This is a genomic window from Streptomyces sp. NPDC019396 (genome assembly GCF_040632375.1).
Lineage (GTDB): Bacteria > Actinomycetota > Actinomycetes > Streptomycetales > Streptomycetaceae > Streptomyces.
The window spans coordinates 1-115343 of the sequence record NZ_JBEYBS010000016.1; the positions used below are offsets into that span (position 1 = coordinate 1).

The 115343-nt window shown below is 70.4% G+C and carries 88 protein-coding genes and 1 pseudogene (1 of these 89 running past the window's edge); 55 read left to right on the forward strand and 34 right to left on the reverse strand.

The annotated features are described in order from the left end of the window. The 5 genes and pseudogenes from ABZ532_RS19560 to ABZ532_RS19580 all read left to right on the forward strand — a co-directional run. On the forward strand, nt 1-1722 hold a 1722-nt coding region (locus tag ABZ532_RS19560), incomplete at its 5' end, for a condensation domain-containing protein (protein WP_361284782.1). After that, on the forward strand, nt 1719-5666 hold the full coding sequence (locus ABZ532_RS19565) for a condensation domain-containing protein (protein WP_361284785.1): 3948 nt from the start codon (nt 1719-1721) through the stop codon (nt 5664-5666). The genes ABZ532_RS19560 and ABZ532_RS19565, both read left to right, overlap by 4 nt. Before the next feature lie 19 nt (nt 5667-5685). Continuing rightward, nucleotides 5686-6951 carry a cytochrome P450 gene (locus ABZ532_RS19570; protein ID WP_361284788.1) on the forward strand — a complete coding sequence of 422 codons (1266 nt, stop codon included), beginning with the start codon at nt 5686-5688 and terminating at the stop codon, nt 6949-6951. 2 nt (nt 6952-6953) lie between these two features. Then, nucleotides 6954-7304: pseudogene (locus ABZ532_RS19575) on the forward strand (methyltransferase domain-containing protein); the annotation flags it as partial. Nucleotides 7305-7477: 173 nt separating this feature from the next. Next, the gene (locus ABZ532_RS19580; protein ID WP_361284791.1) at nt 7478-7627 is read left to right on the forward strand and encodes a hypothetical protein; all 150 of its coding nucleotides are present in this window, start codon (nt 7478-7480) and stop codon (nt 7625-7627) included. Nucleotides 7628-7702: 75 nt separating this feature from the next. Here ABZ532_RS19580 and ABZ532_RS19585 read toward each other — a convergent pair whose 3' ends face one another. The 3 genes from ABZ532_RS19585 to ABZ532_RS19595 are packed head-to-tail and all read right to left on the reverse strand — an operon-like array spanning nt 7703 to nt 10949. Then, on the reverse strand, nt 7703-9646 hold the full coding sequence (locus ABZ532_RS19585) for an ABC transporter permease (RefSeq protein WP_361284793.1): 1944 nt from the start codon (nt 9644-9646) through the stop codon (nt 7703-7705). A 55-nt stretch (nt 9647-9701) separates the two neighbouring features. Further along, on the reverse strand, nt 9702-10520 hold the full coding sequence (modA, locus tag ABZ532_RS19590) for a molybdate ABC transporter substrate-binding protein (protein WP_361284796.1): 819 nt from the start codon (nt 10518-10520) through the stop codon (nt 9702-9704). Between the two features lie 30 nt (nt 10521-10550). Further along, nucleotides 10551-10949, reverse strand: a complete 399-nt coding sequence (locus ABZ532_RS19595; RefSeq protein WP_361284799.1) for a helix-turn-helix transcriptional regulator — start codon at nt 10947-10949, stop codon at nt 10551-10553. Nucleotides 10950-11250: 301 nt separating this feature from the next. Between ABZ532_RS19595 and ABZ532_RS19600 the strand changes: the two genes are divergently transcribed. Continuing rightward, nucleotides 11251-11670, forward strand: a complete 420-nt coding sequence (locus tag ABZ532_RS19600; protein ID WP_361284802.1) for a TOBE domain-containing protein — start codon at nt 11251-11253, stop codon at nt 11668-11670. Nucleotides 11671-11729: 59 nt separating this feature from the next. Here the strand turns inward: ABZ532_RS19600 and pabB are convergent, their stop codons facing one another. Together pabB and ABZ532_RS19610 are read right to left on the reverse strand one after the other, a co-directional pair. Continuing rightward, nucleotides 11730-13943 carry an aminodeoxychorismate synthase component I gene (pabB, locus tag ABZ532_RS19605; protein ID WP_361285158.1) on the reverse strand — a complete coding sequence of 738 codons (2214 nt, stop codon included), beginning with the start codon at nt 13941-13943 and terminating at the stop codon, nt 11730-11732. A 2-nt stretch (nt 13944-13945) separates the two neighbouring features. Beyond that, a complete protein-coding gene (locus tag ABZ532_RS19610) occupies nt 13946-14656 on the reverse strand; it encodes a methyltransferase domain-containing protein (RefSeq protein WP_361284805.1) in 711 nt (236 codons plus the stop codon). Between the two features lie 195 nt (nt 14657-14851). Here ABZ532_RS19610 and ABZ532_RS19615 point away from each other — a divergent pair, with 195 nt between their 5' ends. Further along, nucleotides 14852-16885 carry a helix-turn-helix domain-containing protein gene (locus ABZ532_RS19615; RefSeq protein ID WP_361284808.1) on the forward strand — a complete coding sequence of 678 codons (2034 nt, stop codon included), beginning with the start codon at nt 14852-14854 and terminating at the stop codon, nt 16883-16885. Here the strand turns inward: ABZ532_RS19615 and ABZ532_RS19620 are convergent. Then, nucleotides 16864-18177, reverse strand: coding sequence for a transposase (locus tag ABZ532_RS19620; RefSeq protein ID WP_361284811.1), 1314 nt, complete (start codon nt 18175-18177; stop codon nt 16864-16866). The genes ABZ532_RS19615 and ABZ532_RS19620 overlap by 22 nt on opposite strands. A 95-nt stretch (nt 18178-18272) precedes the next feature. Beyond that, nucleotides 18273-19574 (reverse strand): heparan-alpha-glucosaminide N-acetyltransferase domain-containing protein, encoded by a 1302-nt coding sequence (locus ABZ532_RS19625; protein WP_361284814.1) that lies wholly within the window; start codon nt 19572-19574, stop codon nt 18273-18275. A gap of 194 nt (nt 19575-19768) precedes the next feature. Between ABZ532_RS19625 and ABZ532_RS19630 the strand changes: the two genes are divergently transcribed. The 7 genes from ABZ532_RS19630 to mmuM all read left to right on the forward strand — a co-directional run bounded on the left by ABZ532_RS19630 (nt 19769) and on the right by mmuM (nt 25532). Then, entirely contained in the window at nt 19769-20863 is a 1095-nt protein-coding gene (locus ABZ532_RS19630; RefSeq protein WP_361284817.1) for an XdhC family protein, read from the forward strand. Between the two features lie 87 nt (nt 20864-20950). Then, nucleotides 20951-21364, forward strand: a complete 414-nt coding sequence (locus ABZ532_RS19635) for a cell division protein SepF (RefSeq protein WP_361284820.1) — start codon at nt 20951-20953, stop codon at nt 21362-21364. 111 nt (nt 21365-21475) lie between these two features. Continuing rightward, the gene (locus tag ABZ532_RS19640) at nt 21476-22678 is read left to right on the forward strand and encodes an ATP-binding protein (protein WP_361284823.1); all 1203 of its coding nucleotides are present in this window, start codon (nt 21476-21478) and stop codon (nt 22676-22678) included. Next, nucleotides 22617-23003, forward strand: coding sequence for a nucleotide pyrophosphohydrolase (locus ABZ532_RS19645; protein WP_361284826.1), 387 nt, complete (start codon nt 22617-22619; stop codon nt 23001-23003). Before ABZ532_RS19640 ends, ABZ532_RS19645 begins: the two co-directional genes overlap by 62 nt. A gap of 125 nt (nt 23004-23128) precedes the next feature. Further along, nucleotides 23129-23620: a DUF6099 family protein gene (locus tag ABZ532_RS19650; protein ID WP_361284829.1), complete on the forward strand. Its 492-nt coding sequence runs from the start codon at nt 23129-23131 to the stop codon at nt 23618-23620. A 76-nt stretch (nt 23621-23696) separates the two neighbouring features. After that, entirely contained in the window at nt 23697-24620 is a 924-nt protein-coding gene (locus ABZ532_RS19655; protein ID WP_361284832.1) for an LLM class F420-dependent oxidoreductase, read from the forward strand. A 6-nt stretch (nt 24621-24626) separates the two neighbouring features. Continuing rightward, the gene (gene mmuM / locus ABZ532_RS19660) at nt 24627-25532 is read left to right on the forward strand and encodes a homocysteine S-methyltransferase (protein ID WP_361284835.1); all 906 of its coding nucleotides are present in this window, start codon (nt 24627-24629) and stop codon (nt 25530-25532) included. A 57-nt stretch (nt 25533-25589) separates the two neighbouring features. On the opposite strand, the gene ABZ532_RS19665 is transcribed toward mmuM, so the two are convergent. Beyond that, nucleotides 25590-25964, reverse strand: coding sequence for a hypothetical protein (locus ABZ532_RS19665; protein ID WP_361284838.1), 375 nt, complete (start codon nt 25962-25964; stop codon nt 25590-25592). 172 nt (nt 25965-26136) lie between these two features. Between ABZ532_RS19665 and ABZ532_RS19670 the strand changes: the two genes are divergently transcribed. The 5 genes from ABZ532_RS19670 to ABZ532_RS19690 all read left to right on the forward strand — a co-directional run bounded on the left by ABZ532_RS19670 (nt 26137) and on the right by ABZ532_RS19690 (nt 33351). Continuing rightward, complete coding sequence (locus ABZ532_RS19670; RefSeq protein WP_361284841.1) at nt 26137-27609, forward strand: 3' terminal RNA ribose 2'-O-methyltransferase Hen1; 1473 nt, start codon at nt 26137-26139, stop codon at nt 27607-27609. Further along, entirely contained in the window at nt 27606-30197 is a 2592-nt protein-coding gene (locus ABZ532_RS19675) for a polynucleotide kinase-phosphatase (protein ID WP_361284844.1), read from the forward strand. Before ABZ532_RS19670 ends, ABZ532_RS19675 begins: the two co-directional genes overlap by 4 nt. Nucleotides 30198-30336: 139 nt before the next feature. Beyond that, on the forward strand, nt 30337-31578 hold the full coding sequence (locus ABZ532_RS19680; RefSeq protein ID WP_361284847.1) for an arginine deiminase: 1242 nt from the start codon (nt 30337-30339) through the stop codon (nt 31576-31578). Nucleotides 31579-31675: 97 nt separating this feature from the next. Next, nucleotides 31676-32689, forward strand: a complete 1014-nt coding sequence (argF, locus tag ABZ532_RS19685) for an ornithine carbamoyltransferase (protein WP_361284850.1) — start codon at nt 31676-31678, stop codon at nt 32687-32689. Nucleotides 32690-32901: 212 nt separating this feature from the next. Further along, the gene (locus ABZ532_RS19690; protein WP_361284853.1) at nt 32902-33351 is read left to right on the forward strand and encodes a hypothetical protein; all 450 of its coding nucleotides are present in this window, start codon (nt 32902-32904) and stop codon (nt 33349-33351) included. Between the two features lie 27 nt (nt 33352-33378). On the opposite strand, the gene ABZ532_RS19695 is transcribed toward ABZ532_RS19690, so the two are convergent. Then, nucleotides 33379-33864 carry an ATP-binding protein gene (locus ABZ532_RS19695; RefSeq protein ID WP_361284856.1) on the reverse strand — a complete coding sequence of 162 codons (486 nt, stop codon included), beginning with the start codon at nt 33862-33864 and terminating at the stop codon, nt 33379-33381. A gap of 251 nt (nt 33865-34115) precedes the next feature. Here ABZ532_RS19695 and ABZ532_RS19700 point away from each other — a divergent pair, with 251 nt between their 5' ends. Both ABZ532_RS19700 and ABZ532_RS19705 read left to right on the forward strand, forming a co-directional pair. Then, on the forward strand, nt 34116-34943 hold the full coding sequence (locus tag ABZ532_RS19700; protein ID WP_361284859.1) for an enoyl-CoA hydratase family protein: 828 nt from the start codon (nt 34116-34118) through the stop codon (nt 34941-34943). 122 nt (nt 34944-35065) lie between these two features. Further along, entirely contained in the window at nt 35066-37336 is a 2271-nt protein-coding gene (locus tag ABZ532_RS19705; RefSeq protein WP_361285161.1) for a bifunctional salicylyl-CoA 5-hydroxylase/oxidoreductase, read from the forward strand. Nucleotides 37337-37383: 47 nt separating this feature from the next. On the opposite strand, the gene ABZ532_RS19710 is transcribed toward ABZ532_RS19705, so the two are convergent. Together ABZ532_RS19710 and ABZ532_RS19715 are read right to left on the reverse strand one after the other, a co-directional pair. After that, on the reverse strand, nt 37384-38193 hold the full coding sequence (locus ABZ532_RS19710; protein WP_361284862.1) for a PaaX family transcriptional regulator C-terminal domain-containing protein: 810 nt from the start codon (nt 38191-38193) through the stop codon (nt 37384-37386). Between the two features lie 32 nt (nt 38194-38225). After that, on the reverse strand, nt 38226-39869 hold the full coding sequence (locus ABZ532_RS19715; protein ID WP_361284865.1) for an AMP-binding protein: 1644 nt from the start codon (nt 39867-39869) through the stop codon (nt 38226-38228). Nucleotides 39870-40025: 156 nt separating this feature from the next. On the opposite strand from ABZ532_RS19715, the gene ABZ532_RS19720 reads away from it, so the two are divergent. After that, the gene (locus ABZ532_RS19720) at nt 40026-41138 is read left to right on the forward strand and encodes an acyl-CoA dehydrogenase family protein (protein ID WP_361284868.1); all 1113 of its coding nucleotides are present in this window, start codon (nt 40026-40028) and stop codon (nt 41136-41138) included. A gap of 47 nt (nt 41139-41185) precedes the next feature. Next, on the forward strand, nt 41186-41584 hold the full coding sequence (locus ABZ532_RS19725; RefSeq protein ID WP_361284871.1) for a RidA family protein: 399 nt from the start codon (nt 41186-41188) through the stop codon (nt 41582-41584). 54 nt (nt 41585-41638) lie between these two features. On the opposite strand, the gene ABZ532_RS19730 is transcribed toward ABZ532_RS19725, so the two are convergent. Next, nucleotides 41639-43048, reverse strand: a complete 1410-nt coding sequence (locus tag ABZ532_RS19730) for an aminopeptidase P family protein (RefSeq protein WP_361284874.1) — start codon at nt 43046-43048, stop codon at nt 41639-41641. Between the two features lie 206 nt (nt 43049-43254). On the opposite strand from ABZ532_RS19730, the gene ABZ532_RS19735 reads away from it, so the two are divergent. The 9 genes from ABZ532_RS19735 to ABZ532_RS19775 all read left to right on the forward strand — a co-directional run bounded on the left by ABZ532_RS19735 (nt 43255) and on the right by ABZ532_RS19775 (nt 54024). Next, nucleotides 43255-45594, forward strand: a complete 2340-nt coding sequence (locus ABZ532_RS19735; RefSeq protein WP_361285164.1) for a collagenase — start codon at nt 43255-43257, stop codon at nt 45592-45594. 57 nt (nt 45595-45651) lie between these two features. After that, nucleotides 45652-46872, forward strand: coding sequence for an FAD-dependent oxidoreductase (locus tag ABZ532_RS19740; protein WP_361284877.1), 1221 nt, complete (start codon nt 45652-45654; stop codon nt 46870-46872). Beyond that, on the forward strand, nt 46869-47183 hold the full coding sequence (locus ABZ532_RS19745; protein ID WP_361284880.1) for a (2Fe-2S)-binding protein: 315 nt from the start codon (nt 46869-46871) through the stop codon (nt 47181-47183). Before ABZ532_RS19740 ends, ABZ532_RS19745 begins: the two co-directional genes overlap by 4 nt. Then, nucleotides 47164-48666, forward strand: coding sequence for an NAD(P)/FAD-dependent oxidoreductase (locus ABZ532_RS19750; RefSeq protein ID WP_361284883.1), 1503 nt, complete (start codon nt 47164-47166; stop codon nt 48664-48666). The genes ABZ532_RS19745 and ABZ532_RS19750 overlap by 20 nt, the downstream gene beginning before the upstream one ends. A 97-nt stretch (nt 48667-48763) precedes the next feature. Continuing rightward, nucleotides 48764-49666, forward strand: a complete 903-nt coding sequence (locus ABZ532_RS19755) for a dihydrodipicolinate synthase family protein (RefSeq protein WP_361284886.1) — start codon at nt 48764-48766, stop codon at nt 49664-49666. 36 nt (nt 49667-49702) lie between these two features. Beyond that, nucleotides 49703-50704 (forward strand): proline racemase family protein, encoded by a 1002-nt coding sequence (locus tag ABZ532_RS19760; protein ID WP_361284890.1) that lies wholly within the window; start codon nt 49703-49705, stop codon nt 50702-50704. A gap of 66 nt (nt 50705-50770) precedes the next feature. Beyond that, the gene (locus ABZ532_RS19765; protein WP_361284893.1) at nt 50771-51481 is read left to right on the forward strand and encodes a GntR family transcriptional regulator; all 711 of its coding nucleotides are present in this window, start codon (nt 50771-50773) and stop codon (nt 51479-51481) included. A gap of 154 nt (nt 51482-51635) precedes the next feature. Continuing rightward, complete coding sequence (locus tag ABZ532_RS19770; RefSeq protein WP_361284896.1) at nt 51636-53186, forward strand: MFS transporter; 1551 nt, start codon at nt 51636-51638, stop codon at nt 53184-53186. A 307-nt stretch (nt 53187-53493) separates the two neighbouring features. Then, nucleotides 53494-54024 carry a hypothetical protein gene (locus ABZ532_RS19775; protein WP_361284899.1) on the forward strand — a complete coding sequence of 177 codons (531 nt, stop codon included), beginning with the start codon at nt 53494-53496 and terminating at the stop codon, nt 54022-54024. 142 nt (nt 54025-54166) lie between these two features. Here the strand turns inward: ABZ532_RS19775 and ABZ532_RS19780 are convergent, their stop codons facing one another. Continuing rightward, nucleotides 54167-56110 (reverse strand): alkyl sulfatase dimerization domain-containing protein, encoded by a 1944-nt coding sequence (locus ABZ532_RS19780; RefSeq protein ID WP_361284902.1) that lies wholly within the window; start codon nt 56108-56110, stop codon nt 54167-54169. A gap of 145 nt (nt 56111-56255) precedes the next feature. Continuing rightward, nucleotides 56256-56903 (reverse strand): TetR/AcrR family transcriptional regulator, encoded by a 648-nt coding sequence (locus tag ABZ532_RS19785; RefSeq protein ID WP_361284905.1) that lies wholly within the window; start codon nt 56901-56903, stop codon nt 56256-56258. 259 nt (nt 56904-57162) lie between these two features. On the opposite strand from ABZ532_RS19785, the gene ABZ532_RS19790 reads away from it, so the two are divergent. Continuing rightward, entirely contained in the window at nt 57163-58089 is a 927-nt protein-coding gene (locus ABZ532_RS19790; protein WP_361284908.1) for an endonuclease/exonuclease/phosphatase family protein, read from the forward strand. 208 nt (nt 58090-58297) lie between these two features. On the opposite strand, the gene ABZ532_RS19795 is transcribed toward ABZ532_RS19790, so the two are convergent. From ABZ532_RS19795 to ABZ532_RS19810, 4 genes are all read right to left on the reverse strand, one after another. Continuing rightward, on the reverse strand, nt 58298-59827 hold the full coding sequence (locus ABZ532_RS19795; protein WP_361284911.1) for a UDP-N-acetylglucosamine 1-carboxyvinyltransferase: 1530 nt from the start codon (nt 59825-59827) through the stop codon (nt 58298-58300). Between the two features lie 145 nt (nt 59828-59972). Next, the gene (locus ABZ532_RS19800) at nt 59973-61142 is read right to left on the reverse strand and encodes a low temperature requirement protein A (protein WP_361284914.1); all 1170 of its coding nucleotides are present in this window, start codon (nt 61140-61142) and stop codon (nt 59973-59975) included. A 53-nt stretch (nt 61143-61195) separates the two neighbouring features. Beyond that, the gene (locus ABZ532_RS19805) at nt 61196-61591 is read right to left on the reverse strand and encodes a hypothetical protein (RefSeq protein ID WP_361284917.1); all 396 of its coding nucleotides are present in this window, start codon (nt 61589-61591) and stop codon (nt 61196-61198) included. Nucleotides 61592-61755: 164 nt separating this feature from the next. Further along, nucleotides 61756-62190, reverse strand: coding sequence for a VOC family protein (locus ABZ532_RS19810; RefSeq protein WP_361284920.1), 435 nt, complete (start codon nt 62188-62190; stop codon nt 61756-61758). 272 nt (nt 62191-62462) lie between these two features. On the opposite strand from ABZ532_RS19810, the gene ABZ532_RS19815 reads away from it, so the two are divergent. The 3 genes from ABZ532_RS19815 (at nt 62463) to acnA (ending at nt 67520) form a co-directional block, all read left to right on the forward strand. Next, nucleotides 62463-63359, forward strand: coding sequence for an aminoglycoside phosphotransferase family protein (locus tag ABZ532_RS19815; protein WP_361284923.1), 897 nt, complete (start codon nt 62463-62465; stop codon nt 63357-63359). 305 nt (nt 63360-63664) lie between these two features. After that, complete coding sequence (locus ABZ532_RS19820; protein ID WP_361284926.1) at nt 63665-64375, forward strand: hypothetical protein; 711 nt, start codon at nt 63665-63667, stop codon at nt 64373-64375. Between the two features lie 430 nt (nt 64376-64805). Then, on the forward strand, nt 64806-67520 hold the full coding sequence (gene acnA / locus ABZ532_RS19825) for an aconitate hydratase AcnA (RefSeq protein ID WP_361284929.1): 2715 nt from the start codon (nt 64806-64808) through the stop codon (nt 67518-67520). A gap of 114 nt (nt 67521-67634) precedes the next feature. On the opposite strand, the gene ABZ532_RS19830 is transcribed toward acnA, so the two are convergent. Then, on the reverse strand, nt 67635-71474 hold the full coding sequence (locus ABZ532_RS19830; RefSeq protein ID WP_361284932.1) for a GH92 family glycosyl hydrolase: 3840 nt from the start codon (nt 71472-71474) through the stop codon (nt 67635-67637). Between the two features lie 519 nt (nt 71475-71993). Between ABZ532_RS19830 and ngcE the strand changes: the two genes are divergently transcribed. From ngcE to ABZ532_RS19880, 10 genes are all read left to right on the forward strand, one after another. Further along, a complete protein-coding gene (ngcE, locus tag ABZ532_RS19835) occupies nt 71994-73445 on the forward strand; it encodes an N-acetylglucosamine/diacetylchitobiose ABC transporter substrate-binding protein (RefSeq protein ID WP_361284935.1) in 1452 nt (483 codons plus the stop codon). Between the two features lie 106 nt (nt 73446-73551). Further along, on the forward strand, nt 73552-74475 hold the full coding sequence (locus ABZ532_RS19840) for a sugar ABC transporter permease (RefSeq protein WP_361284938.1): 924 nt from the start codon (nt 73552-73554) through the stop codon (nt 74473-74475). 1 nt (nt 74476) lies between these two features. Beyond that, nucleotides 74477-75427 carry a carbohydrate ABC transporter permease gene (locus ABZ532_RS19845; protein ID WP_361284941.1) on the forward strand — a complete coding sequence of 317 codons (951 nt, stop codon included), beginning with the start codon at nt 74477-74479 and terminating at the stop codon, nt 75425-75427. Between the two features lie 268 nt (nt 75428-75695). Further along, nucleotides 75696-76913, forward strand: coding sequence for an ROK family transcriptional regulator (locus ABZ532_RS19850; protein WP_361284944.1), 1218 nt, complete (start codon nt 75696-75698; stop codon nt 76911-76913). A gap of 119 nt (nt 76914-77032) precedes the next feature. Further along, the gene (locus tag ABZ532_RS19855; RefSeq protein WP_361284947.1) at nt 77033-78145 is read left to right on the forward strand and encodes a substrate-binding domain-containing protein; all 1113 of its coding nucleotides are present in this window, start codon (nt 77033-77035) and stop codon (nt 78143-78145) included. A gap of 239 nt (nt 78146-78384) precedes the next feature. Continuing rightward, nucleotides 78385-79173: an ATP-binding cassette domain-containing protein gene (locus ABZ532_RS19860; RefSeq protein WP_361284950.1), complete on the forward strand. Its 789-nt coding sequence runs from the start codon at nt 78385-78387 to the stop codon at nt 79171-79173. Beyond that, a complete protein-coding gene (locus tag ABZ532_RS19865) occupies nt 79170-80465 on the forward strand; it encodes a sugar ABC transporter permease (RefSeq protein WP_361284953.1) in 1296 nt (431 codons plus the stop codon). Before ABZ532_RS19860 ends, ABZ532_RS19865 begins: the two co-directional genes overlap by 4 nt. A 225-nt stretch (nt 80466-80690) precedes the next feature. Then, complete coding sequence (gene dxs / locus ABZ532_RS19870) at nt 80691-82613, forward strand: 1-deoxy-D-xylulose-5-phosphate synthase (protein WP_361284956.1); 1923 nt, start codon at nt 80691-80693, stop codon at nt 82611-82613. Between the two features lie 137 nt (nt 82614-82750). Beyond that, entirely contained in the window at nt 82751-84262 is a 1512-nt protein-coding gene (locus tag ABZ532_RS19875) for an amino acid permease (protein WP_361284959.1), read from the forward strand. A 198-nt stretch (nt 84263-84460) separates the two neighbouring features. After that, entirely contained in the window at nt 84461-85630 is a 1170-nt protein-coding gene (locus tag ABZ532_RS19880) for a hypothetical protein (RefSeq protein ID WP_361284962.1), read from the forward strand. Between the two features lie 72 nt (nt 85631-85702). Here the strand turns inward: ABZ532_RS19880 and ABZ532_RS19885 are convergent, their stop codons facing one another. Then, the gene (locus ABZ532_RS19885; RefSeq protein ID WP_361284965.1) at nt 85703-86644 is read right to left on the reverse strand and encodes a hypothetical protein; all 942 of its coding nucleotides are present in this window, start codon (nt 86642-86644) and stop codon (nt 85703-85705) included. 561 nt (nt 86645-87205) lie between these two features. Between ABZ532_RS19885 and ABZ532_RS19890 the strand changes: the two genes are divergently transcribed. Genes ABZ532_RS19890 through ABZ532_RS19905 form a run of 4 tightly spaced genes read left to right on the forward strand, consistent with a single transcriptional unit; the run spans nt 87206 to nt 92692 of the window. Beyond that, nucleotides 87206-89425 (forward strand): cache and HAMP domain-containing protein, encoded by a 2220-nt coding sequence (locus ABZ532_RS19890; RefSeq protein WP_361284968.1) that lies wholly within the window; start codon nt 87206-87208, stop codon nt 89423-89425. 5 nt (nt 89426-89430) lie between these two features. Beyond that, nucleotides 89431-91119, forward strand: coding sequence for a poly-gamma-glutamate synthase PgsB (gene pgsB / locus ABZ532_RS19895; RefSeq protein WP_361284971.1), 1689 nt, complete (start codon nt 89431-89433; stop codon nt 91117-91119). After that, nucleotides 91116-91598 carry a poly-gamma-glutamate biosynthesis protein PgsC/CapC gene (locus tag ABZ532_RS19900; RefSeq protein WP_361284974.1) on the forward strand — a complete coding sequence of 161 codons (483 nt, stop codon included), beginning with the start codon at nt 91116-91118 and terminating at the stop codon, nt 91596-91598. Before pgsB ends, ABZ532_RS19900 begins: the two co-directional genes overlap by 4 nt. A gap of 20 nt (nt 91599-91618) precedes the next feature. Beyond that, a complete protein-coding gene (locus ABZ532_RS19905) occupies nt 91619-92692 on the forward strand; it encodes an NlpC/P60 family protein (protein ID WP_361284977.1) in 1074 nt (357 codons plus the stop codon). A 158-nt stretch (nt 92693-92850) separates the two neighbouring features. Here the strand turns inward: ABZ532_RS19905 and ABZ532_RS19910 are convergent, their stop codons facing one another. From ABZ532_RS19910 to ABZ532_RS19930, 5 genes are all read right to left on the reverse strand, one after another. Next, nucleotides 92851-94980, reverse strand: coding sequence for a 3-hydroxyacyl-CoA dehydrogenase NAD-binding domain-containing protein (locus ABZ532_RS19910; protein WP_361284980.1), 2130 nt, complete (start codon nt 94978-94980; stop codon nt 92851-92853). Continuing rightward, a complete protein-coding gene (locus ABZ532_RS19915; RefSeq protein ID WP_361284983.1) occupies nt 94977-96203 on the reverse strand; it encodes an acetyl-CoA C-acyltransferase in 1227 nt (408 codons plus the stop codon). Before ABZ532_RS19915 ends, ABZ532_RS19910 begins: the two co-directional genes overlap by 4 nt. A gap of 262 nt (nt 96204-96465) precedes the next feature. Then, the gene (locus tag ABZ532_RS19920) at nt 96466-97746 is read right to left on the reverse strand and encodes a ribonuclease D (protein WP_361284986.1); all 1281 of its coding nucleotides are present in this window, start codon (nt 97744-97746) and stop codon (nt 96466-96468) included. 78 nt (nt 97747-97824) lie between these two features. Beyond that, the gene (locus ABZ532_RS19925; RefSeq protein WP_242330499.1) at nt 97825-98487 is read right to left on the reverse strand and encodes a response regulator transcription factor; all 663 of its coding nucleotides are present in this window, start codon (nt 98485-98487) and stop codon (nt 97825-97827) included. A 239-nt stretch (nt 98488-98726) separates the two neighbouring features. After that, complete coding sequence (locus ABZ532_RS19930) at nt 98727-99371, reverse strand: DUF3000 domain-containing protein (RefSeq protein ID WP_361284990.1); 645 nt, start codon at nt 99369-99371, stop codon at nt 98727-98729. An 89-nt stretch (nt 99372-99460) separates the two neighbouring features. On the opposite strand from ABZ532_RS19930, the gene hemE reads away from it, so the two are divergent. Together hemE and ABZ532_RS19940 are read left to right on the forward strand one after the other, a co-directional pair. Continuing rightward, nucleotides 99461-100561 (forward strand): uroporphyrinogen decarboxylase, encoded by a 1101-nt coding sequence (hemE, locus tag ABZ532_RS19935; protein WP_361284993.1) that lies wholly within the window; start codon nt 99461-99463, stop codon nt 100559-100561. Between the two features lie 20 nt (nt 100562-100581). Further along, nucleotides 100582-101736, forward strand: coding sequence for an acyltransferase (locus tag ABZ532_RS19940; protein ID WP_361284996.1), 1155 nt, complete (start codon nt 100582-100584; stop codon nt 101734-101736). Nucleotides 101737-101800: 64 nt separating this feature from the next. On the opposite strand, the gene ABZ532_RS19945 is transcribed toward ABZ532_RS19940, so the two are convergent. Further along, a complete protein-coding gene (locus ABZ532_RS19945; protein WP_361284999.1) occupies nt 101801-103195 on the reverse strand; it encodes an FAD-dependent oxidoreductase in 1395 nt (464 codons plus the stop codon). Between the two features lie 28 nt (nt 103196-103223). Continuing rightward, on the reverse strand, nt 103224-104186 hold the full coding sequence (locus ABZ532_RS19950) for a DUF4349 domain-containing protein (protein WP_361285002.1): 963 nt from the start codon (nt 104184-104186) through the stop codon (nt 103224-103226). A gap of 168 nt (nt 104187-104354) precedes the next feature. Between ABZ532_RS19950 and hemG the strand changes: the two genes are divergently transcribed. Next, a complete protein-coding gene (gene hemG, locus ABZ532_RS19955; RefSeq protein ID WP_361285167.1) occupies nt 104355-105791 on the forward strand; it encodes a protoporphyrinogen oxidase in 1437 nt (478 codons plus the stop codon). 4 nt (nt 105792-105795) lie between these two features. Continuing rightward, on the forward strand, nt 105796-106509 hold the full coding sequence (gene hemQ / locus ABZ532_RS19960; RefSeq protein WP_361285005.1) for a hydrogen peroxide-dependent heme synthase: 714 nt from the start codon (nt 105796-105798) through the stop codon (nt 106507-106509). 137 nt (nt 106510-106646) lie between these two features. Here hemQ and ABZ532_RS19965 read toward each other — a convergent pair whose 3' ends face one another. From ABZ532_RS19965 to ABZ532_RS19985, 5 genes are all read right to left on the reverse strand, one after another. Beyond that, nucleotides 106647-108296: an alpha/beta hydrolase gene (locus ABZ532_RS19965; protein ID WP_361285008.1), complete on the reverse strand. Its 1650-nt coding sequence runs from the start codon at nt 108294-108296 to the stop codon at nt 106647-106649. Nucleotides 108297-108431: 135 nt separating this feature from the next. Beyond that, a complete protein-coding gene (locus tag ABZ532_RS19970) occupies nt 108432-109472 on the reverse strand; it encodes a TIGR04222 domain-containing membrane protein (protein ID WP_361285011.1) in 1041 nt (346 codons plus the stop codon). Nucleotides 109473-109478: 6 nt separating this feature from the next. Next, nucleotides 109479-110789 carry a DUF692 domain-containing protein gene (locus tag ABZ532_RS19975; protein WP_361285014.1) on the reverse strand — a complete coding sequence of 437 codons (1311 nt, stop codon included), beginning with the start codon at nt 110787-110789 and terminating at the stop codon, nt 109479-109481. A 136-nt stretch (nt 110790-110925) separates the two neighbouring features. Next, nucleotides 110926-111705, reverse strand: a complete 780-nt coding sequence (locus tag ABZ532_RS19980; protein WP_361285170.1) for a DUF4142 domain-containing protein — start codon at nt 111703-111705, stop codon at nt 110926-110928. An 86-nt stretch (nt 111706-111791) separates the two neighbouring features. Then, the gene (locus tag ABZ532_RS19985; RefSeq protein WP_361285017.1) at nt 111792-112535 is read right to left on the reverse strand and encodes a peptidyl-tRNA hydrolase; all 744 of its coding nucleotides are present in this window, start codon (nt 112533-112535) and stop codon (nt 111792-111794) included. A gap of 246 nt (nt 112536-112781) precedes the next feature. On the opposite strand from ABZ532_RS19985, the gene ABZ532_RS19990 reads away from it, so the two are divergent. Beyond that, nucleotides 112782-114140 (forward strand): S1 family peptidase, encoded by a 1359-nt coding sequence (locus tag ABZ532_RS19990; RefSeq protein ID WP_361285019.1) that lies wholly within the window; start codon nt 112782-112784, stop codon nt 114138-114140. 76 nt (nt 114141-114216) lie between these two features. On the opposite strand, the gene ABZ532_RS19995 is transcribed toward ABZ532_RS19990, so the two are convergent. Further along, nucleotides 114217-114642 (reverse strand): OsmC family peroxiredoxin, encoded by a 426-nt coding sequence (locus ABZ532_RS19995; protein ID WP_361285022.1) that lies wholly within the window; start codon nt 114640-114642, stop codon nt 114217-114219. A gap of 56 nt (nt 114643-114698) precedes the next feature. After that, nucleotides 114699-115343, reverse strand: the 3' portion of a protein-coding gene (gene zapE / locus ABZ532_RS20000) for a cell division protein ZapE (protein WP_361285025.1). 465 nt of this gene lie beyond the right edge of the window; only the last 645 of its 1110 coding nucleotides appear in the window; the start codon falls outside the window, past its right edge — the gene reads right to left on this strand; the stop codon is at nt 114699-114701.

A 115343-nucleotide genomic window follows, 5' to 3' on the forward strand; every position in this document is an offset into this window, starting at 1 on the left:
GGGCCGCGTACGGTGGTGGAGGAGTTGCTGTGCGGTCTGTTCGCCGATCTCCTGGGACGTGAACAGGTCGGTATCGACGACGACTTCTTCGACCTCGGCGGTGACAGCATCACCTCGATCCGCCTGGTGTCGAGGGCCCGAGCGAAAGGCGTGGTGATCTCCGCTCGCGAGGTGTTCCGGCACAAGACCGTCGCGGAACTGGCCGCACACGCACGGCAGCGGCAGCCGAGGACGGCGCCGCCCGGCGCCCGGCGCGAGAAGACGGAGACGCAGCCGGTTTCCCAGGCCCCCACCGGCGCCACCGTCCTCCCGGACCCGGACGGCCCTGTGCCACTGACCCCGATCATCCGCTGGCAGCGTGATCGCGGTGGCCCGGTCGACGGCTTCCACCAGTACGTACTCGTCCGCACCCCCGCAAACCTGGCACTACCGCGGCTGCGCGAGGTGCTCCAGTCGCTGCTCGACCGGCACGACGCCCTGCGCATGCGCCTGCGCCGCACCCCGGAATGGCGGCTCGACATCCTGCCGCGTGGGGCGGTCACGGCGGACGAGCGCATCGTGCGTGTGCCGGTCGGCGGCTCCGGCTCCGGTACCGGCATCGGAGAAGCGGACTGGGAACGAACGGTGCGCGTCCAGGCGGACCTGGCGCGCCGACGGCTCGCACCGGGCACCGCGAACATGCTCCAGGCGGTGTGGTTCGACGCGGGACCGGGGCGCCCCGGGCGCCTGCTCCTCCTGATCAACCATCTGGCCGTGGACGGTGTCTCCTGGCGGATCCTGCTCCAGGACCTGCGCTCCGCCTGGAGCGAGCCGGATGAGCCGGGCGAGCCGAGCGCACCGGCGGCAGGGCCGGCGGGCACCGCCCACACCTTCATGGAATGGGGCAGCCGACTGGAGAAGAACGCTCTGGAGCGCACCGGTGAACTCCCCTTCTGGAAGCGGGTCCTGGAAGGGGCGGGCGAGCTGATCGAGGGCTCCGCCGTGCTTCCCGGACGGGACGTCCTGAGCACCCAGGCCACCGTTGCCCGCGTGCTGCCGGCAGCGCGGACGGAAGCCCTGCTGACGCGGCTGCCCGCGCGGCTCGGCACCGGCGCCAACACGGTCCTGCTCGCCGCGCTGGGCCTCGCCGTTCGGGGCTGGCGTGACGCGCACTTCCCGCAGAGCACCGCGCCGTTCCTGGTGGACGTGGAAGGCCACGGCCGCGAGGAGATCGCGGACGACCTCGACATCTCCGCCACCGTCGGCTGGTTCACCAGTATGTTCCCCGTCCTCCTCGACACACGGCGCCATGACCCGTACGACGCCCTGCGTGCCGTACGGGAACAGCTGGACGCCATGCCGGACAAGGGACTCGGCTACGGCCTGCTGCGCCATCTCAACCCGGACACCGCGCCCGTGCTGGAGCGGCTGCCCCGGGGGCAGATCCTCTTCAACTACCTCGGCAGGTTCGACCGCCCCGACGACACCGAGTGGGCGCTGGCGTCCGAAGCCGGGGCGGTCGGCAGTGGAGGCGATCCCGACATGCCGCTCACCCATCCCCTGGAGGTGTCGGCCGTGGCTCTCCAGCGAACGGGCGGCTCCGAACTGCAGATCACCTGGGCGTATGCGTCCCGGCTGCTGGAGCGGCACCGGGTCGAGGACCTGGCCGACCGATGGCTTGCGGCGCTCGACCGGCTGGCCGGGCACGCCGTCGCAGCCGCGGAAGGGGGAGCGACCGCATGACACGGCCACGGCACGAAGAACACCGACAGGGCCAGACGCCCGCGCCGCTCCAGCAGGGCCTGTTCTTCCACACGGGCTTCGACGAGGACGGTCAGGACATCTACACGATCCAGCTGACCCTCGACATCGAGGGTGCGCTGGACCCGTCCGCACTGCGCCGGGCCTGCCGAGAGCTGCTGCGCCGGCATGACTCCCTGCGTTCCGGCTTCCGCACCGACCCGGCCGGTGATGTCGTGCGGTTCGTGCTTCCCGAGGCCCCACTCGCCTGGCGCGACTTCGACCTCGAACCCGGCCCAGGGGGCAGCGACGTGGTCGAATCGGCGGCCATGCGACGCGCGGCGGATGAGGAACGTCAGCGGCGATTCGATCTCGGTGCCCCACCCCTGGTCCGCTTCCTGCTGATCCGGCTCACGGCGGACCGCTGGCGGTTCGTTCTGACGAACCATCACATCATTCTCGACGGCTGGTCCACCTCGGTGCTCATCGACGAACTCTTCCAGCTCTACGAGGGCGAGGAGCTGGACGAGGCACCCACCTTCACCTCGTATCTCGAGTGGCTCGCGGACGCGGATCCGGACGAGGCGCGTGAGGCCTGGTCGGACGCGCTGTCCGATATCGAGGGCCCGACGCTGGTGGCCCCGGAGGCCGGGGACTGGAGCACGGTCGTGCCCCGGCAGGTGGTGCGTGCGCTCCCGCCCGGCAGCAGCGCGCGGCTCGCCGAGCGCGCCCGGCACTGCGGCGTCACACTCAACACCGCCGTACAGGTGGCCTGGGGACTGGTCCTGCGCCGGCTGACCGGTCAGGACGACGTGCTGTTCGGCATGACGGTCTCCGGTCGGACAGCGGATGCGGACGGTATCGAGACGATGGTGGGCCTGCTCGTCAACACCCTGCCCGCCCGGGTGACGGCGGAGGACGGCGACACCCTGCGCACCCTGCTGGAACGGGTCCAGGACCAGCAGCTCGACCTGTTCGAGCACCATCACATCGGTCTGACGGAAATTCAGAACCGGGCCGGATTCGGCCGGCTCTTCGACACCACGACGGCCTTCGGCAACTACCCCGTGGGGGAGGGCGACCAGGACCCCGGCTCGGTACGCGTGGTGGGCTCCGGTGGCTTCGACGCCACCCACTATCCGCTGTCCCTCGTCTGCACACCGGGCGACGAACTGCACATCCGCCTGGACTACCGGCCCGACCTGTTCGACAGGGACACGGCCGAGCGGTACTGCGACTGGTTCACACGGATGCTGGAGGCGATCGCCGACGACCCGGAGCAGCTCGTCGGCGAGCTCTGCGTAGTCACCGAGCGAGAACGCAGGCGGATCCTCGTGGACTGGAACGACACCGTGCGCTCGGTGCCCGCCACGACGCTGCCGGCACTGATCGAGCGATGGGCGGAGCGCACACCCGACGCCCCCGCCCTTGTGCACAACGGGCAGACGCTGCCGTACCGCGAGCTCAACCGCCGCGCCAACCAGTTGGCCCGCGAGCTCATCAGGCACGGGGCGGGCCCTGAGGCACGGGTGGTGCTGGCCCTGCCCAGAACGCCCGGGATGGTCGTGGCCCTCCTGGCCGTCCTCAAGGCGGGTGCCGCCTACGTCCCCGTCGATCCGCGCTATCCGACCGGACGCATCGCCCATGTGTTCGCCGACGCTCGGCCGTGCCTCGCGATCGTCCCACCGGAGGGGGCCCTGCCGGAGGGCGTGCCCCGACTCGTCTTCGATCCGGCGGCGGACGCGGTGGCGGCCCCGGAAGCGGCGGACGGCGGCAACGTCCGGGACAGCGAGCGGCTGCGCCCCCTGCTGCCGAGCCACCCGGCATACGTGATCTACACATCGGGCTCCACGGGCACCCCCAAGGGCGTGGTGGTCGAGCATGCCAACGTGGTCAACTTCGCCGCCACCGTGGACGGGCACTTCGGCTCCGGGGGAATGGCGATGACCCTCGCCGCCACCTCCCTGAGCTTCGACGTGTCCGTCTTCGAGATCATCACCACCCTCACCAGCGGCGGTTGCCTGGACATCGTCGACGACCTCCTCGCGCTCCAGGAACGCGGACGCTGGGAGGGCAGCCTGATCTGCGCTGTCCCATCCGCGATGGCGAGCCTGCTGACCGGTGGCGGCACCCGGCTCGCCGCGCGCCACGTGGTGCTCGGCGGGGAGTCCGTGCCCGGCGCACTGCTACGCGACCTTCGCGAGCGTGCCCCCGGCTGCGTGGTCACCAACGCCTACGGCCCGACCGAGACGACCGCCTACGCCACCGCGTGGCGCAGCACCGGCAGCCCGGCCGGTGCGAACCCCGGAGAAGCCTCCGAAGCAACCCCCGATGCAGCCCCCGGAGAAGCCCCCGGCCGAACCCCCGGAGAAGCGGCCGAAGGGCCGGTCGCAGCAGGCCCGCCCATCGGCCGCCCGGTCCTGAACACCCGGGTCTACGTGCTGGACCAGCGACTGCGGCCCGTCCCCGTCGGTGTCGCGGGTGAGCTCCATATCGCCGGCGCCGGGGTCTCCCGCGGATACCTGGGGCGCCCCGGTCTCACCGCAGAGCGGTTCGTGGCCTGCCCGTTCGGGCCCCCGGGCGAGCGCATGTACCGCACGGGCGACCGCGTACGGTGGCGCGCCGACGGCAACCTCGACTTCCTCGGGCGCCTTGACGACCAGGTCAAGATCCGCGGGTTCCGTGTCGAGCCGGGCGAGATCGAGTCGGCGCTGCTGCGCCACGAGGACATCGCCCAGGCCGTGGCGGTGGCCAGGGAGGACCGTGCGTCGGATCGGCGACTGGTCGCGTACGTGGTCGCCACCTCGCCGGACGCGGAACTCGACGGGGCGGCACTGCGCGCGGCACTCGCCGGAGTGCTGCCGGACCACATGATCCCGTGGGCCGTGGTCCAGCTGCCGCGGCTCCCTCTGCTGCCGAACGGCAAACTGGACCGCGCCGCGCTGCCGCCCCCGGCCCACGCCGGCCGTGAACGGCAGGGGCGGGCACCGCTCGGCGCCCGCGAAGAGGTGCTGTGCGCGCTGTTCGCGGAGGTGCTCGGCGTGCACCGGGTCGGCCCCGACGACGGGTTCTTCGACCTGGGCGGACACTCACTCCTCGCGACCCGGCTGATCAGCAGGGTCAGGACGGTGCTCGGGGCGGCGCTGACGGTCCGCGCGCTCTACGAGGCCCCGACGGTCGCCGCACTGGTCAGGAAGCTCGAGGACCAGGACCACACCGACCCGGAAGCCGGACTCGCTGTGCTGCTCCCCCTGCGCACCTCGGGCGGCGACCGCCCGCTGTTCTGCGTGCACGCGGCGAGCGGCCTCGCCTGGCCCTACGCACGGCTGCTGCCGCGGATCGACCCGGACGTACCGGTCTACGGACTGCAGTCGCGCTCCCTCGGCGCACCCGGGGCAGGTCCGCAGAAGCCGGACGACCTGGTGAGCGACTACGCACGGCAGCTGCGCACGGTCCAGCCGACCGGGCCGTACCGCATCCTCGGCTGGTCGGTGGGGGGCAACATCGCCCACGCCCTGGCGGCGCACCTGGTCGCCGCGGGCGAACGGGTCGAGTTCGTCGCCCTGCTGGACTCGTACCCGCCGCCATCCGACCCGCTGCTGATGCCCCGCACGGACGAGATACGGCAAGAGGTGCTCCGCGGCCTGGACTTCACCGCAGACGGGCCGCTCGGCGCGGCGGCCGCCGACGGGGTGCGGGTGGCGGCGGAGTCCGCGGTCGAGGTCCTGCGCAGCGCTCCACCGCGCAGCTCCGGGTTCGACATCGTCTTCTTCCGTGCCGCCGTCGCCGAGGGCAGCGCAACCGCCGATCCGCAGGCCTGGCAGGCGTACACCCACGATGCGCGCATCACCGTGCACGACATCGACTGCGACCACCACCACATGCTGGATCCCGCACCGCTCGACGCCGTCGGCGACGTGCTGGCCGCGTGGTTCACCCGGCACTGAAGGGAGGACCGGCGCCGACATGGCCGCGTTCCCTGACATCGACCTCGCGCACACCGACCCGTCGGAAATCGACCTCGCGAACCCCAATCTGCACGCCGAGCGGGACCTGACCGCACTCTGGCGCCACCTGCGCGAGCATGAGCCGCTGCACTGGCAACCGCCACGGCGCGGCCGCCCCGGCTTCTGGGTCCTGACGCGCTACGACGACGTGTCCGCCGCCTACCGTGACACCCGGAGGTTCCGCTCGGACCGCGGCAACGTCCTGGACACCCTCCTGGCAGGAGGTGACTCCGCGGCCGGAATGATGCTGCCCCTCATGGACGGCCCCCGCCACACGGCACTGCGCGGGGCGCTGATGAAAGCCTTCTCCCCACGGGCACTGGCCGGAGTCGTCGACAGCATCCGCACCGCGTCGCGTGAGCTGGTCACCGAGTTCCTGGAGCGGGGACGCTGCGACTTCGCCCGGGACATCGCGGGACTGCTTCCGCTGCGCGCGATCTGCGACCTCCTGGACGTACCGCATCGCGACCGGCAGCAGATGCTCGACATGACCTCATCGGCCCTCGGCTCGGACAGCGAGGACGCACTGCGGGAGAACGCGTGGGTGTCCAAGGGCGAGATCCTGCTGTACTTCTCCGACCTCGCGGCGCAGCGGCGCAGGAAGCCGGGGGAGGACATCGTCAGCCTCCTCACCCAGTGCACCGTCGACGGCGGGCGGTTGACGGACGAGGAAGTGATCTTCAACTGCTACAGCCTGATCCTCGGAGGTGACGAGACCACCCGTCTCGCCCTCGTCGGAGGCGTGGCCGCGCTGCTGGACGACCCCGGCCAGTGGGATGCCTACCGGTCCGGTCGGATCGCCACGGAGACCGCCGTGGAAGAGGTGCTGCGCTGGACGTCCCCGACACTGCACGCCGGGCGCACCGCGGGGGCGGACACCGACCTGCGTGGACGGACCATCAGGAAGGGGGATGTCGTCACCCTCTGGAACGCCTCCGCCAACCGGGACGGTGACGCCTTCGCCGAGCCGGACCGGTTCCTGCTGTCCCGGCAGGAGAACCGGCATCTGACGTTCGCCTACGGCTCGCACTTCTGCCTCGGGGCGTTCCTCGCCCGTGCCGAGATCGGTGCCGTGCTGGATGACCTGCGTGAGCGGGTGGGCACCATGGAGGCGGCGGGACCGGCACGGCGTGTGTACTCCAACTTCCTCGGCGGTCTCGTCTCCCTGCCGATCGCCTGGAGCCCGAATGACGGGGAGCGACGCGACGCTAGATTCCGATCATGACCATGCGAACGCGGGGCGGCAGTGCGGGGTACGTCGACTACGGCCGGGTGGGCGGCGGTTACGCCGCATACCGCCGCCCCGACCAGCGGATCGCCGCGCACATCCGCGCGGCGCTCGGACCGGACGTCCGCACGGTCGTCAACGTCGGTGCGGGTGCCGGTTCCTTTGAGACGGCGTCCACCGTGGCGGGGGAGCAGGAGTTCGCCGTGACGGCCGTCGAGCCGTCCGCCTCGATGCGCGCCCAGCGGCCCGCCCACCTGCCGCGGGCGATCGACGCGGTGGCCGAGCACCTGCCCTTCGAGGACGATGCCTTCGACGCGGCCATGACGACGTTCAGCGTGCACCAGTGGACCGACACCCGGGCGGGGCTGCGGGAGTTGCGGCGGGTGGCGCGCGGGCCGGTCGTGGTGCTGACCTGCGACCCGGCGGTTCCCATTCCCGCCGACTGCTCCGACGGCTTCAACGAGGCGTACTTCGCGCGCCCCGAGCGCCTCCTCGAACCCGGTGCGCGGCAGGCGTGCTCGGAGTGGAGCTTCGTGGACGAATCGGTGCGCGGTTCGACGAGCGATTGCGGCGCGACCTGGCCGACGGGACCTGGGACCGGCGGTACGGGCAGCTGCGTACGCAGGGACACTTCGAAGGGTCGCTGGTCATCGTCACGTCGGTGCCGATCTAGACCGTGTCGGAGAACCAGAGCCAGGGGGGAGTACTCCAACGCGGCCTGGGTCCTGACCGGGGCTCGCCCGGAATCTCACAGCGGTACGACGGTCACCTCGGTCGCCTTCACACTGGTCCAGACCCGCACACCATCGGCGAGCGCCAGCTCGGCCGCGGCTCCGGGGGTGATCTCGGCGACGAGGTCGGGAGCCTGGTCGGACATGATCAGGATGCGCAACCGGCTGCCGCTGGCGGTGATCTCGCGGACCGTACCGGGCCAGACGTTGCGCGGGCTGCCGGTCGGCTGCTCGCGATGGACGGACACCGCCTCGGGGGCGATCACGGCGAGGCTCTCGGATCCCGCGGGCAGCGGTTCGGCGACGATCAGCGTCCCGCCGTCCGGGAGCCGGAGGCCGTCGGCGGTCGCGATGCCCTGCCAGGCGTTGCGCCCGAGCATCCGGGCGACCCAGGGGGAGCGGGGGTGCCGGGTGACCTCGCTGGGCGGGGCGTCCTGGAGGGCGTGGCCCTCGTCCAGCACGAGCACCCGGTCGGCGAGGGAGACGGCCTCGACGGGATCGTGGGTGACGATGAGGCACACCCCGCCGAAGCCGTCGAGGTGGGTGCGCAGGGTGTGGCGCACATGGGCGCGGGTGGTCTGGTCGAGCGCGGCGAGCGGCTCGTCAAGAAGCAGCAGCCGGGGGCGGGCGGCCAGGGCCCGTGCCAGGGCCACCCGCCCCGCCTGCCCACCCGAGAGCTGAGCCGGCTTGCGGTGGGCGAGGTGCCCCACCTGGAGCCGGTCGAGCCAGCCCTGCGCGATACGCCGGGCCTCGGCGCTTGAGGTGCCACGGGCGCGGAGCCCGTACGCGGTGTTGGCGAGCGCGGTCATATGGGGGAACAGCGCGCCGTCCTGCGGCACCCAGGAGACCGTCCTGCGGTGCGGGGGAAGCCCGGTGACATCCGTACCACCCAGTGTGAGCTGTGCGTGGGCGCGGGGGGTGAGCCCGAGGAGGGCGCGCAGCAGGGTGGTCTTTCCGGCACCGTTGGGACCGACGACGGCGATGGTGGTACCCGGCTCGGCATCGAGTGTGAGGCGGGTGAAGCCGCTGAACTCGGCGTGCAGAGGCCATCGTTCACGCTCCTCCGGGAGCGGTGCGTCCCCCGGAGCCGGCGCGGCGGCCGGGAGCGGCCCCTCCTCGTCGGCGGCCACGGGCCCGGGCGCTCGCGAGTGGTCGACCGGGGTGCCGCTCCAGCGACCGCGCAGCGCGATCAGCACCGCCATGGCGATGGCCAGCAGGAGGAGGGAGACCGAGGTCGCCGCCTCCGGCTCTTCCTGCAACAGCAGGAAGACCTCCAGCGGCAGCGTCTGGGTGACGCCCGGCAGATTGCCCGCGAAGGTGATGGTGGCGCCGAACTCACCGAGCGCCCGGGCCCAGGTCAGGGCCGCACCGGCGACAAGCCCGGGGGCGACCATCGGAAGGGTGACGGTGAAGAACACCCGCACCGGAGAGGCGCCGAGCGAGGCGGCGGTCTCCTCATAGCGCGGCCGCAGCCCGCCCAGCGCGCCCTCCAGGCTGATCACCAGGAAGGGCATGGCCACGAAGGTCGCGGCGAGCACGGCACCCGAGGTGTGGAAGGGCAGGGTGATGCCGAAACCGTCCTCCAGCCAGGGTCCGAGCAGCCCGCGCCGGCCGAAGGCCAGCAGCAGCGCGACACCGCCGACGGTGGGCGGCAGCACCATCGGCAGCAGCACGAGCGACCGTACGAACGCCTTGCCCGGGAACGGCACTCGGGCCAGCAGCCACGCCAGCGGCACACCGAGCAGCAGCGAAAGACCGAGCGCCCAGAACGACACCAGGAGCGAAAGGGTCAGCGCCTCGGTGGTCCCGGGGCTGCTGAGATGCTCCGCGAGTTCGCCCCAGGAGGTGCGTACCAGGATCGCGACCAGCGGAAGCAGCAGGAACGCGACGGCGACCAGTGCCGGCACCGCCAGGGCGAGAGGCGCCCGGGGACCGGACGCGCGCCCGTGGAGTCGTTTCATCGTCGGCACCCCATGCGGAACTCCCTCGCCTGCCTCGTGCCCTGCCAGGTGCGTACTACGGCTGCTGGAAGCCCGCGTCGTGGAGGATCTTCTGAGCCCCGGGCGTGGCCAGCCAGGACACGAACGCCGCGGCCGCCTCGGCGTGCTTCGACTCCTTCAGCGTCGCCGCCGGGTACTCGGCGATGGCGTTCTGCGCGTCGGGGATCGTCACGGCGTCGACCTTGTCGGGAGCGCTGTCGGCGTCGGTCTTGTAGACCAGGCCCGCGTCGGCCTCGCCGAGCTCGACCTTGCTCAGCACCGCGCGGACGTTGGGCTCCAGGGAGACCGGCTTCACCGTGATCTTCTGGGCGTCGAGGATCTTGGCGCTGTACTTGCCGGCCGGGACCTCTGGAGCGGCCAGGACCACCTTGAGCTTGCTGTCGGCCAGGTCCTTGAGGTCGTCGATCTTCATCGGGTTGCCCTCGGCGGTGGCGATCACCAGGCGGTTCCTGGCGATGACCGCGGGCGTGCCGGTGTCCGACGTGACCTTGTCCATGCTCTTGGTGTCGGCGGTGACCAGTACGTCTGCGGGCGCGCCCTGCTGCACCTGGGACACCAGCTCCTGGGAGCCGGCGAAGGAGAAGGTGAGCTTGGTCCCGGGGTACGCCTTCTCGTACGCGGCACCGGCCTTCTTGAAGACGTCGGTCAGAGAGGAAGCGGCAAGCACCGTCAGGTCCGCCTTGGGAACGGCAGCGGCGGACGCCGTGTCCGGGGCGCCCGGGCTCTCCTTGTCCGAGTCACCGCCACAGGCGGTGAGGGACATGAGCAGGGCGGCCGTGATGGCGGCGGCGGAGGCGGTGCGGCCTCTGACGGCGCCGGGCGACACGGGGGACATCAGGGGGGAACTCCCTTGGCTGCGTGAGGGTCAGATGCGGTCGACGTGCACGTTGGTCGACTTCACGCGGGCGGTGGCCTGCATGCCGACTTCCAGACCCAGCTCCTCCACGGCTTCCCGGGTCAGGAGTGAGACAAGGCGGTGCGGACCGGCCTGGATCTCGACCTGGGCCGCGACATCGCCGAGCTTGACCGCGGTGACGATGCCCGGGAAGGCGTTGCGAGCCGAGGTGTACGAGGCGTCGTCATCGCCGCTGTCGCCGCCTTGCGCGATCTCGATGGAGAACGCGGCCAGGTCCCGGCCGTCGATCAGGCGGCGCCCGCTGTCGTCGCGATGGGTGGCGACCCGGCCGGCATCCGCCCAGCGGCGCGCGGTGTCGGGGCTGACGCCGAGCAGACGAGCCGCCTGTCCGATGGTGTAGGACTGCATATGCGACACGGTAGGACTCAATTCTTGGCATATGCAAGTCAGGACAGGAATATCCAGCGCAGATGCCGAGAATGTCCTCGCCGTCTTGGAGGATGCGCCAAGGGGTGGGCTTGTGTGTCGTTCCTGGTGTGCCTGACGGCCGCCCGGCCGGTGTCCCTGGCTACAGTTCCGGAGGCAGACCGATGCACATCGACTCAGACCGCTGCAGACCGACGCAGGCCCGATGCGGTCGATGCGAGCCGGTGCAGACCGGTGTGGACCGGAGCAGACCCGGCGTTACCTCAACCGAAGGTGCGTTCCCATGAGCCTGAGCATCCGCAACCAGCTCCCCGGCACCGTCACCGACATCACTTCCGGCGAGGTCATGGCCGCGGTCAGGGTCCGTCTCGGCGGCGGTCAGGACATCACCGCCGCGATCACCGCCGACGCGGTGCGGGACCTCGGCCTCACCGAAGGTTCGGCCGTGCGCGCGCTGGTCAAGTCCACCGAGGTGGCGCTGGCCACCGGTCCGGTCCAGGGCATCAGCATCCGCAACCAGCTCCCCGGGACGATCATGGACATCGTCACCGGGGGCGCCATGGCCGGTGTGAGGCTGCGTGTGGACGGTGGTGAACTCACCGCCGCCATCACGAAGGAGGCCGCCACCGGCCTGGGGCTCGCGGTCGGCCTCCCCGTGGTGGCTCTGATCAAGTCCACCGAGGTCTCCCTCGCGGGAGAGTGAGCGAGGGCTGTCCGGAGCCTCCTCGGAGGTCCGGGCCGCGTCAGCCGCCGATGGTCAGCTCACCGTACGCGCGCGGGGAAACCGCGCCCCGTCAGTCCCAGCAACGGCCCCGCCTTCACTGCCGTCTCCTCGTACTCGGCCTCCGGGTCGGACAGCGCGATCACCGCCCCTCCGACCCCGTAGCGCACCCGGTCGGGCGTGACCAGCGCGGTCCTGATCACCACGCTCAGGTCGGCGGCCCCGGTCAGTGAGAAGTAGCCGATGGCACCCGAGTAGACACCGCGCGCTCCCGCCTCCAGTCGGTCGATGATCTGCATCGTGCGGATTTTCGGCGCCCCGGTCATGGAGCCCGCCGGGAAGCAGGAGCGCACGCAGTCCACGGCGGTGCGGTCGGAGCGCAGTCGCGCGCGTACCGGGCTGACGAGCTGGTGCACGGTCGCGTACGTCTCGACCCGGAAGATGTCGACGGCCTCGACCGATCCGCTCTCGGCGCACCGTCCGAGGTCATTGCGCACCAGGTCGACGATCATCAGGTTCTCCGCGCGGTCCTTCTCGTCCGACCGGAGCTCCGCCGCGAGCGCGGCGTCCTCCGCCGGGTTCGCCCCGCGCGGGCGGGTGCCCTTGATGGGGCGCGACTCGACGGTGCCGTCGGCGCTGACGCGCAGAAGGCGCTCGGGGGAGGTGCTCAGCACCGCCAGCGGGCCGAAGCCGAGCAGCGCCCCGTACGGCGCGGGGCTGTGGCGGCGCAGCAGCCGGTAGCCCTCCCAGGGATCCAGCGTGCCCCGCACCTCCGCCATGTTGGTCAGACACACCTCGTACGTCTCGCCCGCCGCGATCAGCTCCTGGGCGTGGGCGATCAGACGCAGGTACGCCTCGCGGTCGTGCCGCAGCCGGATCTCCGAGAGTTCCCCGCCGTGGAGGTCGTCCGGAGCGGGCGGCAGGGGCTCCGCGGAGAGACCCGCCGACGACTCCAGGGCGTCCGCCGTGGCGCGCAGCCACTCCCGGGCCGCGCTCTCGTCACCGTCCTCGGCCAGGGCCAGGAGGTGGGTGGTCCGGGTGGTGTGGTCGAAGACCACCGCACGGTCGGCGAACACCATGACCGCGTCGGCGTCATCGGACCGGTGAGCGACGGCGCCGCCGCACTCGGCTTTGAGCTCGTAGCCGAGATAGCCGACCCAGCCCAGTGCGAAGTCGCAGGGGAGCGAGGGCACTTCGGTTCGTGCCGACCGCAGGTCCGCGTCGAGCCAGTCGAGGAAGGTGCCCCAGAACACCTGGGTGTCGTGCCCGGAGCGGATGGTCACCGTACGGCTGGACACATCGGCCTTCGCCACCCGGGCGAGGGGCCCCGAGGCGTCCCCCATGATCGAGAAGCGGCCACCGGAGGCGTCAGGGGCATCAGAGGCGCCGGGGGCACCCGCTGCACCCGGCGCACCGGGCCGCCCGCTGTCGAGCCAGAAGGCGTACGGCCCCGAGCGGAACAGGCGGTCGAAGGCCACCTCGTCGTCCCAGCGTGTGGGGAGCGCTTCGGTCAGGACGCGCAAGTGGCGTGTGGGCGCCGTCTGTTGTGCATTCCCCTCGACGTTCCGAACCTCCTGAACAACCCCCCGCACCCCCGGCATCCCCTGAACCTCCTGGGTTTCCTGGGCCTCAGGAGCCGGCATCGGCGCTGCGGTCCCAGGGACCGGCGGCGCACCGCTCGAGGACCGCGTCAACCGCATGAAGTTGGCCATCAGCTCGTGCCCGTAGCGAGTCAGGACCGACTCGGGGTGGAACTGCACTCCCCACATCGGCCGCTCCCGGTGCTCCACCGCCATGACCACGCCGTCCGGCGTCCACGCGACGGCTTCAAGGTCGTCCGGCAGGTCCGACACGGCCAGCGAGTGGTAGCGCACCACTTCGAACGGCGACGGCAGCCCCGCGAACAGGCCCGTGCCCCGGTGCACCACCGGCGAGAGGCGCCCATGGCGCGGCTCGGGCGCGCGCGAAACGGTGGCGCCATGGGCCAGGGCGAGTCCCTGGTGCCCGAGGCAGACACCGAGCAGGGGGATCTCCGTGTGCTCGACGACCTCACGGCAGATCCCGAAGTCCGTGGCGATCGCGGGGTTTCCGGGCCCGGGTGAGATGACGACGTTGTCGAACGAGTCCAGCATCCCCCGGTGCCAGTCCGGGGCGTCGTTGCGCAGGACGACCGGCCAGGACCCGCTCACCTCGGCGATCTGGTGGCAGAGGTTGTAGGTGAAGGAGTCGTAGTTGTCGATGAGCAGGGTGCGCACGGTCATCCCCGGATCTCGAAAAGGATGTGCTCCAGCTCTTCGGCGCCTTCGAGGAAGCGCCGCCGGTCCCGTACCACAAGCTCGCGCTCGCAGGAGTCGGCCATTTCGTGCAGCAGGGCCACATCGCCGCGGTCGCTGAACTGGAGCAGGGCGGAACCGCCTTCCGCCAGCAGACCGGGCGCCTCGGAGAGATAGCGGCGGTGCGCCTGGTAGCCCGGATCGACGTAGGCGATCTCGTGCTGGGTCTCCGGGCGGTAGTCCGGGGGCGCGAGCACGAAGTTGGAGTGCCAGTACACGGTGTCGAACCGTTCGTCCGCGTCGAGCGCCGCGAAGAGATCGCTGTGCACCGCCCTCAACCGGTCGCCGACACCGTGCCGTACGGCGTTCAGCGCTGTGTTCCTCACCGCGGCCGTGCTGATGTCCGCGGCGACCACGCGCGCGCAGCCGGCCAGCGCGGCAGACACCGCGATGATCCCGGTGCCCGTCCCGATCTCCAGGAACGATCCGCCCGGCCGGTAACGGGGCTCGTCGTCCCCGGTCAGACCCAGAACATCCAGGGCGATCCCGGTCGTGGCCGAGAAGGGCGGTGCGAACACACCGTCCAGAAGGTCCCATTCCCTGCCCGCCATCGCGAAGACCTCCGGCCGGTCCTCGCGGGTCAGGGACCGTCTGCTTCGCTCCAGCGACCTGAGATAGCTCCTGTGCTCTGTCATCCCCGCCCCTTGCATACCGATGGGGTGCCACTTCCACCGACACCCCCGGGACATGCTTTCCCAGCCGGAGAACTCCCGGAAGGTGCTGCGAGCACCACACCGCCCCATCACGAGGGTGCTCACGCCACACCTCGTGGGTCCGGACCGGGGACCCCCACTTGACCTTCGCAAACACGGAACTTAGGCTCGAAGTGAATGATCTTGACTTTTGCTGGGGGGCACCTGGTGAACCCGGACGAAGGGTCCTCGGACTCCGACGCACTGGCCGTTCTCGAACTCCTCGCCCGCGAGGCTCCGTCCAGCCGCTTCGACGAACTCCTGCGGACCGCCCGCCAGCAATTCCTGCCCCGGGAAAGGCTGCGGCGTCTGGAGCGTGCCGTGCGGCTGGCCCTCGACGTCCGCGCCACCGCCGAGCAGCGGCGCAGGCGCGAGGCGGGGCTCGCCGCCCTCGTCGACACCACACATGACCTGTCGTCACACACCGACGACCTCGACGGGCTGCTCCATGTGATCACCAGTCACGCCAGGCGGTTGCTGAACCTCGACATGGCCTACGTCAGCCTGCGTCTTCCGGGCGGCGGCTCGTACGTGCACAAGTCCGACGGCGAGACCACCGCACTCAGCGTCGGTCTGGAGCTGGGAAGGGGCTTCGGTCTCGGTGAGTACGCACAGAGCAAGCAGGCTCCGTTCTGGACCTCCGACTACCTCGCCGACGAGCGTTTTCCCCACTCGCCCGACATCGACGAAGTCGTGAGCTCCGAAGGCCTGCACGCGGTGCTCGCCGTGCCCTTGATCCACAGTGGTGCCGCCACCGGCGCGCTGTACGGGGCGTCCAGGGAGATCCGCCACTTCACCCCGGACGAGGTCAGTCTGATGCGCTCGCTCGCGGTGCTGTCGGCGTCGGCGATCGAGGCGACCAGGCGCAGGGCCCGGATCGAGACCGCCCTCGCCGAGGCGCAGTCGGAGAGCGTGCGCTGCACCTCGGCCCTGGCCCGCATGGACCGGCTGGCCGCGACCCGGAAACGGCTGATGGACCTGGTCCTGGAGGGCGGCGCGCTGCACGACGTCACCAGTGCGGCGGCACAGGCGCTGGGCGGCACCCTGGTGCTGTGGGACGCGGAGGGCAGGACCCTGGCCGCCGCCGGCGAACTCCCGCAGCTCGACGCCGCATCGGTGGTCAGGGCCCTCGTGGACTCCCATGCCGCGGGCGCGCCCGTGACCGTGGGCGGCGAGGGGCTGCCCGGAGTCTGGGCCACCCATGTCACCACCGGAGTGGAGGCTCCCGGCGCCCTGCTGTTCCGGCGACCGGGAACGCCCTGCGCGGAACCCCCCACGGAGACGCCGTCGGAGCCCCTGTCCGAAGAGGACAAAGGACTGCTGTGCGCCACGGCCCAGACGCTCGCGCTCGTCCTGCTGCTCGGCCACAGCGCCGGGGCCGCGGCGGGGCCGGCGCGTGACGAGTGCCTCGAAGAACTGCTCGCCGGGACCCCGCGGTCACCCCGCCGCCTCGCCGAGCGGCTCCGCAGGCTCGGTATCGACCCCACCGGCCGGCACCTCGTCCTCATCGTCCGCCCCGAGGGCGGCAAACAGGGCGAGTCCGCCGCGTGGGCCTCGTCGTACGCCTACCGGCACGGCGGGCTCAAGACCGTGCGTGGCGACTGCCTCGTGCTGCTCATCCCAGGTACGGACGCGTCTGCCGCGGCCAGCGCGGCGGCCGGTGAGCTGTCACCGCTCCTGGGTCATCCCGTCTCCGTGGGGGCCGCGGGCCCTACCGCCGAGCTGTCATCGGTCGGCAAGGTGTACCAGGAGGCGCGCCGTTGCCTCGACACCCTCGTCGCGCTCGGGCGCACCGGTGGCACGGCCGCGCCCGGGGACCTCGGGTTCCTCGGGCTGCTGCTGTCCGACGACCATGACGCCGACGCCTTCGTCACCGCCGCCCTGGGGCCCGTGCTCGACTACGACAGCGGGCGCTCCACGGAACTCGTCCGCACCCTGGAGGCGTACTTCACCGCGGGCGGCAGCCCGACACGCGCGGCGCAGCACCTCCACGTGCACACCAACACGGTCGCGCGCCGTCTGGACCGCATCACCGAACTCCTCGGCCCCCACTGGCAGGAGCCGGCCCAGGCCCTGGAGATCCAGCTGGCGCTGCGCGTGCGGCGGGCGCAGCGGGCGGTGTACCGAAGACCGCGGACGACCGAGCACACTCAGGCCGATCGCGAGGCGTAGCCCGTCGCGCGGTCACCGTGCCCGGCGAGCGAGGCCACGGCGTGCGCGGCGGATGCGAGGGTGAGATGCCGGTGCCAGCCCCGGAAGGACCGCCCCTCGAAGTCCTTCAGCCCGACCCGCTCACCGATACCGGCCAGATCCCTGGCCGTACGGTCGGCCAGTTTGGTCAGCCGCAGCAGCGGGGCCGCCGGTACGGACGTCATGTTGGTGGCCCACATGGCGACCGGCGCTTGCCGCGCGTCGGCCCACTCCCCGAGCAGCACCAGCTCATCGCCACCGGGTACGGCGCCCCGGCCCGCGTCTGCCCTTCCGACGGGGACGGCGACGGCCAGCGACGTACGGCCGGCGAACGACGGCGCTGCCGGGTCGGTCCATTCGACCCGGCGCCGCAGCCCCCTGACCGAGTCCAGGATGGTCCGCGCGCTCAGCGGTCCGCCCCGGTAGCCCGGCAGCGCGGGCGCTCGCACCGCGAGCGTGGAGGTGCTGGGTGTGTCCGCGGCCCGTGCGATGACCGGTATCCCGGCGCGGGTGAACCGGCCGATGGTGGCCGGGAGATCGCTGATGTGCGCGTGGAGCACCACCGGCCGCACCGGCACCCGCCAGGCACTCATCGACTCGAGCACCGCGTCCGCCGCACACTCCTCGTCGGTCTGCGTCCCGATGCCTTCCGGGATCTCAGCGCGGCGGCGCCGGTCGGCGTCCCGTACCCAGGCGTCCGGCAGCCTCAGCCGCCAGTGCACCGGTGTACTGAACGCCTCCGAGACCTGCCACACCCCGAACGCCTGCTGCCCGTGGAACGCCTGCCCCAGACAGGGGTCGAACATCCGGTCGACCCCCACCGACTGGTCGCCCGCCTTGGGGATCGGCATGGAGCGCACCACCCACGCCCGGGAAGGCCGGACCTCCTCCAGATACACGGCGAGTGCCGCCCGTACCGGCATCCACTCCCAGGTGGAGCTGCAGATGAAGTGGTGCAGGCTCTGTTCCGCCGCTGAGCCCCCGACCTGGGCGGCGATACGGCGGATGGACTTCCTGCCGTGCGTCCGCAGCAGCCCGCCCAGATACTGCTCGCCCTTCTCGCGCTGGTCCTTCCTCGTGAACGACCCGAACAGCGCCGCGGCCAGCTCCTTCACCAGGGATGCCTCCCTCGGGTCCCCGGCATCCGGGGTGTTCCGTGGGTCCGTTGCGTTCCGCGCGTCCTGCGCGTGCCCGGGCTGATCGGCCAGCAGCCGCAGCCGGGCACGAGCCGTCGTTCCCCGCTCGGAACCCTCCTCGGCACATGGCGCGATCACAGTGCTCCCTCCGATCCCACGGTTGGCACGGCGGCGCCCGGCCGCCCGCTCAAGCCTGGTCACCGGCAGCCGCCCTGGCGAGGTGCGCCGACCCCCTAGCTCCGCTCCCGCACGGTCGCCCCGCCACCACCCGCCACGGCCACCGGTTCGCTCTCCGGCTCCCGCTCCGGTTCCGTCCTCCGCCCCGAGGCCCTCTCCGGTTTCGGCATCACCAGGTGCAGGGCCCACTCCAGTGGCCCGCGCCTGAGCGCCGTGCGGCGGAAGACATACGCCCACACCGCACACGCGACGAGGGACACCCCGCAGAACGCGCCCAGCGCCGCCCAGCCGTGCTGCGGTCGCAGCTCGGCGCGTGCGACGACATGCACGGCGTAGACCGAGAGCCCCATGGTGCCGACGACGGCCAGCGGGCGCAGCAGGAGTTCGACGCCACCGACACGGCAGGCGGCGACGGCCAGCCCGAGCAGCACCAGCCCGGCACCGGTGTTGGCGACGGTCTCGAAAGGAGTCTGGCTGTAGGGGCCGTCGACCAGGAGCCAGGCCCACGACGTGCTCGGAACCGCGCCCGCCTGTCCGGCCAGTACGGCCTCCACCGGATCGGGGGCGGCCACGGCGAAGGCATGGCTGCGGGCGATCGCCCGCAGCAGTGCCTCACGTCCGCCTCCGGGTCCCATGGCCAGCGCCGAAAGCCCGTGCCCCGCGACCAGCGCCAGCGCTCCCCAGCCGATGAGCCGGCGGACGGCCCCGGGCCGGGCCAGATCGACGACCCTGCCCAGCGCCATGCCGATGACCACGTAAGGGAAGTACGTGAGCCAGGGGTACGCGCCGGACAGCAGGAGCGTGTCGAGCCCGTCGAGGAATCCGGACCAGCTGGTGACCGCCTCGAAGCCGGGGTAGCGTCCGCGGCCGATGACCCGGTAGCCGAGATACGGCCCCAGCACGTACGACAGCACCGGCCCCAGCACCGCGGACACCGCCGCCACCGCGATCAGCGGACGGGTACGCAGCCGGGCGAGCGGTTCAGCGGCGAGGAGGTACACCGCGAAGAAGGTGAGGATCACCGCGATCCCCGACTTCAGCTCGGTGAGTGCCAGCCCGAGCACCGCGAGCACCGCACACCGTACGAGGGTGCCGCGCAGCGCCACCGCCGGCGTGGGGCGAGGCCGGGTGCCGCCGCGCGAGAGGGTGAGCGAGAGCCCCGCTATCAGCGTGAAGATCGCGGGTGCGCGGCCGTCGAAGGCGACCAGTAGCCAGCCGGGACCCTCCCGTTCCACGGGAGGACCGATATGCGCGGCGAACATCGCGAACACGGCGATCGCGCGGGCCACATCCACGCTGAGCAGCCGTTTCCCGGGTGTGATCGGCGCGGCCGCCGTGGTTTGCTCAGATGCCCTCATGGTCGTACTGCCCGCCCCCGTAAGTGTGTTGCGGTCGATGTTTCGCTGCCAGGCCGTGGTCGGGGCCCGGTGTCCCACCGTACGTGCCGGCCGCACCGGCCCGGACGGGGGCGGTCGCGTCGCGGTGACGGCCACAGCGGCGGACCATGGAGCGTGGATGCGGGCCCCTCGTGGGCTCGTGGGAGGAGCGGAGGATGCGCGAGATTCTGCCGGCGCTGGGCCGGTGGTACGCGGCGGGGGAGCCGTTCGGCCTGGCCACCGTCGTCGCCGTGAACCGCAGCGCACCACGGGGACCCGGTGCGGCGATGGCGGTCGGCCCTGACGGCGAGGTCGTGGGCAGTGTGTCCGGGGGCTGCGTGGAAGGTGCCGTCTACGAGCTCGCCGAGGAGGTCCTGGCCGATGGCGAGGCGCGGCTGCGGACCTTCGGCTACAGCGACGATGACGCCTTCGCCGTCGGCCTGACCTGCGGTGGCGCGATCACCGTGCTGGTGCGGCGGGTGTCACCCGAGGCGGACCCCGCCTTCGGCGCCGTGGCCGAATCGGTCGCCGCGCACCGGCCGGTGACGGTGGCGGTGGTGACGGACGGTCCGGCGCCACGGGGCGCCGCGCTCGCCGTCTGGCCGGACACGGCCGCCGGCACGCTCGGGGCACCCGGCCTCGACGCGGCCGTCACCGCAGACGCGCGCGGGGAGCTCGCCCAGGGCGCCACCGTGACGCGGCACTACGGACCCGGGGGGCAGCGCCGCGAGGACGACGTCGCCGTGTTCCTGGAGTCGTTCACCCCGCCACCCAGGATGCTCGTGTTCGGCGCCATCGACTATGCCGCAGCCGTCGCCCGTATCGGCAGTTTCCTCGGCTACCGGGTGACCGTGTGCGACGCCCGCCCCGTCTTCGCCACCCCCAGGCGCTTCCCCGAGGGCGTGGAGGTCGTGGTCGACTGGCCGCACCGCTATCTGGGCGCCACCGAGACCGACTCCCGCACGGTGATCTGCGTACTGACGCACGATCCGAAGTTCGATGTGCCGCTGCTGGAGGAGGCCCTGCGCCGCCCGGCCGCGTACATCGGCGCCATGGGCAGCCGCCGCACCCACGAGGACCGGATGAAACGGCTCCGCGACACCGGCCTCGGCGAGGATGCCCTGGCCCGGCTGCGCTCACCCGTCGGACTGGACCTCGGAGCCCGTACGCCGGAGGAGGTGGCCGTATCCGTCGCCGCGGAGATCGTCGCCCTGCGCTGGGGCGGCAGCGGCGCGCCGCTGACGGCGACATCGGGTGCGATCCATTCCTGAAGCAGCTCATGGCGGAGTGACGAACTGACGAGGTGACAGCCGTGTCGGTGTTGGGCCGAACGGGTGAGGGGCGCCAGGATGGACCCCATGAGCAGGTACGAGAGGTACGACGTCACCGACGAGCAGTGGGAGGGCCTGGCCCAGGTCGTCCCACTGCGCGGTCGCAACGAGTGGCCGTCGCGAGTGGACCACCGCACGATCCCGCAGGGCTACGAGGAAGTCCCCGTGGCGGCGGAGGAACAGCGCCGCATGGTGGTGCTGAGGGTGCAGGTGTTCGCCGACGCGCGGGAGGTCGCCGAACACCTCATCGCACAGATCCCGGTGCTGCTGGACCTGACGAGCGCCGACCCGGACGTGGCCAAGCGCATCCTCGACTTCAGCAGCGGCGTCGTCTTCGGGCTCGGCAGCGCGATGCACCGGGTCGACCGCAACGTCTTCCTGCTCGCCCCGTTCGGCACGGAGGTCGAGGGCGTCGCGGCCGCGGCTGTGACACAGGGGTAGATGTGCCGTCGCGGGATGCCGGGGGCGGTCGGAGGGCGCCGTCCCCCGTTCGTAGGAACTCCCGCCCGGAGGAACGGTTCGGCGTCCCCGGGGGTGCGTAGCGTCCCGCACATGGAACCGCTCAGCACCCGCCCGGTGGTCACCGAGCTGCGGCTCTCCGCCTTCGCCGCCCACCGTGGGGGCGCCTTCCCGCTCGGGCCCGTGACGCTGTTCGCGGGGCCGAGCGGCAGCGGCAAGTCGAGTGTGCTGCGGGCGTACGAGGCGCTGGCCGCGCTCGCCGCGGGCGCGGAGCTCGCCGAGGTCTTCCCCGAACCGGCGGGCTGCGTCCCCGAGGGCGCACGCGGGGACGCCCAGGGCCGCAGGGGGTTCCGTATCGGCTGCACCGTCTCGGGTCCTGCGGGCCCGGTGCGACTCGACCTCGCCGTACAGGCCGAGCCCGAACTGCGCATCGTCGGTGAGCGGTTGACCTGCGGCGACCGGGTACTGCTGAGCACGGCGCTGCTCGATCCAGGACGCGACCACGTGCAGGCCGCCTGGCACACCGGGGGCGTCGCCGCGGTCACCCGGGCACCGTTCCCCGGCGATCTGCTCGGCACGGCCCTGCTGCCGCTGCGCGTCGCGGGCCGGACCGATGGCCAGCGGCAGGTGCTGGCCGCCGCCGAACAGACGGTGGTGGCACTGCGGTCGGTGTTCCCCTGCGATCCCCAGCCCCCGCGGATGCGGGCGCCCGTGCGACCGGGTGACGGGCGTCTGCTGCCCGGCTGCGACAATCTCGCGGCCGTGCTGCACCGCACCCGCCACGAGTGTGCCCGCAGGCATACGCGGCTGACCTCGATGGCCAGGGCGGGCTGTGCCGGCACCGTCAGGGGCGTCGGTACCGAGGAGCTCGCGGACGGCCTGGTGCGGGCGGTCATCCACCGGTCGGAGAGCGATGGGGTGGACTGCGGTGCCAGCACCCCGCTCGGACGGCTCGGTGATGGTGAACTGCGGTTTCTGGCAATGGCCTTGGTGCTGCTGACGGGACCGGGTGTGCTGTCGGTCGACCAGGCCGCCGAGGTGCCGGGGGCCCTGCAGTCCCTCACCGTCGTCGCCGACGGGTTCGACCGCTGCCTCGACCCGGGTCAGGCGGCCGGGCTCGCCGCGCTGGCGGCGTCGATCTGCGCCGAAGGGCATCTGCGTCTCGTGGGAGCGGTGAGCGGGGACGGGGCGTTCGCGCGGGAGCTGGAGGGGGTGGCAGTGGTAGACCTGTGCCGTGACGGAACTGGACGTGAAAGCACTGCAACGACGGCTGGTGGAGTTCGCCGCGGCCCGTGACTGGGGGCCCTACCACACCCCCAAGAACCTGGCGGTGGCCCTCACCGTCGAGGCGGCCGAACTGGTGGAGATCTTCCAGTGGTTGACGCCGGAGGAGTCCGCACGGATCATGGACGACCCGGGGAAGGCCCATCGGGTGTCCGATGAGGTCGCGGATGTCCTCGCCTATCTGCTCCAGTTCTGCGAAGTGCTCGGGATCGACCCGCTGGCCGCCCTCTCCGAGAAGATCGACCGGAACGAACTGCGTTTCCCTCCCGCCGAACGGGCTGCCGTCGAGCGTTCCGTCGGCGGCTCCCGAGAGGAAGATCGTCACTCTACGGAGTGAATGATCTTTCCACAACAGGCTTCCTGTCCACAGATTTCCGAATTCCCCTGGCGTTTCCTTTGGAGAGCCTTCACTCTGGGTAGTGACTCAGTGGACGGAAAGTTGTACGAACGGGGGCGGCGTACATGGAAGCGGAGCGACTCATCTCGGCCGGACGGCACGCACTCGCGCAGTGCCGGGACGCGCTGGAAGTGGTGACGGAGGCCTGGGAGGCACAGGCTCTCGCCCAGGCGATCGGCAGCCAACTGGCCCTGTGCGGCCCCAAGGAACTACGGGGGGAGGCGCGCGCACTCGGCGAGGGCGGTGGGCGCGGGGGCGGCCCCGCCAGCCCCATCGATGTTCCGCTGCTGCGCGCCGGCAGTCCCCGGGCGGCGCAGCTGACCGCTGTCTCCGATCCGCTGCGTGCCCTGACACTGCTGAGCGCCCTGCTCGGGGAGGTCGGCATAGCGCTGGTCGGGGTCGCCTGCGGCACGGACGAGGAGGGCCTGTACTGGCAGTGCATCGAAGCCATCGACGCCACGGACGAGTCGGGCGACCGGGTGCGGGCGATGCTCCGAAGACTCTCCGCGCACGAGAGCGGCCGGGTCGGTCCCGACCCGGCCACCAGCCCACCGTGACGGCAGCGCCGCCGCAGGCCTCGCGTCGCGGGGCGGCCAGAAGGTTGAAGTGCGGACGTCGGTGCAGGATGGAGGCATGGATCTTCGCATCTTCACCGAGCCCCAGCAAGGGGCCTCATACGACACCCTGCTGACCGTCGCCAAGGCCACCGAGGACCTCGGCTTCGACGCGTTCTTCCGCTCCGACCACTATCTGCCCATGGGCTCGGCGGACGGCATGCCGGGGCCCACCGACGCCTGGATCACGCTCGCGGGCCTCGCCCGTGAGACCAGGCGGATCAGGCTCGGCACCCTGATGACGGCCGGCACCTTCCGGCTGCCCGGTGTGCTTGCCATCCAGGTCGCCCAGGTGGACCAGATGTCCGGTGGCCGGGTCGAGCTCGGACTGGGAGCAGGCTGGTTCGAGGAGGAGCACCACGCCTACGGCATCCCCTTCCCCAAGGAGAGATTCGCCCGGCTCGAGGAGCAACTCGCCATCGTCACCGGCCTGTGGGCCACCGATACCGGCAAGACGTTCAGCTATCAGGGCGCCCACTACCAGTTGCAGGACTCGCCCGCACTGCCCAAGCCCGCTCAGGCCAGGGTCCCCCTGCTCATCGGCGGCCACGGAGCCACCCGCACCCCGCGGCTGGCCGCCCGCTATGCCGATGAGTTCAACATCCCCTTCGCCTCGATCGAGGACAGTGAGCGCCAGTTCGGCCGCGTGCGCGCCGCGGCCGTGGAAGCCGGCCGGGAGCCGGACGAGCTGTGCTACTCCAATGCCCTCGTGGTCTGTGTGGGCAGGGACGACGCGGAGGTCGCCCGCCGTGCCGCCGCCATCGGGCGCGAGGTCGACGAGCTCAAGGCCAACGGGCTCGCGGGATCGCCCGCGGAGGTCGTGGACAAGCTCGGACGCTATGCGGCGATCGGCTCGTCCCGGGCTTATCTCCAGGTCCTCGACCTCCACGATCTCGACCATCTGGAGCTGATCGCCGCCCAGGTCCAGAGCCAGCTGGACTGAGCCCTCATGCGGCCCGTCCGCGGCCTCGCCGCCGCCCTCGCCGAAGGGCCGCTCGTCCTCGACGGCGGCCTGTCCAACCAACTGGAGGCGCAGGGCTGCGACCTGTCCGACGACCTCTGGTCGGCGCGGCTGCTCGCCGACGGCCCCGAGCAGATCGAGGCCGCCCACGCGGCTTATGCGCGGGCGGGCGCGCAGGTGCTCATCACCTCCAGCTATCAGGCCACTTTCGAGGGCTTCGCCCGCCGAGGGGTGAGCCGGGCCGGGGCCGCCGCACTGCTGGCCCGCAGTGTGGAACTGGCCCGCACCGCGGCGGACGCGGCGCGGGAGGAGGCATGGGTGGCGGCGTCGGTGGGCCCCTACGGCGCGATGCTCGCGGACGGCAGCGAGTACCGGGGTCGGTACGGGCTCACGGTGCGGGAGCTGGCGGACTTCCACCGCCCCCGCATCCAGGCCCTCGCCGCCGCCCGGCCCGATGTGCTGGCCCTGGAAACAGTCCCCGACACGGACGAGGCCCGGGCCCTGCTCGCAGCCGCCCGGGACACCGGGCTGCCCCTGTGGCTCTCGTACACCGTGGCGCGCGGGCACACCCGGGCCGGTCAGGACCTTGCCGGTGCCTTCGCCCTCGCCGCCGGGAACGACCAGGTGATCGCCCTCGGCGTCAACTGCTGTGATCCCGCCGACGCGGACCGCGCCGTGGAGCTGGCCGCCCGTGAGACGGGAAAACCGGTCGTCGTCTACCCCAACAGCGGTGAACGCTGGGACGCCGCCGCAGGCCGCTGGCATGGCAGGACCACCTTCGACCCCGCACGCGCCCGCGGATGGCAGGCGGCGGGTGCCCGGCTCATCGGCGGATGCTGCCGCGTGGGCCCGGAGCGTGTCGCCGCCCTGGCCGAGGTCATCGGCGGCCGGTAGCACCGTTGCGAGGGATCACGGCGGCCCGCGCGGGCCCCGCGCCGCAGACGGACGGAGTCAGCCGGTTGCGATCCAGGCCCAGACGGCGAATCCGACGGGGGCCGGGAAGGCGAGCACACCCAGCAGCAGGAGCCGGTTCGCCCACGCCAGGCCGCGGACACCGGGAGCGAAGGCCAGCGCGGTCAGGGCGGCGAAGAACCCGGCGACGATCAGCACCCACTTCAGCAGAAGTCCGCCGACGGGCGCTCCCTCCGCGGCCCCCCAGACGGCCACCATGATCACCAGGCAGGTCAGCCAGCCCAGCGACATGAGAACGACTGCCCACAGCGTGGCGGCCAGTACGGTGACGCCGGGACGCCCTGACCGTACGTCCCGTGCGTGCCGCACCGGCTGGAAGGGCCCGTACAGCGTCGCGTACGTCTCGGGGTCCATCACCGACTCCTTGTGTGTGAGGTGTACACGATCCTCACCTCGGGTGCGCCGTCAGGGGATGGGCGCGGATACTCAGCCCGTGCGGGCGCGTACTCACCCATGCCCGTGCCCCGTCGCCCTCGCTGGGGAAAACGCCTGGTGGGCCCGGGCCGCAGCGGCGATACTCGGACGCGTGTTCCTGACGATCTCCACCACCGGCACTCCGGAGCGTCCTGCCACGGACCTGGGTTTTCTGCTGCACAAGCACCCGGACAAGGCGCAGACGTTCTCCACCTCCCACGGCACCGCGCATGTCCTCTACCCCGAGGCCACCGCGGAGCGCTGCACGGCGGCGCTGCTGCTGGAGGTGGATCCCGTGGCGCTGGTGCGGCGCGGCAAGGGCAAGGGGCGCGGCGGCGCACCGGATTCCGCGCTGGCACAGTATGTCAACGACCGGCCTTACGCGGCGTCATCGCTGCTGTCCGTCGCCATGAGCACGGTGTTCAAGAGCGCCCTGCGCGGGGTGTGCCAGGCGATGCCGGAACGCGCCGCGAGCCCTTTGCCACTCCGTATCGAGGTGCCGGTGCTGCCCGCACGCGGTGGGGCCGACCTGGTGCGCAAGCTGTTCGGGCCGCTCGGTTGGAGCACGGTGGACGCCGAACCCGTACCGCTGGACGAGAGCTTCCCCGAGTGGGGCGACTCGCGTTATGTACGTCTGGTGCTGGAGGGCGAGTTGCGGCTCGCCGAAGCCCTGCGCCAGCTGTACGTCCTGCTTCCGGTCCTCGATGACGCCAAGCACTACTGGGTCGCACCCGACGAGGTCGACAAGCTGCTGCGGGCCGGTGACGGCTGGCTCGCTGAGCACCCCGAGCAGAAGCTGATCACCAGCCGCTATCTGGCGCGCCGCTGGGGGCTGACCCGGCAGGCCATGGAGCGTCTCGAACTGGTCCGGCTGGCCGAGAGCGACGACCTCGAGGTCGAGGACGTCGACAACGCCGTGGACGAGACCACCGACACCGACGAGCGTCCCGTCCCACTGGCCGCACAGCGGCGGACGGCGATCATGGCGGCGCTGCGCGCAGCGGGCGCCACGACGGTGCTCGACCTGGGCTGCGGGCAGGGCCAGTTGGTGCAGGCACTCCTGAAGGACACCCAGTTCACCCAGGTCGTGGGCGTGGACGTCTCCGTGCGGGCCCTCGCCATCGCCGCGCGCAGGCTCAGGCTGGACCGGATGGGGGAGCGCCAGTCGGACCGGGTCAGCCTGGTCCAGGGATCCCTCACCTACACGGACAAGCGGCTCACGGGCCATGACGCCGCCGTGCTCAGCGAGGTGATCGAGCACGTCGACCTGCCTCGGCTGCCCGCCCTGGAGTACGCCGTGTTCGGGTCGGCCCGTCCCCGTACGGTGATCGTGACGACGCCGAACGTCGAGTACAACGTGCGCTGGGAGACCCTGCCCGCGGGGCATGTTCGCCACAGCGACCACCGCTTCGAGTGGACCCGCGAGGAGTTCCGGCAGTGGGCTGCACGGGTCTCCGACCGCCATGGCTACGACGTCGGCCACACCGGTATCGGCGACGACGACCCCGAGGTGGGTGCCCCGACCCAGATGGCTGTGTTCACCCTGAACACGCACACGGAGAACAAGAAGGAGGTGGCGGCATGACCGACAGCGGCACCACCGGCACCGGCCCCGGCTACACCCCCCGCACACTGCCAGTCCCCGACCTCTCCCTCGTGGTCCTCGTCGGCGCCACCGGCTCCGGCAAGTCCACCTTCGCGCGCAGGCACTTCAAGCCCACCGAGGTCATCTCGTCGGACTTCTGCCGTGGGCTCGTCGCGGACGACGAGAACGACCAGAGCGCGAGCCGCGACGCCTTCGACGTCCTGCACTACATCGCCGGCAAGCGCCTCGGGGCCGGCCGCCTCACCGTTGTGGATGCCACCAGCGTCCAGCAGGAGAGCCGCCGCCAGCTCGTCGCGCTGGCCCGGGAGCACGACGTGCTGCCCGTGGCGATCGTGCTCGACCTGCCTGAGGACGTGTGCGCAGAGCGCAACGCGGCCCGGCCCGACCGGGCCGGCATGCCGCGCCACGTCATCGCACGCCACCGCCGCGAACTGCGCCGCTCGCTGCGCGGACTCGAGCGCGAGGGCTTCCGCAAGGTGCACATCCTGCGCAGTGTGGCGGAGGTCGAAGCGGCGCAGGTCGTCCTGGAGAAGCGCTACAACGACCTGCGGCAGCTCACCGGCCCGTTCGACATCATCGGCGACATCCACGGTTGCCGCGCCGAGCTGGACAGCCTGCTCGCCAAGCTCGGCTACCGGGACGGTGCGCATCCGGACGGGCGTACCGCCGTGTTCGTCGGCGACCTCGTGGACCGGGGACCCGACAGTCCGGGAGTGCTGCGCCGGGTGATGGGCATGGTGGCCGCCGGCAACGCCCTGTGTGTGCCGGGCAACCACGAGAACAAGCTGGGCCGCTGGCTGAAGGGCCGCCAGGTCCAGCACACCCACGGACTGGCCGAGACCATCGAGCAGTTCGAGCGCGAGGAGGCGGCCGACCCGCTCTTCCGTGAGCAGGCGCGTGAGTTCATCGAGGGGCTGGTCAGCCACTACGTCCTGGACGAGGGCAGGCTCGTGGTCTGCCACGCCGGTCTGCCCGAGAAGTACCACGGCCGCACCTCGGGCCGGGTGCGCTCGCACGCGCTCTACGGCGACACCACAGGGGAGACCGACGAGTTCGGCCTGCCCGTGCGCTATCCCTGGGCCGAGGACTACCGGGGCCGGGCGGCGGTGGTCTACGGCCACACTCCCGTGCCCACCGCGTCCTGGCTCAACAACACCATCTGCCTGGACACCGGCGTCGTCTTCGGTGGCAAGCTGACCGCGCTGCGCTGGCCCGAGCGTGAACTCGTCGACGTCCCGGCCGAGCAGGTGTGGTACGAGCCCACCCGGCCGCTCGCCACCGAGGCACCTGGAGGGCACCAGGGCCGCCCCCTGGACCTGGCCGATGTGCACGGGCGCCGCGTCGTGGAGACCCGCCACATGGGCCGCGTCGCTGTGCGCGAGGAGAACGCCGCGGCGGCGCTCGAGGTGATGAGCCGGTTCGCGGTCGACCCGCGGCTGCTCGCGTATCTGCCGCCCACCATGGCTCCGACGGCGACCTCGCGGGAGGACGGCTATCTGGAGCACCCGGCGGAGGCGTTCGCCCAGTACCGGGCGGACGGTGTCGGGCGGGTGGTGTGCGAGGAGAAGCACATGGGCTCCCGTGCGGTCGCCCTGGTCTGCCGTGACGCGGACGCGGCGCGTACACACTTCGGTGTGGAAGGCGCCGATGGCGCGACCGGCGCACTGCACACCCGCACCGGCCGCCCCTTCTTCGACGACCCCCGGGTCACCGAGGAGGTACTCGACCGCATTCGCACGGCGATCAGCGGTGCCGGGCTGTGGGAGGAGCTGGAAACCGACTGGCTGCTGCTGGACGGCGAGCTGATGCCCTGGTCCCTCAAGGCGTCCGGACTGCTGCGCAGGCAGTACGCGGCCGTCGGTGCCGCGTCCGGCGCGGTGTTCCCCAGGGCCACAGCCGCCCTGGAGGCCGCCACGGCGCGCGGACTGGACCTCGGAGGACTTCTGGAGCGGCAGCGCGAACGGGCCGAGGCTGCCGAGGCGTTCACGGACGCCTACCGCCGCTACTGCTGGGCCACGGACGGACTGGACGGCGTGCGCTTCGCCCCGTTCCAGATCCTCGGGGCGCAGGGGCGTTCGCTGGCGGCGGTGCCGCACGACGGGCAACTGGCCTGGCTGGACCGTCTGGCGGAGGCCGACGCCGCCACCGGCTCCGGGCTGCTCCAGACCACCCGCCGTGTCGTCGTCGACACCGCCGACGAGCAGTCGGTACGAGCCGGCACCGACTGGTGGCTGGAGCTGACCGCGGCAGGTGGCGAGGGCATGGTCGTCAAGCCGCTCGACGCGCTGGTGCGCGACGACAAGGGGCGGCTGGTCCAGCCCGGGATCAAGGTCCGGGGCCGGGAGTACCTGCGGATCATCTACGGCCCCGATTACACGCGTGAGGACCAGCTGATTCGGCTGCGCGGCAGGACGCTGGGACACAAGCGGTCGCTGGCGCTGCGGGAGTACGCGCTGGGCCTCGAGGCGCTGGACCGGCTGGCCGACGGAGAGCCGCTGTGGCGGGTCCACGAGGCTGTCTTCGCGGTGCTGGCGCTGGAGTCGGAGCCGGTGGACCCGCGGCTGTGAGGTAAGCGGGGCGGGGGGTGCCCCCCCGCCCCGGGACCCGCCGGCTCGGATTGATCGACCTGATCGCTGATCGACAAGACTCCTGCGAGTTCACGCGCCCTGGGGGCACAAACGAAACCCGTCTGGGAACGTTTCCTCCATGGGATTCCATGTCGACTCCGAGACCGGGCTGCTGCGCCAGGTCATACTCCACCGCCCTGACCTGGAGCTGAAGCGGCTCACCCCGACCAACAAGGACGCGCTGCTCTTCGATGACCTCCTGTGGGTCCGCCGCGCCCGCCAGGAACACGACGGCTTCGCGGATGTGCTCAGGGACCGCGGTGTCGAGGTCCATCTCTTCGGTGACCTGCTGCGCGAGTCGCTGGAGCTGCCGGCCGCCCGGAAGCTGGTGCTGGACCGGGTCTTTGACGAGAAGGAGTACGGTCCGCTGGCCACGGACCATCTCCGCGACGCGTTCGACGCGATGGACACGGCCGAGCTGACCGAGGTGCTCATCGGCGGAATGACCAAGCGGGAGTTCCTCGCCGGGCACTCGGAACCCTCCTCCGTCCGCTTCCATGTGATGGACCTTGACGACTTCCTGCTCGGCCCGCTGCCCAACCACATCTTCACCCGCGACACCTCGGCCTGGATCTACGACGGTGTGTCGATCAACGCGATGCGCTGGCCGGCCCGCAGACGCGAGACGGTCCACTTCGAGGCGATCTACAAACACCATCCGCTGTTCACCGGTCCGCAGGCGGGCCCCTTCCACCACTGGTCGGAGGGCCAGGACGACTATCCCTCCACCATCGAGGGCGGGGACGTCCTTGTCATCGGCAACGGTGCCGTGCTGATCGGCATGAGCGAGCGGACCACTCCGCAGGCCGTCGAGATGCTGGCGCGGGGTCTCTTCGCGGCGGGTTCGGCACGCACCATCGTGGCGCTCGACATGCCCAAGGCGCGGGCGTTCATGCATCTCGACACGGTGATGACGATGGTCGACCACGACACGTTCACCCAGTACGCGGGGCTCGGCATGCTGCGCTCGTACACCATCGAGCCCGCGCAGGGCGAGCACGGCGTGGGGCTGCGGGTCAGCGACCATCCGCCGGAGCAGATGCACAGCGCCATCGCCGCCGCGCTGGGGCTGAAGGACATCAGGGTCCTGACCGCGAAGCAGGACGTGCACGCGGCGGAGCGCGAACAGTGGGACGACGGCTGCAACGTGCTCGCCGTCGAGCCGGGGGTGGTGGTGGCGTACGAGCGCAATGTGACCACCAACACCCATCTGCGCAAGCAGGGCATCGAGGTGATCGAGATCCCCGGCTCCGAACTGGGCAGGGGACGCGGAGGGCCTCGCTGCATGAGCTGCCCCATCGAGCGGGACGCCGCGGACTGAGCGGCCGCCGCCGGCCTGCTCCGTATAGTGATACGGGGTATCGTATATACTTCCAATATACTACCGTCCCCGTATGCGCGACCCAGGAGCAGGCATCATGGCGACACACCTTGCAGGCCGCCACTTCCTCAAGGAGCTCGATTTCACCCCGGACGACTTCCGTGGTCTTGTCGAGCTGGCCGCCGAGCTCAAGGCCGCCAAGCGGGCGGGTGCCGAGGTCCAGCGGCTGCGCGGAAAGAACATCGCGCTGATCTTCGAGAAGACCTCGACCCGCACGCGCTGCGCCTTCGAGGTGGCCGCGGCGGATCAGGGTGCGTCGACGACATACCTCGATCCCTCCGGCTCCCAGCTGGGTCACAAGGAGTCGGTCAAGGACACGGCCCGGGTGCTCGGGCGGATGTTCGACGCGATCGAGTACCGCGGGGACGGCCAGGCGGTGGTCGAGGAGCTCGCGACCCATGCGGGGGTGCCGGTCTACAACGGTCTGACCGACGACTGGCACCCCACGCAGATGCTGGCCGACGTTCTCACCATGAGCGAGCACTGCGCCAAGGAGGGCAACGGCGACCCCATCGCCTTCGCCTACCTGGGCGATGCCCGCTTCAACATGGGCAACTCCTACCTGGTCACCGGCGCGCTGCTCGGCATGGATGTCCGCATCGTCGCCCCCCGGGCCTACTGGCCCGCGGGCCAGGTCGTCGCGCAGGCCCGCGCACTCGCCGCCGCCAGCGGCGCGAAGGTCACGCTCACCGAGGACATCGCGGAGGGCGTCGCCGGTGCCGATTTCGTCGCCACCGACGTCTGGGTCTCCATGGGTGAGCCGAAGGAGGTCTGGGGCGAGCGCATCGCGGCTCTCGCCCCGTACGCGGTGACGATGGACGTGCTGCGGGCCACGGGCAATCCCGATGTGAAGTTCCTGCACTGCCTGCCGGCCTTCCACGACCTGGGCACGCAGGTCGCGCGTGACATATACGAGCGCCACGGTCTGGCCGAACTGGAGGTCACGGACGAGGTGTTCGAGTCCCCGCACTCGGTCGTGTTCGACCAGGCCGAGAACCGTATGCACACCATCAAGGCGGTCCTGGTGGCCACGCTCGCGACGGCTGTCTGACGAGGGCCCCGTGTGTATCGCGGAGAGCCCTCGTCGCGTGGAGGTGGAGGATCTGAGTCGGAGGGCCGCGAACTCGCCCGCATCTAAGCCTTCTTGAAGAGGATCCACTCACCTGCCACCAGTATTGAACGCGTTCAATACTGGTGGCAGGATGTCCTGGGCGGCCGCCGTTCCTGCGTGCCGCCTGATCAGGCCGCAAGGGGGAGTGGACCGTGGACGAGAGCAAGCCGTGGCGGAACCTGGGGGTCGTCGGACTGCGACTGGTGGATCTCGTGGTCCGCTATGCCGCCACCTTCGCGGTCACCTGGCTGGCTGTGGAGGCGTCGCTTTCCGGGGAGTTCAGCGTCATCGACGAATGGCCGGCCTTCGCCGTGATCATCGGGGTGCCGTCCGTCCTGATCAGCTTTGTCTACGGGTTGTGCAGCACCCGGACCGGCGCGGAGTTCCGGGGTCCTCTGGCCCTGCTCCTGCTCCTCCCGCTCTGGTTCCTGCTCTTCTTCTCGCCGATCCTTCCCATACCCCTCGTGGGCCAGCTCGTCTTCGCCCTGTGCGTGATGCGGGCACCGATGCTGGGTCCGCCTCAGCTGCGACCGCTGGGGCGTGCGGCTGCCGCCTGCCTCGCCCGCCGCATGGGGCGCCGAGCGCGCCGCGCGGCTCCTTAGCGCTCCGCGGTCGGTCGCGCTGCGTGCCTACGATCCGGCCGGGGGAGTGCGTGGCGAGGGTATGACCGGAACCGCGGCCGGGGTGGTCGGCAGGGTGAACCAGACCGCCTTGCCCTGGGTGGTGGGGCGGTGGCCGCAGGCCGCGCTGAGAGCACGGATCAGCAGGAGGCCGCGGCCGTGCTCCTGCCAGGGGTCGGGCTCGCGGTCCGGGGCCGGAAGCGACAGGCCGCCGGGTGGTACGGGGTCGGGGTCGTGGACCTCGACCTGGCAGCCGGTGGGCAGGAGCTCCACCACCAGCTCGATGGGGGCGTCGCCCGTGGTGTGCTCCACCGCGTTGGCGACCAGTTCGGCGGTGAGGAGTTCGGCTGTGTCACGGTCGGCCTGGGCGCCGGAGCCGGCGAGGAGGGAGCGGATCAGCGCACGCGCCAACGGCACGGCGGCCGTCGAGTGCGGGAGTGCGAGCCGCCGGCAGACGGGGGTCGCGGTCTCCGCGGTGGCGGGTGCGTGACGCAAGGCAGGGGTCCGTTCGCAGTGCTCCGTACTGCAGGTGCAGCAGTCAACATACGAAGGCCTGGCAAGAGGACATGACCCTTATGGGGGCTTTGCCCATGTCTCGTGCCTGAGCTGATATGGGACCTTTGCCGAATTGCGACCAGGTGACGGCATGTCGGGACAGTCGTATCGCGTACTCATGACGGAAGTCACGCATGAGTGATAACTTCGAAGGGCGGGAACCCGCCCGGCAGTCCCGAGGGAGGCCACCCATGAGCCCCTTTGCCAGCTCCGCGCCACGCACCGAAGAATGGCGCCATCTGCGGCTGACCAGGCAGGACGGTGTCGCCACGGTCACCCTCGACCGCCCGGAGAAGCTCAACGCGCTCACCTTCGGTGCCTACGCCGACCTGCGCGATCTGCTCGCGGAGCTCTCCCGGGAACGCTCCGTGTGCGCCCTGGTACTCGGCGGGGAGGGGCGCGGCTTCTGCTCCGGCGGCGATGTCGACGACATCATCGGTGCCACGCTCGCCATGGACACCGCACAGCTTCTCGACTTCAACCGGATGACCGGCCAGGTCGTCCGCGCACTTCGCGAGTGCCCCTTCCCCGTGATCGCGGCCCTGCACGGCGTCGCCGCGGGCGCGGGGGCGGTACTCGCGCTGGCAGCGGACTTCAGGGTCGCCGACCCGACAGCGCGGTTCTCCTTCCTCTTCACCAAGGTCGGACTCTCCGGCGGTGACATGGGCGCGGCCTATCTGCTGCCACGCGTCGTCGGCCTCGGCCACGCCACCCGGCTGCTGATGCTCGGCGAGCCCGTCAGGGCCGTCGAAGCCGAGCGCATCGGCCTGATCAGCGAGTTGACCGCGGAGGGCGAGGCGGACAAGGCCGCCGCGGCCCTCGCCCGCCGGCTCGCGGACGGTCCCACCCTCGCCTACGCGCAGACGAAGGCGCTGCTGACCGCTGAGCTCGACATGCCGATGGCCGCCGCGATCGAGCTGGACGCCGCGACACAGGCGCTGTTGATGAACGGCGAGGACTACGCGGAGTTCCACGCGGCCTTCACCGAGAAGCGCGCCCCGAACTGGCGGGGGCGCTGACCGTGGCCACGCCGACCCTGCCCGCTTCAGTGGCTGGGCGTGCGGCGCCGTCCGGCCCCGCCACTCCGGCCGCGCCCGCGACGCTTGCCGGCCCCGCCGGGGCGTCCGCGGCCACCGCACCGCTGCGGATCGCCGTCATCGGGGGCGGGCCCGGAGGGCTGTACGCCGCGGCGCTGCTCAAGCGGCTCGACCCGGAGCGGGAGATCACCGTATGGGAGCGCAACGCGCCCGATGACACCTTCGGGTTCGGTGTCGTCCTCTCCGACGAGACCCTCGGCGGCATCGAGCACGCCGACCCCGTCGTCTACCGGGCCCTCCAGGACGAGTTCGTCCGCTGGGACGACATCGACATCGTCCACCGCGGCCAGACCCTCACCTCCGGTGGCCATGGCTTCGCCGCGCTCGGGCGGCGACGGCTGCTCGAGATCCTTCACCAGCGCTGCACCTCGCTCGGCGTCCGGCTGCGCTTTCGCACCGAGGCGCCTCCCGCCGCGGAGCTTGCCGCGAGCCACGATCTGGTCATCGCCGCGGACGGGGTCCACAGTCTCACCCGCGCCGCGCACGCCGAAGCGTTCGGGCCCAGGATCGCCACGCACCGCTGCCGCTACATCTGGCTCGCCGCCGACTTCGCCTTCGACGCCTTCCGGTTCGAGATCGCCGAGACCGAGCACGGCGTGATGCAGCTGCACGGCTACCCGTACGCGCCCGGCGAGTCGACCGTGATCGTGGAGATGCGCGAGGAGGTCTGGCGGGCCGCCGGGCTCCATGAGTGCGACGAGCAGCAGTCCGCCGAGCGCTGTGCCAAGATCTTCGCGGACGCCCTCGGCGGACGGCCCCTGCGCGGCAACAACTCCGCCTGGGTCGCCTTCCGTACCGTCGTCAACGAGCACTGGTCACACGGCGGCACAGTGCTGCTCGGGGACGCCGCACACACCGCGCACTTCTCCATCGGCTCCGGAACCAAACTCGCCGTCGAGGACGCGCTCGCCCTCGCCGCCTGCATCGAGGAGCAGCCCGGCATCTCCGAGGCACTCGCCGCCTACGAGGCCGAACGGCGCCCGGTCGTCGAGTCGACGCAGCGCGCGGCAGCGGCCAGCCTGCGCTGGTTCGAGGAGCTCGGGACGTATCTCAACCAGCCGCCCCGCCAGTTCGCGTTCAACCTCCTCACCCGCAGTCGCCGCGTCACCCATGACAACCTGCGGCTGCGCGACCCCGGCTTCACCGAGTCCGTCGAGCGTGACTTCGGCTGCCCGCCGGGCACCCCGCCGATGTTCACGCCCTTCCGGCTGCGTGGACTCACCCTGCGCAACCGGGTGGTGGTCTCGCCCATGGACATGTACTGCGCCGAGGACGGGATGCCCGGGGACTTCCACCTCGTGCACCTCGGCGCACGGGCACTCGGCGGCGCGGGGCTCGTCATGACCGAGATGGTCTGCGTCAGCGCCGAAGGACGTATCACCCCCGGCTGCACCGGCCTCTACACCGATGAGCAGGCCGAGGCCTGGCGGCGGCTCACCGGCTTCGTACACCAGCGTTCACCTGGTACCGCCATCGGTGTCCAGCTCGGCCACTCAGGGCGCAAGGGCTCCACCCGACTGATGTGGGAAGGCATCGACCAGCCGCTGCCCGACGGAAACTGGCCGCTGGTGGCCGCCTCGCCGCTGCCGTACCGGCCCGGCGTCAACCAGACCCCGCACCAGCTGGACCAGCCAGGACTCGCCGCCATCCGCGAGCAGTTCACCGCGGCGGCCCGGCGCGCCGCCGACAGCGGATTCGACCTGCTCGAACTGCACTGCGCCCACGGGTATCTGCTCTCCGGCTTCCTCTCGCCGCTCACCAACCAGCGCACCGACGGCTACGGCGGCACCCTCGCCGGGCGGCTGCGCTATCCACTCGAGGTCTTCGACGCCGTACGTGCCGTATGGCCCGACGACCGCCCGATGACGGTGCGCATCTCCGCCACCGACTGGGCTCCGGGCGGCACGACCGCCGAGGACGCCGTCGAGATCGCCCAGGCGTTCGCCGCACACGGCGCCGACGCCATCGATGTCTCCACCGGCCAGGTCGTGCCCGAGGAACGGCCCGAGTACGGGCGCTCGTACCAGACCCCGTACGCCGACCGGATCCGCAACACCCTGCGTGTCCCGGTCATCGCCGTCGGCGCCATCTCCTCCTGGGACGACGTCAACTCCCTGCTCCTCGCGGGACGCACCGACCTGTGCGCGGTGGCCCGACCACACCTCTACGACCCGCACTGGACCCTGCACGCGGCGGCCGACCAGAGTTACGAGGGCCCGGCGGCGCCATGGCCGCTGCCCTACCGCGCCGGCAGCCGCAAGCCGCCCACGGGCCGCACCGACGCGCCGAAGCCACGTCTCACCCTGCCGACATAAGAGGGCGCGGGGACAGGCGCGGGGCATAGGCGTGCACCGGGCGCGGCTCAGCCTTCCGTGATGAACCGTGCCCCGGCGTCCCGCAGCCGCGCGTGCAGCCCCATGAACACCGCGGCCGAGCGGCCACCCGGCCAGTCGGCGGGCAGCAGCTCGTCGGGCAGCGCCGGATCCGCGTAGGGCAGCCTGCGCCAGGAGTCGAGGGCCAGCAGGTAGTCCCGGTAGGCCTCGGCGGGCGGAGTGTCCTCACGCGCCTCCCAGGCGCGCAGCACCGGGCCATGCGCGTCCAGGAACTCCTCGTGCTGCTTGGCGATCGCCGCCAGGTCCCACCAGCGGGCTGCCGCGTCGGCGGTCGCCGCGAAGCCCAGGTGCTCGGCCCGGAACAGGTCGACGTACGGGTCGAGCCCCAGCCGCCGCAGCGTGTGCGCGGTCTCCTCGTGGAAGCGGGCGGGCGCGATCCAGACACCCGGGGCGGCCGTCCCGAATCCCAGCCGCCCCAGCCGGGAGCGCAGCAGATGACGCTTGTGGCGTTCGGCCTCGGGCACGGAGAACACCGCGAGGACCCAGCCGTCGGCGAGCTTCGGCGCCGACTGGTCGTAGATGCGCTGGTCGCCGTCGTCCAGCAGCTGGCGGGCATCCTGCGAGAGGGCGTAACCGGCCGCCCCGGCGGGCGTGCGCTCGGCCACCAGCAGTCCGCGACGCTTGAGCCGGGACACCGAGGAGCGCACCGAAGGGCCGTCCACGCCGACCGCGCCGAGCAGACGGATCAGCTCGGCCACGGCGAGCGAGCCCGTGGTCTCGCGCCCGTACGCGCCGTACAGGGTGACGATCAGGGATCGAGGGGTGTGCTGTTCGGCCACGTGATCACTCTAGTTCCGCACGGCCGCGTCCTCTAAGGGGCCAGGTCCCTGAGCCGGAAGCGTTGCAGCTTGCCCGTGGGCGTACGGGGCAGCGCGTCGAGGAACACGATCGCGCGCGGGCACTTGTACGGCACCAGGCGGTCCCTGACGAAGTCGCGCAGCGCCGCCGCCGTGCTGTCGCCGCGCTCCACACCCTCCCGCAGCACCACATACGCCGCCACCGTCTGGCCGCGGAGCTCGTCCGGCTGCCCGACCACCGCGGCCTCGGCCACGTCGGGATGGTCCAGCAGGGCGTCCTCCACCTCGGGCCCCGCGATGTTGTAACCCGCCGAGATGATCATGTCGTCGGCGCGGGCGACATAGCGGAACCATCCGTCCGGCTCGCGTACGTAGGTGTCGCCGGTGAGGTTCCAGCCGTCGCGTACGTACACCTGCTGGCGCGGGTCGGACAGGTAGCGGCAACCGACCGGACCGCGCACGGCCAGCAGCCCCGGCTCGCCGTCCGGCACCGGCATACGGGTGTCGGCGTCCACGACCCGCGCCTCCCAGCCGGGCACCGGCACCCCGGTCGTGCCCGGGCGGATGTCCCCGTCCGCAGCCGAGATGAAGATATGCAGCAGCTCGGTGGCGCCGATGCCGTTGATGATGCGCAGACCGGTGCGCTCGTGCCAGGACTGCCAGGTGGCGGCGGGCAGGTTCTCCCCGGCCGACACACAGCGCCGCAGCGAGGAGACGTCATACGAGAGGTCGTACGCCGCCAGCTCGTCCAGCATCACCCGGTACGCCGTCGGGGCCGTGAACAGCACGGACACCCGGTGCTCCGCGATCGCCGGAAGGAGCTGCTTGGGTCCCGCCTGCTCCAGCAGCAGTGCCGAGGCGCCTGCCCGCATCGGGAAGATCACCAGCCCGCCCAGGCCGAAGGTGAAGCCCAGCGGGGGGCTGCCCGCGAACACATCGTCGGGAGTGGGCCGCAGTACCTGCGCCGAGAAGGTGTCGGCGACCGCCAGCACATCCCGGTGGAAGTGCATGCACCCCTTCGGGCGCCCCGTCGTCCCGCTGGTGAAGGCGATCAGCGCCACATCGTCGGCCGCGGTCGCGACGGCGGTGTACGCGTCCGGCTTCCCCGCCGCCAGCCGCGTCAGGTCGTCCGGCGCGTCCCCGCCGTACGCCGTGATCCGCAGCCCCGGCACCTCCGCCTTCACCAGCTCGTCGACCCCGCGGATATCGCACAGCGCGTGCTTCACCCGGGCTATCTCGCAGATCGTCGCGAGCTCCTTGGCCCGCTGCTGCGCGAGCACGGTGACGGCCACCGCGCCCGACTTCATCACCGCCAGCCAGCAGGCGGCCAGCCAGGGTGTGGTCGGGCCGCGCAGCAGCACCCGGTTCCCGGGCACCACACCCAGCTCATCGGTCAGCACATGCGCGATGCGGTCCACTCGCGTGCGCAGGTCGTCGTAGGTCCAGGCGGCGCCGGACGTCCCGTCGTGGAAGACGGGCCGGCCGCCTCCGTAGCGGTCGATCGTCGCGTCCAGCAGCTCCGCACCGCAGTTGAGCCGCTCCGGGTAGCGCAGCCCGGGCGGCTCGGGCGCGTCGAACAGCAGCCGGGGCCACTGTTCCGCGGGCGGCAGATGGTCGCGCGCGAAGGTGTCGAGGTGGGCCGAGGGTGACAGCTCCATGGTTCGCCCCTTGTCGTGGTGGGGTCGCGCATCGAGCGTATCGTGTAGGTGACGACAGTCAACGGTCCGCGATACTGTGCTTTTCCCGGGGACGACCAAGCAGTGCGGCGCGGCCGCACGGGCCCCGGGCCCCGGCCGCAGGAAGTGGGGGATCGGATGTCCGTATTCTCGCTCGATCCGAACCAGACCGCCTGGTGCGCTGAGCTGCGCGCACTCGCCGTACAGCGGCTGCGCCCACTCGCCGAGAAGGGCGAGCCCGGCCGGGTCAACCGCCCGCTCATCGCCGCCCTCGGCGAACTCGGGCTCCTGAAACGGCTGTTCTCCGACGCGAGCGCCCTCGATCTCTGCCTGCTCCGCGAGTCGCTCGCCCACGGCTGTACAGAGGCCGAGACCGCCCTGGCGCTCCAGGGGCTCGGCAGCTACCCCGTGCTCCAGGCGGGCACACCGGCCCAGCGCGACCGCGTCCTGCCGGAGGTCATCGCGGGCCGGGCAGTGGCCGCCTTCGCGCTCAGCGAGCCCGATGCCGGCTCCGACGCGGCGGCCCTCGCCCTCGAAGCGTCCCCGGACGGCGACGGCTGGCGGCTCACGGGTGAGAAGCGCTGGATCTCCAACGCCCCCGAGGCGGATTTCTTCACCGTGTTCGCCCGAACGGGTGAGGCGGCAGGAGCACGAGGCATCAGTGCCTTCCTCGTGCCAGCCGACCGGCCCGGGCTCACCGGCAGCGCCCTGGAGATGCTCTCCCCGCACCCCATCGGCGCCCTGCACTTCGACGGCGTACCCGTCGGCCGCGACGATCTGCTCGGGGAGCCGGGCGGTGGTTTCCGGGTCGCCATGAACACCCTCAACCTCTTCAGGCCCAGCGTCGGCGCCTTCGCCGTCGGCATGGCTCAGGCTGCGCTCGAGGCCACGCTCGAACACACCGCGCACCGCACCGCCTTCGGCGGCAACCTCAAAGACCTCCAGGCCGTCTCCCACCAGGCCGCCGAGATGGCCACCCGGACGGAGGCGGCACGGCTGCTGGTGTACGCGGCGGCCGGCGCGTACGACTCCGGCGCGGCGGACGTCCCGCAGCGTTCGGCGATGGCGAAACTGTTCGCGACCGAGACCGCGCAGTACGTCGTCGACACGGCGGTGCAACTCCACGGCGCACGCGCACTCCAGCGCGGCCATCTGCTGGAGCACCTTTACCGGGAGGTCCGTGCGCCGCGGATCTACGAGGGCGCGAGCGAGGTCCAGCGCAGCATCATCGCGAAGGAGCTGTACCGGTGAGCTGCATAGAGGAATAGAGGAGTCTTACCGACGATGAAGGACGCCCGATGAGTCTCGAACGCATCAACCCGCCCGGTCTCTCCCCGGCCACCGGCTTCTCGCACGCCGTCGCCGCGACCGGCTCCCGGGTGGTGTACCTCGCCGGTCAGACCGCCCTCGACGCCGGCGGCAAGATTATCGGCGCCGGGATCGTGGAGCAGTTCGAGACGGCCCTGGCGAACCTGCTCGCCGCGCTCAACGCCACCGGCGGCACACCCCACGATCTGGCCCGGGTCACCGTCTATGCCACGGACATCGCCGACTACCGGGCCCACTCCGCCGAACTCGGGCAGGTCTGGCACCGGTTGGCCGGGCGGGACTACCCGGCCATGGCGGTCATCGGGATCGTGCGGCTCTGGGACGAGGAGGCACTGGTGGAGATCGACGGGATCGCGGTGCTGCCGTAGGCGTTGCCGTTGCCGTCCCCGTCGCCGGAGGGCCGCGGTATCAGCCGGCAGCCGTCATCGGTCCTCGAGGAGTGAGCCCATCCATTCCTCCACCGCGCCCGGTGTGCGCGGCAGCGCACCGGACATCAACCGGGCCCCCTGCGCAGTGATGACCAGGTCGTCCTCGATCCGTACGCCGATGCCGCGCAGTTCGGCGGGCAGTGTCTCGTCGTCCGGCTGGAGGTAGAGCCCGGGTTCGACGGTGAGCACCTGCCCCTCCGCCAGGACTCCGTCGGGATAGGACGAGGCGCGCGCCGACGCACAGTCGTGCACATCGAGCCCGAGCATATGGCCGCTGCTGCACAGGGTGTAACGGCGGTGGAGGTCGCCGTGCGCGTGTTTCAGCACGCCCCATTCGGCGAGACCATCGGCGATCACCCTCATACAGGCGCGGTGGAAGTCACGGAACTGCGCACCGGGCCGGAGCGCCGCGATGCCCGCTTCCTGGGCCGCCAGCACGAGTTCGTACACCTGGCGCTGGACGGGGGAGAACCGGCCGGAGAGCGGGAGGGTGCGGGTGACGTCGGCGGTGTACAGGGTGTCGGTCTCCACTCCCGCGTCGAACAGCAGTAGTTCGGAAGGGTCGAGCCGGCCGTCGTTTCGTATCCAGTGCAGCACACAGGCATGGGGCCCGGACGCCGCGATCGTCTCGTATCCGGTGCCGTTGCCCTCCAGCCTGGCGCGCAGTCCGAAGACGCCTTCGAGCCGGCGCTCACCGCGGGGGTCGCGCAAGGCGGCCGGCAGGGCGCGCACCACGTCCTCGAAGCCCCGGGCGGTGTGATCGACGGCGAGCTGGAGCTGCCCCACCTCCCACGCGTCCTTCACCAGACGCAACTCAGAAAGCGCGGTGGCCAGTTCGGCGTCGCTCGCCGCATTGCGGCCGGGCGGCAGTGCACCCAGGTCGTCCAGGTGTACGCAACGGATGCCGGTCAGCCGCTCGGCTTCTCCGAGATCGGGACGGCGGCCCACCCAGAACTCGCCGTAGCGGCGGTCGCGGTAGAACTCCTCGCTGCTGCCGTCCCCTCGTGCCGATCTCGGCCGCAGATACAGCACGGGCTCATGGCCGGACGGCCCCGAAGGCTCCAGTACCAGTACGTGGCCGGGCTGGTCCTCGCCGGTGAGGCCGGTCAGCCAGGCATAGGCGCTGTGCGGGCGGAAGCGGTGGTCGCAGTCGTTGGAGCGCACCTTCAACTCGCCTGCGGGGACCAGCAGTCTCTCGTCCGGGAAGAGCGCCGAGAGCCGCTGCCGCCGTGCGGCGGTGACGCCATGGGCGGGTACCCGGGCGTCGGCGGGCAAAGGGCTCGGTGCCCATCCCGTGCGCATGGAGGCGGCCAACTGCGGTGACACCGTCAGATCATGACTCCCGGTCGCCGGTGCGGGGCGCACCGGGGCGACGGGCTTGTCGCGGTGAACGTTTTCGGACATCCGGGCTCCCTGGAAACAGAGTTGCGCTGAGGCCTTGTCAGTGCAATTTCACATTACTATGTTACGGGTCACATCGCGCCCGTCGGTTCGGCCAATCCCCCATGCATGCCAAGGCGGTTCGCGGTGACCGCACTGCCGCACATCCCCCGTCACCTCCCACACAGGAGCGTTCGGTGTCACAGTCCAGATCCGTGCTGCCCATATCCGTGCCCGCATCCCTGCGCAGGCCACTGCTCACCGGCGCTCTTGCCGGTGGCCTCGCCGTCACCCTGCTCGCGCCTCTCGCCCCGGCCGCCTCGGCGGCCCAGCTCGGCCGACCGGCCGCCCGCCCCGCCCCGGCGCCCGCTCCCACCCGGGCCCCGAACCCCTTCGACGAGGTCGAGCGCCTGGCCGACGCGCCCAAGCGCACCGCAAGGACCGCCCCCGCACCCGGTGAGCTCGCCGAAGGCCGTATCCCCGGACGGCAGGGCCCGGGGAGCGGCGCCAGGTCCCGAGCCGCGACGGTACGCACCGCGGCCGGGGTGCCCTGCACCCTCGACGGTGTCACCGCACTGGGCCCGCAGCAGTTCGCCGACTTCCTCGCCGACCCGGCCGTCACGGCCGACGGCTGTCTCCGCGACCTCGTCTGGACCTGGGACGCCCGGCTCGTGCCCGTCATGTCCGATGCCCATGTACAGGCCGTCGGCCGCAGGATCTCCTCACTCGCGGCCCGCCATGACGGCCGCAACGGCACGCACCTGCTGGAGATGTTCACGTATCTCCATGCCGTCGCCTACCACGACTTCTCGCGCCCCGAGATCGACGTCACCGACCCGCCGACCACCGAGGTCCTGCGGCGGGCCATCAACGACTTCGGCACCGCCGCCCGCACCTTCCAGGTCACCCGCACCAACGCCGAGACCCTGCGCGAAGCGCTCTACGCGGGCAGCGCCCCCGGTCTGCGGCACAGCCAGCTCGGGCTGATCAAGAAGGTCCTGGCGACCATGGACAAGTACCACAAGGGGCAGTACGACGACGCCTCCTGGGGTGGTGCGGCACTGGCCGCCCTGTCCGTCAACTACCTGGGCGTGTACCCAGGCAACAAGGACACCGCATTCCACAACGTCGTCACGCAGAACGCCTCCTACCGGGCCGCGTTCCGTGCCTTCGCCGGCTACACCCACCTCAAGGGCACGCCCAACGAGTGGGTCGTACGCGACGCGCTCGGCGAGTACGGGCGCTTCGGCCAGGTGGCCGTGCTCAAGGAAGGGATCATTCCCGACCTGGGTGCCCTGCTGCCGGTCGCCGAGGCCAACTTCGGCAAAGGCGGCCGCCCCTGGGCGGCGCTCGTCGGCTGGCTTGACTTCTATCAGGCCTGTAAGCCGTACGGGGTCTGCAAGGAGGACATCGAGCGGCGGATCTTCCCTTACACGTACACCTACGACAACGGAGCCATCAAGGTCCGCACGGCCCTCGACCGTGCCACAGTCGACCAGCTCTACTACGCGAGCAAGCAGGTGAAGGCGCAGTTCCACCGGGTGCTCGGAACCGAGCAGCCGCTCGCCGGCGACACCAACACCGCCCTCGGCATCGTGCTGTACGCCTCGCGTTCCGACTACGAGGTCTACCACCCGATCCTCACCGGAATGGGCACCGAGAACGGCGGCATCTACATCGAGCGCGGCGCCACCTTCTACACCTACCAGCGCCGGGTGCCGCAGGACTCCTCGCTCACGCTCGAAGAGCTCTTCCGGCACGAATACGTGCACTATCTCAACGGCCGCTGGGCGGTTCCCGGTTACTTCGGGGAAGGCGACTGGTACACCGGTGACCGCACCACCGCCATGGACGAGGGCACGGCGGAGTTCTTCGACGGAGCGACCCGGGACAACGGCATCGCGGTCCGCAAGTCCCTCGTACAGGGCGTCATCGACGACACGGCTTCCGGTGGGCCACGGATGAGCGTGAACCAGCTGCTGCACGCCACCTACGACGGCGACGGTTTCCGGTTCTACGACTACGCGGGCACGTTCTTCGAGTTCCTGTGGACCGAACGTCCCTCCCTGCTCCGGGAGATGTACGGATACCTGCGGGCCGACGACGTCGCGGGCTTCGATTCCTGGCGCAACCGCGTCGGCGGCGATCCGGCCGTCCAGCGCTCCTACGACGCATTCCTGGACGCGCAGATCGCCAAGGTCGGCGACCTGTTCGTGCCCAACACGTCGTACACGCCCAACGACAGGCTCACGCAGACCTCGGCGGACGCGGTCCGTGCGGCCCTCGCCACCGCCACGTACGCCGATCCGGCCTGCACCGAGAACGGCGACCCGGGCAAACGGCGTTTCACCTGCACAGGCCGCATCACGGCGAACCTCTCCGACGCGACCAGCCCGGACCTGGTGTTCAAGGACATGTCCGAGACCGTGGACTACTTCATCCTCGACAGGTCGGCACCGGCCTCCACCAACCTCGCCGATATGAACTGCTCCTTCGGGCCGGTGGAGATCTGGTCAGGCGGACGCGCCGGTACGTCTGCCTTCCAGTGCGAAGGGCCGCTGCGCAGCTGAGTGTTGGGCCGGCGTGGTTCCCTTCCCCACGGGCATGACATGTGACATATTACTGTCGTGCTCACCACACAATCCCGTGGCCTCCTGGACGCCGTCATCATCGGCGCCGGCGTCGTCGGCGCGGCCTGCGCGTACTACGCCAGCCGCGCCGGTCTGGCGGTCGCCGTCGTCGACCGGGGCGCAGTCGCGGGCGGCACCACCGGTGCGGGGGAAGGGAACCTCCTCGTCTCCGACAAGGAGGCGGGACCCGAGCTCGATCTCGCGCTGCTGTCCACCGGACTCTGGCGCGAACTGGCGGAGGTGCTCCCACCGGACACCGAGTACGAACCCAAGGGGGGTCTCGTCGTGGCCCCGGGTGAGAGCGCGCTCGGCGCACTGCACCGCTTCGCCGAACGGCAGCGCGCGGCCGGTGTCACCGCACACGAAGTCCCCGCCGACCGGCTCCGCGAGCTCGAACCCCATCTCGCGCCCGGGCTCGCGGGCGGCGTCCACTACCCCCAGGACGCCCAGGTCCAGCCCGCCAGGGCGGCAGCGCGGCTGCTCGCCGCGGCACACGAGCGCGGCGCGGTCATCCGGCTGGGCGAGGAGGTCACCGGAGTGCTCACCGCACCGGGCGGCGCTGTCCGCGGCGTGCGCACCTCGAGCGGCGGACTCCTCGCGCCCGCCGTCGTCAACGCGGCGGGCACCTGGGGCGGCGCCGTCGCCCGGCTCGCGGGCACCGAGCTGCCCGTACTGCCCCGAAGGGGCTTCGTCCTGGTCACCGAGCCACTGCCACGCGTCGTACGCCACAAGGTGTACGCCGCCGACTACATCGCCGATGTCGCCAGCGGCTCCGCGGACCTCCAGTCCTCCGCGGTCGTCGAGGGCACACCGTCGGGACCGGTCCTGATCGGCGCCACCCGCGAACGGGTCGGTTTCGACCGGGCCATGTCCACCGGGGCGCTGCGCAGGCTCGCCCGCCAGGCCGCGGCACTCTTCCCCGTCCTCGCGGACCTGCGGGTGATGCGGGCGTACCACGGCTTCCGGCCCTACCTCCCCGACCACCTGCCCGCCATCGGGCCCGACCCCCGGGTGCCCGGCCTGTTCCATGCCTGCGGCCACGAGGGAGCCGGTATCGGGCTGGCGCCCGCCACCGGACTGCTGATCGCCGCCGCGCTCAGCGGTGGCCAACAGGTGCTGGACCTGAAGCCGTTCCGGCCGGAGCGGTTCAGCGAGTCGACCGGGCGCGGCCCCGGCGACCCCGATCACCCGGACGGCCGGACAGGAGCGGCACAGTGACCAGAACACCCGTTTCCCTCGTGCGCGCCGAACCCGGTCCTCCCTACGAGATCACCTTCGACGGGCGCCCCATCCGCGCGCTTCCCGGGCAGACCGTCGCCGCCGCGCTCTGGGCCGCGGGCATCCTCGCGTGGCGCACCACCCGTGTGAACGGCGTACCGCGCGGGGCCTTCTGCGGTATCGGCGTCTGCTACGACTGCCTCGCCACCATCAACGGCCGTCCCAATCAGCGGGCCTGCCTGGCGCCGGCCCGCCCGGGCGACACGATCACCACCCAGGAGGGCACCGGCCATGACGACCTCACCGTATGACCTGGCGGTCGTCGGTGCCGGGCCCGCCGGGCTCGCGGCCGCCGTCACGGCCGCCGGACTGGGGCTGCGGGTGGCGCTGCTCGACGCGGGGGAGCGGCCCGGGGGGCAGTTCTACCGCCACCCCGCACCCGCACTCCGCGCCCGGCGCCCCGAGGCACTGCACCACGGCTGGGCGGCCTACGCCGATCTTGAACGCAGACTGGACGTGCTTCGTGCGGCGGGAAGCATCCGGTACCTCCCGGCCCACCATGTGTGGACGGTGCTTCCCGGCGACGCCGGCAGCGCTGACGCCGGCGGCGGTGATGCCGACAGCGCCGATACCGGCGGCGGCACTCCCCGCTGGCGGCTCCACGCCCTGGCGGGCAACCGTGCGGAGGACGAGCGGCCGGTCCAGGTCCAGGCCCGTGCCGTGCTGCTGGCCACCGGTGCGTACGAGCGCCAACTCCCCTTTCCGGGCTGGACGCTGCCCGGGGTCATCGGTGCCGGAGCGGTACAGGCCATGCTCAAGTCCGGGCTGGTACTGCCCGGTCGGCGCATCGTCGTCGCGGGCAGCGGACCACTGCTGCTCGCCGTCGCCGGATCGCTCACAGCCGCAGGTGCCAGGGTGCCCGCCGTGGTGGAGGGGTCGGCGTACACGGCGTACGCCCGGGGGCTGCCCACGCTCCTGAGCGTCCCCGCCAAGCTCGCCGAAGGAGCCCTTCACACAGGTGCGTTGATGAGGCGCGGTGTGCGGATGCTCAGCAGACATGCCGTCACCGAGGCCCATGGCACGGACCGGGTCGAGGCCGTCACCGTCACCAGGCTCGACCGTGACTGGCGGCCTGTGCCGGGCGGTGGCCGGCGTCTCGCCTGTGACGTACTGGCCATCGGACACGGTCTTGTGCCCCAGCTCGAACTCGCCACGGGACTCGGCTGTGCCACCCATCCCACTCCTGACGGCGGCGTGGCGCTGGATGTCGACGCCGAGCAGCGCACATCCGTGACCGGGGTCTGGTCGGCAGGGGAGACGGGTGGCATCGGCGGTGCCGAACTCGCCCTGACGGAAGGAGAACTGGCCGCGTACTCCATCGCCCGTGCCCTGCTTGGCATCCCCGGGAGCCCCCGGCGCGCAGCGCGGCTGACCACCTGCCGTACCCGGTTGAGGGCTTTCGCCGACCTGATGGCTACCGCGCACCGCCCAGGCGCGGGCTGGACCGGGTGGCTCGACGACACCACGACGGTGTGCCGCTGCGAGGAGGTACCGGCCGGGCTGATCAAGGAGGCGGCCGGTGCGCTCGGAGCGCACGACACCCGAACGGTCAAGCTGCTCACCCGCGCAGGCATGGGTTGGTGCCAGGGGCGGATGTGCGGCCCCGCCGTGGCCTGCCTGGCCGAGGCGGAAGCCGGTGCGGATCGCGCCGCGCCGCACTCCGTGGCCGACCGGCGCCCACTGTCCTGTCCGGTGCCTCTGAGCCACCTCGCCGAGCTGCCCGAGTCATCCTGACCGCACTGTCCGGCACTCCCCGCGATCACACCTGCCGATCCACTGACACCGTCAGTCGACCACCTATACAATGTCACACCGTACAAGAGGAGTTGAAATGCCGCTCGCACCTCGCACCCGCCCCTGGCGCGGAATCATGGTCGCCACCGCTCTCCCGCTGCGCGACGATCTCTCCATCGACTACGACGCCTACGCCGACCATGTGTCCTGGCTCGTTGCCAACGGCTGTGACGGAGTCGTGCCCAATGGCTCACTCGGCGAATACCAGACCCTCACGGACGACGAACGGGCCCGGGTGGTGCGTACCGCCGTCGAGGCGGCCGGTGACGGGGACCGGGTGATGCCGGGCGTCGCCGCCTACGGCAGCGCCGAAGCCCGCCGTTGGACCGACCAGGCAGCCGAGGCCGGCGCCGGATCCGTGCTGCTGCTGCCGCCCAACGCCTACCGTGCGGATGAGGCCGCGGTGACGGCCCACTACGCGGAGGTCGCGCGCTGCGGTCTTCCCGTCGTCGCGTATAACAACCCGTACGACACCAAGGTCGACCTCACCCCCCGCCTGCTCGCCCGGCTCCACACCGAGCACAGCATCGTCGCCGTGAAGGAGTTCAGCGGGGATGTGCGGCGCGCATTCGAGATAGCCGAACTCGCCCCGGGACTCGATCTGCTGATCGGTGCCGACGATGTGCTGCTCGAACTGGCCCTGGCCGGTGCCGTCGGCTGGATCGCGGGATATCCCAACGCGCTGCCCCGGGCGTGCGCCACCCTCTACCGCGCCGCCGTCGACCGGGATCTGGAGACCGCGCTGCCCCTGTACAGGTCCCTGCACTCCCTGCTGCGCTGGGACTCCAGGACCGAGTTCGTACAGGCCATCAAGCTGTCCATGGACCTCGCCGGCCGCCCGGGAGGCCCGACTCGTCCGCCACGCTCCCCCCTCACCCCGGAACAGGACGCGGCCGTGCGCGCGGCCACCGAGAAGGCACTCGCCGAAGGCCACCGCTGACCCGCAGCGACAGAGCGAGAAGGGGAAGGGATCCGTATGCGCACCCGCCATGTCTTCCACGCCGTCGACTCCCACACCGAGGGCATGCCCACCCGTGTCATCACCGGTGGCACCGGGGTGGTCCCCGGCGCCACCATGGCTGAGCGGCGTACGTACTTCATCGAGCACCTCGACCACATCCGCACCCTGCTCACGTACGAGCCGCGCGGCCACTCCGCGATGAGCGGCGCGATCCTCCAGCCGCCCACCCGCCCGGACGCCGACTACGGGGTGCTGTTCATCGAGGTGTCCGGGGTGCTGCCGATGTGCGGCCACGGCACCATCGGCGTCGCCACCGTGCTGGTCGAGACCGGCATGGTGCCCGTGACCGAACCGGTGACGACCGTCCGCCTCGACACCCCGGCCGGCCTGGTGAGGGCGGACGTACGCGTCGAGGAAGGGGCGGCCCGGTCCGTCACGCTCACCAATGTGCCCGCGTTCTGCCTCGCACTCGACCGCAGGACCGAGGTGCCCGGTCATGGCACGATCACCTACGACATGGCGTACGGCGGCAACTTCTACGCCATCGTCTCCCTGGACGCACTGGGGCTCCCCTTCGACCGGGCCCGCAAGGACGAGTTGCTGACCGCCTCGCTCGCCGTCATGGACGCCATCAACGCGAGCGACCGTCCCGTCCACCCCGAGAGCCCGCACATCGGCGGGGTCAAGCACGTCTATCTCGCCGCACCGGGCTCCGACGCCGCACGCTCCCGGCACGCCATGGCCATCCACCCCGGCTGGTTCGACCGCTCCCCGTGCGGCACGGGCACCAGTGCCCGAATGGCCCAGCTCCATGCCCGCGGGGAGCTGCCCATCGGCCGTGACTTCGTCAACGAGTCGTTCATCGGCACGGAGTTCACCGGACGGCTGGTCGAGGAGACCACCGTCGGTGCGCTGCCCGCCGTCGTCCCCACCATCACGGGGCGTGCATGGATCACCGGCACGGCCCAGTACTTCCTCGATCCGACCGACCCGTTTCCCGGAGGCTTCCTGCTGTGACAGCGCGACCCGTCGAGCAAACGTCACATTGTACGCTGGCTCCTCGCGGATTCACGGAGGCATGCCATGGGCGACCCGAAGCAGTTCACCCTGATCACAGCCCAGGAACGGTTGCGTGACCAGGTCGCCCACGCGCTGCGCGCCGCCCTCGTGGCGGGTGAGCTCCGGCCCGGGCATGTCTACTCCGCGCCCGGACTCGCCGCCGACTTCGGGACCTCCGCCACACCCGTGCGGGAGGCCATGCTCGACCTGGCGCGCGAGGGCCTCGTCGAGCCGGTCCGCAACAAGGGCTTCCGGATCACCGAGGTCAGCGAGCGCGACCTCGACCAGTACACCGAGCTGCGTGCCCTCATCGAGGTGCCGACCATCGGGAGGGTCACCCAGCTCGCGACGGTGGAGCAGCTCGAAGAGCTCCGGCCGGGCGCCGAGGAGATCGTGACGCGTGCGCGGGATCACGATCTCATCGGATATCTGGATGCGGACCGCCGCTTCCACCTCGGTCTGCTCGCCCTGGCGGGAAACGAGCGGCTGGTCGAGACGGTCGGGGACCTCCGCAAGCGTTCCCGGCTCTACGGGCTGACCAGGCTGGACGAGCGCGGCCAGCTGGTCGCCTCGGCCGAGGAGCATCTGGAGCTGCTCGATCTGATGGTGGCCGGTGACACGGCGGGTGCTCAGGACTGCATGGCCCGCCACCTCGGGCATGTGCGCTCGCTCTGGGCCCAGGCGAGGGACGTACCGGTGGAGCCGCACCCGCGGCACCGACTCGGCAGCCGCTAGCACCCGCGAGCCGCCAGGCCGGGGTGCTCGGCCGAAGCCGCCGACTCGCGGCGGCTTCGGCCGCGGCCTACGGTCGAAGAGTAGGCGTGGGTCCGCCGATCGACCCCACGCCCACCCACCCCTTGCGGCCACGCCCGCCGGGCCGCACCACGCCATGACCAGCCCGCGACCCGCCCCAGCACCGCGGACCACCGCCCCGGAGCGGGGCGGTGGGAGCGTCATGGCGCTGCTCGTCATCGCGTCCTGCCAGCTCATGGTGGTGCTCGACATCACCATCGTGAACATCGCGCTGCCGCACATCCAGACCTCGCTGGGTTTCTCCACCACCGACCTGTCGTGGGTCGTCAGCGCGTACACCCTCACCTTCGGCGGGCTGCTGCTGCTCGGCGGAAGGACGGGGGACATCCTGGGGCGGCGCAGGGTCTTCGTCTGCGGAGTGCTGCTCTTCGTCGTCGGCTCGATGGCCGCCGGGCTCGCCCAGAGCGCCGGTGAGCTGCTGGCCGCCCGCGCCTTCCAGGGCGCGGGCGCCGCCGTCGCCTCCCCGACCGCCCTCGCCCTGATCAGTACGACGTTCACGGAGGGCCCGGAGCGCAACCGGGCCTTCGGCGTGTTCGCCTCCGTCTCCGCCGCAGGGGGTGCGCTCGGGCTGATGGCGGGGGGTGTGATCGTCGAATGGCTGGACTGGCGCTGGGTGTTCTTCGTCAACGTACCGATCGGACTGCTCATCGTCCTTGCCGCGCCCCGCTGGATCGCGGAGTCCCCGCGCCGGCCCGGCACCTTCGACATCGCCGGCGCGCTCACCGCCACGGCCGGAATGGTGCTGCTTGTCTACGGCTTCATCCGCGCGGCTCAGGACGGTTGGCGGGACGCCCTCACGATCGCGTCGTTCGCCCTGGCGATCGTGGTCCTGGCCCTGTGCTCCCGCGTCGAGCGCCGTTCCAGGCAGCCGGTGATCCCGCTGCATCTGTTCGCCGACCGCAATCGCCGGGGGACCTACGCGATGATGCTCAGTCTCGCCGCCGCGATGTTCGGCATGTTCTTCTTCCTCTCGCTCTTCGTGCAGAACGTGCTGGGCTTCAGTCCGCTGAAGGCGGGATTCGCCTTTCTGCCGGTCAGCGCGATCATCGTGACGGGGGCACGAACCACGGCACGGCTGCTGCCCCGATTCGGGCCCAAGCCGTTCATGGTGACCGGCGCCGTGCTGACCACGGCCGGCTTGGTCTGGCTGACCCGCGTCGATGTCCATTCCACGTATGCCGGAAGTCTTCTGGGGCCGATGCTGGTGTTCGGCCTGGGTATGGGGCTCCAGTTCGTGTCGATCACGGTCACGGCGCTCTCCGGTGTCCCCGCGCGGGAATCCGGCGCCGCCTCCGGTCTTCTCAACACCCACCAGCAGGTGGGCGGCTCACTCGGGCTTTCCCTGCTGACCACGGTGTTCGGTACGGCCGCGGGCGAGGAGGCGGCCCGCCAGGCGCCGCTCTTCCTCGCCCGGGCCACCCCCGACGAGAAACTGCGCTTTGCGCAGTCCGGCAGACTCCCGGCGCCCTACGCGGACGCGGTCCTCACGTCCGGGGCGACGACCGCCTTCGCCGTCGCCGCCGTGTTCACGGCGGTCGCCGCGCTGATCGCCCTGTTCGTCATCCGCATCCGCACTGCCGACATCGAACGGCTCAACGGCCGGGGCAGCGGAACCCAGAGGGGCTGAATCCGGCGGGGCGGAACCAGTCATACCACCTGGACCATTCGGGGCACTGCGGTGCTCTCCCTGAGTGACGACCCGGAATATGTCACGGTTCCGGGCGCCGTATCCCTTCATATTCGATGACGAAAGAGGCCGCCGCGGCAGCCGGTGCCGGAATGGCATCCCACCCCACTCAGCCCGTTCTCCGGAGCGAAGTCCTGCCGGGACACCTCCCCAGGTGTGCATTCGGCTCGACTCCGGCTGGATGACATGCAAATGCCTCTGCTTCGGTCTGCTCGCCGGCCTTGTGTGCATGGAGAGGAAAGCACGAATGAAGAAGCTCACTTGGGCAGCCAGGAGCTTGGCGGCCGTGTCCGGAGCCCTGCTCGCGGGCGGTGTCCTGGCCCCCTCCGCGATGGCCAGCACGGACACCCCGTCCGATGGCATGGCCGCAAGCATCATGGCGGTGTCCGGTTACGACTGGGGATACGGCGGCCGTGGCTGCAACTCCGAGCACGACGTGGCCTCCGCCACCGTCGACGACAGCGAGAGCGAGCTGTTCGGCACGGTGTTCACCGCCACGACGGACCGCCGCGGCGAAGGGTTCCTCAACGACAGCCGGGATCCGGCGGACTGGTTCAGCCTCTCCCTGATCCCCGGCGCCCCGGACTGCGTCCAGGATGTCGCTCTGTCGGTGACCGAGGCGGATCCGGACCCGGGAACCCTCTACATCACCGTGGTGGACCACAAGGGTGTGGTCTACCAGGCCGAGTGCAGTGTGTCGGGCACCATCCTCGACGCCACGAACATCGCCGCGGCCTGCGGTGCCGGCTTCATCGAGAACGTGGGTACGCCGGTCTAAGCAGGTACACACCCGGAGCGTGCTTCGTGTCGGCCCTGCCGGTGCGAAGCCGTACGGGCACGGGGATCCGACCGGGGCCGGCCGCCAGCTCGATGGCGGTCGGCCCCGGGGGCTGAGGTCCGGGATCCGACGGCCCGGGTGCTCAGGGGGTGACGATGGCGAAGTGGGTGTCCGCGGTGTCCAGTACGGCGAGCAGCTTCACCAGCAGGCGCGGGTCGCCGGTCATGGTGATGCCCGTGGTCGCCTTGGTGGACAGCATGACGAGGAGCTGGGTCTTGGTCATCGTCATGGTCAGACCCGCCTCCGGGGCGGGCTTGCCGTCGGTGGTGTGGCTGAGAAGGCCGTTGGCCAGCACGAGGTGCCAGTACTCGTCGCCGATGTGCCAGTCGACGGCCAGACTCAGACCCCAGGCCTTGGGGCCGTTGACCCGGACGGCCATACCGTCGATGAGCTGCCCGACCGTGAGCGCCGCGTACACGTCGGCACCCAGGGTCGCATCGGTCCCGGACGTGACGCCCCCGGTGAGTTCCTGCGCACCCGTGAGATAGAAGTTGCGCCACACGGCGTTCTCGGAGGCCTGGCCGAGGCGGGTGTAGACCTCGGCGAGCCGGCGCTTGGCACGCGTGTCCTTGGGGTCGTTGAAGACGGCGTGGTTGAGCAGCGTGACGGCGAAACGCAGATCGCCCTTGCGTGCGTACTGATCGGCGCGGGCCCGTACGGCGGACTGGCCGCCCATACAGGCGACGTAGCGGCGGGCCTCCTCGACGGGAGGGTGTTCCCAGAGATGGGCGGGGTTGCCGTCGAACCAGCCCATGTAACGCTGGTAGATCCCCTTGATGTTGTGGCTGAGGGAGCCGTAGTAGCCGCGGTTGGCCCACACCCGCTCCAGCGCCGGAGGCAGTTCCAGTGTCTCCGCGATCTCGGCCGCGGTCATTCCCCGGTTGATCAGGCGGACCGTCTGGTCGTGCAGATAGCCGTAGAGGTCCCGCTGGTGGGCGAGCAGGGCGACGATGCTGTCATTGCCCCAGGTGGGCCAGTGGTGGGAGGCGAAGGCGACATCGGCCTTGCCTGCGTAGAGGCCGATGGACTCGGTGAGATGGCCGGCCCATGCACGGGCGTCGCGGACCTGGGCGCCGCGGAGGGTGATGATGTTGTGCATGGTGTGGGTGGCGTTCTCCGCCATGCACACCGCCCGCAGGTCGGGGAAGAGGAAGTTCATCTCCTCCTGGCACTCGGTCCCCGGGGTCATCTGGAACCGGATGCGGACCCCGTCGAGGGTGACCTCCTGACCGGACTCGCTGATGTACTCGGTCGGGGCGATGAGTCCCACGCTGCCCACCGACACGGTCAGCCCGAGCCCGCAGCCGACCTGGGCGGCTGCTCCCCTGGGGAGCTGGGTGCCGTACATGTAGGCGGCCCGCCGGGCCATGGCGGGGCCGGCGTAGACGTTCTCGCTGACCGCGTGCTCCATGAAGCCCTGCGGCGCGAGTACGCGGATCCCCGTCCCGCCGTCGGGCAGGACACCGCGGCAGCCGCCGAAGTGGTCGACATGCGGATGGGTGTAGATCATGGCTTTCACAGCGCGATCGCCCCGGTGGGCGCGGTAGAGCCCCAGCGCGGCGGCCGCGGTCTCCGCGGAGATCAGCGGGTCGATGACGATGATCCCGGTCTCGCCCTCGACGATGGTCATATTGGACAGGTCCAGGCCACGGACCTGGTAGATCCGCTCGGTGACCTGGTAAAGGCCCTGTCGGGACAGCAACCGGGCCTGTCGCCACAGACTCCTGTCGACGCTCTTGGGCGGGGTCGCACCACCCTCGGCGAGGAAGCCGTAGGCGTCCGTGCTCCAGACGGTCGTGCCGGCCTTGTCCTTGATCGCGCCACCGGTGAACGCCGCGATGAAGCCACGGTCCGCGTCGGCGAAGTCCTGCTCGTCGTCGTAGGCAAGGCCGTCGGTGTGTGTCGGCGAGGGGGTACCGGCACGGCCTTGTCCGGGCAACGCCTGGGCGGTCTGCGGGTTGAGCGCGACTGCCGCGGCTGCGGCGCCCGCTGCGGTGACGAATCCGCGCCGGTCAATCGGGGCCATGGTGCACGTTCCCTTCTCGCAAGGATCGGGCCCGGTCCCCATGGGGCGAGGGCCGCACCGTAGTGCAGTAGGACTGCAACAAGAGTCGAAGCGTCACTATTGCAGCCACGGTGAAATAAAAGAAGATGTGTGGCGCAAGTTCCGCTCAGCCCTCCGCGGCGGCGCCGAGCAGCGCCCGCAAGGTCCGGCCCATCGCCCTCCGGGCCGCCGCCTCGCCCAGGCCCCGCCGGCTGCGCAGATGCTCCCAGGCTCCCCACGACGACGCGGCTTCCATGGCGTCCAGCAACCCGCCCGCCCGGCGCGCTCCTGGCACCTGGTGCAGCTCCGGACCGAAGGTCCGAGCCAGGTCATCCCGCAGCCAGGTGTCCCCCCGGGCCATGACCCGGCGCAGGCCCGGCGAGTCCGACTCCAGCCCGAGGCCCTCCCTGCGGATCGGCGTCATCACCTCGTACATCCGGCCACGCTGAGACACGAACGCCCGCACCTTGCGCACCGTGCCCTCCTCAGGGGGCACCGGCTCGGACAGGGCCCGCCATCGCTCGGCCTGCCGCTCGGCGGCCGCCGTGAAGAGCGCTTCGCGGTCCGCGAAGTGCACGAAAACGCTTCGTTCCGACACTCCGGCCCGCTCCGCGATGGCCTTCCCGGTCGGCTTGCGCACACCCTCCGAGACCAGGTCCAGCAGTGCGTCCAGCAGCACCGCGTTGGTCCACTCCGGATCGCGTCGCCATCGGCGCTGCCGTCCCGAAGCGGGGGCGCCGGGGGTGGGTTCGTCTCGATCGTCTCGTGCCTTCACAGTGCACATGGTCTCAGGGGCTACACTCCCGCCGTCCGAACCCGCGCCGGGTCGCTCACGCGGTACGGCCCGCGCGTCGGGCGTCGGTCGGCACCTTCGGAAAAGCCTGCCCGAACGGTTTACAAAGCCTTCGACGCATCGTCATAGTGCTTCACTCGTAAGGGAGTTCACCGCCGAAGCGGTGGTGAGCAGACAGCGTTTGCTCGTGTCGGCGTTCGTTTCGCAAAAGTTCCGACGGAAAATTCCCCCGAAGGGCCAGATGGTGTCCAGACTTCGTACACAGCGCAGAAGCGCCGTCATCGCCGTCGCCGTGGTGTCGGTGGCAACGGCCATGGCGACGATGCCGACGGCGCACGCCGGCGCTTCGTCCCAGGCGGCGACCGGCACCTTCACTACCCTCAGCTACAACGTGGCGGGCCTCCCCGAGCCGCTTTCAGGCAGCAGTCCGGACAAGAACACGAAGCTCATCTCGCCCCGGCTCAACGCCTACGACGTGGTCAATGTCCAGGAGGACTTCGCCTACGACGACGATCTCCGCAAGCACGACGAGCACCCCTACCGGACGAAGGCGTCCGCCAAGGGCTGGATATTCGGGGTGCCGTTCTCCGACGGCCTCAACACCTTCTCCGACTTCAGGCAGAGCAACCTGGACCGCGAGGACTGGGACAAGTGCACGGGCACCAACTGCCTGACGCCCAAGGGCTTCAGCTTCGTACAGCTTGAGATGCCCGGCGGTGCCACGCTCGACCTGTACAACGTCCACATGAACGCCGGGTCCGGCTCGGCGAAGGAACTGCGCGTCCGCCGGGACAACACCCGCCAGCTCTCGGAGTACATCCAGAAGCACTCCGCGGGCCATGCCGTCCTCGTCATGGGCGACATGAACAGCCGCTACACCCGCTCCGGGGACATCATCCGCGAACTGCGGGACGACAACGGATTGACCGACGCCTGGGTGGAGCTGATCAACGGCGGGAAGACCCCGGACATCGACGACAACGCGCCCACCTGCAAGACCGAGAACGCGTGCGAGGTCATCGACAAGATCCTCTACCGCAGCGGGTCGGGCCTCGACCTGAAGGCGACGTACTACAACAACGAGTACGCGAAGTTCCTCGATTCGAAGGGCCAACAGCTCTCCGACCACAACCCGTCGACCGTCCGGTTCACCTACAGCGTCCGGTAGGGGCCTGCGACGCCCGGCCGTGAGCCCGCACCGCGGCCGGGTGCACGTCGACTTCGCCCTCGCAGGCGTTGTCACCCCGGCGGGGTGACAACGCCAGCCGCGCGCGAGTACGCAGGGCCGTCAACCGTGTCTTCCGCAACGGCGATGACACGGTTGACGGCCCCCAGACGACCCAGGACGGAGGAAGGCCTCCCGACCTGGAGGTGCATCAGATGTCGCGGAAGATCTCGATCTGCGCGCCCACCGAGTTCAGGCGCTCTGCCAGATCCTCGTAACCGCGGTTGATGACATAGACGTTGCGCAGCACGGACGTGCCCTCGGCCGCCATCATCGCCAGCAGCACGACCACGGCGGGGCGCAGCGCTGGCGGGCACATCATCTCGGCGGCGCGCCAGCGGGTCGGGCCCTCGACGAGGACGCGGTGGGGGTCGAGGAGCTGGAGGCGGCCACCGAGGCGGTTGAGGTCGGTGAGGTAGATCGCGCGGTTGTCGTAGACCCAGTCGTGGATGAGGGTCTTGCCCTGGGCCACCGCGGCGATCGCCGCGAAGAACGGCACGTTGTCGATGTTGAGGCCGGGGAACGGCATGGGGTGGATCTTGTCGATCGGGGCTTCCAGTTTGGACGGACGCACCGTCAGGTCCACCAGCCGGGTGCGGCCGTTGTCGGCGGTGTACTCCGCGGTCCGGTCGTGGTCCAGGCCCATCTCCTCGAGAACCGCGAGCTCGATCTCCAGGAACTCGATCGGCACCCGGCGGACGGTCAGCTGCGATTCGGTGACCACGGCCGCGGCGATGAGGCTCATCGCCTCCACCGGGTCCTCGGAGGGGGAGTAGTCGACGTCCATGTCGATACTGGCCACGCCGTGCACGGTCAGTGTGGTGGTGCCGACCCCGTCGATCCGTACGCCCAGCGCCTCGAGGAAGAAGCACAGGTCCTGGACCATGTAGTTGGACGAGGCGTTGCGGATCACGGTGACGCCGTCATGGCGTGCGGCGGCGAGCAGGGCGTTCTCGGTCACGGTGTCGCCGCGCTCGGTCAGCACGATCGGGCGCTCGGGGCCGGCCGACGGTTCCACGACCGCGTGGTACAGGCCCTCGGTGGCGGTGATGTCCAGTCCGAAGCGCCGCAGGGCGATCATATGGGGCTCGATCGTGCGGGTGCCGAGGTCGCAGCCGCCCGCGTACGGGAGGCGGAAGCGGTCCAGCCGGTGCAGCAGCGGGCCGAGGAACATGATGATCGACCGGGTCCGGCGTGCCGCGTCGGCGTCGATGGCGTCCATGTCCAGCGTGGCGGGCGGGACGATCTCGAGGTCGGTGCCGCCGTTGATCCAGCGGGTCCGGACTCCGATGGAGTTCAGCACTTCGAGGAGCCGGTACACCTCCTCGATACGGGCGACCCGGCGCAGTACCGTGCGGCCCTTGTTGAGCAGCGAGGCGCACAGCAGTGCCACGCAGGCGTTCTTGCTGGTCTTGACGTCGATGGCACCGGACAGCCGGCGCCCGCCGACGACGCGCAGATGCATGGGGCCGGCGTACCCGAGCGACACGATCTCGCTGTCGAGGGCCTCGCCGATACGGGCGATCATCTCAAGACTGATGTTCTGATTGCCACGCTCGATGCGGTTGACTGCGCTCTGGCTGGTGCCGAGCGCCTCGGCGAGCTGCGTCTGCGTCCAGCCACGATGCTGCCGGGCGTCACGGATGAGCTTGCCGATGCGTACGAGGTAGTCGTCTGCCATAGCGGCAGGCTATCTCAGATATGAGATGACCTGCCCAATGGGGTGGACCATATGGGTGATGCCTGGTCTTGATGCTCCATTACTCCACGAACTAGAACAAAAGGTGCGGTCCATTCGGGTGAGTCACCGTGCGCGTGCACCGTCGTCACACCATCCCGGCCACGAGCCGACGGCGTGCCATCGCCTTCGCGTACAGCAGATGGGCGATGGCCTCGGCCGCCAGGACCAGCACGACCAGCCACGGCGCCAGATGCCCACCGAAGACGACCACCAGTGCCGGGATGCCGACGCCCGGCACCGCCCAGACCGCTACGGAGCGCACCGTCCTTCCGTAACGGAGCGCGATGGCGGCATGGGTGAGGTGGTACAGCGCGAGACCCCCGGCCAGGGCGATCAGCGCACCCTGCGGCAGATGGGCATGGCCTGCCTCGTCCACGGCCGTGGCGAGGCCGCCCGCCACGCAGATCACCGAGGCGGTTACGAAGAAGTGCAGGAACCCCGCGACATCACGGGCCAGCACAAAGGCGGCGCGTCCCCGCGCCGCGCCCAGCATGAGCTCCACCGCGGTCGTGCCGAAGTCGAAGTACGACCACCAGAGCGCAGCGAGCAGCACGAAGCCGAGCAGTGCCGTGACGCCCGCCCGGGCCGTCCAGGTGTGGTCCGCCGACGTGATCAGCGAGAGCACCGACTCGCCGAGCACGATGATCACGAAGAGTCCGACCCGCTCCACCAGGTGGCCCGTGTGCAACTGCCGCGCGACCCCGCTGCCTCGCGCGGTGAGCAGCAGCACCACCTCCGCGACGATGAGCACCGCCCACATGGCATACCGCCAGGGACCCGGCACGAATGCCGAGACCACCCACAGCACCCCGGACACGAGGCAGTAGCCCAGCGGCCGCCACTTCGGCACCCGCATCGGTCCGGTCAGGCGGGTCGCCGGCCACCACAGCCCCAGCAGCACGAACCGGGTCCCGGCGTAGCCGATCGCGTACGCGGGCCCCCGGTCCCCGGTCGCCTCGGGCACCGCCGCCGCCATCAGGGCGAGGCAGGCCATCGCCGAGAGCATCAGCAGCCGGCGGCGGGCGCCGTCGTCGGCGAAGAGGTTGGCCGCGACCGTGAAGTTGATCCACATCCACCACGGCGGGAAGTAGAGCGCGAGGAAGACACCGAAGTCCTGCGGGCTCGGGTCCCCGTGCAGGGTGTGGGACAGCTGGGCCGCGAAGGCGACGAAGACGAGGTCGAAGAACAGCTCGAGCCAGTCCGCGTGCCGTTGCTCAGGCGTGGCGCTCTCGGGTGCTGCGGAGGTGGTGGTCACCGGCCCATTGTGCGAGAGGGGGCGGCGCACTTCGAGCCGGTGGGCCGGCGCCGCTACGTGTTCCACGCGTCGGCGGGCTGGTCCAGCTCGCGCAGCGCCTGGGCGTGGGCGCTCATCCGGATGCCGAGGCTGCCGCTCGTGAAGAGCGCCACACCGGCGACCGACACCGGCACAGACAGCCCGAGCACGGCCAGGGCCTCAGGCCAGTCGCGTTCGTTCGCACACTGGTAGCCCCTGTACACACCGCCGTTGGCCGTACCCCGATCGGTGAACAAGCGTGATTCGCACTCGTCGGGGGAACGGTGGTCCTCGCCCGCCTCGTACGGCGTGAGCAGCAACAGCGCACACCACGTCCAGAGGAGCGCGGACACGGCCAGCAGGGCGATGCCCCAGGCACGTATCCGCCCGTTCCTGTCACGGAAGTCGAGGTCGTACTCGCGTGATCGCATGCCGGGCGAGTCTAGGTGACGCCTGTGGCCGGTCCGGGAGGTCTGCCTCAGGGCTCGCCCGTTCCTGGCACCTGATCCGGCGATCCGCGCCACAGCGCCCCGGCGGGTCGGGCGGTCCCTCGCCCCGGACCATGGGGGCAGACGCGAGGACACGTCGCCGCCCCTCAGTCGAGACAGAACTCGTTGCCCTCGACGTCCTGCATCACGATGCAGGACTCGTTCTCGTCATCGGCGGTCAGCAGCCGCACGCGTACCGCGCCGAGCGCGACCAGCCGTGTGCACTCGGCCTCGAGTGTGGCGAGGCGCTCTTCACCCACGAGCCCGGTGCCGACCCGCACGTCAAGATGAAGCCGGTTCTTGACGGCCTTCCCTTCGGGAACGCGCTGGAAGAACAGTCGCGGGCCCACACCTGAGGGATCAGTACATGATGCGAACGCCGGACCCTGATGCCCGGGCGGCAGTGAACGATCGAAATCTTCCCAGGTGGCGAACCCCTCCGGCGGCGGTGCGGTGTACCCCAGCACCTCGCACCAGAAACGAGCGACGCGCTGCGGTTCTGCGCAGTCGAAGGTGACTTGGAACTGCTTGATCGACGCCATCGGCTCACCATAGTGAGGCGTGTCGTTCACCGACACCCCGGGGGTTGCAGGTGAACAACGTCAGATCGAGGTCTCGCCCCGAGGTACGTGTCAGGCACCGGCGTCGCCGGGGTCCCGCGCGGCTGGTTCGGCGTCGAGCGGCGGCCATGCGGCGCCCGGTTCAGCTGAGACTTGCGGATGCCTGGAATCTCGGGTGATGGGGCCCGGGCCGGATGGATGCCGGATGCTGTCTCAGTGGGAACTGGTCCGGCTCTCGATGGTTGAGTGAGATCATGGACGGCTTCGAGATCAATGAGAACGTGGTGCGCTCTCTGGTGCGTGAGCAGCATCCGGACCTAGCAGGCCTGGATCTGCGTGAGGTGGTCGGCGGTTGGGACAACCAACTGTGGCGTCTTGGAGACGAGTTGGCCGTGCGCATGCCACGCACGGAGCGTGCGCCGTCCCTGCTGCGCAAAGAGCACCGGTGGCTGCCCGCCCTGGCACCCCGCCTTCCGCTACCGGTCCCGACCCCCATGCGGATCGGTGAACCGTCCGCACGTTTTCCGCGGCCGTGGACCATCGCGGCATGGGTTGCCGGCGAACCAGCCGACCGCGCCCCGATCAGCCACGACCGCGCGGCCGACACGCTGGCGGGCTTCCTCAAGGCGCTCCATGTGAAGGCACCGGTCGAGGCACCGGTCAGTCCCGATCGCGGCGTTCCCCTCAGGACGCTCACGGACGGTTTCGGCAAGGGACTCGCGGAGGTCGCCTCCGGAGGCGTTGCCGCTGACCTCCGGAAGGTCCGGGACGTCTGGGACGAGGCCGTTGCGGCTCCCGATTGGGAGGACCCGCCGGTATGGCTGCACGGCGACCTTCATCCGGCGAATGTCGTCGTCTCGGACGGCACGCTTTCGGGCGTGATCGACTTCGGTGACATGTGCGCCGGTGATCCGGCGGTCGATCTCGCGGCTGCCTGGGTGCTCCTTCCCACGGGCGCTGTTGCACGGTTCTTCGAGGCGTACGCACACGCGGACGGGGCGACGATCCGACGCGCACGAGGGTTGGCCGCCGCGAAAAGCCTCTTTCTGATCCTCATGGGTCGGGCCGGGGAGCGGGGTCTGCCCGGCGGCAAGCCGACATGGGGACCCGCAGGCTGGGCGGCGCTTGACCGCGTTCTGGCGTCGATCTAGGAGGCCGGCGGACCTTCACGTCGACTCAGCTTCCGGTGGCCCCGCCCGGGGTTCGTTTGCCAAGGGACACCCAGGTCACCTGAGACCGCAATCGGGTCGGACCAGACCACCTGCGGAGGAGTCCTTGGCGTGGGGTGGGTGCACCCGCCCGATCCGGCGCCCTGACGTCATCCTTCGGCCGCACCCTTCCATCGGCCGTACGGCGGAGCCGAGTTCGCCTGTGGAGCGATCCTTGGCGACCCCCGTCACTGGAATCGTCATTACCGAACGGGCCATTCCAGGGCCCCCGGAACCGAGGATCGACCATGCAGCCGCTCCAGCACTCCGAAGAACCCACTGCCGCCCGTCCCGGACGGCTCCGCGCCGCATGGCGGGCCGCACACGAGCCCGTCACCGGTGTGTCCCGACGGATGCGACTCGCCGCCTGCGCAGTGCCGTTCATCGTCCTGCCTGCCAGCATCTGGCGGCTGCCGGCCGCGCTCGACGAGGGGTTCGGCCTCGGCGAGCGGGCTTACGTCGTCGCCCTGTCGCTTCTGTCCGAAGTCCTCGCCTTCACCGCGATCGGCCTGATCGCCCGCTGGGGTGAGGTGTTCCCGCGATGGATCCCGTTCCTGCGCGGTCGCCGGGTCCCGACGATGGCGGCAGTCATCCCGGCCGCCATCGGGGCCACGATCCTCATACTCGTGTTCACCTTCCTCTTCATCGTCTCCGAGATCAGGGGCACCTCGATCCAAGGCGACGACCTGCCGGTCGGCTCCCCGACCCTGGCCACCGGCTGGGAGGCTGCCTGGTACTACGTCTGCTACACGCCGCTGAGCTTGTGGGGGCCGTTACTGGCCGTGCTGACCGTCGCGTACTGGCAGCGCCGTCGCGCGGCTGAGAACGCGCCCGCGCCGACGTCAGTGTCGGACGCCGTCGGTCTGCCGCCACTCGCCTGTGTGATCAAGGACCGAGGCGAGCACGCCTGTCGAGAAACGACCGCGGAAAAGCGTCGAGGGTCGATGAACCGGACCTGATCAACAGAGGCAGCGTCCGGCGCCCTCTCGCCCAAGGCCAGGGGAGATCGCCGGCGCTCGCTCACCGCGTCCACGTACGACAGTGAGACGTGCGGCCCTGCAAGATCCACCCCCAGCCGGTACAGCCACCCGCACCCCGGTTCGATGGCCCGCGCGGGTGGGTTCACTGAGACGGAAGGTCAACGCCTGGGCGCGCCGAGTGATCGTCTCGACGGAATGGGAGCGGTCACCGGCATCCGGGCATGACCGCTCAGCGGTCATGTACTAGAGTTATCTCGACATCGAGATATCTGTGAGAAGGCGTACCGCACTCCTCATTCGTTGCGACCGCTGGTAAGGGCGACCTAACTAAGTCTTACCTTAGCGGATCGGTAGCAGCCACAGGCGGCAGGATGCGGTTCGTACGCGCACATGGAAAAAGGAGACTGTCGTGTCGGCGAACAGCTTCGACGCCCGCAGCACGCTGCGCGTGGGCGACGAGTCGTACGAGATCTTCCGGCTGGACAAGGTCGAGGGCTCCGCGCGCCTCCCTTACAGCCTCAAGGTCCTGCTGGAGAACCTGCTCCGCACCGAGGACGGCGCCAACATCACCGCCGACCACATCCGGGCTCTCGGCGGCTGGGACTCGCAGGCGCAGCCGAGCCAGGAGATCCAGTTCACGCCGGCCCGCGTGATCATGCAGGACTTCACCGGTGTGCCCTGTGTCGTGGACCTCGCCACCATGCGTGAGGCCGTGAAGGAGCTCGGCGGCGACCCGGCGAAGATCAACCCGCTGGCCCCGGCCGAGCTCGTCATCGACCACTCCGTGATCGCCGACAAGTTCGGCACCCCGGACGCCTTCGGTCAGAACGTCGAGCTGGAGTACGGCCGCAACAAGGAGCGCTACCAGTTCCTGCGCTGGGGCCAGACCGCCTTCGACGAGTTCAAGGTCGTCCCGCCCGGCACCGGCATCGTCCACCAGGTGAACATCGAGCACCTGGCCCGCACGGTCATGGTGCGGGGTGGCCAGGCCTACCCCGACACCCTCGTCGGCACCGACTCGCACACCACCATGGTCAACGGCCTCGGTGTGCTGGGCTGGGGCGTCGGCGGTATCGAGGCCGAGGCCGCCATGCTCGGCCAGCCGGTCTCGATGCTCATCCCGCGTGTCGTCGGCTTCAAGCTCACCGGTGAGCTCACCCCCGGCACCACCGCCACGGACCTCGTGCTCACGATCACCGAGATGCTGCGCAAGCACGGCGTCGTCGGCAAGTTCGTCGAGTTCTACGGCGAGGGCGTCGCCGCGACCTCGCTCGCCAACCGCGCCACCATCGGCAACATGTCGCCGGAGTTCGGCTCCACCGCCGCGATCTTCCCGATCGACGGCGAGACCCTGAACTACCTGAAGCTGACCGGCCGAAGCGAGCAGCAGGTCGCCCTCGTCGAGGCGTACGCCAAGGAGCAGGGCCTCTGGCTGGACCCGGCTGCCGAGCCTGACTTCTCCGAGAAGCTGGAGCTCGACCTCTCCACCGTCGTCCCGTCGATCGCGGGACCGAAGCGCCCGCAGGACCGTATCGTCCTCGCGAACGCCGCCCAGCAGTTCGCGCTGGACGTCCGCAACTATGTGGACGACGCCGACGAGGCGGGCATGGAGTCCTTCCCGGCCTCGGACTCCCCGGCCGCCGCCAACGGCGTGCCGACCCGCCCGACCACCGTCACGGCCCCCGACGGCACCACGTACGAGATCGACCACGGCGCCGTCACCGTCGCCGCGATCACCTCCTGCACCAACACCTCGAACCCGTACGTCATGGTCGCCGCCGCGCTGGTGGCCAAGAAGGCGGTCGAGAAGGGCCTGACCCGCAAGCCGTGGGTCAAGACCACCCTTGCCCCGGGCTCCAAGGTCGTCACCGACTACTTCGACAAGGCGGGCCTGACCCCGTACCTCGACAAGGTCGGCTTCAACCTGGTCGGCTACGGCTGCACCACCTGCATCGGCAACTCCGGCCCGCTGCCGGAGGAGGTCTCCAAGGCCGTCAACGAGCACGACCTGGCCGTGACCTCGGTGCTCTCCGGCAACCGCAACTTCGAGGGCCGGATCAACCCCGACGTCAAGATGAACTACCTGGCGTCCCCGCCGCTGGTCGTCGCCTACGCCCTCGCGGGCTCCATGAAGGTCGACATCACCCGTGACGCGCTCGGCACCGACACCGAGGGCAACCCGGTCTTCCTGAAGGACATCTGGCCCTCCGAGGCCGAGGTCAACGAGGTCGTGGCCAACGCCATCGGCGAGGACATGTTCAACAAGTCCTACCAGGACGTCTTCGCGGGTGACGCCCAGTGGCAGGCCCTGCCGATCCCGACCGGCAACACCTTCGAGTGGGACGCCGAGTCGACCTACGTCCGCAAGCCCCCGTACTTCGAGGGCATGACGATGGACACCACCCCGGTCACCGACATCACCGGCGCCCGTGTCCTGGCCAAGCTGGGCGACTCGGTCACCACCGACCACATCTCCCCGGCCGGTGCGATCAAGGCCGACACCCCGGCCGGCAAGTACCTCACCGAGCACGGTGTGGAGCGTCGTGACTTCAACTCCTACGGCTCCCGCCGCGGCAACCACGAGGTCATGATCCGCGGTACGTTCGCCAACATCCGCCTGCGCAACCAGATCGCGCCGGGCACCGAGGGCGGCTACACCCGCGACTTCACCCAGGCGGACGCGCCGGTGTCGTTCATCTACGACGCCTCCCGCAACTACATCGACCAGGGCATCCCGCTGGTCGTCCTGGCCGGCAAGGAGTACGGCTCCGGCTCGTCCCGCGACTGGGCCGCCAAGGGCACCGCGCTCCTCGGCGTCAAGGCCGTCATCGCCGAGTCCTACGAGCGCATCCACCGCTCGAACCTCATCGGCATGGGCGTGCTCCCGCTCCAGTTCCCCGAGGGCACCTCGGCCGAGTCCCTCGGCCTGACGGGCGAGGAGGCCTTCTCCTTCACCGGTGTCACCGAACTCAACGAGGGCATCACGCCGCGCACCGTCAAGGTCACCACGGACAGCGGTGTGGAGTTCGACGCGGTCGTCCGCATCGACACCCCCGGTGAGGCGGACTACTACCGCAACGGCGGCATCATGCAGTACGTGCTGCGGAGCCTGATCCGCAAGTAAGGCCCACCGCGGGGTCCATCGGACCCCGCTGGGAGGTCTTCCCGGCCGCCATCCGCTTCGACGGATGGCGGCCGGGGTGTTTGCGGCGCGGGGCGGGCGCTGGGGCGACGGCCGCTACGCGATCAGTTCGATCTCCGCGAGTGAGGCGCCTGCGGCGGGGACCAGCCGGTACTTCTCGTAGGTCCCCGGCCGCCCGACCGTGAACACCCGGGTCTGCCGGTCCCAGGCGAAGGACTCACCGGACCGCTTGTCGACGTCGGTCCAGGTGGTGCCGTCATGGGAGCCCTGGAGCACCCAGCCCGACGGCGCCGCGCCCTTCGCCGACGACGTGAGTGTGTACTGGACCGCGCGGGCCCCGGAAACGAGGGGTAGCTCCATGGGCACTGATGCCTCCAGCGACCCCTCCGTGGTGGAGGTGTTGTCGAAGAGCGGGCCGGGGCCGCTGGTCCTGTCGCGCCGGGGCTCCGGCGCCCTGTCGTCCTCGGTGATGGACACCGGAGCGGCATCCCGCCCCGTTCCCCAGAGAGAGGGCTGCGGGCCCATGGCGAACTCCACTGTGCCGCCGCGTGCGAGCAGGTCGTGCGGCAGTGCGGTGGAGCTCCAGGGCCGGCCGTTGACCCGCACGCCCTGGACGTAGATGTTCCGCGCGCTGTTCCGTGGGGCCTTCACCACCAGCTCACGGCCGTTCTCCAGGCGCACGGTGGCCTTGGTGAAGAGAGGTGACCCGATGGTGTAATCCCCGCTGCCCATCACCAGTGGATAGAAGCCCAGTGCGGAGAAGAGGAACCAGGCGGACTGCTCGCCGTTGTCCTCGTCGCCGTGGTAGCCCTGGCCGATCTCGCTGCCGGTGTAGAGGCGCGAGAGCACCTCGCGCACCTTCTCCTGCGTCTTCCACGGCTGGGAGGCCGCGTTGTACATGTAGGTGACGTGGTGGGCGACCTGGTTGGAGTGCCCGTACATGCCCATCCGTACGTCCCTGGCCTCCGTCATCTCGTGGATGACGCTTCCGTACGAGCCCGCGAACTCGGGCGACGCGGTCTCCGGGGTGGCGAAGTAGGTGTCCAGCTTCTTGCCGAGCCCCGCCCGGCCGCCGTACAGGTTCGCCAGGCCCCGGGTGTCCTGGGGGGCGGTGAACGCATAGCCGTACCCGTTGGTCTCGGTGTAGTCGTAGCCCCAGACCCTGGGGTCGTACCGGTCCGGCGGGACGCGCCACTCGCCCTTCAGGTCCCGGCCCTGGAAGAAGCCGGTCCTGGAGTCGAACAACGTCACATAGGTGCGTGCGCGGTTGAGGAAGTACGCCGACTCCTCCCGGTAGCGCGGCTTGTGCGTCTTCGCGAAGAGGGCGTCGGCCATCCGGGAGAGGCCGTAGTCGTTGAGACAGCCTTCCAGGGACCAGGACAGGCCCTCGTGGGTCTCCGTCGATGCGTAGCCGATGAAGGGGGAGGTCTCCATGCCCTTGCGGCCCACACCCTTGTGCGGTGGTGCCACGGTCGCGTTCTTGAGTGCCGCCTCGTACGCGGTCGCGGCGTCGAAGCCCCGTACGCCCTTGACGTACGCGTCGGCGAAGGCGACGTCGGACGAGGTCCCGGTCATCAGATCGGCGTAGCCGGGGGATGACCAGCGGGAGATCCAGCCGCCGTCCCGGTACTGCTGGACGAAGCCGTCGACCAGCTCGCCCGCCTTCCCCGGGGTCAGGAAGGAGTAGGCGGGCCAGGTGGTCCTGTAGGTGTCCCAGAAGCCGTTGTTGACGTAGACCCGGCCGTCGACGAGTTTCGCGCCGGTGTGGGTCGGGGTGTCCGGGCCGGTCTGCGGTGAGAAGGGACTGGCGTACACGTCCTTTCCGCCGGCCTTCTCGAAGCCGGAGTTGGGGTAGAGGTACAGCCGGTAGAGCGAGGAGTAGAGCGTCACCAGCTGGTCGTGGGTGGCGCCCTCGACCCGGACGCGGCCGAGGATGGCGTCCCAGGCGTCCTGCGCACGGTCCCTGACCCGGTCGAAGTCGGCCGAAGCAGGGATCTCCTGGACCAGGTTCCGCTTCGCCTGGTCGACGCTGATGAGCGAGGTCGCGATCCGCAGTGTGACGGTGCGGTCCGCACCGGCGTCGAAGCGCAGATGTCCCTTGACACCTGCCGACGAGGACCCGGTGACGGGCGCGTCGAACACTCCGTACACGAACAGCCGGGTCGCTCCTGTGGAAAGGCCGCTCTTGACGTCGGAGTAGCCGGTGAAGGAGCTGGTACCGGCGTCGAGGGTGAGCCCGGCCTGCTCGGTGACGTTGTCGAACAGCACCGATGCCTGCTCGTCCGGGTAGGTGAACCGCATCATCGCGGCGTGGTCCGCAGGGGCGATCTCGGTCTTGAGCCCGTTCTCGAACGTCACCCCGTAGTAGTGCGCACGCGCGGTCTCCTTCTCGTGGCGGAAGGGGAGGGCCCGGGCGGTGCGCGAGGTGTCGGGTGTCCCGGTGGCTGCCGACGGCATGAGCTGGAAGGTCTGCCGGTCGCCCATCCAGGGGCTCGGTTCATGGCTGGCGCTGAACGCCTGGATGGTGGGCAGGTTGTCGGTGTTGTTGGCCCGGGCGTACTCGTACAGCCAGCTCAGCGAGCCCGCGTTGGTGACCGGTGTCCAGAAGTTGAAGCCGTGCGGCACCGCGGTCGCCGGGAAGGTGTTGCCGCGAGAGAACGAGCCGCTGGAGTTGGTCCCGCGGACGGTGGAGACATAGTCGGACAACCGTCCGGGCCGCTCCGGGAGCGCCTCGGGGGCGAGCCTGATGTCGTCGATCCAGCCCTGGAACCTCGCCGGGCCGGCGGGGGAGTCGTACGCCACCAGGATCCGGTCCACCGTCCTGCCGGCCGCGACGGAGCCGATCCGGGAGGCGACCTGGTTCCACTGGTTGGCGTAGAGCCGCTTGGCCGCGCCCTGGCCCTGCGGCGTCAGCAGGCCACCGTGCGAGTCCACCGCCCGGAGGTCACTCAGATAGGTGCCGTCGGTGAACGCGAGGTCGACGGACACATGGGTGGCGGGGTACTTGAGATCCGTCTCCGCCATCGAGGGGAAGACCCGGTAAGACAGCTCCGTGTCCCCCCGCACGACCGTGTCGACGTCGAAGATCTTGTTGTACGAGTACGCCCGTGCGTCGGCCTTGTGGGTGCCCGCGTACCTCAGTGCCCGCTTGCCGGTGAAGCCCGCGTTCGCCTTCGCCGTGGGCGAGCCCCCGGGGCCCCGGTCGACCAGGCTGCGCATGTCCTCGGGCACCGGGGTGCCGGTGTCGCCGTCGGAGAACTGGACATCGGCCAGCTGGGTGGCGTCGGACGCGCCGTTGTTCGCGGTGATCTCCAGCCGGTAGTGGGAGTACACGGCTGTGGTGGCGGCGTCGATGTCGTACGGCCGGGTCTGGAGGCGTTTGTCGAAGCTCTCCCCCGTGCGGGAGTCGAGGGTCTTCCAGTCCCTGCCGTCCGCCGAGCCCTTGAGCGTCCAGTCCCTGGGGTCGCGCGCGGCGAAGTCGTTGGCCGAGGTCAGCGCATAGGTGACCACCTTGACCGGGGCGTCCATGTCGAATTCGATCCACGCGGTGGTCCGGAAACCCAGCCATTTGGTCGAGGGCTGGAGGTCGACCAGATTCTCCTTGACCTCACCGCCGCCACTGTTTTCGTCGCTGACGCGAAGCCCGGTGACCTGGTCCGTCACATTGCCCGGAATTCCGGAGGCGAATCCGCCGTCCACACCGGATGACCGCTTGGCTCCACCTGGTCCCGTCTCCACGGTGTTGCGCCAGTCGGGCTGCTCTTCGTCCGCTTCGAAGGAGGTGGTGAACTCCGTTTCAGGGGGCCCTGGTTGAGAAGGCGCCCGGACCGGAACGGCGACGGCGGCGGACTGGCCCGTCACCATCAGCAGGGAACCGGCCACCACCAGGGCGGCCGTGCGGAGTCGTCTGTGCCGAGGGCTGGATCTGGGCCGCATACCGAGGCTTTTCCTCCCGCCGAAGCGAATCCGGACCGCGCCTGACCCTGTTGGACCACATGGGTGGACAACGTTGTCAGATCTCTTGCGCAGGCTCCAGTAGGGAGGCAAGTGCCGCACGGTGTCAAGGGTGTTGACGGTGTGGCAGGTTCGGAATCGGCCGTTTCGATGAGATTCTTGATCGCGCATGGATGAGGGGTGGAAACGGCGGCAGAGAGGAAGGGCTCGGGCGGTGCTTCCGTATCCGTGAGATCTCAACTCGGGAAAGTCTGGCGGCCAACCTTGTTTTCGATCTTGCTCAGCCGACCGCAAGTGGACTATACCTGTCGGCGTCCGCCTCCCGAACGTCCGTACCCCCGCGGCGGCGAGCCGGGAGCCCTTCCCGTTCCCGCCGCGCCTCACTGAACCCCTGCACGACCCAGCTTCAGCAAAAGACCGCGGTGGCGGGGCCCTTCGCTCAGACGATGAGACGGGCGACCGGTACACCGCCTGAGTCCTGGAGAAGGCGAGGACTTGAGCATGGGATCCACCTCCGGCCACCCGAACGGCGGTTTCGACCGCCGCGATCTGATCAAACGCTCTGCGGCACTCGGCCTGGTAGCCCTTCCGGCGATGGGCCTGCTGTCGGCCTGCGCGAGCGGCGCCGGCGGTGCCGGCGGCTCCAAGGTCGAGAAGGGCAAGGTCACCAAGGTCAACCCGCTCGGCGTCAACGAGACCGCCCCCCTCGAGGTGGTCATCTTCGACGGCGGCTTCGGCCAGCAGTACGCCGTCGACGCGGAGAAGAAGTACAACGCGGCCTTCCCGAAGGCCCCCCAGGTCACCCACAAGGCCACCCAGAAGATCCAGTCCGAGCTCCAGCCCCGGTTCAACGGCGGCACCCCACCCGACCTCATCGACAACTCCGGCGCCGAGCAGATGGACATGGGCGTGCTCGTCGGCAAGAAGCAGCTCGCCGACCTCACCCCGTTGCTCGACGCACCCTCGTTCGACAACCCGGCCAAGAAGGTCCGCGACACCCTGCGCCCCGGCATCGTCGAGATGGGCCAGTTCGACGGCGCGCCCGTGTGGATCCTCTACTACGCCTACACCGTCTACGGCGTCTGGTACTCGCAGACCGCGCTGGACAGGCTCGACGCGCAGTACCCCGAGACCTGGGACGACATGCTCGCCCTGTGCGAGAAGGCGAAGAAGCAGGGCATCGCCGGCTGGACCTACGCCGGCAAGCACCCGTACTACCTGCCGTTCTCGCTCTACCCGTTCATCGCCAAGATCGGTGGCCGGGATGTGCTGGACTCCATCGACAACCTGGAGCCCAACGCCTGGAAGCATCCGGCCGTCAAGGCCGCGTTCGAGGCCTACTACGAGCTCTACAAGAAGGGCTACATCCTCAAGGGCACCCCGGGCCTGGACCACATCCAGTCCCAGACCGCCTGGACCAAGGGCAAGGCGCTGTTCATCCCCAACGGCTCGTGGGTGGAGAACGAGGCTGCCAGCACCATGCCGAAGGACTTCAACCTCGCCGTCGCCGCGCCGTCCGGCCTCGACGCATCGGACAAGATGCCGTTCGGCACCATCTGGGCCTCAGGGGGTGAACCCTTCATCGTCCCGGCGAAGGCGAAGAACGTCGAGGGAGGCATGGAGCAGCTGCGCATCATGCTCAGCGAGGCGTCGTCGAGGAACTTCACCCAGCAGGTCAAGTCGCTCACCGCGTTCAACGGCGGCACCGACGGAATCGAGCTGACACCGGGTCTGAAATCGGGTGTCGCGGCGCTCGCGACGGCCGGTGAGAACGTTGTCAACCCGCGCCTCCAGGACTGGTACGTCAAGCTCCAGAAGGAGCAGATCGGCGTGGCGGGCCTCGGCGAGATGATGGCCGGACGGCTCACCCCCGCCGAGGCGATCAGCAAGATCCAGGGATACGCCGACAAGGCGGCCCAGGACTCGTCCATCAAGAAGTACAAGCACCAGTGAGCGACCCGTGCTCCCGGGGGCGTGACCAGGGGTACGACCTGGGGTGCGCCCCCGGAAGCACGCGGCACCAGCGGCGGCACAGTCCGGAGGATCGGGGTCGGTAACCATGCAGCACGGCAAGTACCGCTTCATCGTGGGGTTCCTGGCGGCCCCCCTGGCGCTGTACGCGCTCTTCGTCATCTGGCCGTTCGTCCAGTCCATCTTCTACTCCTTCACGGACTGGACCGGTCTGAGCCCGGACTTCACCATGGTCGGCTTCGACAACTACGCCCGGCTGTGGGACGACGAGGTCTTCTGGAAGTCGCTCCAGCACAGCCTGCTGTTCGCGCTGCTGCTTCCGGTGGTGACCATCGGCCTCGCCCTGTTCTTCGCCTTCATGATCAATGTCGGCGGGCGGCACCGGAGGGGAGCCGCGGTCTCCGGAGTGCGGGGCTCCTCCTTCTACAAGATCGCCTACTTCTTCCCTCAGGTGCTGTCGATCGCGATCGTCGCCCTGCTCTTCCAGTTCGCGTACAACCCCGAGAGCGGGGCGATCAACTCCGCACTCATGGCGGTCGGCCTCGACGGTGTCCAGCCGCTGTGGCTGGGCGACCCGGACCTCGCCCTGTGGTGTGTGATGGCCGTCCTCGTCTGGTCCACGGTCGGCTTCTTCGTGGTCCTGTTCTCGGCGGGCATGGCCTCCATCCCGAGGGACTTCTACGAGGCGGCACTGCTGGACGGCGCGAGCCGGATCACCACCTTCTTCCGCATCACCCTGCCGCTGCTGTGGGACACCATCCAGTCGGGCTGGGTCTACATGGGCATCCTCGCGCTCGGCGCGGAGTCCTTCGCGGTGGTGCAGATCATGACCACGGGGCCGGGCGGCCCCGACTACTCGACCACGGTGATGGTGCTGTACGTGTACCAGTCGGCGTTCCGCGACGGTGCGGCGGCCTACGCGACCACGATCGGCGTCGCCCTGCTGGTCGTCACGCTGGCGTTCGCCGCCGCCGTGATGAAGCTGGGCCGGCGCGAGCGCCTGGAGTACTGACATGAAGACCACCGAAACCTCGGAATCCTCTGCCGCCGGCGCCGCAGGCTCGGCCCTGCCGCAGGTGGTGAAGACCGGCCGGCCCGGTCACCCCGGCACGCACCCGAAGCGGAAGCGGCGAGGCGGCGAGGGCAGGGTCCTCAACGTCTTCTCGCACGGCATGCTGATCGTGTGGGCCTTCATGGTCGTCATGCCACTGCTGTGGGCCGTGATGACCTCCTTCAAGGACGACAACGCGATCTTCAGCTCACCGTGGTCGCTGCCCGATCGGCTCCACTTCGAGAACTGGTCCCGGGCCTGGAGCCAGGCCCATATGAGCGACTACTTCCTGAACACCGTGCTGGTGGTCGCCGGCTCCCTCGCGGGCACCCTGCTGCTCGGTTCGATGGCGGCGTATGTCCTCGCCCGGTTCGACTTCCCGGGCAACCGCTTCATCTACTTCCTCTTCATCGGGGGAATGAGCTTCCCGATCATGCTGGCGCTGGTCCCGCTGTTCTACGTGATGAACAACATCCAGCTCCTGAACACGATCCACGGTCTGATCCTGGTGTACATCGCGTACTCGCTGCCGTTCACCGTGTTCTTCCTGACCGCCTTCTTCCGCACCCTGCCGACCTCGGTGGCGGAGGCTGCCCTGATCGACGGGGCCTCGCACACCCGGACGTTCTTCCAGGTCATGCTGCCCATGGCCAAGCCCGGACTGATCAGCGTGGGGATCTTCAACTTCCTGGGGCAGTGGAACCAGTACATGCTGCCGACGGTGCTGAACACCGATCAGGACCAGAAGGTGCTCTCCCAGGGCCTGGTGCAGCTGGCCGTCAGCCAGGGGTACAAGGGCGACTGGTCGGGCCTGTTCGCGGGCCTGGTGATGGCGATGCTGCCGGTGCTGGCCGCGTATGTCGTCTTCCAGCGGCAGGTGGTCGCGGGGCTGACGGCGGGGGCGCTGAAGTAGCCTGCCCCGTCCGTCCGCCGCCCCGAGGCAGACGGACGGGGGCCTCTCCCCGCCGGGCACTCCCTCCGGCGCCCGCCCTCTCCCCGCCGGGCACTCCCTCCGGCGCCCGCCCGTGGACGGGGGCTCACTCCACACGCCGCCCGCCCGCGCGCGGGGGCCCACTCCATCCGGCGGCCGTCCGTGCGCGCTCAGGTCTTGACGGGGGGCGGCCCTAAAGGCTCCCCTTAGAGTTCACATGTTGGAGTAATGAGCGGGAGTGTGTGGGTCGATGGAGACTCCGGGTTCGCAGACATCTCTGCATCGGGCCAATCTTGAGCGGGTCGTACGTGCCGTGCGTATGGCCGGTTCGCTCACCCAGGCCGAGATCGCGAGAGCGACCGGTCTGTCCGCCGCCACGGTCTCCAACATCGTTCGTGAGCTGAAGGACGGCGGCACGGTCGAGGTGACCCCGACCTCGGCGGGCGGGCGGCGGGCCCGGAGCGTCTCGCTGAGCGGGGACGCCGGGATCGTGATCGGCGTGGACTTCGGGCACACCCATCTGCGGGTCGCCGTGGGCAACCTCGCGCACCAGGTGCTGGCGGAGGAGTCCGAGCCACTCGATGTCGATGCCTCGTCCGAGCAGGGCTTCGGACGGGCGGAAGTGCTGGTCAAACGGCTGATCGCGAGCACCGGGATCGGTGAGGACAAGGTGATCGGGGTCGGGCTCGGTGTGCCGGGGCCGATAGACGTCGAGTCCGGGACGCTGGGCTCGACCTCGATCCTGCCGGGCTGGACCGGGATAAACCCCAGCGAGGAGCTCGCGCGGCGGCTGGGTGTGCCCGTGTACGTCGACAACGACGCCAATCTCGGTGCGCTCGGAGAGCTGGTCTGGGGGAGCGGCCGGGGAGTCAAGGACCTCGCCTACATCAAGGTGGCGAGCGGTGTGGGCGCGGGGCTGGTCATTAACGGCCAGATCTACCGGGGACCGGGCGGTACGGCCGGCGAGATCGGGCATATCACGCTGGACGAGTCGGGCCCTGTCTGCCGCTGCGGCAACCGGGGCTGCCTGGAGACCTTCGCGTCCGCCCGGTATGTGCTTCCGCTGCTCCAGCCCAGCCACGGCCAGGACTTGACGATGGACCGGGTCGTCCAGCTCGCCCGCGAGGGCGATCCGGGCTGCCGCAGGGTGATCGCCGACGTGGGCCGGCACATCGGCAGCGGGGTGGCGAACCTGTGCAATCTGCTCAATCCGTCCAGGGTGGTGCTGGGCGGAAATCTCGCCGAAGCGGGAGAATTGGTGCTTGCGCCGATCAGGGAGTCGGTCTCCCGATACGCGATTCCCAGCGCGGCTCGCCAGCTCTCCGTACTGCCCGGGGCGCTCGGCAGTCGGGCCGAGGTGCTGGGGGCGCTGGCACTCGTGCTCAGCGAGATGGGTGATTCGACACTTCTGGATGGATCCGCCGGGTCTGGCGGTGCGCTTCTCGCCGGGGCGCCCGCCTTCACTTAGATAACGAATGGCACCGTTGTCATCTCGTTAAGGATTTACTCCTTGACGACGGCGAGGCGCCCGAGTTGACTTCCAGCCACCTCGGCCGCGCGACGCGGCCTCGTCAGGGAGGTTTCTAAATGAACACGCAGATGCGTCGTGCCGCCGTGGCTGTCGCCGCCACCGCCATGGCCGTGTCCCTCGCCGCCTGTGGCAGCGCGAAGGAGTCCGGTGAGAACGCCAACAGCGCCGGCGAGAAGAAGGGCGACGACCTCAAGATCGGTCTCCTCCTCCCGGAGAACCAGACCGCCCGCTACGAGAAGTTCGACAAGCCGCTCATCGAGAAGAAGATCAGCGAGCTCACCAGCGGCAAGGCCGAGGTCGTCTACGCGAACGCCAAGCAGGACGCGACGCTCCAGACCCAGCAGGTCGAGACGATGATCACCAACAAGGTGGACGCGCTGATCATCGACGCGGTCGACTCCAAGGCGATCGCCGGCAGCGTGAAGAAGGCCAAGGAGGCCGGTATTCCGGTCGTCGCCTTCGACCGCCTCGCCGAGGGCCCGATCGACGCGTACACCTCCTTCGACAACGAAGAGGTCGGCCACGTCCAGGGCAAGGCGCTCCTGGACGCGCTGGGCGACAAGGCCAAGAGCGGCCAGATCGTCATGATGAACGGCGCCATCACCGACCCGAACGCCGCCCTCTTCAAGAAGGGCGCGAAGGCCGAGCTCGAGGGCAAGGTCAACATCGGCAAGGAGTACGACACCAAGGAGTGGAAGCCCGAGAACGCCAACGCCAACATGGAGGCCGCGATCTCGGCCCTCGGCAAGGAAAAGATCATCGGCGTCTACTCCGCGAACGACGGCATGGCGGGCGGCATCATCACCGCCCTGAAGGCGGGCGGCTTCACCAAGCTTCCGCCGGTCACCGGCCAGGACGCCGAGCTTGCCGGTGTGCAGCGGATCGTCGCGGGCGAGCAGTTCATGAGCGTCTACAAGCCGTACGCGCCGGAGGCCGCCGCCGCCGCCGAGATGGCCGTGAAGCTCGCCAAGGGTGAGAAGCTCGGGAGCGTGGAGACCGCTCGGGTCGACAGCCCCACCAACAGCGGCATCCCCGCGGTGCTCGTCCCGGTCGTCTCGCTGACCAAGGACAACATCAAGGACACCGTGGTCAAGGACGGCGTCTACACCATCGACGAGATCTGCGCCGGGAAGTACAAGGCCGCGTGTGACGCGGCCGGCCTGAAGTAGGTCCCACGGGAGTCCCGGCCAGGGACCTGGATCCGCCAGCGTCCAGGCCAGGGACCCCAGGGACCGCCGGAAGCCTGTCCGGTGCCCCGCCCCAGTCCAGCCCCGCTTTCGGGGCGGGGCACCGGACAGAAACGCTTCTGCTCGCTTCCGGCTTCCGACAACTCGATTCTGCTCGACCCACCGCACCACCTGGCCGCTGCCGGGGGCGCGGCAGCACCGCCGGTCAGGCGGCGAAGGAGATGGTTCACGTGTTCGCTACGCCCGTGCTGGCGTTGCGCGGGGTCTCCAAGCGGTTCGGTGCCGTCCAGGCGCTCACCGACGTAGAGCTTGAGGTCCACTCCGGCGAGGTGGTCGCCCTCGTAGGTGACAACGGCGCCGGTAAGTCCACGCTGGTCAAGACGATCGCAGGGGTGCACCCCATCGATGACGGCGTCATCGAGTGGGAGGGCCGGCCCGTGGCGATCGACAAGCCGCACGACGCCCAGAACCTGGGCATCGCGACCGTCTACCAGGACCTCGCGCTGTGCGACAACATCGACGTCGTCGGCAACCTCTACCTCGGTCGGGAGCTGCGCAAGCGCGGTGTCCTCGACGAGGTCGAGATGGAGCGCCGCTCCCGTGAGCTGCTGAGCACGCTGTCGATCCGCATCCCCAGCGTCCGTATCCCGATCGCCTCGCTCTCGGGTGGTCAGCGCCAGACCGTGGCCATCGCCCGCTCGATGCTCGGCCAGCCCAAGCTCGTGATCCTCGACGAGCCCACCGCCGCACTCGGTGTCGAGCAGACCGCCCAGGTGCTCGACCTCGTGGAGCGGCTGCGTGAGCGCGGCCACGCGGTCATCCTCATCAGCCACAACATGGCCGATGTGAAGGCTGTCGCGGACAAGGTGGCCGTGCTCCGGCTCGGCCGGAACAACGGCGTCTTCGACGTCAAGTCCACCTCGCAGGAAGAGATCATCTCCGCCATCACCGGCGCCACGGACAACGCCGTGACCCGTCGTGCGGCGCGCACCACGGAGGCGCAGAAGTGAGCATCGACAAGACCTCCGCCCAGGGTGTCGGCGGACACCAGGTAGTGAACCCGGACGCCGCGCACGACGCGGTCACCGCGGTCGACCCCCGGCTGCTGGTACGCGAGCAGGGCATCGCGGGCTACCTCTCGGAGTTCAAGCGCAAGCTGCACGCCGGAGACCTGGGCTCCATCCCGGTCGTGATCGGCCTGATCATCATCGCCGTGGTCTTCCAGAGCCTGAACTCCGAGTTCCTCTCCGCGAAGAACATCTCGGACATCGCCGTGACCATGGTGGGCACGGGCACGATGGCCGTGGGCATCATCTTCGTGCTGCTCCTCGGCGAGATCGACCTCTCGGTCGGCTCGGTCAGCGGTGTCTCGGGAGCGATCGTCGCAGTCATGGCCGTGACGCACGGGATGAACGAATGGCTCGCGGTCTTCGTGGCCCTCGCCAGCGGCGCCGCGATCGGCGCGCTCCACGGCTTCTTCTTCGCGAAGATCGGTGCTCCGGCATTCGCCGTGACGCTCGCCGGTCTGCTGTTCTGGCTGGGCTTCATGCTCCAGCTCCTCGGCGACCAGGGCACTGTCAACCTTGACAGCGAGGGCGCCGTCGGCCAGCTGACCACGTACTTCTTCTCCGACATCGCGGCCGGCTACGGACTGGCGACCGCCGCGGTCGTGGTGTTCTTCGTGACGTCCTTCGTGGGCAACCGCCGCCGTGAGGCCGTCGGCGTCCCGTCCCGGCCGCTGTCCGACGTCGTGCTGCGCACGGTGCTGCTGGCCGTCATCGCCTTCGGGGCGGCGTTCATGTTCAACCAGTACAAGGGCCTGCCGCTGGCGTTCGTCCTGTTCCTCGCCATTCTGGTGATCACGGACTTCGTACTCCGCCGCACCGCCTACGGCCGCAAGATCTTCGCGCTCGGCGGCAGCGTCGAAGCCGCCCGACGGGCCGGCATCAACGTCGCCGCGGTCCGGATCTCGGTCTTCGCCCTCTCCGGCTTCTTCGCGGCGGTCGGCGGCCTGTTCTGGGCCTCCAAGATCGCGGCGGCCAACCAGAGCGCTGGTACGGGCGACCTGCTGATGAACGTCATCGCCGCGGCCGTCATCGGCGGCACCAGCCTCTTCGGTGGACGCGGCCGGACCTGGAACGCGCTCCTCGGCGCCCTGGTGATCGTCGCGATCCAGTACGGCCTCGCGCTCGAGGGCATCAGGACCCCGGTGGTCTACATGATCACCGGCGGTGTGCTGCTCGCCACCGTCGTGATCGACTCGGTCACGCGCAAGACGCAGAAGACCGCGGGCCGCGCGTAACGCGGCTCACACAGTGCCCGGCACCGGAACTGGTGCCGGGCACTTCCGCGTGTTCATCCACGGGCGCGGGTAGCGATAGCCCGTCCGTGACCCGGCTCACCCGTCCGGGGACAGGCTCACCGATGGAAGGACGCGCAACACACCGCCCGATGACTGCCGCCGAGGGCGGAACACTAGACTCGGCGGATCGGCATGCTCGACCAGCTCACACGCAAGGAGGCACGGGTGGCATTGCTTACCCGTATCAAGGGACCTCGGGATCTGGACCGGCTCAGCCCGGAGCAGCTCGACCAGCTGGCCGCAGAGATCCGGACGTTTCTCGTCGACGCCGTGTCCAAGACCGGCGGTCACCTCGGCCCCAACCTCGGTGTGGTCGAACTGACCATCGCCCTGCACAGGGTCTTCGAGTCCCCGAGGGACAAGGTCCTCTGGGACACGGGCCACCAGAGCTATGTGCACAAGCTGCTGACCGGCCGCCAGGACTTCTCGAAGCTCAAGATGAAGGGCGGCCTCTCCGGCTACCCGGCACGCTCCGAGTCCGAGCACGACGTCATCGAGAACTCGCACGCGTCGACGGTGCTCGGCTGGGCCGACGGTCTCGCCAAGGCCAACGAGGTCCTGAAGAAGGACGACCACGTCGTCGCCGTGATCGGCGACGGCGCCCTCACGGGAGGCATGGCCTGGGAGGCGCTGAACAACATCGCGGACGCGAAGGACCGTCCGCTCGTCATCGTCGTCAACGACAACGAGCGGTCCTACGCCCCGACCATCGGCGGCCTGGCCAACCACCTGGCGACGCTGCGCACCACCGACGGCTACGAGCGCTTCCTCGCCCGCGGCAAGGAGATCCTCGAGCGCACCCCCGTCCTCGGCAGGCCGCTCTACGAGACCCTGCACGGCGCCAAGAAGGGCCTCAAGGACTTCATCGCCCCGCAGGGCATGTTCGAGGACCTGGGCCTGAAGTACGTCGGCCCGATCGACGGTCATGACATCGCCGCCCTGGAGTCCGCGCTCACGCGGGCCAAGCGGTTCGGCGGCCCGGTCATCGTGCACTGCCTCACCGAGAAGGGCCGCGGCTACCAGCCGGCCCTCCAGGACGAGGCGGACCGCTTCCACGCAGTCGGCAAGATCCACCCCGACACCGGTCTGCCGATCGCCAGTTCCGGACTGGACTGGACGTCCGTCTTCGGCGAGGAGATGGTCGCGCTCGGAAAGGAGCGCGAGGACATCGTCGCGATCACCGCAGCGATGCTCCAGCCAGTCGGCCTGGACAAGTTCGCCAAGGCGTTCCCCGAACGGGTCTATGACGTCGGCATCGCCGAGCAGCACGGCGCGGTCTCCGCGGCGGGTCTCGCCACCGGTGGTCTGCACCCGGTCTTCGCGGTCTACGCGACCTTCCTGAACCGCGCCTTCGACCAGGTGCTGATGGATGTGGCGCTGCACAAGTGCGGGGTGACCTTCGTGCTGGACCGCGCGGGCGTCACCGGCACGGACGGCGCCTCGCACAACGGCATGTGGGACATGTCGATCCTCCAGGTCGTCCCGGGACTGCGGATCGCCGCTCCGCGCGACGCCGACCAGGTGCGCGCCCAGCTGCGTGAGGCCGTCGAGGTCGAGGACGCGCCCACGGTGGTGCGTTTCTCCAAGGGCGCGGTCGGCCCCGCGGTCCAGGCCGTGGGGCGGGTCGGTGGCATGGACGTGCTGCGCGAGCCGCGCGCCGAGCGCCCCGACGTGCTGCTGGTCTCGGTCGGCGCGCTCGCCCCGATGTCGCTCGAGATCGCGGATCTGCTCGACAAGCAGGGCATCTCCACGACCGTCGTCGACCCGCGCTGGGTCAAGCCGGTCGACGAGGCACTCGCCCCGCTCGCCGAGAAGCACCGGGTCGTGGTCACCGTCGAGGACAACATCCGGGTGGGCGGTGTGGGCGCCGCCGTCTCCCAGGCGCTGCGTGACGCGGGCGTCGACCTGCCGCTGCGGGACTTCGGTATCCCGCCCCGCTTCCTCGACCACGCCTCCCGCAAGGAGGTGCTGGCCGAGATCGGTCTGACCGCCCCGGACATCGCCCGCCAGGTCACCGGCCTGGTCGCCAGGCTCGACGGGCGCCTCGACGAGGACCCGGTCGAGACGCGCGAGCCCGCCCGCGACTGACGCCGGAAGGTTGGGCCGGTCGGACCACCCGAAAGGGGTTCGACCGGCCCTTTCGTGTGAAACGGCGCATCAGCGCGGGCGAGGGTCCGTACCCCTCTCGATCATGGGCATACAGCCATGGGTACGGAGGTACGCCGGTGAGTACGGATCAGAAGTCGCCAGATCCCGGATTGTTTCGGACGAAAACGGTCGAGCAGTCGATCCGGGACACCGAGGAGCCTGAGCACGCGCTCAAGAAATCCCTCTCCGCCTGGGATCTGACCGTCTTCGGTGTCGGCGTCATCATCGGCACGGGCATCTTCGTGCTCACGGGCAAGGTGGCCAAGGAGAACGCAGGCCCGGCCACCGCGCTCGCCTTTGTCGTCGCCGGTGTCGTGTGCGCGCTGGCCGCCCTCTGCTACGCGGAGTTCGCCTCCACCGTCCCGGTGGCCGGTTCGGCGTACACGTTCGCGTACGCCTCGCTCGGCGAGCTCGTGGCCTGGATCATCGGCTGGGACCTGGTGCTGGAGTTCGCCCTGGGGACGGCGGTGGTGGCGGTCGGCTGGTCCGGCTATGTGCGCTCGCTGATCGACAACGCCGGCTGGCATCTACCAGCGGTACTGGAAGGGCCCGACGTGCCGGGCGGCACCTTCGACATCCTCGCCTTCCTGCTGGTGCTCGTGCTGACGGTGATCCTCGTCGTCGGCATGAAGCTGTCCGCCCGGATCACCGCGATCGTGGTGGCCATCAAGGTGACCGTGGTCATGATCGTGATCATCGCGGGCCTGTTCTTCATCGTGGGGGACAACTACAAGCCGTTCATCCCGCCGTCGCAGGTCCCGCCCGGAGGGATCTCGGGCTGGGACGCGCCGCTGGTCCAGCTGTTGTTCGGCTATGAACCGAGCAACTTCGGTGTCATGGGCATCTTCACCGCCGCGTCCGTCGTCTTCTTCGCCTTCATCGGCTTCGACGTGGTGGCCACCGCCGCCGAGGAGACCAAGAACCCGCAGCGCGACATGCCGCGGGGCATCATCGGTTCGCTGCTCATCTGTACCGTGCTGTACGTCGCCGTCTCGATCGTGGTCACCGGGATGCAGCACTACAGCCAGCTTTCGGTGAGCGCGCCACTGGCCGATGCCTTCAAGTCCGTCGGGCACCCGTTCTACGCCGGGATCATCAGTTTCGGTGCCGCCGTCGGTCTCACCACCGTGTGTCTGATCCTGCTGCTGGGCCAGACCCGGGTGTTCTTCGCCATGAGCCGTGACGGGCTGCTGCCGCGCTTCTTCTCGATCACCCACCCGCGGTTCCGCACCCCGTACCGCCCGACCATCCTGCTCGGTGTGATCATCGCCATCGTCGCCGGCTTCACCAGCATCAACGAGCTCGCGACCCTGGTGAACATCGGAACCCTCTTCGCCTTCGTGCTCGTGGCCATCGGCGTGATCGTCCTGCGCCGCACCCGCCCCGACCTGCCCCGTTCGTTCCGCACGCCCTGGGTGCCGATGCTGCCGATCGTCTCGGTCGCGGCCACCGTGTGGCTGATGCTCAACCTTCCGGGTGAGACCTGGTTCCGGTTCGCTGTCTGGATGGTGATCGGAGTGGCCGTGTACTTCCTCTACGGCCGCCGCCACAGCCGCCTCGGCAAGGAGGGCAGGGACGCCAGGTTCTAGGTGCACTGGTCACGAGGGTTGCTGACACTCGTGACCAGTACACGTGGACCGCTCACCGGTCCCGAGACCGGGCCCTCACCGGACCGGTGACCGGGCCCTCACCGGACCGGTGATCGCCGCGAATCGCGGGCTTCGCCAGGTGTTATCGTCACGTGAATCACGCGCCCGCACGGCGCTTGGGAAAGGTGGCAACGGGCGATGGCACTGCGGTCGGTGCGAGGGTCGAAGCGGCGCACGGGCGAGACCCGAGAACCCGGGAACCAGTCGCGCCGCAGCGGCCGCACGGTCGACTCGTCGCTGTCGCTGCCGACCGACGCCTCGCTGCCGCCGACCGCCGACTGGCTGCTGCGCGGCAAGGACGGCCGGCTCACCGCCTACGCGCCGGGTGCCGACTGCGTCCTGCGCTGGACAGAGACGCAGGCCGGTGCGGACGACTGGATCGGGCCCGAGCGGTTCCCGGCGCCCGGCATCCTGCCCTACCTGGCGATCGCCCAGGGTTCCGACGGGTACGTCCAGCTCGTCGGGCTGCGCCGTACGCCGCTGGCGGGCGGCCAGGTCGCCACGGATGTCGTGCAGGCCATCCAGTACCAGTCCGGCCGCCCCATGCGGGAGTGGTACGCCCTGGGCACCCCCTACCAGGACCGCGAGCTCGCGGCGCGCATAGGTCTTCCGGCAGCCGTGGTCGACGCTGAGGGCTCCCTGCACGTCTTCGTGCGCAACGCGGGCGGCGGCGTCTGCGGGCGGGCCCAGGTGCCGAACGGCAAGTGGAACAAATGGGCGGACTTCAAGGGCAGCGACATGCTCGGCGTGCCCTCTGCCTCGCTCACCGACCACGGGCACATGGAGGTCCTCGCGCCGACCGCCGAGATCGTCATGCGCTGGGTCCAGGAGACCCCTGGCGTGAAGTTCCAGCGCGCCGACGATGTCAAGAACCGCGTCGCCGAGAGCTCGATGAGCTCCGAGCGCACCGGCCGGGAGCGGCTGAGCCACGCGTGGCGTGACGCCGCCACGGGGGCGGTGCATGTGTGGCGCGAGGGGATGACCCCGGTTTCCCTGGGCGGCGACGGCGGTACGGGGCCGGTCGCGATGCTGCGCACCCCGGTGGACGGTGTCGACTGCACGATCCTGGCCCAGCGCGGCAAGGACGGGCGGGCGGCCCTCGCCGCGTACCCGACGGAGGACGAGTCGGCGGGCGCGGCGTGGACCAGCACCGGCGACCCGTGCGTCGGCGTCCCCGCGCTCGCGATCGACGGCAACGGCCGGGTGGTGCTGGCGGCACTGGGCGCGGACGGCTCGCTGCGTGTGACGCGGCAGAAGGCGGAGTCCGGCCTGGCGATGGAGCCCTGGACGGTCATCCGCACCAGCTGAGAGGGCTCGCAGCCTCCGGGCCGCGCTCCGGGTGACTCCTGAACGCGGCGGCACCCGGAGCCTGGGCCCGGCTCACTCCTGCGTGCGGCCCTCCGACCAGTCCGCGATGACGGTGTTGATCGCCTCGACCGCCCTGGTCGCGTCCTCGGTCGACCTCCGGACGCTGTTGCTGAACTCGACATGGAGGAACGGCACGTCCTCCTTCTCGGCCTTGCGCCCCTGGACGTTGCTGCGGCCTTCGAGCGGACAGTCCCGGGTCCAGGCCCTGCACACCGCGAAATCGCGAGCGCGAAGGGCGTCGGCGAGGGTACGGCCCTCCCGCTGGGCCTGTGCTCCGCTGCCCGCGGAGGCGATGACGTCGTATCCGCGAGCCGAGTCGTCCGCGTAGCCGTGCAGCTGGATGGCGGGCAGTCCGCGCTCGGTGAGTTCCGCGCAGATCGCGTCGAAGACGCTGTCGGTGCGGTGCGCCACATCGGCCGCGTCGCCGTTTCCGGCCCTGCGGTGGGCACCGGCGACCACCAGCACGCCCCCCGGGGTGCCGCGCAGCACGCGTACGCCGAGGTCCTCGGTGCGCTGGTCGGCCACCGGGTGCGGCACCTGTACGGACCAGCGCGCGGGTGTCGTGAGGTCGACGTAGACCCGTCCCCAGCCCCGGGGGGCCGGTGAGTCCTCCGAGCGGTCGGAGATCTCCGCGTACCGCCGTCCCGAGACGCTGTCGGTGAGGGTGCGGATGGTGAAGTCCACGTCGCCGAGTGTCTTCTCGGCCTGGGCGCGCTGTCCGTCGAGGAGCTGGGCCACGCCCTGGGCGACGATCCGCCGGTCACGGCTGCCCGGTCTGCGGTAGCCGCTGTCCTCGCCGAAACGCGAGGTGTAGTCCGTGACGCGCTGGCCGAGATTCACCGGCCCGTCGGCACTGCGGTTGGTGTCGTCGGTGCCCGGCCGCGTACTCTCTGTCGAGCCGGGGCCATGGATCAGACTCATCAGGAGCCCGGTGAGTGCGGCGGCAACCGCCACGGCGACAGTGATAGTTGCCGCAATTGTTACCGTCTTGGTCCGGTTAGTGGTCATAGCTGTATAAAGATATCCAGGTGATGAAACGTTTTTCGCGCTGGTCGCTGTTGCCCGTGTTGCCGGGCGGCGTCGCACCCGAGCCGTTGCCGGGAGCTGCCCGCCACGGCCGTGCGGCGTCCAGGCGGCCGTCGGTGCGGCGGTGCGCGGAGGGCGTACTGCTCGGTCCTGGTGAGGGTATGGGCACGCCGGTGTCGCGGGAGTGGCCTCCGGACTGATTGCCCGCCCGGCCCCTGGTGGCCTTGATCACATTCCCCGAATTCGTACAACTCAAGTTCCCTTGCACCGGTCTGATGTGTGGCTCGCACAGCAGTGCGCAGTACGCCGCGTGCTCACCCACCCCTGATCTGTTACGGGTGCGGCTGATGTTCGTCCCGTTGCGATGGTTTCCAGGAGAGGAGCCCCGCCTTGGCCGCTTCGCCCACGAAGCGGCGGCATAAGGTCCGCCGAAGGGCTGACATGTCCCTGTTGGGTGGCATACGTCCACCTATAGCAGTCTTGTCAGTTTTGCTTCTTGTCCTGGCGGGCATCACCGCCCTCTCCCTGGGTCGCGTCACCAACGAGCGCGTCCCCAAAGCCGTTCTGACCTCCCAGCAGCACTTCGCCGAGGACGGCGCCATCGCCCTGCGCGCCTCCATCGACGAGAGCGTGACCGACCTCACGCGCACGGCAGGACTTTTCAACGCCGGCGACCCCGTGTCGGCCGACTCCGTACTCGACAAGATCGGCAACGTCTACCAGAAGTGGCTCGGCACCGCCGTCGTCGAGATCAAGTCGGGCAAACTGCTCGCCGCCCGCGGCGAGAACGTGCCGCTGACTGCGATCGACCGAGGCAAGCTCGGCGACGAGAACGGCCTCACCCCCCGGCTGGTCCGCCTCCAGAACGGCGAGACCCGTCTGCTCGCCCTCGCCGTGCTGAACTGGCCGGGTGAGTCCCAGAAGCTGCTGGTCGCCTCCAGCGGACTGAAGGTCCCCGGCGTCAGCCTCGGCAACTCCCGCGCCATCGCGGTCATCGATCAGCAGGGGCAGGTGCTGAGCCAGGACGGCATCCCCGAGCTCGAGCAGGCCAAGACCCAGGCCAAGCGCAAGGAGATCACCAACTCCGGCAAGCAGCTCAAGGCGCTCGCCGCGACCGCTGCCGTCAAGGCCGACGAGCACCCGCTCAAGGCCAAGGAGCCCGGCTCCGGAGGCTTCCCGGGGGTCAGCGGTAGCCTCATCGGCGAGCGCTACCTCGACGACCGCGCCATCGCCGGTTACGCGACCCTCGCCGGTGCCCAGGCCGGTGAGTCGACCGCTGCCACCGGGCTCGGGCTGCGTGTCGTCGCCATGGTCGGTGTCACCGAGGACACCACCGCGGTCAGCAAGCCGGTCTTCGGCCTGCTCGCGGCGGGTGCGCTGCTCGCCATCGGCGGCCTCACCGTGGCCGTGCTGATCGGCACCGTGCAGCGCCCGCTGATCCGGCTCTTCCTGGAGAGCCGCCGCCTCACCCGCGGCGATCTCACCCGCCAGGTCACCTCGCCCAGGTACGGCGAGGGTGCGCGGATCGGCGCCGCGCTGGAGCTGCTGCGCCGCCAGCTCATCGGCGAGCCGGCCGAGCCACCGGCGCGCCGCCGGACCCGGCTCAGCGCCCGTACGCTGCTCGTCGTCTGCGGAGTGCTGCTGCTGGCCTGGTGCGCCCCGCTCATGCTGCTGTTCAACCGCGCTGGTGACTCGGTCTCCGTGCCGAAGCAGATCGTCCGCGACCAGCGCGAGCGCACCGACACCCTCAACGACCGGGTGCGCCGGGGCCTCAACGAGGGCCACGCGGACCTCGCGTCGGTCGCCGCGCTCATCGGCGAGCAGACCGAACCCGCCGCCATGACCAAGGTCCTCCAGCGCACGATGTCCGAGCACCCGCGGTACGACTCGCTCTACGTCCTCGACGCGGGCGGCAGCGTCCTCGCCAGGACCGGTACGGAGCCGCACAACCCGGCGGGCAAGGGCCCGTCCACCAAGGAGCCCATCCGGCTGCTCGGCGACCAGGGCAAGGAGCCGGTGGTCGTCGGAACGGCCGAGATCTCGGGCCGCAAGGGTGCTGCCGTGGTCGGCGAGTTCCGCATCGAGTTCCTGAACTCGCTGGTCACGCGTCCGGGGCTCGGCGTGGTCCGCGTCGTCGACGCGAAGTCCAGGGTCATCGCGGGCAACAGCGGCTTCCTGGCCTTCCAGGACCTGCCGAACAACCGGCTCACATCCCTGGTGGAGCGGGTCAACAAGCAGTCCGCCGACGCCAAGGGCGCCAAGAACGCCAAGGGTTCCAAGGAGGACGACCTGGACCCCAGGGCCATCCGGTACAGCGACGGAGGCACCGTCCAGATCGCCGCCGCGGCCCCCTTCGACGGCGGTGGCGCGGCCAAGTCCCTCGGGTGGACGGTCGTGAGCTGGCAGCCGGCGTCCGGACTCGCGATCCCCGAATACAACCTCCAGAACCGCACGGTGCTCGCGGGTCTGCTCGGCGTCACGGCGGCTACCGCCTGCCTGGGCTGGCTCTACATCATCGTCGTACGCCCGTTGCGCGCCCTTGTCGGCCAGGCGGAGGCACTGGCGGACGGCGACCGCCGCACCGTTCTGTACCCCCGTCACCACGACGAGGTCGGCGCCGTCGTCCGCAGCTTCGAGCTGATCCGGCAGCAGCTGCCGGTCCAGCAGCGCAAGCGCGACGGCAAGACGTCCCTCGCCGGAAGGAACTGACCACCGTGCTCTTCCTCTACACCGTGCTGGTGGTGTGCAGCGGCATCCTGCTGATCGCGGGGATCGTCGAGCAGCGCAGGCACTTCGTCAACCTGGAGAACATCCCGACCCGGGTCCTGGTCAACGGGATCCGCGGCAAGTCCTCCATCACCCGGCTCTGCGCCGGGGCGCTGCGCGGCGGCGGTCTGACCACGGTAGCCAAGACCACCGGCACGGCCGCCCGCTTCATCCACCCCGATGCCACCGAGGAGCCGGTCTACCGCAAGTTCGGCATCGCCAACGTCGTCGAGCAGATCGGTATCGTCCGCCGCGCGGCCGCGTACAACCCGGACGCGCTGGTCATGGAGTGCATGGCGGTCATGCCCGCCCTCCAGGAGATCAACCAGTCCAAGCTGATCCGCTCCACGATCGGCGTGCTGTGCAACGTCCGTGAGGACCATGTCGCCGAGATGGGCCCGACCCTGGACGACATCGGCCGCTCGCTCTCCCGTTCGATGCCGCACGGCGGTATCTGCGTCACCGCTGAGAAGGACCGCTTCCACGTCCTCCAGGAAGAGGCGGACAAGCGCGACTGCAAGCTGATCTACGCGGACCCCGAGATGGTCACCGACGAGGAGCTGCGCGGCTTCAGCTGGTTCACCTTCAAGGAGAACGTGGCGATCGCGCTGGTCGTCGCCGATCTGCTCGGTGTGGAGCGCAAGACCGCGCTCCAGGGCATGTACGACGCGCCCCCGGACCCCGGTGTCCTCTCCGTCGAGCGGTATGTCACGGAGGACGACAAGAAGCTGCGCTTCGCCAACGTCTTCGCGGCCAACGACCCCGAGTCGACGCTGATGAACATCAACCAGCTGCTCGACCTCGGTGCGATCAGCCGCCCGCTGAACGTGGTCATCAACTGCCGCCCCGACCGCGTCGAGCGCAACGGCCAGATGGGCCAGATCGTGCCCGACCTTCAGCCGGACAAGGTGTTCGTCATCGGTCACCCGGCCAAGAGCGCCATCGACGCGATTCCCGCCGAGTGGCGCGACCGCGCCGTCGACCTGGGCGGCGACGGGCGCGACGGCGAGGAGTTCATGCACGAGCTCCTCGGCCACCTCGGCCCCGACTCGTCCCTCGTCGCCATCGGCAACATCCACGGGCAGGGCGAGGTGCTCCTCGAGCACCTCGCCGAGCTCCCCGCCGACGAGAGCGCGGCTCCCACCCCGCAGCAGCCGGCTCCTGCCCAGGAAGCGGCGGAGGAAGGCCCGGCGGCTCAGGTCGTGGAGCACATCGACACGATGCAGCTGTACGCCCCCCACCTGGACCCGTACCAGCAGTACTCGGAGGCGTACGAGAGCCGCTACGGCCAGCGGCCGCACGTGCCCGCACAGCGCGGCGGCGTGCCCTACGGCCCCCCGCAGGGCGCGGCGCCCTACGGAGGGCCGAACGCGGGCGGGTACCAGGGCGCGGCCCACGACGGGGGGCACTACGGCGGAGCCGGTCACCACGACACGGCCCACCACGATGCCGTCCAGCGCGACGCCGGTTACGGCGAAGCGGCCTACGACCCGGCCGGGCACCACGGTGGACACCAGAGCGATGTGACCCAGCACGACAGGGCCCGCGGGATGTTCGAGCCCCGCGTGGCCCCGACATCCCCCGCGCCCCCCACCGACGAAACCAACCAGTGGTACAGCTCAGGAGAGCCCCGTTGATCCCCTCCGTCCTCACCCCCGAGATCGCCGCGGTCGGCATCGCCCTCGGGCTGCTCTTCTCACTGATCTGCTACCTGACGACCAATCTGTCGCCCGGCGGCATGATCACCCCCGGCTGGCTGGCGCTCACACTGGTGGAGGACCTCCAGCGCGCCGCGATGGTGGTCGCCGTCACGGTCCTCACCTACGTCTGCACCCTGGTGCTCCAGCGCTACGTGATCCTCTACGGCAAGCGGCTGTTCGCCGCCGTGGTGCTCACCGGTGTGATGCTCCAGGCCACGGTGATGATCGTGCTGTCGCTCGAGTTCCCGCTGATGTACAGCAACCAGACCCTCGGCTTCATCGTCCCCGGCCTGATCGCCTACCAGCTCGTGCGCCAGCCCAAGGGCGCCACGATGATGGCCACCGGCTCGGTGACGCTCATGGCCTATGTCGTCCTCACCGCCGGGATCCTCCTCGGCTTCATGCCGTCCGCCTGACCGCCCACCGGAGCCGATCCATGACAGCGAAGAAGAAGACCAACCGCGTGCTGCACGCGGCGATCGTGATCGCGCTGCTCGGAAGCAGCGCGTATCTGACCGTCGAGCTGCGCAAGGACGAGCAGGCCAAGGCGCCGGCGATCCAGACCGTCACCGACACACCGGCGGGAGGTGGGGCCAGCAGCAAGGTCAGCGGCAAGGAGACCTGGGAGCGGCTGAAGAACCCGGACCGCTCGGTGCTCCGCGGCGAGAAGGGCCAGGTGCTCGCCACGTTCACCGACAAGGCCCGCACCGCCACCCTGAAGGGCGCGAGCCGTACCTTCGCCGAGTCCGCCAACACCACGTCCCGGGTGAAGACGGACGACTGGGTACGGCTGATGCCGGAGCCCTGGCGCAAGGGCGCCGAGAAAGAGCAGTGGTTCAAGGACTGGTTCAAGGAGAACTACGGGAGCGACAAGGAGGACGTCTTCGCGACGGCCTTCGAGTACATCCAGGGCGCTCCGGTCAAGAAGGACGACGAAGGCACCCCCTACAGCGGTGACGCGAGCTTCGGCCCGCTGAATCCGAACGGCAGCGCGGGCAACGACCTGCGCGAGGAACTGTCGGACTTCTACGACTACCTCGGCATTCCGTACACCTTCCGCGACGGCACCAGTCAGCAGGCCGAGGCCAAGCGTGCCCGTGCCGTGGACTGCTCGGGCTACATGCGGCTGGTGTGGGGCTACCGCGCCCGCTACCCGCTCGCCTCGTCCGACACCACCGGAGACGGCCTGCCGCGCAGCGCCAACGGTATGGCCCGCTCCAAGCTGGGCGCCGACATCATCCCGCTGAAGGGCGTGGCCGCCACGGACCGGCCGAAGTCCATCGATGTGCTCCAGCCGGGCGACCTGGTCTTCTTCAAGCTGGACGCCCGCACCGCGGACCGGCTCGACCACGTGGGCATGTACCTGGGCCATGACGGGGACGGCCACAAGATGTTCATCTCCAGCCGGGAGGAAGTGAACGGCCCCACCATCGGTGACACGGGCGGCGCCTCACGGCTCGACGGCAACGGCTATTACGCGATCGCCCTGCGCAGCGCGAAGCGCCTGTAGGACGGGGCCGCTCGGCAGCACGGCGGCCGTACCCGGGAAGCCCGGGTACGGCCGCCGTTCCGTCTTCCGCACGCACCGGACAGCACGCACGGGACAGCACGAACGGGCCGTACGGGACCGGAATCCCGTACGGCCCGTTCGCCGTTGCGTGGTGCGCCCTACGCGGGGACGCTCGCGACGCCCTGCGCCAGGAACGGCTTGCCGTTCACGCGCTGCGAGACACCTTCGCGGTCCAGGTACGGCGTGATGCCGCCCAGGTGGAAGGGCCAGCCGGCGCCCGTGATCAGGCAGAGGTCGATGTCCTGTGCCTCGGCGACGACACCCTCCTCCAGCATCAGACCGATCTCCTGTGCCACCGCGTCCAGGACGCGGTCGCGGACCTGCTCCTCCGTCAGGACGTTGTCGCCCTGCTTGAGGAGGGCGGCGACCTCCGGGTCCAGCTCGGGCTTGCCCGAGTCGTAGACGTAGAAGCCGCGCTTGCCGGCCTTGACGACCGCGGCCAGGTTCGCGGAGACCGTGAAGCGCTCCGGGAAGGCGCGGTTGAGGGTCTCGGAGACATGCAGGCCGATGGCCGGACCGACCAGCTCGAGCAGAACCAGCGGCGACATCGGCAGACCGAGCGGCTCGATGGCCTTCTCGGCGGTGGCCACCGGGGTGCCCTCGTCGATGACGTTCTGGATCTCGCCCATGAAGCGGGTCAGGATGCGGTTCACGACGAACGCCGGGGCGTCCTTGGTGAGGACCGCGGTCTTCTTCAGCTTCTTCGCGACACCGAAGGCGGTGGCGAGGGAGGCGTCGTCCGTCTTCTCCCCGCGGACGATCTCCAGCAGCGGCAGGATCGCGACCGGGTTGAAGAAGTGGAAGCCGACCACACGCTCCGGGTGCTGGAGCTTGGAGGCCATCTCCGAGACCGACAGCGAGGAGGTGTTCGTGGCGAGGATCGCGTGCGCCGGGGCGACGGCCTCGACCTCCGCGAACACCTTCTGCTTGACGGACATCTCCTCGAACACGGCCTCGATGATGAAGTCAGCGTCCGCGAAGCCCTCGGCCTTGTCCAGGACACCGCTCACCAGCGCCTTGAGGCGGTTGGCCTTGTCCTGGTTGACGCGGCCCTTGCCCAGCAGCTTCTCGATCTCGGCGTGGACGTAGCCCACACCCTTGTCGACGCGCTCCTGGTCGATGTCGGTCAGGACGACCGGGACCTCGAGGCGGCGCAGGAAGAGCAGCGCCAGCTGGGAGGCCATCAGACCGGCGCCGACGACACCGACCTTGGTGACCGGGCGGGCCAGGCTCTTGTCCGGGGCACCGGCCGGGCGCTTGGCACGCTTCTGCACCAGGTTGAAGGCGTAGATGCCGGAGCGCAGTTCGCCACCCATGATCAGGTCGGCGAGCGCGGCGTCCTCGGCGTCGAAGCCCTTCTGGAGGTCGCCGTCCTTGGCCGCCTCGATGATGTCGAGGGCCCGGTACGCGGCCGGGGCCGCACCGTGCACCTTGGAGTCGGCGATGAAACGGCCGCGGGCGACGGCCTGGTCCCAGCCCTCAGCGCGGTCGATCTCGGCGCGCTCCACCGCGATCTCGCCCTTGAGGACGGACGCGGTCCAGATCAGCGACTGCTCCAGGAAGTCGGCGCCCTCGAAGATCGCGTCGGCGATGCCGAGCTCGAAGACCTGCTTGCCCTTGAGCTGCTTGTTCTGGTTGAGCGAGTTCTCGATGATCACCGAGACGGCCTTGTCCGCACCGATCAGGTTCGGCAGGATCGCGCAGCCGCCCCAGCCGGGGACCAGACCGAGGAAGACCTCGGGCAGCGAGAAGGCCGGCAGGGCCTGCGAGACCGTGCGGTACGAGCAGTGCAGGCCGACCTCGACACCGCCGCCCATCGCCGCGCCGTTGTAGTACGCGAAGGTCGGGACGGCGAGCGCGGACAGACGCTTGAAGACGTCGTGGCCGCCCTTGCCGATCGCGAGCGCGTCGGAGTGCTGCTTCAGCAGTTCGACGCCCTTGAGGTCGGCGCCGACGGCGAAGATGAACGGCTTGCCGGTGATGCCGACACCGACGATGGCGCCCTCGGACGCCTCCTTCTCGACCTGGTCGATCGCGAGGTTCAGGTTCGCGAGCGACTGCGGGCCGAAGGTGGTCGGCTTGGTGTGGTCGAAGCCGTTGTCCAGCGTGATGAGGGCGAACTTTCCGGCGCCGCCGGGGAGGTCGAGGTGGCGTACGTGCGCCTGGGTGACGACCTCGTCCGGGAACAGCTCGGCCGCGCCCTTCAGGAGCTCAGCGGTGGTGCTCACTTGTTGCCTCCGGCGTCCTTGTGGTGCGGGTTCTCCCAGATCACGGTGGCGCCCATGCCGAAGCCGACGCACATCGTGGTGAGGCCGTAGCGGACCTCCGGCTGCTCCTCGAACTGGCGGGCCAGCTGCGTCATCAGACGGACGCCGGAGGAGGCGAGGGGGTGACCGAAGGCGATGGCGCCGCCGTACTGGTTGACGCGCGCGTCGTCGTCGGCGATGCCGTAGTGCTCGAGGAAGGCCAGGACCTGGACGGCGAAGGCCTCGTTGATCTCGAACAGGCCGATGTCCTCGATGGACAGGCCGGCCTGCGCGAGGGCCTTCTCCGTGGCCGGGATGGGGCCGTAACCCATGACCTCGGGCTCGACACCCGCGAAGGAGTACGAGACGAGGCGCATCTTGACCGGGAGGTTGTTCTCGCGGGCGAAGTCCTCGGAGGCGATGAGCGAGGCGGTGGCGCCGTCGTTCAGGCCCGCCGCGTTACCGGCGGTGACGCGGCCGTGGACGCGGAACGGCGTCTTCAGGCCGGTCAGGTTGTCCAGCGTGGTGCCCGGGCGCATCGGCTCGTCGGCGGTGACCAGGCCCCAGCCGGTCTCGCCGGCATCCGGGTTGGTGCGGCGGACGGAGACCGGCACCAGGTCCTGCTGGATCTTGCCGTTGGCGTAGGCCTTGGCGGCCTTTTCCTGCGAGCGCACGGCGTACTCGTCGGCGCGCTGCTTGGTGATGGAGGGGTAGCGGTCGTGCAGGTTCTCCGCCGTCATGCCCATGAACAGGGCCGACTGGTCGACGAGCTTCTCCGACACGAAGCGCGGGTTCGGGTCGACGCCCTCGCCCATCGGGTGGCGGCCCATGTGCTCGACACCGCCGGCGATGGCGATGTCGTAGGCACCGAAGGCCACGCTGCCCGCGACCGCGGTGACGGCGGTCAGCGCGCCCGCGCACATGCGGTCGATGGAGTAGCCGGGCACGGACTGCGGCAGCCCCGCGAGGATGCCGGCGGTGCGGCCGATGGTCAGGCCCTGGTCACCGATCTGCGTGGTCGCGGCGATGGCGACCTCGTCGATCTTCTTGGGGTCGAGGTCCGGGTTGCGGCGCAGCAGCTCCCGGATGGCCTTCACGACGAGATCGTCGGCGCGGGTCTCGTGGTAGATGCCCTTCGGGCCCGCCTTGCCGAACGGGGTGCGGACGCCGTCGACGAAGACGACGTCCCTGACGGTACGAGGCACGATGGCTCTCCTCCAGGGTGCGGGGTGGCACTGCTGCGTGCGCGGCTAAGCGCGCGCTTGCCCTCATGCTACTTGTGGGTAACTGGGTTGCCCACACCTGGAGCGGGGAGCGGCGAAGGTCACACCGGGTGGCGGCGTCCTGTGGAGCCGCGTAGCCATGTGACAGGCGGGTCTCGAGATGTGCCGCCCCCCGTCTGGTCGGTCAGGGTGTCCGTCCCTCGCACTTCCCCCGGACCCCGTCCGGGGAAAGCCCCGAGCTGTTTCAGGGCGCTGCCGAGAGCGCCCGGGTCAGCAGCGGGGTCACCTGCTCGATCTGCCACTCACGCGCGCCGAACGCGCGCAGCGCCGACGACACCTCTTCGGGCGCGGCGACCGGAGGCTCCCAGCAGACCCGCCGCACCGTGTCGGGGGTGATCAGGTTCTCCTGGGGCAGGTTCAGCCGCTCCGCGAGGGCCGAGACCGCTGTACGGGCCGCCGACAGGCGGGCCGCCGCGGCGGGGTCCTTGTCCGCCCAGGAGCGCGGGGGCGGCGGTCCGGCCACCGGCTGCCCCGGCTGCGGCAGATCCGCGTCCGGCAGGTCCAGGGCCCGGTCCACCGCCGCCTGCCACTGCTCCAGCGCACGCCGCCCCATCCGGTGCCCGAAGCCGGGCAGCGCGGTCAGCGCCTGCACGTTCACCGGCACGGCGAGGGCCGCCTCGATGATCGCCGAGTCGCTCAGCACCTTGCCGGGTGAGACGTCCCGCCGCTGCGCGACCTTGTCTCGCGCCGTCCACAACTCCCGTACGACCGCCATCTGCCGGCGCCGCCGCACCTTGTGCATTCCCGAGGTGCGGCGCCAGGGGTCCTTGCGCGGAGGGGCCGGCGGGGCGGAGGCGATCGCCTCGAACTCCTGCTGGGCCCACTCCAGCTTCCCCTGCCGGTCGAGCTCCTTCTCCAGCGCGTCCCGCAGGTCGACCAGCAGCTCCACGTCCAGGGCCGCGTACCGCAGCCAGGGCTCCGGCAGGGGCCGGATCGACCAGTCCACGGCCGAGTGGCCCTTCTCCAGCGCGTAGCCGAGCACCGACTCGACCATGGCGCCGAGGCCCACGCGCGGGAAGCCCGCGAGCCGCCCGGCCAGCTCGGTGTCGAAGAGCCGGGTCGGCACCATGCCTATTTCGCGCAGACAGGGCAGATCCTGTGTGGCGGCGTGCAGGATCCACTCGGTACCGGCCAGTGCCTCGCCGAGTCCGGAGAGATCGCCGCAGCCGACCGGGTCGATCAGCGCCGTGCCCGCGCCTTCCCTGCGCAGCTGGACGAGGTACGCCCGCTGGCCGTACCGGTAGCCCGAAGCGCGCTCGGCGTCCACGGCCACGGGTCCGCTCCCGGTGGCGAACAAGGCGATGACGGACGCGAGGTCCTCGGGTGCCGCGACCACCGGGGGAACACCCTCGCGCGGCTCCAACAGGGGGATCGGCGCCCCGTCGACCGCGAGGCCGTCATCCGGGGGGCCGCCCCCGGGGGTACGCAGGTCTGGCGCTGCTGCGGTCTCTTGGGCGTCGGTCACCTGTCAAGGGTATCTGTGAACGGAAGCCGCCCGCCGACGGAACGTTCCGTCGGCGGGCGGCAGCCCTTTGCGGATGACTCAGTGGATGATGCCGGTACGCAGTGCCACGGCCACCATTCCGGCCCGGTCGCCGGTGCCGAGCTTGCGTGCGATGCGGGCGAGATGGCTCTTCACGGTCAGGGCCGAAAGGCCCATCGATACGCCGATCGCCTTGTTGGACTGGCCCTCGGCGACGAGCCGGAGCACCTCCACCTCCCGCCCGGACAGTTCGCGGTAGCCGCCGGGGTGGCTCGGGGCGCCGGGGGGACGGCGGTGCAGCCGGGCGGCTGCCGAGCCGATGGGCGCGGCACCGGGACGGGTGGGATGTCCGAGGTTCGTGCGGGTGCCGGTGACGACATAGCCCTTGACCCCGCCCGCCAGGGCGTTGCGCACGGCGCCGATGTCATCGGCGGCGGAGAGCGCGAGGCCGTTGGGCCAGCCCGCCGCACGCGTCTCGGACAGCAGGGTCAGCCCGGAGCCGTCGGGCAGGTGGACGTCGGCCACGCAGATGTCGCGTGGGTTGCCGACGCGGGGGCGGGCCTCCGCGATGGACGACGCCTCGATGACGTCACGTACTCCGAGGGCCCACAGGTGGCGGGTCACGGTGGAACGGACGCGCGGGTCGGCCACGACGACCATGGCCGTCGGCTTGTTCGGGCGGTAGGCGACCAGGCTTGCGGGCTGCTCGAGGAGAACGGACACCAGGCCTCCTGGAAGGGTGGGGGGACGGAGCCGGCTCGGGGATGAAGCCGGGGCGAACCGTGCTTGAAGGGTCACCACCTCTTCGGCAGCAATCTCGCGCGCCTTTAGAGAATGATCACGATTTGGTGAGTAACAATTCCGGCAATTCGGACATCTGCGCGGTGTTGTGCGGTGCCGGGCGGGCTCTTGGGCGTGCGCCGGCGCGGCCGGTGTCGCGTCCGCGTGGTGGATGCAGGGGCCTACCGCGCGTGGGGGCCGCGGCGCTGGGGGAGGGAGACCACGCCTGAGGAGGTGTCGGGGCCCGTCGGGGGGAGGCCCGCGACCTGGCACAGGAGGTCGCACCAGGCTGCGAGGTGCGCGGCTGTGTCCGGGACGCCGTCGCGGCCCTCGAGCGGGGTCCAGGACGCACGGATCTCGATCTGGGTCGCCGCGTGGCGCTCCGCCAGGGCTCCGAAGTAGTGAGATCCCGCCCGGGTGACCGTGCCGCCCGCCTCGCCGTGGAACAGGCCGCGCGCCTCCAGGGCGCCCGTCAGCCACGACCAGCACACCTCGGGCAGCAGCGGATCAGCCGCCATCTCCGGCTCCAGCTCCGCACGCACGAGAGTGACCAGTCGGAACGTGCCCTTCCACGCCTCGTGTCCCGAGGGGTCGTGCAGCAGTACGAGCCGGCCGTCCGCGAGATCCTCGCCGTCGGAGACGACCGCCGCCTCCAGGGCGTACGCGTGCGGTGCGAGCCGCTGCGGCGGGCGGGTGTGTTCCACCTCGATCTCCGGCCTCAGCCGGGCGGCCGTGAACGCGTCCACCGCCTGGCGGAACGCCCGCGGGACGGCATTCCGCTCCGCGTCGTCGGAATGATCGGAGAACTGTCCCTGAGCCGCAGCCATGCGGGGAAGAGTAAGCGGAACGCGGGCCGTGCGCAGGGAGGACACCCGGCCGGGCGTGCTGCTCGCGCCCACATGCGAAGATTCTGGGCGTGAGCGCCAACGACCTTCCCACGACTCCCGCCGCCCCGGATGCCACCCGGTCCGCGAGCCCGGCGGCCTCCGCCACCCGTGACTCCGCCTTCATCCGGGCGTGCAGACGTGAGCCGGTGCCGCACACCCCGGTCTGGTTCATGCGCCAGGCGGGACGCTCGCTGCCCGAGTATCTGAAGGTGCGCGAGGGCATTCCGATGCTGGAGTCCTGCATGCGGCCGGAACTGGTCACCGAGATCACGCTCCAGCCGGTGCGCCGGCACAAGGTCGACGCCGCGATCTACTTCAGCGACATCGTCGTACCGCTCAAGGCCATCGGGATCGACCTCGACATCAAGCCGGGCGTCGGCCCGGTCGTCGCCGAGCCGATCCGCCGCCGTGAGGACCTCGCCCGGCTGCGCGAGCTGACGCCCGGCGATGTCGCGTATGTCACCGAGGCCATGGGCATGCTCACCGCTGAGCTCGGTGCCACCCCGCTCATCGGCTTCGCCGGCGCGCCCTTCACCCTCGCCAGCTACCTCGTGGAGGGCGGCCCGTCCCGCAACCACGAGCACACCAAGGCCCTGATGTACGGCGACCCGGAGCTGTGGGCCGACCTGCTCGACCGGCTCGCCGACATCACCGCGGCCTTCCTGAAGGTGCAGATCGAGGCCGGGGCGAGCGCCGTGCAGCTCTTCGACTCCTGGGTCGGCGCCCTCGCCCCCGCCGACTACCGGCGCTCGGTCATGCCCGCGTCCGTCAAGGTGTTCCAGGCCGTCCAGGGCTACGGGGTCCCCCGCATCCACTTCGGCGTCGGCACCGGCGAGCTGCTGGGCCTGATGGGCGAGGCGGGCGCGGATGTCGTCGGTGTCGACTGGCGGGTCCCGCTGGACGAGGCCGCCCGCCGTGTCGGCCCCGGCAAGGCGCTCCAGGGCAATCTGGACCCCGCGGTGCTGTTCTCCTCGCCCGAGGCGATCGAGGCGAAAGCCCGCGAGGTACTGGACGCCGCGGCCGGGCTTGACGGACATGTCTTCAACTTGGGCCATGGCGTCCTGCCCACCACGGACCCGGACGTGCTGACCCGGCTTGTGGAGCACGTCCACACCCAGACCGCGCGCTAGAGCGAGGGGATCGTCCCGACGTGCCGCAAGATACTTCGACGCTCGCCCTGCCGCGCCAACGACAGGATCCGGCGCCGCCGCACATACCGGCATCCCGGCCGGGACGGATCAACGCGCTGGACGGCCTGCGGCTGCTCGCCGCCCTGATGGTGGTGGCCTACCACTACATGGCGCGAGGAGGGGGCTGGTCGGCCTCCGGCCAGGTCAAGTTCCCGTCCGCCTTCCCGTTCGCCGCCTACGGCTGGCTCGGGGTGGAACTGTTCTTTCTGATCAGTGGCTTCGTCATCTGCATGAGCTGCTGGGGCCGGTCGGTGGGGGACTTCTTCGTCTCCCGGGTGACCCGGCTCTACCCGGCTTACTGGCTCGCCGTGCTCGTCACCACCGCGGTGCTGCTGCTGGTGCCGGGCGGCCAGGATCCGCTTCCGTGGCCGGACGTCCTGACCAACCTGACCATGCTTCACGAGCCGCTCGGGATCCGCATGGTCGACGGGGTCTACTGGACCCTCTTCGCGGAGCTCCGCTTCTACCTGCTGTTCGCGCTCGTGGCCTGGTGGGGCCTGTCCTACAAGCGCGTCGTGGTCTTCTGCTGCGTGTGGGCCGTGGCGGGCATCGCGTTCAGCAAGTCCGGTGACGAAGCCCTGCGTCTCATGATCATGCCGCAGCACTGCTGGTACTTCATCGCCGGAATGGCGTTCTACCTCATGTACCGGTTCCGGCCGACGCTGCTGCTCACCGGGATCGTGCTCGTGTGCTTCGGCGCGGCCGTGCCGTCCGCACGCGCCACCTGGAGCCGAACGCTCGGCTACTTCGACGACCCGGTCCCGTTCTGGCCGGTCGTGGCGGTCCTCGTGGTGTGCTTCGCCCTGATGGGCCTCGTCGCCACCGGGAAGCTGTCCTGGATGAACTGGCGCTGGCTGGCGTACGCCGGCGCCGCCACCTACCCGCTGTACCTGCTGCACCAGAACATCGGCTGGGAGATCATCGGCGTGCTGGAGCCGCACGTACCGGCGTATCCGCTGATCGGGATGCTCGTGGGCGGCATGCTGCTGCTCGCCTACCTGGTGCACCGCCTGGTGGAGAAACCACTGGCCCGGTCGCTGAAGCGGGGGCTGAAGCACGCCCTCGCCGAGCCCGGACGCCACCGTGAGGACGCCTCCCGGCGGACCGCGCCCTGAGCCCCGGCGGCGGCCGCCTGCACCCGTGCCCGGGCAGGCGGCCGCCGCCGACATCGGGCCGGGGTCAGACACCGGCCTCCCGGACCGCTGCCACCGCCTTGCGCGCGGCGACCAGAACGGGGTCCCAGACCGGGGAGAAGGGCGGGGCGTAGCCCAGGTCGAGGGATGTCATCTGCTCCACCGTCATTCCGGCCGTGAGGGCGACCGCCGCGATGTCCACCCGCTTCGCGGCGCCTTCGCGGCCCACGATCTGCACACCCAGCAGCCGTCCCGTCCGGTGCTCGGCGAGCATCTTGACCGTCATCGGCGCCGCGCCGGGGAAGTAGCCCGCGCGGCTCGTCGACTCGACCGTCACCGTCACATGGCGCAGCCCCACCGCGCGGGCGTCCTTCTCGCGCAGCCCGGTGCGGGCGATCTCCAGATCGCAGACCTTGCTGACGGCGGTGCCGACGACCCCGGGGAACGTCGCATAACCCCCGCCGACGCCCGCGCCGATGACCTGGCCGTGCTTGTTGGCGTGTGTACCGAGCGGCACATGCCGCTCGCGGCCCGAGACGAGGTCCAGCACCTCGACACAGTCACCGCCCGCCCAGACCTGCTCGTAGCCACGCACCCGCATCGCGAGATCGGTGAGCAGGCCCCCGTGGACCCCCAGCGGCAGGCCCGCCGCACCCGCCAGGGCCGTCTCGGGCTCCACGCCGATGCCGAGCACGACCACGTCGGCGGGATACTCGGCGTCCTCGGTGCCGACCGCGCGCACCCGGCCGTCGGGCCCGGTGAGGATGCCCGTGACGGGGGAGTCGTTGACGGTCGTGATGCCGAGCCCGTCCATCGCCTTGTGCACCAGCCGGCCCATGTCGGGGTCGAGTGTGGCCATGGGCTGCTCGCCCCGGTTGACCACGGTCACCTCGTAGCCGTGCTTCAGCAGCGCCTCGGCCATCTCGACACCGATGTACCCGGCGCCGACGACCACGGCCCGCCCCCCTGAGGACCGGGACAGGGTGTCGAGGAGCGCCTGCCCGTCGTCCAGGGTCTGGACACCGTGCACCCCGGGCGCGTCGATGCCCGGCAGCGACGGGCGCACCGGCCGGGCGCCGGTCGCGATGACGAGCTTGTCGAAGTCCGTCCACGACTCGGCACCCGACTCCAGGTCACGGGATCTGACCCGACCACCGCGGGTGGCAGAGCCCCGCGGCTGGAGGTCGAGCTCCACCACCTCGGTGCGCATCCGCAGATCGATCGCGCGCGCCCGGTGCTCATCGGGGGTGCGCGCGATCAGTTCGTCACGTCCGGGTACGTCGCCGCCGACCCAGTACGGAATCCCGCACGCGGAGTACGAGGCGAAGTGGGACCGCTCGAAGGCGACGATCTCCAGCTCCTGTGGACCCCTGAGCCTGCGGGCCTGCGACGCGGCCGACATGCCTGCCGCGTCGCCGCCGATGACCACCAGTCGTTCCATGCGGAACACGCTACGGGCGGAAGGCCGTTCAGTCCCGTTCAGCCTGCTGCGTCCGCTCGGGCTGCTTCGGCTGCCCGGGTGCGGCAGCGGCACGCCGCCGCATCCGCAGCGGCCGGATCAGCCAGCGCCACACCGCGTACACCGCCGCGAGCACCGCAGCGAAGGGCGCCACCGCACCGAGGACGAGACCGATCCAGTGCACCGTCGCGGCCAGTGCCCCCCAACCGCCCTTCAGCGCGTCCAGGAATCCGGGGTCCTCGTCATCGGCCAGGGGCTCCGTGCCGGCCGGCTCGGACAACTCCAGGGTGATCGTCGCCATCGCCGTACGGTCCTTCAACGACGCCTGCTGGGCCAGCAGGGACTCCAGCTCGGACTGACGCCTGCTCAGCTCCCCCTCCAGCGTGACCACGTCGGCGAGCTCCTCCGCCCGATCCATCAGCGCCCGCACCCGGGCCACACTCGCCCGCTGGGTGGCGATCCGGCTCGCCACATCGACCACCTGGTCGGTGACGTCCTTGGCGTCCGCCTTGCGCGAGAGCAGCTTGCCCGAGCCCTCGAGCTCGGTGAGCAGCGAGGCGTACCGCTCCTGGGGCACGCGCAGCACGATGTGCGAGGTCACACGCGTGTCGTCGACGCGCTCGGTCGTCTCGTCCGCGACATGCCCGCCCGCGGCCTCGACGGTCGTACGGATCCGCGCCAGCGCCTTGGTGGCGTCCTTCACCTCCACGGACAGCCCGGCCGTGCGGATGATGTGCGTGCCCGCAGCCACGGGCTTCTTCTCCGCCCCGCTCTGCCGTGAGCCCGGAGCGGGTGAGGCGGCGGCGTATCCGGAGTCGGCCGCCGGACCGCCACCGACCGCCGCCTCGGCCGCACCCGGCCTCCCCGCCGACTTCGCGTCCGCGGCCGAGCCGCTGCCGGACGCGCTACAGCCCGCGAGCGCGAGTGCGGCGGTCAGCAGTGCCGCCGCGAACATATGACGCCGTACACGCATGTCGTCCCCCAGGGTGGTGTTGACTGGCTGACGGTTCGACGTGCCGGACGGGGGAACGGGTTGCCGTTCCATGGTCCCGAAGCGGTCACGGTCGGGACTCGTTACGGTCCCCGGCAGGCGGTTTGAGAGAGTGGACGCATGAACGCGGACACCGGGACGTATACGGACATGGGCACACCTGCGGGGGAGCCGGTCCATGTCGTCGTCATCGGCGGCGGGATCGCCGGGCTCGCCGCCGCCCACCGGCTGCTGTCCACGGGCGTCCGGGTGACCCTGCTGGAAGCGTCCGACCGGCTGGGCGGCAAGCTCCTGGTCGGCGAGATCGCCGGCGCACCCGTCGACCTCGGCGCCGAGTCGATGCTCGCCCGCCGTCCGGAAGCCGTGGACCTGGCCCGCGCCGTGGGTCTCGGCGACCGGCTCCAGGCACCCGCCACGACCACCGCGTCCGTATGGACCCGCGGCGCGCTGCGCCCGATGCCCAAGGGGCATGTGATGGGCGTGCCGGGCAGCGCCGACGCACTGAGCGGGCTGCTTTCCGCCGAGGGCCTCGCCCGCATCGAACGGGAGCGCGAGCTGCCCCCCGCCGACCTCGGCGACGACGTGGCCATCGGCGAGTTCGCCGCCCAGCGGCTCGGCCGCGAGGTGGTGGACCGGCTGGTCGAGCCACTGCTCGGCGGGGTGTACGCGGGTGACGCGTACCGGATCTCCATGCGCGCCGCAGTCCCCCAGCTCTTCGAAGCGGCCAGGGACGCGGGCGGCTCCCTCCACGACGCGGTCCAGGCGATCCAGCGCCGGGCCGCCCAGCGGCAGGAGACGGGCCCCGTCTTCATGGGCATCGACGGTGGTGTCGGCACGCTGCCGTCCGCCGTCGCCGACGCCGTACGGGCCCAGGGCGGCGAGATCCTCAGCGGGATCCCGGTGCTGGGCCTCGCCCGCACCACAGAGCACTGGCTGATCCGCACCGAAGCGCGGCAGCTCACCGCAGACGCGGTGGTGCTCGCCACCCCTGCCGGACCGGCGTCCACCCTGCTAGCCGCCGAGTCCCCGGCGGCCTCCGCCGAGCTCGCCACCGTCGAGTACGCCTCGATGGCGCTGATCACCCTCGCCTTCCGCCGCTCCGACCTGACCGGACAGCTCCCGGACGGCTCGGGGTTCCTCGTACCGCCCGTCGACGGTCGTACGATCAAGGCGTCGACCTTCTCGGCCCGGAAATGGAGCTGGGTCGCGGACGGAGCACCTGACGTGTTCGTTCTGCGCACCTCCGTGGGCCGCTACGGCGACGAGGAGCCGCTGCACCGCGAGGACTCCGAGCTCGTGGACGTCTCGCTGACCGATCTCGGCGAGGCCACCGGACTCGCCGCCCGGCCGGTCGCCACCGAGGTCACCCGCTGGACGGGCGGTCTGCCGCAGTATCCGGTCGGCCACCTGGGCCGGGTCGCCCGTATCCGTGACGCGGTGGCGAAGCTCCCCGGGCTGCGGGTGTGCGGGGCGGCGTACGACGGTGTGGGCATCCCCGCCTGCATCGGCAGCGGGCGGCGCGCCGCGGAAGAGATCATCGCCACGGCACCCCTGGTGCGGGGCACTGCCCGGGACGGGCGAGAATAGCCCTATGAGTGCGCCCGAAAAGATCCCGAACGCCGGTAAGAAGGCGAAGGACCTCAACGAGGTCATCCGCTACACCCTGTGGTCAGTCTTCCGGCTGCGCGACGTACTGCCCGAGGACCGGGTCGGCTACGCCGAGGAGGTCCAGGAGCTGTTCGACCAGCTCGCAGCCAAGGACGTCACCGTTCGCGGCACGTACGACGTGTCCGGACTGCGCGCCGACGCCGACCTGATGATCTGGTGGCACGCGGAGACCGCGGACCAGCTCCAGGAGGCCTACAACCTCTTCCGCCGCACGCGCCTCGGCCGTGCCCTCGAGCCGGTGTGGTCGAACATGGCCCTGCACCGCCCCGCCGAGTTCAACAAGTCGCACATCCCGGCGTTCCTCGCCGACGAGACGCCCCGCAACTACGTCTCGGTGTACCCGTTCGTGCGCTCGTACGACTGGTACCTGCTGCCCGACGAGGACCGCCGCCGTATGCTCGCGGACCACGGCAAGATGGCCCGCGGCTACCCGGACGTGCGCGCCAACACGGTCGCATCCTTCTCGCTCGGCGACTACGAGTGGATGCTCGCCTTCGAGGCCGACGAGCTGTACCGCATCGTCGACCTGATGCGCCATCTGCGGGCCTCCGAGGCGCGGATGCACGTCCGTGAGGAGACCCCGTTCTACACCGGGCGGCGCAAGAGCGTGGCGGAGCTGGTGGCCGGGCTGGCCTGAGCGCTGCCGAACGACCGAGGATGTCCCATGGCCAGGGGCGTTCCCATGGACCAGAGTGTTCCCGTGGTAGCCGGGGCACCCTGATGACTTGGGGTGAGCCGTTCCGCCGGGCGGCCCACCCCCATTGACCCGGAAGATCAGACAGCGGGCGGCAGAGCGCGCTCACGCTCCACCGCGCGCTGGTCCAAAGACACCGGGTCCGGCTGCGGGTGCGGCGCGCATGATGCGCGCCGCACCGGCGTCCTGCCCTCCAGCAGATACGCGTCCACATGGCCGTTCACACAGGCGTTGGAGCCGCCCACGATGCCGTGCGAACCGGCGTCCTGCTCGGTGACCAGCACCGAGCCGCCGAGCCGCCGGTGCAGCTCCAGCGAACCCTCGTACGGTGTCGCCGCGTCCCGCTCGGCCGCCAGGATCAGCAGCGGCGGCAGCACACCCGGGGCCGCGCGCACGTCCAGCGGCCGCTGCCGGGGTGCGGGCCAGTAGGCACACGGCAGGTTCATCCACACATTGGCCCAGGTCTCGAACGGGGCCCGACGCGCCAGTGCGGTGTTGTCCCGGTCCCACACCTTCCAGTCCGTGGGCCACGGCGCGTCGTTGCACTCGACGGCCGTGTAGACGGCGTTGCCGTTCTCCTCCTCCACGGCCTCCTCCGGATCCGGCGCGGCCACCGCGATCAGCGCACTCGGGTCGCCCTTCAGATACTTGGCGAGGGCCGCGGCCCGGCGCGGCCAGTAGTCGTCGAAATAGGCGGCCTGGAGGAAAGCCGACCGCAGTTGCTCAGGACCCACCTTGCCCCCGGCCGGTTCATGCGCGAGCCGGGCCCGGGCCAGCTCGTAGCTGTGCTGGACCCCGGCCGCGGTCGTGCCCAGGCCGTAGGTGGCGTCATGCCGGGCCACCCAGGCGCGGAAGTCCGCCCAACGGCCCTCGAAAGCCAGCGACTGCTCGAGGTTGTTGCGGTACCAGATCTTGTCCGGCGACGGGTCGACCGCCGAGTCCAGCACCATGCGCCGCACATGCCCGGGGAAGAGCACAGCGTGCAGCGCCCCCAGATACGTCCCGTACGAGGACCCGGCATACGTCAGCTTGTCCTCGCCGAGCGCCGCCCGGAGGACCTCCAGATCGCGGGCGTTGTTGAGGGAGTTGATATGCCGCAGATCCGCGCCGCCGTTGCGGGCACAGCCACGGGCGTAGGCCTTGGCGCGGGCGATCCGCTCCTGCTTGTACGGCGCGGAGGGCGCGGTCGGGGCCTGTGTGGGGGACTTGGTGAAGTCGGCCGGGTCCTGGCAGGACAGCGGAGCGGACCGCCCGACTCCGCGAGGGGCGTAACCGACCAGGTCGTACGCCTCTGCGATCCGCTTCCACTCGGGCCACCGGGAGGCCTTGGGGAAGTACATGGCCGAGCCACCGGGGCCGCCCGGGTTGTAGACCAGCGCGCCCTGGCGCGCGGCGGCCGGGCCACCGGCCCTGACCCGGCTGACGGTGAGCGGGATCTGACGGTCCAGCGGTCTGGCGTAGTCGACCGGGACATCGACCGTTCCGCATTCGACGTACGAGGGGAGCTCCTCGACGGCGGCGCAGGGCCCGAAGCCGATCCCCGCGGTGCCCGCGCGGGCGGCGGCGGTGAGCACACCGGCGTCCTCGAGCGGGTTGGCCCGGACGCGGCTGCCTTGCCCGGTGCCTTCCCCGGCGGCTACCCCGGGGAAGGTGGCTCCGCCGGCCGGTGTGGCGAGGAGGGCCGACAGGACCAGGGAGCCGAATACTCCGCGCCACACTCGTACGCTCATCGTGTTTCCCTTCGTACCGCCGCGTGGCACGAAGATCACCGCAGGGGAGGGGCTTGTAAAGCACCACTGTCCGGTGTCGGCGTCAATGACCCCGATGCGTCAGTCAGGGGCAGCCCTGTCAGGCCCGGACACGCCCTAGTCACCACCGCCGCCACCACCACAGCTCGAACCGCCGCCGCAGCTTGAGCTGCTGCTTCCGCAACTCGACCCGCCGGACGAGCTTCCGCAGCTGGACCCGCCACCGGACGAGCTCCCGCAGCCACTGCTGCACCCGCCGCTCCCGCCGCAGGAACCGCCGCTCGCGCCGCCACAGCCTCCGCCGCCCGAACCCCCTCCGTCGGGGGTCGAGGCGCACCACAGCACATCCGCCCCGATCAGCACGGGCACAGCCCCGCCGTCCGCGGAGGACCGGCCGTGCCCGGTCCGCACCAGCCGGGCAGCCGTCGTCAACTGACCCTGGAGCACGGGGTCGGGCAGCGCGCGCAGTCCGTTCAGCGCCACCGCATGTGCCGTGTCGGTGGTTCGTGCGTGGGCCCGCCGGTACTCGGACGCGGCCCGCCGGCCCGCCGCTGTCACCTTGCGGCCGGCCTTCGCCGCACAGACGGCCCCGACGAGAAATCCTCCGAAGATCGCGGGCAGGATCGCCACGAAGAACGGAAACGAGTGCGCGTACCTCTCGAAGGCCGTGTACTGGAGCGCCATCACCACGATTCCACCCGGGAACAGCAGGAAGCAGCAGACCGTCTGTATTCCCGCCCAGCGCCGCAAGGGGCGCAGCAGACGGGGCGCCACCATCAGACCGCGTGCGGCGAGTCCGTCACCGATCGCCTGCACGGCGGGACCGCGCATCACTCCCAGCCGCAGGGTGTGCAGCGCTCCGCTCGGTGCCGCGGACGCCTCATGGAGGATCGCCTGTTCCACCGGGTGATAGGCCACGGGCTGCCGCACCGCGAGGATCCCCGGGCCGCCGATGGTGATCCGGCCGCTGGTCGTCATGGTGGCCAGCGCCGTGTCGACGACACGGGCGGGGCCGCCGTTCAGGAAGGCCGCTTCCATGACGTCGTGCAGGTGGCCGACCGCGCCGCGGCCACGGGACCGGGCGAGTCCCCTGATCAGCAGCGCCGATGAGAGGGCCACGGCGAGATTCACCAGTATCGCGAGGATGTTCAGCATCATGGGGAGTCACCTCCTGACGAGGGCGGCACGGGCCGCCCGTACGATCCGGGTCGTGCGGCGCGGCGGGCGGGCGCCCGCCCTGTCCTGCCACCAGTGCGTGAGCCGCCGTCGGGCGGCCGGGTCCTGCGGGTGTCCCGCGATCAGCAGGTGCTCGGCGAAGTCCAGCGCATCCCTGTGGTACCCGCTGCTCATGGGCCGGTTCCGCGCGTAGGCGACGAATGCGGACCGGTAGCCGCTGCCGAGGATCTGCGGCAGCTCCGGAGCCACCTTCGCCACCACATCGGAGCGCTTGGCGGCGAGGGCCCGGCTCTGTACCCACAGCCGCTGCGCGTCGAAGCCCTCCGGCGCGGGCGTACCCGCGACCAGCGCGGACAGCAGGGCCGCCTGCGCCAGCCCGAGCCGCTCACGTGCCGCCTCCTCCGTCGCGGCGGATGCCGGGCGCGCGGGCCGGACACCGCGTACGGGAGCCGCTGGTGCGTCCGCCGCCGCCGACTCCAGGGTCTGCCGGATCGCGGTCAGCTCCCCGGCCAGCTCGTCGGGCGGAGGGAAGTCGTCGTCCCGCTCGAGCAGCACCCCTGGCGGGTCGGTGCGGCGGCGCAGCTCCGCGAGGATGTCGAGGACCGGCCGCGGCACCGGATGGGCGTGGGTGTCGTGCCAGACCCCGTCCTTTTCGAGACCGCCGGCGACATGGACGTAGGCGATGGCTTCGACGGGCATCTCGTCGAGTGCGGCCAGCGGGTCCTCGCCGCGGTTGACGTGGTTGGTGTGCAGATTGGCGACGTCGACGAGCAGTCGGACGCCCGTGCGGTCCACGAGCTCGGCCAGGAACTGCCCCTCCGTCAGCTCCTCGCCGGGCCAGGAGACCAGCGCGGCGATGTTCTCGAGGGCCAGCGGCACCGGAAGGGAGTCCTGGGCGATGCGCACGTTCTCACAGAGCACGGCCAGGGCGTCCCGGGTGCGGGGCACGGGCAGCAGGTGCCCGGCCTCCAGGCCGGGCGACGCGGTGAGCGGGCCTCCGGCGCGCACGAACGCGATGTGCTCCGTCACCAGCGGGGACCCGAGTGCCTCGGCCCGCTCTGCCAGCGCCGAAAGACGCCCCGGGTCGGGGCGTCCGGCGCCGCCGATGCCCAGTGCGACCCCGTGCGGGACGACCGTGACACCCCGCTCGCGCAGACGTACGAGGGAGTCGGGCAGATGGCCGGGGCAGACGTTCTCCGCCACGACCTCGACCCAGTCGAGCCCGGGCAGCCGCTCGACGGCCTCCGCTATCTCCGGGCGCCAGCCGATGCCGGTGCCGAGCCTCTCGATCCTCTTCATGCGTCCCCCTCCTCTGCGTGTGCAGGGGTCATGGCCCGGCCGGACCGCGCCGAATCCAGAGGAGGGGACGTTCAGAGCTTCATTTGAGGTTCCGGACGCGTGAGGCGTCCGGAACCCCGGCTTCGGGGAGGGACGGCTACTGCTGGGTGCCCGGCGCCGGCCGGTTGGTGTTGACAGCCGTCGGCGCACCCGGCTGGGTCGACGGCTTGGACGTGGCCTCGCCGGGGTTCTGCGGGCTGACCGGGGCCGGAGCCGGCGGAAGGTTGCCGTCCGGCGGCGGTGGGCCGGTCGGGCTCGCCGTGGCGCCGGTGGCCGCCTCGTTGGCGATCGCGTCGAAGTCCACCTTGCCGGTGGCCTCCAGCATGGTGATGTGGTCCAGCACGGTCTGGTTGGCGTCGCTCGCGAGCTGCCGGATCAGCATGTTGCGGGTGGTGTGGCGGACCTGGGCGATCAGGGCGAAGACCTTGCCGTGCGCGTTGCGCAGCAGGTTCGCGAACTTGTACTCGTATTCCTGGCCGCTCGCCGCCGACAGCTCCCGCAGCCAGCCCTGCTGCTGCTCGTTGGGCTGGTTCGGCAGCTCGACGCCGAGCTTGGCCGCCACGTCACGGGACCGCGCGTCGAGGTCGGTGTGACCGACGATGAGGTGGTCACCGGCCTCCTTGATGGCCTTGCTGGGCGCGCGCTCGATCGCCTGCTGGCCCGCGGGGAGCTCCCAGAGCCCGGCGAGGCGGACCTTGACCAGGAAGTCGCGGTCGGTCGCGGTCAGGGGGCCCCACTGGGTCGCGACGGATGACGCGTTCAGATTGGCCTGCCCCGTGCCGGAGCGGTCCGCGTAGGACCAGACGGGAAACGCGAGTGCGCCCACCGTTGCGACCAGAGCCGCGATGATGAGTGCTGTCCCGTTGATGCGCCGCAGCAAGTGTTCCTCCCCAGCGGTTGTGCGTATCTGCGTCTCGCAGTACTGGTGGGTACGCAGCGGGGGCGGGTTCTGTTCAACGGGCTTCAGACGAGTTGCGGATGGCTTGCCACGACCGTGACCGAGCCGGGGGCGATCTCCGTGAAACCGGCGTCCCGCACGGTCGGCAAACCGCTCGCGGTGAGGCGGGCCCAGTGCTCGGGGTGCGCGGTCCGCACGGTCAGCGGGAAGCCTGCGGCGCGCCACGCGGTCTGCTCGGACTCGCGCATGTCCCACCAGAGAAGCTGGGCCCCGTGCCCGACCTGGGCCATCTCCTTGCCCGTCGACATGCTCAGCTCGGGGCTGAGCCAGATCACCGCCGCGCCGGCGGCCTCGGCGGGGACGCCCGGCTGATCCGGGTTCTCGGCTCTTGCGGGGGCCATGGGGTCTTCCAGCTCCGTACCCGACACCTGGAGCTTCACCAGCTCCTTGGGCCAGCCGTCCAGCGGCACCGGAGGGAACACCCGCACCTGCGCGCGCTCGCCCGTCACCGTGATCCCGGGCAGTGCCGACGCCTTGCGCCACTCGGCGCCGCGCGCCCTCCGCACCACCTTACGGATCCGGGCGTCCTGCCAGTCCCGCATCGCCTGCGCCCACTCGCCGTCGCCGAGCGACCGCTCGTCGCTGAGCATCACGAGCACCGCACGCGCCGCGGTCTCCAGCGCGTCGGTGCGGGACGGCGGAGCGGCCTTCTCGATCCGGGCCACCAGAGGGAGCACGAACTGAGGGGCTTCGTCGCGTGCGGTCCGTTCGTGGCGGAAGGGACTGTCGGGGGAGCTGCTGGTGTTCACCTGCCCAGTCTGCCAGCCCGGGAAATCGGCGGACGCTGCCGGAACACCGGTCACTGCCGGCTGCTCGCGGAAAGTCCACGATCAGCTGCCGAGGTCCTGAACAGCAAGTTCTGATGCACCGTCAAAAAGATTTTCTGTGCGCACTGGTGAACGGAACGAGTGCCTCCGTCCGTATGAAGGGCCGGACGCGTCCCCGGTCGTCCCCCTCGGCGACCCAAGTCCGTAACACCCCCAGGAGGCGAAGAGTTGAGTCACAGGCGAATACCCAAGCGGAAGGCCATTCTCGCTGGAGCCGGAGCGGTGGGCATCGCTGCAGCGGCCATACTGCTGCCGAATGCCAACGCTTCGCAGTCCGGCGCGGGGGAACCGTCGGACGCGCCCAGAAAGATGAGCGCCGCATCGGCTTCGGAACTGCTCCAGCAGCTGGGAAAGCAACTCGGTGATTCCTACGGCGGCGCCTACTACGACACGGGAAAGCAGCAGCTCGTCGTCAATGTCGTCGGCGACGACGACAAGGTGAACGAGCGGGTGGAGAAGGCGGGCGCGGTCGCCAGGAGCGTCCGCAACAGCGCGGCGTCGCTCAAGTCGGCCACCGAGTCGCTCTCCCAGAAGGCCGCCGTGCCGGGTTCGGCATGGTCCATCGACCCGCGCACCAACCAGGTGCTGGTGACCGCGGACCGGACGGTCACCGGTTCGCGGTGGGACAAGCTGGAGTCGGCCGTCGGCTCGCTCGGCGACGGAATGGCCCGGATCAAGAAGTCCTCCGGTCTGTTCAAGCCCTTCGTCGAGGGCGGCGACGCCATCTTCGGCGGCGGTTCCCGCTGCTCGCTGGGCTTCAACGTCACCACGCAGGACGGCCAGCCCGGCTTCCTCACCGCCGGTCACTGCGGTGTGGCGGCCGAGCAGTGGTCCGATCAGCAGGGCGGCGCCCCGATCGGCACGGTCCAGGAGGCGGTCTTCCCCGGCGAGGGCGACTTCGCGCTCGTCACGTACGACGACCCCAACACGCAGGCGGCCAGCTCGGTCGACCTGGGCAACGGGCAGCAGGTGGAGATCAAGCAGGCAGCCGAAGCGGCCGTGGGCCAGCAGGTGTTCCGTATGGGCAGCACCACGGGGCTGAACGACGGGCAGGTCACCGGGCTCGACGCGACGGTGAACTACCCGGAGGGCACGGTCAGCGGGCTCATCCAGACCAATGTCTGCGCGGAGCCGGGGGACAGCGGAGGTGCGCTGTTCACCAGGGAGGGTGACGCGATCGGGCTCACCTCGGGCGGTAGCGGTGACTGCACCCAGGGCGGCGAAACCTTCTTCCAGCCGGTGACCACGGCGCTGGCCGCGGTCGGCGCCCAGATCGGCGCCGGTGACGGCGGCGCTGGTGACGGTGGCGCCGCGGATGCCGGTGCCGAGAACGCCGGTGCCGAGAACGGCGGCATCGGTGACGGCGCGGCGGACGCCGGTGCCGGTGACGGTGGTGCCCTCGATGGCGGTGCCGCCGGCGACGGAGGGGCCGGCGACGCCGGTGCCACGGCCGGTGCGGACCCCGGCAACGGTGATGGCGATGACGCCGGTGCCGGTGACGGCGGTGCGGTCCAGCAGCACGGCTGAGGCACGGCAAAGGAAGAGCGGCCCCTGGCTCTGCGGATGCCCGGGGCCGCTCTTCCGTGTACGCGTGTGCGGTGCGTTACGCCAGCTTGGCGCTCAGCGTGATGGTCGTGCCCGTGAGCGCCTGGCTCACCGGGCAGTTCTTCTTGGCGTTTTCGGCGGCGGCCTGGAAGGCGGCCTCGTCGATGCCGGGGACCTCGCCGGTGACCGTCAGGTGGATACCGGTGATGCCCTCGCCGGGCTGGAAGGTGACGTCAGCCTTGGTCTCCAGGCGGGTGGGCGGGGTGCCCGCGCCGCTGAGGCCGTGGGAGAGAGCCATGGAGTAGCAGCTCGAGTGGGCGCCGGCGATCAGCTCCTCGGGGCTGGTCTTGCCGTTCGCCTGCTCGGCGCGCGACGGCCACGAGACGGGGAAGTCGCCGATGCCGGACGAGTCGAAGGTGACGACGCCCGAGCCCTTGAGCAGCTCGCCCTCCCAGACGGTGTGGGCCTGACGCGTGGTGGCCATGATGGGTCCCTTCTCAAACCAGTGAATAGGTCCAACTGGGCCCAACCTACTGGAACCTACCGGTCGACAAGCCCCTTGGCGTCCCTGGCCAGTGCGGTGAGCCGCGAGATGGCCCGGAAGTACTTCTTCCGGTACCCGCCGTTCAGCATCTCGTCACTGAACAGCCTGTCGAACGGCAGACCCGACGCCAGCACGGGCACCTCGCGGTCGTACAACCGGTCGGCGAGTACGACGAGGCGCAGCGCCGTCGACTGGTCCGGCACCGGCTGCACACCGGTAAGGCACACGGCACGCACCCCGTCCGTCAGTGCTCCGTAACGGCTCGGGTGGACCCGTGCCAGATGTTCGAGCAGGCTGGGGAAGGCATCGAGCGAGGCGCCTTCGGCGGCGTGTGCGGCCTTGGCGACCTGCTCGTCCGTGAAGGGGGGCGGGGCTTCGGGAAGCCCGCGGTGGCGGTAGTCGTCGCCGTCGATCCGGAGCGGCCTGAAGTGCGCGGAGAGACCCTGGATCTCCCGCAGGAAGTCGGCGGCGGCGAACCGGCCCTCACCGAGCTTCCCCGGCAGGGTGTTCGACGTGGCCGCGAGCGCCACGCCCGCGTCCACCAGTTTGCCGAGCAGGGTGGACACCAGCACCGTGTCACCCGGGTCGTCCAGCTCGAACTCGTCGATGCACAGCAGACGGTGCCCGCTGAGCGTACTCAC

Excerpts from the sequence above, each read along its gene's own strand:
- ABZ532_RS19570 (WP_361284788.1), top strand. The coding sequence starts at position 5,686 with ATGGCCGCGTTCCCTGACATCGACCTCGCGCACACCGACCCGTCGGAA.
- ABZ532_RS19770 (WP_361284896.1), top strand. The coding sequence starts at position 51,636 with ATGACCAGCCCGCGACCCGCCCCAGCACCGCGGACCACCGCCCCGGAG.
- ABZ532_RS19905 (WP_361284977.1), top strand. The coding sequence starts at position 91,619 with ATGACAGCGAAGAAGAAGACCAACCGCGTGCTGCACGCGGCGATCGTG.
- ABZ532_RS19845 (WP_361284941.1), top strand. The coding sequence starts at position 74,477 with ATGAAGACCACCGAAACCTCGGAATCCTCTGCCGCCGGCGCCGCAGGC.
- ABZ532_RS19585 (WP_361284793.1), bottom strand. The coding sequence starts at position 9,646 with ATGAAACGACTCCACGGGCGCGCGTCCGGTCCCCGGGCGCCTCTCGCC.
- ABZ532_RS19655 (WP_361284832.1), top strand. The coding sequence starts at position 23,697 with ATGGATCTTCGCATCTTCACCGAGCCCCAGCAAGGGGCCTCATACGAC.
- ABZ532_RS19720 (WP_361284868.1), top strand. The coding sequence starts at position 40,026 with ATGTCCGTATTCTCGCTCGATCCGAACCAGACCGCCTGGTGCGCTGAG.
- ABZ532_RS19855 (WP_361284947.1), top strand. The coding sequence starts at position 77,033 with ATGAACACGCAGATGCGTCGTGCCGCCGTGGCTGTCGCCGCCACCGCC.
- ABZ532_RS19810 (WP_361284920.1), bottom strand. The coding sequence starts at position 62,190 with ATGGCGTCGATCAAGCAGTTCCAAGTCACCTTCGACTGCGCAGAACCG.
- ABZ532_RS19965 (WP_361285008.1), bottom strand. The coding sequence starts at position 108,296 with ATGAGCGTACGAGTGTGGCGCGGAGTATTCGGCTCCCTGGTCCTGTCG.
- ABZ532_RS19595 (WP_361284799.1), bottom strand. The coding sequence starts at position 10,949 with ATGCAGTCCTACACCATCGGACAGGCGGCTCGTCTGCTCGGCGTCAGC.
- ABZ532_RS19615 (WP_361284808.1), top strand. The coding sequence starts at position 14,852 with ATGATCTTGACTTTTGCTGGGGGGCACCTGGTGAACCCGGACGAAGGG.
- ABZ532_RS19750 (WP_361284883.1), top strand. The coding sequence starts at position 47,164 with ATGACGACCTCACCGTATGACCTGGCGGTCGTCGGTGCCGGGCCCGCC.
- ABZ532_RS19780 (WP_361284902.1), bottom strand. The coding sequence starts at position 56,110 with ATGGCCCCGATTGACCGGCGCGGATTCGTCACCGCAGCGGGCGCCGCA.
- ABZ532_RS19975 (WP_361285014.1), bottom strand. The coding sequence starts at position 110,789 with ATGAAGAGGATCGAGAGGCTCGGCACCGGCATCGGCTGGCGCCCGGAG.
- ABZ532_RS19640 (WP_361284823.1), top strand. The coding sequence starts at position 21,476 with ATGGAACCGCTCAGCACCCGCCCGGTGGTCACCGAGCTGCGGCTCTCC.
- ABZ532_RS19795 (WP_361284911.1), bottom strand. The coding sequence starts at position 59,827 with ATGGCAGACGACTACCTCGTACGCATCGGCAAGCTCATCCGTGACGCC.
- ABZ532_RS19950 (WP_361285002.1), bottom strand. The coding sequence starts at position 104,186 with ATGCGTGTACGGCGTCATATGTTCGCGGCGGCACTGCTGACCGCCGCA.
- ABZ532_RS19860 (WP_361284950.1), top strand. The coding sequence starts at position 78,385 with ATGGTTCACGTGTTCGCTACGCCCGTGCTGGCGTTGCGCGGGGTCTCC.
- ABZ532_RS19725 (WP_361284871.1), top strand. The coding sequence starts at position 41,186 with ATGAGTCTCGAACGCATCAACCCGCCCGGTCTCTCCCCGGCCACCGGC.
- ABZ532_RS19755 (WP_361284886.1), top strand. The coding sequence starts at position 48,764 with ATGCCGCTCGCACCTCGCACCCGCCCCTGGCGCGGAATCATGGTCGCC.
- ABZ532_RS19760 (WP_361284890.1), top strand. The coding sequence starts at position 49,703 with ATGCGCACCCGCCATGTCTTCCACGCCGTCGACTCCCACACCGAGGGC.
- ABZ532_RS19850 (WP_361284944.1), top strand. The coding sequence starts at position 75,696 with ATGGAGACTCCGGGTTCGCAGACATCTCTGCATCGGGCCAATCTTGAG.
- ABZ532_RS19610 (WP_361284805.1), bottom strand. The coding sequence starts at position 14,656 with ATGACAGAGCACAGGAGCTATCTCAGGTCGCTGGAGCGAAGCAGACGG.
- ABZ532_RS19820 (WP_361284926.1), top strand. The coding sequence starts at position 63,665 with ATGCAGCCGCTCCAGCACTCCGAAGAACCCACTGCCGCCCGTCCCGGA.
- ABZ532_RS19565 (WP_361284785.1), top strand. The coding sequence starts at position 1,719 with ATGACACGGCCACGGCACGAAGAACACCGACAGGGCCAGACGCCCGCG.
- hemQ (WP_361285005.1), top strand. The coding sequence starts at position 105,796 with ATGAGTGCGCCCGAAAAGATCCCGAACGCCGGTAAGAAGGCGAAGGAC.
- ABZ532_RS19805 (WP_361284917.1), bottom strand. The coding sequence starts at position 61,591 with ATGCGATCACGCGAGTACGACCTCGACTTCCGTGACAGGAACGGGCGG.
- ABZ532_RS19995 (WP_361285022.1), bottom strand. The coding sequence starts at position 114,642 with ATGGCCACCACGCGTCAGGCCCACACCGTCTGGGAGGGCGAGCTGCTC.
- ABZ532_RS19840 (WP_361284938.1), top strand. The coding sequence starts at position 73,552 with ATGCAGCACGGCAAGTACCGCTTCATCGTGGGGTTCCTGGCGGCCCCC.
- ABZ532_RS19635 (WP_361284820.1), top strand. The coding sequence starts at position 20,951 with ATGAGCAGGTACGAGAGGTACGACGTCACCGACGAGCAGTGGGAGGGC.
- ABZ532_RS19815 (WP_361284923.1), top strand. The coding sequence starts at position 62,463 with ATGGACGGCTTCGAGATCAATGAGAACGTGGTGCGCTCTCTGGTGCGT.
- ABZ532_RS19880 (WP_361284962.1), top strand. The coding sequence starts at position 84,461 with ATGGCACTGCGGTCGGTGCGAGGGTCGAAGCGGCGCACGGGCGAGACC.
- ABZ532_RS19970 (WP_361285011.1), bottom strand. The coding sequence starts at position 109,472 with ATGATGCTGAACATCCTCGCGATACTGGTGAATCTCGCCGTGGCCCTC.
- argF (WP_361284850.1), top strand. The coding sequence starts at position 31,676 with ATGGCGACACACCTTGCAGGCCGCCACTTCCTCAAGGAGCTCGATTTC.
- ABZ532_RS19650 (WP_361284829.1), top strand. The coding sequence starts at position 23,129 with ATGGAAGCGGAGCGACTCATCTCGGCCGGACGGCACGCACTCGCGCAG.
- ABZ532_RS19945 (WP_361284999.1), bottom strand. The coding sequence starts at position 103,195 with ATGGAACGACTGGTGGTCATCGGCGGCGACGCGGCAGGCATGTCGGCC.
- mmuM (WP_361284835.1), top strand. The coding sequence starts at position 24,627 with ATGCGGCCCGTCCGCGGCCTCGCCGCCGCCCTCGCCGAAGGGCCGCTC.
- ABZ532_RS19790 (WP_361284908.1), top strand. The coding sequence starts at position 57,163 with ATGGTGTCCAGACTTCGTACACAGCGCAGAAGCGCCGTCATCGCCGTC.
- modA (WP_361284796.1), bottom strand. The coding sequence starts at position 10,520 with ATGTCCCCCGTGTCGCCCGGCGCCGTCAGAGGCCGCACCGCCTCCGCC.
- ABZ532_RS19665 (WP_361284838.1), bottom strand. The coding sequence starts at position 25,964 with ATGGACCCCGAGACGTACGCGACGCTGTACGGGCCCTTCCAGCCGGTG.
- ABZ532_RS19630 (WP_361284817.1), top strand. The coding sequence starts at position 19,769 with ATGCGCGAGATTCTGCCGGCGCTGGGCCGGTGGTACGCGGCGGGGGAG.
- ABZ532_RS19625 (WP_361284814.1), bottom strand. The coding sequence starts at position 19,574 with ATGAGGGCATCTGAGCAAACCACGGCGGCCGCGCCGATCACACCCGGG.
- ABZ532_RS19600 (WP_361284802.1), top strand. The coding sequence starts at position 11,251 with ATGAGCCTGAGCATCCGCAACCAGCTCCCCGGCACCGTCACCGACATC.
- ABZ532_RS19700 (WP_361284859.1), top strand. The coding sequence starts at position 34,116 with ATGAGCCCCTTTGCCAGCTCCGCGCCACGCACCGAAGAATGGCGCCAT.
- ABZ532_RS19765 (WP_361284893.1), top strand. The coding sequence starts at position 50,771 with ATGGGCGACCCGAAGCAGTTCACCCTGATCACAGCCCAGGAACGGTTG.
- ngcE (WP_361284935.1), top strand. The coding sequence starts at position 71,994 with ATGGGATCCACCTCCGGCCACCCGAACGGCGGTTTCGACCGCCGCGAT.
- ABZ532_RS19830 (WP_361284932.1), bottom strand. The coding sequence starts at position 71,474 with ATGCGGCCCAGATCCAGCCCTCGGCACAGACGACTCCGCACGGCCGCC.
- ABZ532_RS19675 (WP_361284844.1), top strand. The coding sequence starts at position 27,606 with ATGACCGACAGCGGCACCACCGGCACCGGCCCCGGCTACACCCCCCGC.
- ABZ532_RS19775 (WP_361284899.1), top strand. The coding sequence starts at position 53,494 with ATGAAGAAGCTCACTTGGGCAGCCAGGAGCTTGGCGGCCGTGTCCGGA.
- ABZ532_RS19930 (WP_361284990.1), bottom strand. The coding sequence starts at position 99,371 with ATGGCTGCGGCTCAGGGACAGTTCTCCGATCATTCCGACGACGCGGAG.
- ABZ532_RS19730 (WP_361284874.1), bottom strand. The coding sequence starts at position 43,048 with ATGTCCGAAAACGTTCACCGCGACAAGCCCGTCGCCCCGGTGCGCCCC.
- ABZ532_RS19715 (WP_361284865.1), bottom strand. The coding sequence starts at position 39,869 with ATGGAGCTGTCACCCTCGGCCCACCTCGACACCTTCGCGCGCGACCAT.
- hemG (WP_361285167.1), top strand. The coding sequence starts at position 104,355 with ATGGGCACACCTGCGGGGGAGCCGGTCCATGTCGTCGTCATCGGCGGC.
- ABZ532_RS19680 (WP_361284847.1), top strand. The coding sequence starts at position 30,337 with ATGGGATTCCATGTCGACTCCGAGACCGGGCTGCTGCGCCAGGTCATA.